We start from the raw sequence: 111150 nt of genomic DNA, 5'->3' as shown, positions 1-111150 counted from the left end.
GTCGACGGCCGGCAGCAGCAGCTCGCCGTGCCGGCGCGCGTCCACCTGGCTGGACGAGGCGATGACGGCCGTACCGTCGTGCAGGGCGACGGTGACGGCGGGGGTGGCGGTATCCAGAGCGAGCAAGAGCACGCGAACAGCCTACGGCTCCGGCGCCGCGAGCACGCCCGGCCGGGTCGGGCGGTCACTGACTGCTACGGTCTGTACGAAGTACGACATATACGGCGAGGCTCCCCGTGAGGCTCTACGGCAGGCAGAGGTGGCGCACGTGGCAGGGACCAGCTCGGGAGTCGTGGCAGGCCTCACCGCGGCGGCCCTCGGAGCGGTCGGTTTCCTCGCCTACCAGGCCTCGGCCACCGTCCCGCCCGGCCTCGGCGGCCGGTCGTCGGCGAGCCCCGCGCCCGGCGCGCCCGCCGCCAAGGCGCCCCGGGACCACCGTCATCCCACCGCCCTGCCGAACACGTCCGGGACGGGTGAACGGGTGGTGTACTCGGTGGACGACGACCGGGTCTGGCTCGTCAACGAGCGGGGCCGCGTCGAGCGCACCTTCAAGGTGAGCCCCGGCACCATCGACCCGCCGCTCGGCGCCTACTGGGTGACGTCCCGCTCGAAGGCCGTCACCGGCACCGACGGTCTCCCCATCGAGCACGTGGTCCGCTTCACCACCACGAAGGACGGCTCCGCCATCGGCTTCAGCGCGGTCACCGCCCAGCGCGCCGCCGCACCTCCCGACCCCACGGTCAAGACGGGCGGCATCCGCGAGACCCGCGCGGACGGCAACGCGATGTGGAACTTCGCGACGATCGGCGTGAAGGTGGTCGTGATCCGCTGACGCGCCCCGGCCGGCGGCGCACCGCCGATCCGCTGAAGCGCCCCGGCTCGGCGGCGCAGCCGCCGCTGGGGGGCGCGAGGCTGTATGTGATGTGCGGCTCCGCCGCGTGGGCGCGCCCAGCCCCCACCGGCCCGCACGGAGCCGCCGGCCGAACCCGACTACGCGCTCCGCGGGAGGTCCAGCGTTCCGCCGGCTGCCACGCCGTCGTGGCTGGTCGCGCAGTTCCCCGCGCCCCTTCGGGGCGCTGCCGGCGTTCTCGGCGGCCGGGACACCGCGGCAGCGCACGCGCAGGCCGCCAGCAGCTCACGCATGGAGACCCCGGGAACCACGGCGGCCACGGCAGGTCGCCGCTCCTCGGACTGGGACACGGACACGGGCGCCTCCTGAGGTGCGGGGGCGGGCATAGTTAGGTAGACCTAACTACAGGCTGGGTACCATGTGACCACGCCCGATACGCCCGGCGCAACACTTTGCCGACGCCTTGTCGGAACGTTCACACGGCGCTCAGGCCGACAGCACCCCGAGGTCCACCCCGTCCCACCGCTCCCCCAGCCCCGCCAGGGTCACGTGCCGAACCTCGTCGGTGGTCTCGCCGACCGCCCGGTGGATGCCGACCACGAGCCGGTCGTCGGTCAGCTCCTCGACCTTGCCCTCGCCCCACTCCACGACGACCACGGACTCGGGCAGCGAGACGTCGAGGTCGAGGTCCTCCATCTCGTCGAGCCCGCCGCCCAGGCGGTACGCGTCCACGTGGACGAGCGGCGGACCGTCCCCCAGGGACGGATGCACGCGGGCGATGACGAACGTCGGCGACGTGACGGCCCCGCGTACCCCGAGCCCCTCGCCCAGTCCCCGCGTCAGCGTCGTCTTGCCGGCGCCGAGCTCCCCGCTGAGCATCACGAGGTCACCGGCGCGCAGCAACTTCGCCAGTCGGCGGCCCAGCTCCCCCATCTGCTCGGGGGAGGTGACGATCAACTCGGTCTCAGCCTGGCTGTGCCGTGCTGCTGGTGCTTCCATAGCCACTTACGGTAGCCCCTGCCGGCACGGCACCCGCGCGGGTGAGCAGGTCGGCGAGGCGGTCGGTGACCACTTCCGGGTGTTCCAGCATGACCAGGTGCCCGGCGTCCGCGACGAGCACCAGTTCGGCGTCGGGCAACAGGTCGGCGATGACCTCGCTGTGCTCGCTGGGCGTGACGAGGTCCTGCACCCCGGCCAGCACCAGCACCGGCAGGTTCTGGAAGTAGGCGAGGGCCGCGGTCTTGTCGTGGTCGGTGAAGGCCGGGTAGAACTCGGCGACCACGTCGATCGGCGTCGACTCGATCATCCGCTCCGCGAACCGCTCCACCGCCGGGTCGACGTCCTTGGACGCGAACGAGTACCGCTTGATGATCCCGGCGAAGAGATCCGCGGTGACCCGCCGCCCCTTCTCCACCAGCGCGGCCTGCGTGCCCAGCGCCTTCAGCACCCCGGGCAGCACCCGGCGCACCACGTTGACGCCGGCGACCGGCAGCCCGAAGTTGACCTCGCCGAGCCGCCCGGACGAGGTACCGACGAAGGCGGTGGCGACCACCCGCTCCCGGATCAGGTCGGGGTACTGCGCGGCCAGCGCCATCACCGTCATGCCGCCCATGGAGTGCCCGACCAGCACGATCGGCCCCTCCGGCACGGCCGCGTCCAGGACGGCCTTCAGGTCCCGGCCCAGCTGGTCGATGGTGAGCTCCACCCCGTCCTCGTGCTGGGCGACGCCCCGCCCGGAGCGGCCGTGGCTGCGCTGGTCCCAGTGCACGGTGCGCACGACGCCGCGCAGGGCCGCCCGCTGGAAGTGCCAGGAGTCCTGGTTGAGGCAGTAGCCGTGGCTGAAGACGACGGTGACGGGCGCGGGCGCCTTGCGGCCGAAGAGGCGGCGGCGGCGCGGCGAGACGGCGGGGCCGGGGTCGGGGACCACCTCGTCGACCTCGTAGTACAGCTCGGTGCCGTCGTCGGCGTACGCCTTGCCGGGGATGCCGCGCAGGGTGCCGTACGGGCCCGCCGAGTCCAGAGCGAGGCGGGCCTTGCGGCGCATCCCGCGGCCGACGGTCATCCGTTCCACGGCGACACCGGCGGCCGCCCCGGCGGCGAGCACTCCTATGGCTGCGCCGGCGACGCCCGTCACCTTGCGCCAGCTGCCGGAGGCCGCCCCCGTGGCCGAGGCGACGACGGCCGCCGCGGCGGCTTCCGCTACGGCCTCCGCACTGCTCTCGCTCACGTACCGCTCCTCTTCGCCGTACTGCAGTTCGCTGCCTAGCTGACACGGGTGATGCTGACGCGACGCATGTTGCCGTTGTTGCTGTTGCTGTTGATACAGGTGTAACCGGGTCGTGCCGCCGCCGAACCCCTGGGGTCAGGCGCCGTCCCCTGGTTCTTGCCCATTCGGTTCCCCGTTCACATAGACGCGGGGTACCCGGGTTCCGATGCGCGTGACGATTTCGTATGCGATCGTGCCCGCGGCCTGGGCCCAGTCCTCGGCGGTGGGCTCGCCCCGGTCGCCCGGACCGAACAGCACCGCCTCCGCGCCGACTTCGGGCTCGTCGCCGCCGAGGTCCACGACGAACTGGTCCATGGCGATGCGCCCGGCGGCCGTCCGCCACTTGCCGCCGACCAGCACGGGCCCGGCGCCGGAGGCGTGCCGCGGGATACCGTCCGCGTAGCCGACGGGGACGAGTCCGAGAGTGGTCTCGCCGGGCGTGACGTAGTGGTGCCCGTAGCTGACCCCGTGCCCGCCCGGTACGTGCTTCACGAGGGCGAGCGAGGCGGACAGCGTCATCACGGGGCGCAGCCCGAAGTCGGCCGCGCTGCCCAGCTCGGGGCTGGGCGAGAGGCCGTAGAGCGCGATGCCCGTACGGATCAGGTCGAAGTGGGTCTCGGGGAGGGTGAGGGTGGCCGGCGAGTTGGCGATGTGCCGCACCTCGGGACGCACGCCCTGCCCCTCGGCGTACCCGAGGAGCTCGCGGAAGAGGGTGAGCTGGGCGGCGATGGAGGGGTGGCCGGGCTCGTCGGCGCAGGCGAAGTGCGACCACAGTCCGGTGATCCGGAGAAGTCCCGCGGCCTCGGCGCGCAGCGCCTCGCGGACCAGCTCGGGCCAGTCGGCGGGCTGGCAGCCGTTGCGCCCGAGCCCGGTGTCGGCCTTGAGCTGCACGCGGGCCGGGCGTCCTGCCGCCCGCGCCGCCTCGGTCACCTCGCGCAGGGCCCACATGCCGCTCACCGACACGTCGAGGTCGGCCTCGACCGCCTCCCGCCAGGGCCCGCCCGGCGTCCACAGCCAGCACATGATCCGCACGTCCGCGGGCAGCCCGGGGTCCGCGCGCAGCGCCAGGGCCTCCTCCGGGGTGGCCGTGCCCAGCCAGCTCGCGCCCGCCTCGACGGCCGCGCGGGCGCACCGCACGGCCCCGTGGCCGTACGCGTCGGACTTCACCACGGCCATCAGGGCCGCGCCCGGCGCGAGGGCACGCAGGGTCCGCGCATTGGCCCGCAGGGCGGCCAGGTCGATCTCGGCGCGGGCGCGCAGGGGCGCGGTCGGTGCGGTCTGCGCAGTCTGCGCCGTCGGTGTCTCACTCATCGCGCCCCCAGTGTCTCAGAGGCCTCCGACAGCCCTCAGGCACAGCCCCGGGTACCGGACTCAGGTACCCGTACGGTGGCCCCACACGTACACCTTGTCGCCCTTCTTCAGCACGCTCCACAGTTTCTTCGCGTCGCCGAGCTTGAGGTTCACGCAGCCCCAGGAGCCGACGGTGGTGTAGATGGAGCCGTACACGGCGTGGAAGGCCTGGCCGCCGTCGAAGAACTGGGCGTAGGGCATGGGCGAGTTGTACAGCGTCGACCAGTGGTTCTTGTGCCGCCAGTAGACGGTGTGCCACCCGGCCCGGGTCGCGTACCCCTTCCGCCCGCTGCGCATCTGCACCGGCCCGTAGACCACCTTGCTGCCCTTCTGCACCCAGGTGACCTGCCGGTTGAGGTCCACGCAGGCGACCCGGTACGACTTCACGGGGCAGTTCCCGGCGGCGTTCGGGCTCTTCTTCGCCGACAGCAGCATCATCTGGTACCAGGTCACGGGCCCGGCGAACCCGATCGCCGGCTTGATCTTGTACTTCTTCTGGAACTTCTGGATGGCCTTGCAGTCGGCGGCGGACTGCTTGCCGTCCGCCTTCAGCTTCAGCCACTGCTCGATCTGCTTCTGATACGGCCCGGTCAGCTTGGAGCAGCTCACCTTGGAGACGGCGTCGCTGAGCGGCACGTACTCGATGAGGTCGTACGTCCCGGGCGCCGCCGCCTTCGGCTCGACGGCGTCCTCCTTGGCGGTGGGCGTGTAGACCCTGGGCGCCAGCATCTGGTCGGGGGTGTCGATCTGCCAGGGCTGCGCGGGACCCGGCGCGACCCCCGGCACCAGCTCCGACTCGGGGACGGCGGCGCCCGGTTCGGGGGCGGCGCCGTCCGCGGCCCCGGTCCCGGCACCGAGGCAGAGCACAGCCACGGCGACCACGAGAACCCCTGCGACCTCCCGCACCAGGCCACACCGATAACGCGCGATTCGTCCATAAATCATGCGATCAGACAACCCCGCGCGGCCCGGAATTCCGGGAAGCCGCGCGGCGAGGTCACCCAGGGGGCGCAGGGAACTGCGCGCCGAGTCACCGGGGCGCAGAGCAGCGCCCCGTAAGGGGCGCGGGGAACTGCGCGCCGGGTCACCGGGGGGGCAGGGCAGCGCCCCGTAAGGGGCGCGGGGAACTGCGCGCCCAGCCACGACGGCGCCGCACCCGACCGTCCGGCGCCGGCCGGGGTCCGGGGCGGAGCCCCGCGACGGTGCCGCTCTGTCCTACCGAGTCGGGTGGGCGGGTGGGAAAACGCCCCGCCACGCCGCCGGCAACTCGTCCGCGACGGCGTGCGCCACCGTCGGCGCCCCCTCCGCCGCGAACCGCCCCGCGAGCCCGTGCAGATACGCCGCCACACTCCCGGCGTCCCTCCCCGAAAGCCCCGCCGCCAGCAACGACCCCGCCAGCCCCGACAGCACGTCCCCGCTCCCGGCGGTGGCGAGCCAGGGCGTCCCCGTCGCGTTCACCCGGACGGCGGACCCGCCCCCCGCCGCCACCAGCGTCGTCGACCCCTTCAGCAGCACCGTCGCCCGGTACGCCGCCGCCAGCTCCCGCACCGCCGCCAGCCGGCCGGCCTCGACCTCCTCGCGCCGTACCCCCAGCAGGGCCGCCGCCTCCCCGGCATGCGGCGTCATCAGGGTCGGCGCCGTTCGGCCGCGCACCGCCTCCCGGTCGGCGAGCCGCAGCCCGTCCGCGTCGACCAGCACCGGCACGTCCGCCGCCAACACCTCGGCGACGGCGTCGGCGTCGTCCCCGACCCCCGGCCCGGCCACCCACGCCTGCACCCGCCCGGCCTTCCGCGGTCCCCCGTCCGACACCAGCGTCTCGGGAAAGCGGGCCAGCACCTCGTCCTTGGCCGGCCCGACGTACCGTACGGCCCCGGCGCCGCCCCGCAGCGCCCCCGCGACCGCGAGCACCGCGGCCCCCGGATACCGCGCCGACCCGGCCACGATGCCCACCACCCCGCGCCGGTACTTGTCACTCTCCGCCGACGGCACCGGCAGCAGCCGCGCCACGTCCACGTCCTGCAACGCCTCCAGCTCGGCCTCCTCGGGCAGTTCGAGCCCGATGTCGACCAGCCGCACCGAACCGGCGTACTCCCGCGCCGGATCGATCAGCAGCCCCGGCTTGTGCGTCCCGAAGGTCACGGTCAGGTCCGCCCGTACGGCCGCCGCCCCGCGCACCTCGCCGGTGTCCGCCTCCACCCCGCTCGGCAGGTCCACGGCGACGACGGCGGCCCGGGACCGCTCCACGACCGCCACCAGTGCGGCCGCATCGGGCCGCAGCCCGCCCTTCCCGCCGATCCCCACGATCCCGTCGACGACGAGATCGGCCCGCAGGACCAACTCCTCGGCGCCGCCGTCCCGCACGACGGTCCCTCCGGCCCTGCGCAGTGCCGCAAGACCGCCCTCGTGCGTGCGCTCCGGCGCGAGCAGCACGGCCGCGACCCCCGCCCCCCGGCGGGCCAGCCGCGCTCCGGCGTACAGGGCGTCCCCGCCGTTGTCCCCGCTGCCGACCAGCAGGACCACCCGGCTGCCGTACACCCGTCCGAGCAAGTCGGCGCAGGCGGCGGCCAGCCCGGCGGCGGCCCGCTGCATCAGCGCCCCTTCCGGCAGCCGCGCCATCAGCTCCCGCTCGGCCGCCCGTACCGTCTCCACGCTGTAAGCAGTCCGCATGCCCCGAGTCTGCCCCGGAACCGGCGGGACGCGCATCCGCCCCGCCCCGCCCGGGTCACCCCTCGGCGATCACCACCGCCGACGCCACCCCGGCGTCGTGACTGAGCGACACATGCCACGACCGCACGCCCAGTTCCGCCGCGCAGGCGGCCACGCTGCCCTGCACCTGCAGCCGCGGCCGCCCGTTGTCCTCGACGACGACCTCCACGTCCGTCCAGAGCAGCCCCGGCGGTGCGCCGAGCGCCTTGGCCAGCGCCTCCTTGGCCGCGAAACGCGCCGCGAGCGAGGCGACACCGCGCCGCTCCCCGCTCGGCAGATACAGCTCCCGCTCGACGAACAGCCGCCCGGCCAGCCCGGGAGTCCGTTCCAGCGACTCCCGGAACCGGTCGATCTCGGCGACGTCGATGCCTACCCCGATGATGCTCACCAGAGCACCTTACGGCCCGTCAGGCGAGCGGAGGCCGGGCCGCGTCCCGCTAGCGGCCGATCTTGTCCAGCTCGGCGAGATCCTCGTCGGAGAGCGCGAGTCCCGCGCCGGCGACGTTCTCCCGCAGGTGCGCCGCCGACGAAGTGCCGGGAATGAGCAGGATGTTCGGCGACCGCCGCAGCAGCCAGGCAAGGGCGACCGACATCGGCGTCGCGTCCAGCCGGGCGGCCACGGCGGACAGTGCCGTGGACTGCAGCGGGGTGAAACCGCCGAGCGGGAAGAAGGGCACGTAGGCGATGCCCTCGGCGGCGAGGTCGTCGATCAGCTCGTCGTCCTGGCGGTGGGCGAGGTTGTACATGTTCTGCACGCACACGACCGGCGCGATCGTCCGCGCCTCGGCGACCTGTTCCGGCGTCGCGTTGCTCACTCCGAGGTGCCGGACCAGGCCTTGCCGGCGGAGTTCGGCGAGTGCTTCGAAGGGCTCGGCGAGCGAACCGGGCTGGAACCCCTGGGCGTCGCCGAGCCGGAGGTTGACCACGTCGAGGGAGTCGAGGCCGAGGTCGTCGAGGTTCTCCTGGACGGCGCGGCGCAGGTCCTCGGGCCGCCGCGCGGGAATCCAGCCGCCCTCCCGGTCGCGGACCGCGCCGACCTTGGTCACGATGTGCAGCGACGCGGGGTACGGGTGCAGGGCCGCACGGATCAGCCGGTTGGTGACGCGCGGTCCGTACGCCCCTGCGGTGTCGATGTGGGTGATCCCGAGGGCGACGGCCTCGCGCAGGACGGCGAGCGCGCCGTCAGGGTCGGCGGGCGGGCCCATGACCCCGGGGCCGGCGAGCTGCATGGCGCCGTAGCCGACACGGGTGACGGTCAGATCGCCCAGGGCCCAGGTGCCGCCGGGCAGCGATGCGGAGGGTGTGTTGTCCATGCCGTCGATGGTCACTCGCGGACCCGCCGCGCATCCAATACCGGCTCAGTGCCCTGTCATACCCGTCGGGTATCACCGACGTACGCTGTGACCATGGACACCACGGACGCCACGGACGCCACGGACGCCACGGACGCCACGGCCACGTTGGAGACCCGTGAGCTGAGGTACTTCCTGGCCGTCGCCGAGGAGCTGCACTTCGGCCGCGCCGCCGAGCGCCTCGGCATCGCGCAGCCGCCGCTGTCCCGGGCGATCCAGCAGCTGGAACGGCGTCTCGGCGTCCGCCTGCTGGACCGCGACCGCCGCGGCGTCTCCCTGACCGGCGCCGGAGAGGTGCTGCTGCACGAGGGCCGCGCGGCCCTCGACGCGACCACCGCGGCAGTCCGCCGCACCCGTCGTGCCGGTGGTGCCGGCGGTCCGGGCGGTCCCCGCGAGCGCCTGGTGCTGGCGGTGAAGGCCGGCTCGTCCCACGAGCTGCTGCACAAGCTCCTCGACGCCTACGCCGCCGAGCCCGGCGCCGCCGAGATCGAGGTACTGCCCACGGGCCTGTGCGAGCAGGAAGGGATGCTGCGCGACGGCCGCGCCGACGTGGCGCTCATGCACGCTCCGTTCAACTCCCTCGCCGGGTTCGACAGCGAGGAGCTGACGACCGAGGGGCAGATCGCCGTCCTGCCCGCCGGTCACCCCCTCGCCGCGCACCGGACGCTGTCCCTGGCCGACGTCGTCGACGTCCCCGGCCTGCCGCTCGCCCGCTGGCCCCGTCACGGCACGTACCCGCCCGGCCCGGGCCCCGAGATCCACGACCAGACCCAGCTGGCGCAGCTGATCGCCCTCGGGCGCACCGTGACCGTCCTGCCCGACTCGGCCCGCGCCTGGCTGTGGGCCGAGCACGCCGCCGTCCCGCTGACCGACGCGCCTCCCGTGGTCACCCACATCGCCTGGCCCGCACACAGCCGATCCCTCGCCATCGCCGCCCTGGTCCGCACGGCCACCCGGCTCTGACCCCTCACCGGGCCCGTCACTCCCGCCGGGACGGGCCCGTTCTCCTCACTCCACCGTCACCGACTTGGCGAGGTTGCGCGGCTGGTCCACCTCGTTGCCCCGGGCGGTGGCCAGCTCGCAGGCGAAGACCTGGAGCGGGACGGTGGCGACCAGCGGCTGGAGCAGGGTCGGGGTGGCGGGGATCCGGATCAGGTGGTCGGCGTACGGTACGACCGCCTCGTCGCCGTCCTCCGCGATCACGATGGTGCGGGCGCCGCGGGCCCGGATCTCCTGGATGTTGGACACGATCTTGTCGTGGAGGACCGAGCGGCCGCGCGGGGACGGGACCACGACCACCACCGGCAGGTCCTCCTCGATCAGCGCGATCGGCCCGTGCTTCAGCTCGCCCGCCGCGAAGCCCTCGGCGTGCATGTACGCCAGCTCCTTGAGCTTCAGGGCGCCTTCGAGGGCCACCGGGTAGCCGACGTGCCGGCCGAGGAACAGCACGGTCTTCTTGTCCGCCAGCGTCCGCGCCAGCGCCCGTACCGGCTCCATGGTCTCCAGGACCCGCTCGACCTCGCCGGAGATGTGCGAGAGGTCCCGGATCACGGCGCTGATCTCGTCGCCCCACTTGGTGCCCCGCACCTGGCCGAGATACAGCGCCACCAGGTAGCAGGCCACCAGCTGGGTGAGGAACGCCTTGGTCGAGGCGACCGCGACCTCGGGTCCGGCGTGGGTGTACAGCACCGCGTCCGACTCGCGCGGGATCGTCGAGCCGTTGGTGTTGCAGATCGCGAGGACCTTGGAGCCCTGCTCGCGGGCGTGCCTGAGCGCCATCAGGGTGTCCATGGTCTCCCCGGACTGGGAGATGGCGATGACCAGTGAGCGCGAGTCCAGGATCGGGTCCCGGTACCGGAACTCGCTCGCCAGCTCCACCTCGCACGGGATGCGCGTCCAGTGCTCGATGGCGTACTTGGCGATCAGGCCGGCGTGGAAGGCCGTACCGCAGGCGACGATGACGACCTTGTCGACCTCCCGGAGCTCGGCGGCGCCGATCCGGACCTCGTCCAGCGTCAGCGAGCCGTTCGCGTCGATGCGGCCCAGGAGCGTATCGGCGACCGCCTTGGGCTGCTCGGCGATCTCCTTGAGCATGAAGTAGTCATAACCCCCCTTTTCCGCCGCCGACGCGTCCCAGTCGACGTGGTACGAGCGGACGTCCGCCGGAGCGCCGTCGAAGCCCGTCACCGTCACGCCGTCCCGGCGCAGCTCCACCACCTGGTCCTGGCCCAGCTCGATCGCCGACCGCGTGTGGGCGATGAACGCGGCGACGTCCGAGGCGAGAAAGGCCTCGCCCTCTCCAACGCCCACCACGAGCGGGGAGTTCCGGCGTGCGCCGACGACCACGTCCGGATCGTCGGCGTGCACCGCGACCAGCGTGAACGCGCCCTCCAGCCGCCGGCACACCAGCCGCATCGCCTCGGCGAGGTCGGCGGTGCCGGAGAACTCCTCGGCGAGCAGGTGCGCGACCACCTCGGTGTCCGTCTCGGACGCGAGGTCGTGCCCGCGCTCGGCCAACTCCCCGCGCAGCGCGGCGAAGTTCTCGATGATCCCGTTGTGGACGACGGCGACCCGGCCCGCGTTGTCGAGGTGCGGGTGCGCGTTGGCGTCCGTCGGCCCGCCGTGCGTGGCCCAGCGGGTGTGCCCGATGCCGGTGGCACCGGTCGGCAGCGGCCGCTCCGTCAGCTCCTTCTCCAGGTTGACCAGCTTCCCGGCCTTCTTCGCCGAGGCCAGCCCGCCGTCCGCGAGCACGGCGACACCCGCCGAGTCGTACCCCCGGTACTCCAGCCGCTTGAGCCCGGCGACCACCACATCGAGCGCCGACTGCGCCCCCACGTATCCCACGATTCCGCACATGAGCGGCAGCCTAAGCGCCGCCCCCCACCCGAACACGGCTCAGCGTGCCCGAAATCGGAAATTATCCCGCCCCTACGCACCGCAATCCACGCCCGACCGACCCCACGGGCCAGCAGACCGACGGACCGGCAGACCGACGGACCGGTGGACCGAAGAGCGAGAGACGCATGGCCGCCGACCCCGATCCGACCGCGCTCAGTCCCACGTTCGTTCCGCCGGGAAGGTAGCTTCGGCCCTCGGCGCAACGCAGGAGCAGGAGGCCGTGTGAGTTACAGCCTGTACGTGTGCCGGTTCGTCGACGGAGAACCGGTGCCGATGGACGAAACGGTGATACGCGAGGTACTCGGACCTGTCACGGTCGGTGGCATGCCTGCCTCCGGACTCCCGGGGTCCTGGGACCTCGAAGCCGGGGACGGAGGCGGTTCGGAGGTCTACGGCGACTCGACGGGGCTCACCTTCAACCGCTTCTCCACCGGCGCCGTCCTGGACCGCATGGCCCAACTCGCCCGCCGCACGGGCGCGGTGGTGCTGCCTCTGGACGGACCGGCGATCGTCGGGGACGAGGCCGACCGCGGGCACCTGCCGGAGCCGCTGCGCGCGGACGCGATCGTGGTACCGCCCGCCGTCCTGACCGGCCGGGCGCTCGCGCAGATCATCGACCCGCAGCCGGAAGAACCCCTGCGGCCGATCCTCCCGGACTTCCCCTACCACCCGAGCCCGGTCGCCACCGGCTCCGTGACCGCCTCCGACGAGGCGTGCGGGTGCTGCGGGCAGCAGCGTGGGTGGATCTACACAGGACCCGTCTACGCGGCGGACGTGCCCGGCACCGGCATCTGCCCCTACTGCATCGCCTTTGGCACCGCCGCCGAACGCCACGGCGCCTCCTTCACCGACACGGTCGACGGGGACGTACCCCGGGAGGTCGTACTGGCCATCCTGGAACGCACTCCGGGGTTCGTCGCCTGGCAGTCCCCGTACTGGCTGACGCACTGCGGCGACGGCGCCGCCTTCCTCGGCCGCGCCGGGGCCCTGGAGCTCGCGGCGTTTCCGAGCGCGGTCGAGCACCTGCGCCGCCAGTGGCCGGCCGGTCGGGCCGACGGCCTGCTGGACTCGCTCGACAAGGACGGCTCGCCCACCGCCTACCTCTTCCGGTGCCGGGCCTGTGGCATCCACCTCGCGTATGCCGACTTCACCTGAGCAGAACCCCACGTGACCGACCCCACCCCCCACCCCGTTCAAACTCCGTTAACAATGGAATGTGATCTCTCCGGTCTCCCCGATGCCCCGGAGCGCCCACCGGCACAGGCCGGAGGCGACTCCCTACGTCGACCTCACCCGCTCCGAGTGGAGCGCGCTGCGCGACAAGACGCCGCTGCCGCTCACCGCCGAGGAGGTCGAGAAGCTGCGCGGCCTCGGCGACGTCATCGACCTCGACGAGGTGCGGGACATCTATCTCCCGCTGTCCCGGCTGCTCAATCTGTACGTCGGTGCCACGGACGGCCTCAGAGGCGCCCTGAACACCTTCCTCGGTGAGCAGGGCTCCCAGTCCGGCACCCCGTTCGTCATAGGTGTCGCCGGCTCGGTGGCCGTCGGGAAGTCCACCGTCGCCCGGCTCCTGCAGGCCCTGCTCTCCCGCTGGCCCGAGCACCCCCGCGTCGAGCTGGTGACCACGGACGGCTTCCTGCTCCCGACCAGGGAACTCGAAGCCCGCGGCCTGATGTCCCGCAAGGGCTTCCCCGAGTCGTACGACCGCCGGGCCCTGACCCGCTTCGTCGCCGACATCAAGGCCGGCAAGGACGAGGTCACCGCCCCCGTCTACTCCCACCTCATCTACGACATCGTCCCGGACCGGAAGCTCACCGTCCGCCGGCCGGACATCCTCATCGTCGAGGGCCTCAACGTCCTCCAGCCCGCCCTCCCCGGCCAGGACGGCCGCACCCGGGTCGGTCTCGCCGACTACTTCGACTTCAGCGTGTACGTCGACGCGAGCACCGAGGACATCGAACGCTGGTACCTCAACCGCTTCCGCAAGCTGCGTGCCACCGCCTTCCAGAACCCGGACTCGTACTTCCGGAAGTACACCCAGGTGTCGGAGGAGGAGGCCGTCGACTACGCCCGCGGTCTCTGGCGGACCATCAACAAGCCCAACCTGGTGGAGAACATCGCCCCGACCCGCGGCCGCGCCACCCTGGTCGTCCGCAAGGGCCCGGACCACAAGGTGCAGCGACTGCGGCTCCGCAAGCTCTAGAGCGCCTGTTACAAAAGGCGTCATGCTGCATCTGCGCCTGATCACCCCGGCCGGCCGGACGGACGACGTGGTCCGCCTGATCGAGACGACCGTTGGCACCACGCACCTGGTCGTGCTGCCGGGCGCCGCCCGCGACCCGGCCGGGGACGTCGTGATGTGCGACGTGGCCCGCGAGGCCGGGGACGAACTCATCCGCGGGCTACGGGTGTTGGACCTCGACCGGACCGGCTCGATCGCCGTCGAGGACATCGACCTGAGTCTCTCCCGCCGCGCCGACGAGGCCGAGGCGGAGGCCCCGGGCGAGGGCGCGGACGCGGTGCTGTGGGAGGGACTGACCGAGGCGACCCACGAGGAGTCGACACTGTCGGTCACCTACGTCGCCTTCATCCGACGCTGCTGGCCCAGAAGTGGTTCTGGGCCAGCCGGCGTGAGCGCACGGCGAGGGCCGGCGGTTCCTAGAACTGCCGCTCGCAGTTCGTGATGGTGTCGCCGGGGTCGGCGAACACGGTGTCCGTGCCGCCGCCGCAGTCGACCGTGTCACCGCCGGTGTTGTCCTCCACGCTGACCGTGTCGCTGCTGCCGTTGGTCGTCACGCGGTCGGTGCCCGTACCGGCATCGACGGTGGTGCTGACATTGGCGGCGGAACCGTCGAATTTGTCGTCCCCGTCGCCCAGCTGTACCGCGAGCCGGGTGACCGTGAGGGCGATGCCGCAGTCCGCGGTGTTGGCGTCCACCCGGGTGCAGCCCGGGCCGATCGCGATGCCCGTGGTGTCCTTGAGGATCAGCCGGCCGGAGGTGCTGGCCGTGACCACGTTGTTCACTCCGTTACGCGCCTGGAGTACGACCAGGCCGCCGAGGATACGGAACGCCGTGGAGCCCGGTGGCGGGGCGGCGGCGGCCGCGGTGGCCGCGGTGGCGGACGAGGTGACGACGAGACCCGCCACCAGAACCGGACCGGCCGCTCGCTTGAGGATGGTGCTCACGATCTTCATGCTGTGTTCTCTTCCGTCGAGAGGGCGCCGCACAGAGCGGCCTCGACGCAAGAGAAACAGTCAGTGATCGGGCGCGCACTTTTTGCTACGCCTTGAGGCTCAGCCCAGCGCCGACTTCACCGCGTCGGCCAGCCGGCCCGCCACCGACCGGGCCTGCTCGATGTCGGCCGCCTCGACCATCACCCGTACCAGCGGCTCCGTGCCCGAAGGGCGAAGCAGCACCCGCCCGGTCTCCCCGAGCTCCCGCTCCGCCTCCGCGACCGCCGCCGCCAGGTCCCCGGAGGTCCTCACCCGCGACTTGTCGACGTCCGGCACATTGATCAGCACCTGCGGCAGCCGCTCCATCACGCCCGCCAGCTCCCGCAGCGACCGCCCGGTCTCGGCGACCCGCGCCGCCAGCAGCAGCCCGGTCAGCGTGCCGTCGCCGGTCGTCGCGTGGTCGAGGATGATGACGTGGCCGGACTGCTCGCCGCCGAGGGCGTAGCCGTGCTCCTTCATCTCCTCCAGCACGTACCGGTCGCCGACCGCGGTCTGCACGAGGTGCAGCCCCTCCCGCTCCAGCGCCAGCTTGAAGCCGAGGTTGGACATGACGGTGGCGACGACGGTGTCGGCGCGCAGCTCACCGCGCTCGCGCATGGCGAGCGCGAGCACCGCGAGGATCTGGTCGCCGTCGATCTCCTCGCCGGTGTGGTCGACGGCGAGGCAGCGGTCCGCGTCCCCGTCGTGCGCGATGCCGAAGTCCGCGCCGTGCTCGACGACCGCGGCCTTGAGCTTGCCGAGGTGGGTCGAGCCGCAGCCGTCGTTGATGTTGAGCCCGTCCGGCTCCGCGCCGATGGTGACGATCTCTGCGCCGGCCCGGCGGAACGCCTCCGGCGAGACCCCCGCGGCCGCGCCGTGCGCCTCGTCCAGGACGACCTTCAGCCCGTCGAGCCGGTTGGGCAGGACCGACAGGAGGTGGCCGAGGTACTGCTCGAAGCCCTCGTCGTACGACCGCAGCCGGCCCACGCCCGCGCCGGTCGGCCGTTCCCACGGCTCGCCGTGCCGGTGGGACTCGTACACCGCCTCGATCCGGTCCTCCAGCTCGTCGGCGAGCTTGTGGCCGCCGCGGGCGAAGAACTTGATGCCGTTGTCGGGCATGGCGTTGTGGCTGGCGGAGAGCATGACGCCGAGATCGGCGCCGAGCGCGCCGGTCAGGAACGCGACCGCCGGTGTCGGGAGGACGCCCACGCTCAGGACGTCGACGCCGGCGCTGGCCAGGCCCGCGACCACGGCGGCCTCCAGGAACTCCCCGGACGCGCGCGGATCCCGTCCGACGACCGCCGTCGGCCGGTGGCCCTCGAACGTGCCCGCCTCGGCCAGCACGTGCGCCGCCGCGACGGACAGGCCGAGCGCCATCTCGGCGGTCAGGTCCGCGTTGGCGACACCGCGCACGCCGTCCGTGCCGAAGAGTCGTCCCACTTGTCCTCCTGAAGAAGCGTCCTTGCTGCCAGGAAATGATGGCAGGCGCTAAGTCATGCGATCACACCAGCCTTTGAGCGTCTTGTGTCGTTATACGCCCTTGACCGGGATAAACGAACGCCCCGACGGCACATGTGGCGTGCCGCCGGGGCGTTCGGAGTACGTGCAGGCAGCTGGTGATTAGCGCTTGCTGTACTGCGGGGCCTTGCGGGCCTTCTTCAGACCGGCCTTCTTGCGCTCGACCGCGCGGTCGTCGCGCTTGAGGAAGCCGGCCTTCTTGAGCGGGCCGCGGTTGTTGTCGACGTCGGCCTCGTTCAGCGCGCGGGCGACACCGAGACGGAGCGCACCGGCCTGACCGGAGACACCGCCACCGGCGATGCGGGCGACGACGTCGTAACGGCCCTCGAGCTCGAGCACCTTGAAGGGCTCGTTGACTTCCTGCTGGTGCACCTTGTTCGGGAAGTAGTCCTCGAGGGTGCGGCCGTTGATCTTCCACTTGCCGGTGCCCGGGACGATCCGGACGCGGGCGATGGCGTTCTTGCGACGGCCCAGGCCGGCGGCCGGCTGCGGGTCGCCGAAGCGGGACGCGAGGGACTCGGAGGTGTACTCGCCCTCGACGGGGACGTCCGACTCCGTGGTGTAGCTGTCGATGTCAAGCTCTTCGAGCGGCTGCTCGGCAGTGGTCTCGGCCACGATGCTCCTCAGATTCTCTTCAGTCTTAGGGGGTGGCCGGGATTACTGCGCGACCTGGGTGATCTCGAACGGAACCGGCTGCTGGGCAGCGTGCGGGTGGTTCTCGCCGCGGTACACCTTCAGCTTGGTGAGCATCTGACGGCCCAGGGTGTTCTTGGGGAGCATGCCCTTGACGGCCTTCTCGATGGCCTTCTCGGGGTTCTTGTCCAGCAGCTCGTCGTAGCGGACGGAGCGCAGACCGCCCGGGTAGCCGGAGTGGCGGTACGCCATCTTCTGGGTCCGCTTGTTGCCGGACAGGTGCACCTTGTCGGCGTTGATGATGATGACGAAGTCACCAGCGTCGACGTGCGGCGCGTAGATCGGCTTGTGCTTGCCGCGGAGAAGGGTCGCGGCAGTGGTGGCGAGACGGCCCAGGACGACGTCCTGAGCGTCAATGACGTGCCACTGGCGAGTCACATCGCCGGGCTTGGGGCTGTACGTACGCACTTCGCAGCCTTCTTCTTCAGTGGATGGGTGCTGACACATGGCATCACTGAAGCGATCGTGCAGCTGGGGACGACAATGCCGGGGACGCTGCCCGTATGCCGCCCACTGGTAACTGCTCCAGGGAACCTAGGTAGAGGCCACTCCCGTGAGAATGAGCGGGCCAATACACAACGAAGAGCAAGCGTACAAGGGTGGCCCCGGACGGGTCAAAACGAGCTCCCGCCGACATCCGGACGAGCCGTCGCCGACCGCGGCGGGAAATCCCGGGAGCACGGCCGTACCAGGATGCGCCGTCCTGCCCCCAAAGGTCCCCCAAAAGCCCCCCGAAGGTCCCCCGTCTCCGTTCGTACAGTCGCACCGGCACCCCCCGGCCCCCGTCTAAGATGCGCCCCATGAGTTATGGGCAGGGGGGACCTCAGTCCCAGTGGGATCCGTGGAAACCGCAGTCTCAGCAGCCCTGGAGCAGCGGCGCCGGCCCGACCCCGGACTGGGCGTCGCTCGCCGAGGCGTCGGAGACGCGGAACAAGCGGCGCAGAGTGCTGTTCATCGGCGGTGGCGTGGTCGCCACGCTGGCGATCGGCACCGCCGTCGCGATGGCCGTGGTGTCCGCGAACGGCGACAACAAGGCCTCCGGCACGCCCAGCAACCTGCCGGCCAGCGCCTCGCTGCCCAGCGACACGGCCGGCTCGGTGCCGTCCTTCGCTCCGACCAGCGCGCCGCCGCCGCTGGACCCGGAGGAGTTCATATCGAGCGTGCAGAAGGACACGGCCCCGCTGAGCGCCGCGACCCTCTTCCCGGGCACCCAGCTGACCATGGGCGAGACGGTCTACAAGAAGGGCGCCACGGCCGACACGAAGAAGTGCGCCACGGCCGCCAAGGGCTCCCTGCCTGCCGTCCTCGACAAGGACGGCTGCACCCGCCTGCTACGGGTCACCTACTTCAAGGACGGCGTCGCGGTGACGGTCGGGGTAGCCGTCTTCAACACCGAGGCGCAGGCGGGCAAGGCCAAGACCGACGCCGACAAGAAGGGCTTCGTGACCGCCCTGGCCGGCTCCGGCGTCAAGACCTTCTGCGATTCCGGCGTCTGCCGTACGACGACCAATTCGTACGGCCGCTACGCGTACTTCACCACCGCCGGCTTCCTGAACGGCAAGGACGTCACCACCAAGGACACCAAGGTCTTCCAGGCCGGCGACGACCTGGCGGAGTTCACCTTCCGCCAGATCCACCGCCGCGGCGAGTCCCAGGCGTCGGCGGCGGCCGACCGGTGACCTGCCCGCACGGCGCGTGAGAGTCTCCCCCGTACCCGGCGGGTGATCAAGGACATCTTCGGTCGCCGGGGCCCTCGGGACTCATGACGGACACGTCCAGACGCAGACCGCTCACCGGCGCGGCCCGCCTCGGCGGCGGCCGTCTCCGGCGCGGGCGTGAGCCGCATCCACCCCACTGCGCAGGCACCCGGCGGCACCCCGGCCGCCGTGGCCCACGTCGCAGGACGCACTGTCGGCACGTCCATCCGTCAAGTGGGTGGCCGGCGACACCTCGGCCGTCGCCTGGCTCATCGTGGGGCCCACCTGAGCGCTCCGCCGGAAGTACCGCGATGTGCCGTACCGTCTGCCGACTGCGGCGCCGTCGCGGCTGGAAGCCAGTTCCCCGCGCTCCCGCCGGGGCGCTGCCCGAGGCGGGGCAGAATGGTTTCGCCAGGGCCGGGTGCCGGTCGGGGAGAGAAACGGGGGCGGGCGGCGGTCATGCGCATGCGGAGACGGGTCGGGCTCATAGGGGCAGGCGCCGCAGCCGCGCTGCTGGGCCCGCCGGCCGTGTGGTGGGCCTGGCGGGACACCGAGGACACGACGCGCACCCCCCGGCCCGTCCCCACCGAACTACGCAACCGCGATCCCGAGGCGACGCCCGCCGCCCGCCGGGTCTACGCCCTGCTCGCCGGCCTGGAGAACCGGGCGCGGCGCGGCGAGCCGACGCGGACGGTCATCGGTCAGCACGTCGAGCTGCACAACGAGCGCTACAACGCGTCGTACGGCGACTACCGGGGCACCAAGCAGCCCGGCTACTACTACAAGAAGGCCCACGACATCACCGGCAGCTTCCCGGGATTCGTGGAGGTCGACCTTGGGCCGGGGTACGGGCAGCCGGGCTGGGCGGTGGGCGAGCCGCGCTCCTACTCCCGCTCCTCGTGGCCGAGCTGCCGCAGGTGCTGGGGGTACGTCGACGACGCGGTGGACCTGGCGCTCGGGGTGTGGGCGGGGCTGCCACGGCCGGCGGACGGGTCGTACCACCCCTCGGGCACGCACCTCGACTGCGCCTCCGGGACCCGGGTGAGCCTGCCGCAGAACGGGGGCGGCCCGGCGGGCATCGTCGGCTTCTCCTTCCACCAGCCCTACCCGGGCAGCACCCTCAAGGGCTTCGAGCAGACCCGGTACCAGAACTCGCCCGCGGCCCGGGACAGCGGCTGGTTCGGCCGGGTGGTCACCCCGGGCACCGCCGAGCACCAGGCCCTGCTGCTCGACCTCGGCTATCTGGCCGACCATCTGGGGTACCTGGCCGAGCACGGGGTGCCGGTGCTGCTGCGGCCGTACCACGAGATGAACGCGCGTCCGGGCCACGGGTTCTGGTGGGCGGGGCAGGACCCGGCGGCGTACCGGAAGCTGTGGTATGTCACATACGACTACCTCGTGAACAGCCGCGGCCTGCACAACCTGCTCTTCGTCTGGGCCCCCAGCGCCTGGGAGGGCACCTTCGCCCGGCAGCCCGGCGCCTACTACCCGGGCGGGCGGTACGTCGACGTCGTGGGCGTGGACGACTACAGCGACACCCCGCGGCGGCCGTTCCACGGCGGGCCCTGGACCCAGGTCTGGCACCGGGGCCTCGAGCGCTACGACCGTCCCCGCGCCCTGGCCGAGTCCTTCTACGTTCCGCTCGGCTCCGCACAGCACCGAACGCTTTCGGACACCCCGTGGGTGCTCTGGACGGTGTGGGGGCAGGCCCTGACCTTCGCAAACGTCTCCAGTCCGAGCGGAAAAAACACCCCAGAAGACGTGAAGGAGACTTATTCGTCTCATCAGGTCATAACGGGCGCCGGAGATAAGCATTCCGGTTTCGATTGGGCCTCGTTACACAAGACGTAGCTTTATTACTTTCCTACTACATCTTGCTCACATGTGTTTCATGGCCGATTCTTACGTGGCAGGATTTGTTTTCTTGCACGGCCGGTGGCGCAGGTCGCCCGGGGGGGGCATCTGAGCCGGCCGCAGAACGCCGAAGAAGGCGCTGGGGGGCAAACATCACGGCCCGGAACGGGACCGGCGAAACGAGGTTTCTCGTGTCACCGCACCCGTTACCGAGCCATGCCGTCCGGCACCCACCGATCTCACGGAAGAGCATGTAGCCGCATGGCATCGACAGTGGTCGACGGGGGAACCCCGTATTCGCGACACAGCGCGAAGCTGGCCAAACGCACCGCCTCGTGGAAACCCGGCATCCTGCCGTTCCTGCTGCCGTTCGTCCTGCTGGTCGTCTTCGGCCTGTGGTCCTACCGGCCCAGCTCCTCACTGATGAGCTGGATCCTGACGATCGTCTGGTCCCTGCCGGCGGCCGGTGTGCTGATCGGTCTCCAGGGCGCCCTGCTGATCCGCCGCCGGGTCCGCAAGAGCGACCTCATGACCCCGCCCGCCCCGGCCGAGCAGGACTTCCTGATCGCGCTGTGCCCGACCATCGGCCGCCACGACACCTACCCGGCCCTGGAACGCTCGATCCTCTCCTACGTGGAGCACCTGCCCGAGTACTTCCCCTACATGCGGGTCGACATCCTCACCGAGGAGGGCTGCGAGGCGGCGGCGGACATCGACCGGCTCGCCGACTCCCACCCGCTGATCCGGGTGATCACCGTGCCCAAGGACTACGTCCCGGCCAACGGCACCCGCTTCAAGGCCCGCGCCAACCACTACGCCCACGAGCTGCGCATCGCAGAGGGCGAGGCCCTGGAATACGTCTGGGTGCTGCACATGGACGACGACACCGGCGTCGGCCCGGACACCGCGGCCTCGCTCGCCCAGTTCATCAACCGGCAGCGCCGCGCCCACCCCGACGAGGCCAAGCACATGGCCCAGGGCATCCTGACCTACCCCCGCGAGAACGCGGTCAGCCTCTTCACCTGGCTCGCCGACGCGGTGCGCCCCGCCGACGACATCGCCCGCTTCCGGGCCCTGACCGGCCTTGGCACCCCCGCAGCCGGTGTACACGGCGAGCTGCTTGTGCTACGCGCGTCCATCGAGGCGGAGATCGGCTGGGACTTCGGTCCCAAGGAGATCGTCGAGGACGCCCGGCTCGCCCTGACCTTCTGCCGCAAGTACCCGGGCCGCAGCGACTGGTTCAACGGCCGCTGCTACGGCGCCTCGCCCGCCAACGCGGCCGACTTCATCAAACAGCGCGAACGCTGGGCCTGGGGCCTGGTGGCCCTCTGCTTCAACCGCAAGGTGCCGCTGCGCTACCGCTGGTTCCTGTCGATCTGCGTGGCCACCTGGATCCTCGGCCCGCTCCAGCACATCGGCGCCGTGCTCCTCGTGGGCTGGCTGTTCAACGACATGAACACCTCACCGGTGACCCAGTCGATCATCCTCCTCTGGGCCCTGAACTTCGCCTACGTGATCTGGACGTACTGGGAGGGCCTGCGGCTGAACGCCCTCGCCTCGCTCAGCGGCCGGCGCAAGTGGTGGGAGCCGATCGTCGTGGTCGCCTGCATCCCCGTCTTCTCCGTGCTGGAAGGGCTCGGCGGCTTCAAGGGCTTCCTGAAGTTCGTCCGGCGCGAGGAGAACAAGTTCGTCGTGATCGCCAAGCCCGCCTGACCTCCCGGAAGACAACCACTGACATGCGTTCGCGACTGCCCCTGCTCGCCATCTTCCCGGTGACCGTCCTCACCGTCGTGCTGGGCACCCCGTTCGTCCTCGGCGACCACCCGGTGCGCTGGGAAGCGGGCTCGACCCTGCCCCGCCTCGTCCTAGGCGACTCCGACGAGTCCACCACCTCCGGCGACGGCACCCGCCCCGGTACGACATCCGCCTCCCCCTCCGCGGCCGCCGACACCCTCCAGGTCGCCAAGCCCTGGAAGGCGGGCATGCCGCAGTGGGGCGTGCAGATCTACTGGGAGGACGACAGGAAGAGCCTGTCCGACGGCTTCATCGAGAAGCAGGCCCAGAAGCAGGCCCGGTACCTGATCGGGCTGGGTGCCAACTCGGTCTCCGTCTCCTTCCCCTTCTACACCAAGAACGGCACGTCCGACGAGGTGTGGGCCGGCGCCAAGACCCCGACGCCGCAGCGGCTGGAGCGGGTCCTGAAGGTGTTCAAGGACGCCGGTTTCCGCACCCGGCTGCGACCGATCATGGACGAGTCGTCCCTGAAGCCCGAGGACGGCTGGCGCGGTGACGTCGAGCCCGCCTCCCGCTCCGCCTGGTTCGCCTCGTACAAGAAGCTCGTCACGCCCTACCTCGAAGCCGCCGACGCGGCGAAGACGAACACCTTCGTGATCGGCACCGAGCTCAACTCCCTGGAGGGCGACCCGGGCTGGAACACCCTGGTCGACTCCGCCGAGAAGACTTTCTCCGGCGAGATCGCCTACGACGCCAACTGGGACAACTACGTCACCGGCCGCATCAACATGCCGGTCAACTACCTCGGCGTCGACGCCTACTTCCCCGTCAAGGTGCCGGACACCGCGCCCGTCAAGGACCTGGTCGACGGCTGGGACAAGTGGCTGGACAGGAAGGCGACGGGCTCGCTGCCGAACATCCTGGTCTCCGAGTCCGGCATCGGTGCCATGAACGGGGCCTACCACGCCCCGGGCGACTTCTACAGCCACCGCAAGGTCAACACGAAGGTGCAGGCCAACTGGTACACGGCCGTCTGCCAGGTCGTCCAGGAGCGGCACATGCAGGGCGTGTACTGGTGGTCGATCCACTTCGAGGACGACCCGAACACGCCGCCGGACGACAAGACCGCCTCCCGGCTCGACTTCGCGGGCCGCCCCCTCAGCGAGAAGGCCATCAAGACCTGTTTCGCCTCCGACTACGCGGGCCCCGGCACCGGCACCACGAGCTGACCGAGCGAGGAATCATGCAGGAAGCCATCATCCTCGTGGGCGGCAAGGGAACCCGCCTGCGACCGCTGACCAACCACACTCCCAAGCCGCTGCTCCGGGTCGCGGGTGCCTCCTTCATCCGGCACCAGATCGCCAAGCTGACGGCAGCCGGCGTCGAGCACGTGGTCTTCGCCACCTCATACCTCGCGAGCCTCTTCGAGGAGGAGTTCAAGGACTTCTCCCAGGACCTTGCGATCTCGTACGCCGTGGAGGAGATCCCCCTCGGCACGGGCGGGGCGATCCGCAACGCCGGACGGCTGCTGCGCGGCGACGCGCCGGACGCCCCGGTCCTCGTCCTCAACGGCGACATCCTGTCCGGCGTCGACCTGGGCGGCCTGCTGGCGCACCACGAGGCCCGGGACGCGGACGTGACACTGCACCTCACCCGCGTCGCCGACCCGCGCGCCTTCGGCCTGGTACCCACCGACGAGGCGGGCCGGGTGCTCTCCTTCCTGGAGAAGCCGAAGACGCCGGAGGAGTGCGTCACCGACCAGATCAACGCGGGCTGCTACGTCTTCCGCCGGTCCGTCCTGGACGCCATCCCCGGCGACCGGGAGGTCTCCGTCGAGCAGGAGACCTTCCCCCGGCTCGTCGCGGGCGGCGGGCGGGTCTTCGGCCACACCACCGCCGACTACTGGCGCGACCTCGGCACCCCGCTCGCCTTCGTGCACGGCTCCGCCGACCTGATCACCGGCAGGGCGGCCTCGCCCCTGCTGGGACCTGCGGCCGAGGCCCTGATCGACCCCACCGCCGTGGTGGCCCCGACCGCACGCGTGACCGGCGGCTCGACGGTCGGCCCTCATGCCGTCATCGGTCCGAACGTGGTCGTCGACCGCTCCATCATCGGCGCCAACGTCACCGTCGCCGAGGGCGCCCGGGTGCACGAGTCCGTGGTGGACCACGACTCCTCGATCGGCAGCGAATCGATCCTTCGTGAGGTTGTTGTGGGCTGCCACACCCACGTCGGCGCCCAGAACGAACTGCCCGCCCAGCTGCGGCTGTCGTGCGGCATCCGCATCCCCGCCCAGGGCGTGCGCGTCAGCGGTACGGCTGCCGCCTGCCCGACGGTCCACTGAAGCCGCCGGCCCGGACAGTTACTGGATTACTGGAGAGACGTGACCAGCCATCGTTCAACGGCCGCGGAGACAGAGCGCCTTCGCAAGTACCGGCCGGACATCCAGGGCCTGCGTGCCGTCGCCATCATCATGGTCGTCTGCATGCACACCGGGATCCTCGACATGCACGGCGGCGTGGACGTCAGCTTCGTGCTCAGCGGCTTCCTCATCGGCAGCCAGCTGCTCGCCGAGATCGACAAGACCGGCAAGGTGTCCCTCAGCAAGTTCTGGGCCCGCCGCTTCCGCCGCCTGGCACCGGGCGCCGCCCTCACCATCGTCGCCACCGGCATCCTGTCCTGGCTCTACGCCAGCCCGTTCAGCTTCCGCAGCTACATGGACGACGGCCTCGCCGCGTCACTGAGCGTCATCAACTGGCGGCTGGCCGAGAACGGCACCGACTACTTCGCCAACGACGGCGGCCAGTCGCCGTACCAGCACTTCTGGTCACTGGGCATCGAGGAGCAGTTCTACCTCGCCACCCCGATCGTGCTCGTCGTGGTGGCCTGGATCAGCCGGCTCGTGTTCCGCCGCAACCGCATCCTGGTCGGCGTGGTCCTGATGGCCGTCGTGGGCGGCTCGTTCTACCTGGGCTACACCGAGACCACCCCCAACCAGCCGCTGGCCTACTTCGGCACCCAGTCCCGCATCTGGGAACTCGCCTTCGGTGTCCTGCTCGCGCTCTGGGCCCCCGTGATCTCCCGCATGCCGCGGGGACTGGCCGCGGTCGTCTCCTGGCTGGGCCTGGCCACCACGCTGGTCACCGGCCTGCTCATCACGGAGAACACGCCACTGCCGGGGTACGCCGTCCTCGGTCCCGTGCTCGGCGCGTGGCTGATCATCGCCGGCGGCTGTGCCAACCCACGCCTCGGGGTGGAGCGGGTCCTCGACAACCCCGTCTTCGACTTCGTCGGCAAGGTCAGCTACGGCTGGTACCTGTGGCACTGGCCGCTGCTGATCCTCTGGCCGCACATGATCAGCTGGGAGTTCGGCTACTCCGACCGCTTCCGGGTGGCGGTCCTGTCCTTCCTCATCGCCATCGCGACGCACTACATCGTCGAGAAGCGGTTCCGGGAGAACGTGAAGCTGGTCGTCCGCCCCTGGCGGGGCATCCTCACCGGCGGCACCATCACGGCCACCTCCGCCGTCGCCATGGTGGTCGCGCTCCAGGTCCCGCTCAACCTGTCCTTCGGCACCGCGGGCACCGCCGCCGCCCTCACCGGGTTCGACGGCACCAAGTCCGTGGAGCAGGCGGTGAACGAGCGCAGCGCCCCCAAGGTCAGTGAGAGCACCCTGCTGAAGTCCCCGAACGACCGGGGCGACTACGGCTGCATCGACCAGCTGCTGGTCACCAGCTTCACCCCGCACGACGACTGCGTGATCGGCGACAGGACGTCGAAGCGGACCATGGTGCTGCTCGGCGACTCGCACGCCTACCAGTGGGGCAACGCCTTCAACACCCTCGGCCTCAAGCTGCACGTCAAGGTCGTCACCGTCATCAAGAGCGGCTGCTCCCCCGAGGTCTACAAGATCACGCGTGAGGACCTGGGGCGCGAGTACACGGAGTGCCCGGCGTGGCGCAAAACCGCCCTCGCCTACATCAAGAAGCTCAAGCCCGACGTCATCGTGGTGGCCAACCGCGTGCAGTACACCACCGTGCGCGCCGGCGCCGAGGACACGTTCAAGAAGCTCAAGGCCATGGGCTCGAATCTGGTCTACCTTGCTGACACCCCGAAGCCGACCTTCAACGTCCCGGACTGCCTGGCGGTGCACTCGGCCAACCCGGCCGAGTGCACCCTGAAGTCCGAGACCGCCGTCGACCTGCCCGACTTCCGCAACCTGGAACGCGAGGTCGCCGAAGAGTACGGGGCTACGGTAATCAACCCGCTCCCGGCCTTCTGCGCGAACGGCTACTGCCCGGCGGTGATCGGCGGGCACGTCGTCTACTGGGACAACAGCCACATGACCGGCGGTTACGCGAAGTCGCTCGAACCCTTCCTGGAGCCGACGTTCAGGAAGGCCCTCGCCGGCTGACCCCTCAGACCGTCCGCACCCGTATCCGGCGAGCCTGCCGCTGCCTCTCCAGCAGCTGGTCGGCCGCCGGGTACGCGACCTCCTCCAGGGTCAGCCCGTGCGGCCGTACGACATGCACGGCGCTGTCCCGCACCCCCGCGTCCAGCACCTTCCGCGGCCACTCCGCGCCCCGGTGCCCGTCCCCCACGAACAGCAGCGCGCCGACCATGGACCGCACCTGGTTGTGGCAGAAGGCATCGGCCCGGACCTCGATCTCGACGACCCCGTCGCCGCGCCGACTCACTCCGAAGCCGAGGATCTCCCGGATGGTCGTCGCCCCTTCGCGCTTCTTCGCGTAGGCGGCGAAGTCGTGCTCCCCCACCAGCGACTTCGCGGCGGAGTCCATGACATCGACGTCCAGCTCCCAGTCGTGCCACAGCACGTGGTTGCGCAGCAGCGGGTCCACGCCTCCCGGCCGGTCCCCGATCCGGTACACGTACCGCCGCCACAGCGCCGCGAACCGCGCGTTGAACCCGGCCGGCGCCTCGCCGACCGACCACACCCGCACGTCCTTCGGCAGCCGCCCCGCGAGCCGCTTCAGCAGTTTGTCCCGCTGTTCCTCCCACACCCCGGCCGGCAGATCGACATGCGCCACCTGCCCCCGCGCATGCACCCCGGCATCCGTCCGCCCGGCCACGGTCAGCTCGTACACCGTGTCCTGCGACCGCGTGACGACCCGCAGCGCGTCCTCGATCTCCCCCTGCACGGTCCGCTTCCCGCCTGCCTGCTTGGCCCAGCCGTGGAAGTGGGTGCCGTCGTAGGACAGGTCGAGACGGATGCGCACATGGCCGGGCTGAACTTCGTCACTCACAGGAGAATCCTCTCAGGGCAAGAAAGCGGGCCCGCCCCTCGAAAGGAACGGGCCCACTGACGCGCCCCGTAAGGGGCGCGGGGAACTGCGCGAGCAACCACGACGGCGTCGCAGCCAAAGGACGCTTACGCCTCCTTGGACTCCTCGGCAGCCTCGTCGGCCGGAGCCTCGTCGGCCTTGGTCTCCTCGACCTTGGCCTCCTCGGCCTCCTTGACCGCACGCTTCGTCGCGGCCTCGGCCTCACCGGTCGCCTGCTGGGCGACGGTCAGCGCCTCCACCAGCTCGATGACAGCCATGGGCGCGTTGTCGCCACGGCGGTTACCGATCTTGGTGATGCGGGTGTAGCCACCCGGGCGGTTCTCGTACCGCGGGCCGATCTCGGTGAAGAGCGTGTGCACGATGCTCTTGTCCGTGATGACCTGGAGCACCTGACGGCGGTTGTGAAGGTCGCCCCTCTTCGCCTTGGTGACCAGACGCTCGGCGTACGGGCGCAGGCGGCGGGCCTTCGCCTCGGTGGTGGTGATACGACCGTGCTCGAAGAGCGACTTCGCGAGGTTCGCGAGGAGCAGCTTCTCGTGCGCGGCGCTGCCGCCCAGACGGGCACCCTTGGTGGGCTTCGGCATGGTTCTTCTCCTGTGTGTCTGCCCCGGCCGTGTCAGGTACCGAGGTCAGTATCCGAGCGGGCGGTCGCCCGTCGGAGATCCGGGGTTCTTTTCAACCCCGGAGGGTCCGCGCCCCCGAAAGGGCGCGGAGAACTGCGCGACCAGCCACAGCGGGCCCGCAGCCGCAGAACCGGCCTCCTCGCGGAGCGCTCAGTACTGCTCGGTCTCCACGAAGCCCGCATCCGCGTCGTCGTCCGCGCCGAACGCGTCCGCCGCAGCGGTGGGGTCGAATCCGGGCGGGCTGTCCTTGAGGGCCAGGCCCATGCCGGCCAGCTTCGCCTTGACCTCGTCGATGGACTTCGCACCGAAGTTGCGGATGTCCAGGAGGTCCGCCTCGGAGCGCGCCACGAGCTCACCCACGGAGTGGATGCCCTCACGCTTGAGGCAGTTGTAGGAGCGGACCGTGAGCTCCAGCTCCTCGATCGGCAGCGCGAGGTCGGCGGCCAGGGCGGCGTCCGTGGGGGACGGGCCCATGTCGATGCCCTCGGCGTCGATGTTGAGCTCGCGCGCCAGACCGAACAGCTCGACCAGGGTCTTACCGGCCGACGCCATGGCGTCACGCGGCCGCATGGCCTGCTTGGTCTCGACGTCGACGATCAGCTTGTCGAAGTCGGTGCGCTGCTCGACACGGGTCGCCTCGACCTTGTACGTGACCTTGAGCACCGGCGAGTAGATGGAGTCGACCGGGATACGGCCGATCTCCTGGCCCACCTGCTTGTTCTGCACGGCGGAGACGTAACCGCGGCCGCGCTCGACCGTCAGCTCCATCTCCAGCTTGCCCTTGCCGTTGAGCGTGGCGAGGACGAGGTCGGGGTTGTGCACCTCGACACCGGCCGGGGGCGCGATGTCGGCGGCGGTGACCAGACCCGGGCCCTGCTTGCGCAGGTACATCACGACCGGCTCGTCGTGCTCCGAGGAGACGACCAGCTGCTTGATGTTGAGGATCAGGTCGGTGACGTCCTCCTTGACGCCCGGCACGGTGGTGAACTCGTGCAGCACGCCGTCGATCCGGATCGACGTGACAGCCGCGCCGGGGATCGAGGACAGGAGGGTACGGCGGAGGGAGTTGCCGAGGGTGTAGCCGAAGCCCGGCTCCAGCGGCTCGATCACGAACCGGGAGCGGAACTCGTCGACGACCTCTTCGGTCAACGAGGGACGCTGAGCGATCAGCATGTGTGGATCAGATCCTTCTTTCGTGGACGCCCGCTATTTGACGCCCGACGGAACCGCACCCATAAGAGTGCGGGTACTGCAAGAGTACGGGCGGCACGACCCTTACGGAGCCGTACCGCCCGAGCAGCCCTGCGAAGCGAGGTCAGACGCGACGGCGCTTCGGCGGACGGCAGCCGTTGTGCGGGGTCGGGGTGACGTCCTGGATGGAGCCGACCTCGAGGCCCGTGGCCTGCAGGGAGCGGATCGCGGTCTCACGACCGGAACCCGGGCCCTTCACGAACACGTCGACCTTGCGCATGCCGTGCTCCTGGGCGCGGCGGGCAGCCGACTCGGCGGCCATCTGCGCGGCGAACGGCGTGGACTTCCGGGAGCCCTTGAAGCCGACGTGGCCGGCGGAGGCCCAGGAGATCACGTTGCCGGACGGGTCCGTGATGGAGACGATCGTGTTGTTGAACGTGCTCTTGATGTGCGCGTGGCCGTGAGCGACGTTCTTCTTTTCCTTGCGGCGCACCTTCTTGGCAGCGCCCTGACGACCCTTGGGGGGCATCTAGTAACTCCTACGGGGAGGTGGTCGGTCCTACAGCGAAGACCGCTGATGAAGCGTTGTCCGCTGCGGACTACTTCTTGCCCGGCTTCTTCTTGCCGGCGATGGCGCGACGCGGGCCCTTGCGGGTGCGGGCGTTGGTGCTGGTGCGCTGACCGCGGACGGGCAGACCGCGACGGTGACGCAGACCCTGGTAGCAGCCGATCTCGACCTTGCGGCGGATGTCGGCCTGGATCTCGCGACGGAGGTCACCCTCGGTCTTGATGTTGTTGTCGACGTACTCGCGGATGGCGACCAGCTGCTCTTCGGTCAGGTCGCGAACGCGGGTGTTCGGGTCGATGCCGGTCTCGGCCAGCGTCTGCTGCGAGAGTGTCCGGCCGATGCCGAACACGTAGGTGAGCGCGACCTCCACGCGCTTTTCGCGCGGGATGTCAACACCGGAAACGCGTGCCATTCAATGGCTCCTGGTGATCTTCGGAGGTCTTCCGCAGAACCGGTTCCCAGCCGCCGTGTCAGGTACGAACTGGGTCCCCGGCCTCCGAACCGGGGGTGTCAGGCGCCGTGGCACCTGGGTTCTGCGTATGAACATGTTCAGCTTGCGTCGCGCGAATCTCTGCGATGGATGCAGAGGGATCGGTCGTGCGTCAGCCCTGGCGCTGCTTGTGGCGCGGGTTCTCGCAGATGACCATGACCCGACCGTGACGGCGGATCACCCTGCACTTGTCGCAGATCTTCTTGACGCTCGGCTTGACCTTCATGGGATTGAGGTTCTCCGGGTCAGTTGCCGGCGGCCCCGCTCGCGCGGGACGTGGGCAAGATCTACTTGTATCGGTAGACGATCCGGCCACGCGTCAGGTCGTACGGAGACAGCTCCACCACGACCCGGTCGTCAGGGAGGATGCGGATGTAGTGCATACGCATCTTGCCGCTGATGTGTGCCAGGACCTGGTGGCCGTTCTGGAGCTCGACCTTGAACATGGCGTTCGGAAGAGACTCGACGACAGTGCCCTCGATCTCGATGGCACCTTGCTTCTTGGCCACGCTTCGCCCTTCGAATCGACTACCTTGATCGACTCTCACGCTTCCCGCTTGGGATACCTCACGGGCGCATGCGGACATGCGGATGCACGAGAGCCGACGAGTCAGTCTACGTCAGCGCACCCGGAAAGACGAATCGGGAAAGCCTGCCCCAGAAGCCAGATCATTAAGCGCGCACCTTTGGAGCGCCCCGCATGGAGCGCCCCTTCAGGGGCGCTGGGGGTACCCCCGGCCGAAGGCTGGGGGAGGAACTGCGCGACCAGCCCCACCGGGCCGCGGAGTAACGAAATGCTCAGCCGAGCGGATCCGGCGCAGCCGTGATCCCCAGCTCGGCCAGCTTGGCCTTGCCACCGTCCGGAGCCGTCAGCACCAGCGGACCCTCTTCGGTCAGCGCAACGCTGTGCTCCCAGTGCGAGGACCAGGTGCCGTCCGTCGTGATGACCGTCCAGTCGTCCTGGAGGACCTCGGTGCGGGGCGTCCCCAGCGACACCATCGGCTCGATGGCCAGGCAGAACCCGGGCACCAGCTTCGGCCCCTTGCCCCGCCGCCGGTCGACGTAGTTCAGCAGGTGCGGGTCCATGTGCATCTCGGTGCCGATGCCGTGGCCGCCGTAGTCCTCGATGATGCCGTAGCGGCCGCCGCCCGGCTTCGGCTGGCGGCGGATGTAGGTCTCGATGGCCCGGGAGACGTCGACCAGGCGGCTGCCCTGCTTCATCGCCGCGATGCCGGCCCACATCGACTCCTCGGTCACCCGGGAGAGCTCGATCAGCTCCGGAGCGTGTCCGGAGCCCACGAAGGCGGTGTAGGCCGCGTCCCCGTGCCAGCCGTCGACGATCGCGCCGCAGTCGATGGAGATGATGTCGCCGTCCTTGAGGACGACGTCCTCCGACGGGATGCCGTGGACGACCACCTCGTTGACGGAGGTGCAGATCGTGGCGGGGAAACCGCCGTACCCGAGGAAGTTCGGCTTGGCGCCGTGCTCGGCGAGGACCTTGCGGGCCACCTCGTCCAGGTCCTTGGTGCTGGCGCCGGGGACCGCCGCCTCGCGGGTGGCCGCGTGGATCGCCGCCACGACCAGGCCCGCCGCCCGCATCGTGGCGATCTGCTCGGGGGTCTTGATCTGCACCATGGGTGGCCTGCGCTCTCCATCACTCGCGTCGACTGGGTTGTCTGTACAACAGTACGGCCGCGGCGCCCTGGAGTTCCCGGAGGTGGTCCGGGGAGGGCGCCGCGGCCGGAAGAACCGCGATCTAGTTGTTCTCGGCCTTCTCGCGCTTCAGCGCCTCCAGCGCCCGCTTGGTGATCTCGTCCACCGGGCCCAGGGCGGAGATCGTCACGACCAGCCCCTGCGCCTTGTAGTAGTCGATGATCGGCTCGGTCTGCGTGTGGTAGACCTCCAGCCGGGTGCGGACGGTGTCCTCGGAGTCGTCGTCACGCTGGTACAGCTCGCCGCCGCAGATGTCGCACACGCCTTCCTGCTTCGGCGGGCTGTACGTCACGTGGAAGACGTGCGACGAGTCGTTGCGGCAGACGCGCCGGCCGGCGATCCGCTTGACGACCTCCTCCTCCGGGACCTCCAGGTCCAGGACGGCGTCCAGCTCGATGCCCTCGTCGCTCAGCAGCCGGTCCAGCGCCTCGGCCTGCGAGACGTTGCGCGGGAACCCGTCCAGCAGGAAGCCGTTCGCCGCGTCCGGCTGCTCCATGCGGTCCTTGGCCATGGCGATGGTGACCTCGTCGGGTACGAGGTCACCGGCGTCCATGTAGGACTTGGCAAGCTTGCCGAGCTCGGTCTGCTTACTGATGTTGGCGCGGAACAGGTCGCCCGTGGAGATGTGCGGAATGCCCAGCATCTCGGCGAGGCGGACGGCCTGCGTTCCCTTACCGGCACCCGGCGGCCCGACGAGGACGATACGCATCAGCGGAGGAACCCTTCGTAATTGCGCTGCTGGAGCTGGCTCTCGATCTGCTTCACCGTCTCGAGACCGACACCCACGATGATGAGGATGCTGGTCCCGCCGAACGGGAAGTTCTGGCTCGCCCCGAAGCCGACCAACGCCACTGTCGGTACGAGAGCGATCAGCCCCAAATACAGCGAACCCGGCCAGGTGATCCGGTTGAGCACGTACGACAGGTACTCAGCGGTCGGTCGGCCAGCCCGGATGCCCGGGATGAAGCCACCATACTTCTTCATGTTGTCGGCGACTTCCTCGGGGTTGAAGGAGATCGCCACGTAGAAGAACGCGAAGAAAACGATGAGCAGGAAGTACAGGGTGATGTACGTGGGACTGTCGCCCTGCTTGGTCAGGTTCTGCTCGATCCAGCTCTTCCAGCCCGAGTTGCCGCCCGCGAACTGCGCCACGAGAGCCGGGATGTACAGCAGCGACGAGGCGAAGATGACGGGGATCACACCCGCTTGGTTCACCTTGAGCGGGATGTACGTGGACGTACCACCGTAGGAACGACGGCCGATCATGCGCTTCGCGTACTGCACCGGGATGCGGCGCTGGGCCTGCTCGACGAAGACCACGAGACCGACCATGACCAGGCCGATCGCGATGACCGAACCGAACTCGATCCAGCCGTCGGCCAGCGTGCCCTGCTTCTTGATGGCCCACAGCGCGGACGGGAAGGTCGCGGCGATCGAGATGAACATCAGGATCGACATGCCGTTGCCGATGCCGCGGTCGGTGATCAGCTCGCCGAGCCACATGACGACGGCCGTGCCGGCGGTCATGCAGACGACCATCGTGATCGTCGTGAAGATCGACTGGTCCGGGACGATGCTCGACGCGACCGAGCAGCCGTTGAAGAGCGCGCCGCTGCGGGCGGTGGCGACCAGGCCGGTGCCCTGGAGGATGGCGAGGGCCACGGTCAGGTACCGGGTGTACTGCGTGATCTTCGTCGTACCGGCCTGGCCCTCCTTCTTCAGGGCCTCCAGGCGCGGGATGACCACGGTCAGCAGCTGAAGGATGATGCTGGCCGTGATGTACGGCATGATGCCCAGCGCGAAGATCGTGATCTGCAGCAGCGCGCCGCCGCTGAACATGTTGATCATGCCGAAGAGACCCTGGTTGCCAGAGGCCTCCTTCACGCACTGCTGCACCGACGTGTAGTTCACACCCGGGATCGGGATGTGCGTACCGACCCGGTAGACCACGATGATGCCCAGCGTGAAGAGCAGCTTCTTGCGCAGGTCGGGCGTCCTGAACGCCCGGGCGAACGCGGTGAGCACGGTGCCTCCTGCGACCCCCGCGCAAGTGCGTCAAGGGTGACGGTCTTGAGGTTCGACGAATGGGAAAAAGAACAGTGCTGGCCACCTTACCGGCCGCACTGCCCCCCTAGGAACGACCAACCGGGGATACCCCATTGTGAGGTATCCCCGGTCGGGATTCGCTTACGTCATCGAGACGTCCGAAACGATCAGACGAGCTCGGTGACGGTGCCGCCGGCGGCGGTGATCTTCTCCTTGGCGGAGCCGGAGACGGCGTCGACCGTCACCTGCAGCGCCACGGAGACCTCACCCTGGCCGAGCACCTTGACGAGGCTGTTCTTGCGAACGGCACCCTTGGCGACGAGACCCTCGACGGTGACCTCGCCACCCTCCGGGTACAGCGCGGCCAGCTTCTCGAGGTTCACGACCTGGTACTCGGTCTTGAACGGGTTCTTGAAGCCCTTCAGCTTCGGAAGACGCATGTGGAGCGGCATCTGGCCACCCTCGAAGCGCTCCGGAACCTGGTAACGGGCCTTCGTACCCTTGGTACCACGACCGGCCGTCTTACCCTTCGACGCCTCACCACGACCGACACGGGTCTTGGCGGTCTTGGCGCCGGGGGCCGGACGGAGGTTGTGGATCTTGAGCGGGTTGTTCTCCGCCATGATCAGTCGACCTCCTCGACCGTCACGAGGTGGCGGACGGTGTGCACCATGCCGCGGAACTCGGGGCGGTCCTCCTTGACGACCTGCGTGTTGATGCCCTTGAGGCCAAGGGAACGCAGGGTGTCACGGTGGTTCTGCTTGCTGCCGATGTAGGACTTGACCTGCGTGATCTTGAGCTGCGCCATGATCACACACCCGCCCCGGCACGCGCACGGAGAAGAGCCGCGGGGGCGACGTCCTCGAGCGGCAGACCACGGCGGGCCGCGATCTCCTCGGGACGCTGCAGGCCCTTCAGGGCCTCCACGGTCGCGTGCACGATGTTGATCGCGTTGTCGGAGCCGAGCGACTTCGACAGCACGTCGTGGATACCGGCGCACTCGAGCACGGCACGCACCGGGCCACCGGCGATAACACCGGTACCGGGGGACGCGGGCTTGAGCAGCACGACGCCGGCAGCCTTCTCACCCTGGATCGGGTGCGGGATGGTGCCCTGGATACGGGGGACCTTGAAGAAGTGCTTCTTGGCCTCCTCAACGCCCTTGGCGATGGCGGCCGGCACCTCCTTGGCCTTGCCGTAACCGACACCCACGGTGCCGTCACCGTCGCCCACCACGACCAGCGCGGTGAAGCTGAAGCGACGACCACCCTTCACAACCTTGGCGACGCGGTTGATCGCGACAACGCGCTCAACGTACGCGGTCTTCTCGGCGGCAGCAGCGCCGCCGTCACGGCCCTTCCGGTCCCGCCGCTCGCCGCCACCGGCACCGCCACCGCGGCGCTGGGGTCCAGCCATTGGATTACCTCTCTCTTTCCGCTAGCTACAAGCGGCTCAGAACTTGAGCCCGGCTTCGCGGGCGGCGTCCGCCAGGGCGGCGATGCGCCCGGCGTACTGGTTGCCACCACGGTCGAACACCACGGCCTCGACACCGGCGGCCTTGGCACGCTCGGCGACCAGGGCGCCGACCTGCTTGGCCTGCGCGGACTTGTCGCCCTCGCCACCACGCACCGACGCGTCCAGGGTGGACGCGGAGGCCAGGGTGTGGCCCTTCAGGTCGTCGATCACCTGCGCCACGATGTGGCGGTTGGAGCGGGTCACGACCAGACGGGGACGCTCCGCCGTACCGGCGATCCGCTTGCGGATCCGGATGTGACGGCGCTTGATCGCGGCGCGCTTGTAGGCGTCGCCCTTGAGGATCTTCTGCCCGTATGCCATGGCTTACTTACCCGCCTTTCCGACCTTGCGGCGGATGACTTCGCCCTCGTACTTGACGCCCTTGGCCTTGTACGGGTCGGGCTTGCGCAGCTTGCGGATGTTGGCCGCGACCTCGCCGACCTTCTGCTTGTCGATGCCCTCGACCGAGAAACGGGTCGGAGCCTCGACCTTGAAGGTGATGCCCTCGGGGGCCTCGACCAGGATCGGGTGGCTGTAACCGAGCGCGAACTCGAGGTTCGAGCCCTTGGCGGTCACGCGGTAACCGACACCGCTGATTTCGAGCTTCTTCACGTAACCCTGGGTCACGCCGGTGATCATGTTCGCCACCAGCGTGCGGGACAGGCCGTGCAGGGCCTTGCTCTGACGCTCGTCGTTGGGGCGGGTCACCGCGAGAGTGCCGTCCTCGCCCTTGGCGATGTCGATCGGAGCCACGACGGTGTGGGTCAGCTCGCCCTTGGGGCCCTTGACCTTCACCGTGCGGCCGTCGATGGTGACGTCCACGCCGGCGGGAACCGCGATGGGGAGCTTGCCGATGCGCGACATAGCTGTTTCCTCCGTTCCCTTCTGCTACCAGACGTAGGCGAGGACTTCTCCGCCTACGCCCTTCTTGCCGGCCTGCTTGTCGGTGAGGAGCCCGTGCGACGTGGAGATGATCGCCACGCCCAGGCCGCCGAGCACCTTCGGCAGGTTGGTGGACTTCGCGTACACCCGGAGACCGGGCTTGGAGATCCGCTTGATGCCCGCGATGGAGCGCTCACGGTTGGGACCGAACTTCAGGTCCAGGACGAGGTTCTTGCCGACCTCGGCGTCCTCGACCTTCCAGCCCGTGATGAAGCCCTCCTGCTGGAGGATCTCCGCGATGTGAGACTTGATCTTGGACGCCGGCATCGTCACGGAGTCGTGGTACGCCGAGTTCGCGTTCCGCAGACGCGTCAGCATGTCTGCGATCGGATCAGTCATGGTCATGAATTGGCCTTCGGCCTCTCTCGCCGGGGTTTCCTGGTGCGCCATCCCTCTCCCCGATCCGAGACGGGACGGGTGCGGCGCGGTGGACCTACGGCGTAGTAAGTCGTACGGGCGACCGTCAGGCGCCCAACCCTCCAAGCCTAAGCCATGAAGGGGCGGGCGCCTGACACGCCCATTGCTTACCGAGAGCCTCTGGAATCCCTAAAAGCGGGGATTACCAGGAGCTCTTGGTCACGCCCGGCAGCTCGCCACGGTGAGCCATCTCACGAAGGCACACGCGGCACAGGCCGAACTTGCGGTACACGGAGTGCGGACGGCCGCAGCGCTGGCAGCGCGTGTAGCCACGCACACCGAACTTGGGCTTGCGGGCGGCCTTGGCAATCAGAGCCTTCTTCGCCATCTCGCTCACGCCTCCTTGAACGGGAAGCCGAGGTGACGAAGGAGCGCGCGGCCCTCAGCGTCGTTGGTCGCCGTGGTCACCACGGTGATGTCCATACCCCGGGTACGGTCGATCTTGTCCTGGTCGATCTCGTGGAACATGACCTGCTCCGTGAGACCGAAGGTGTAGTTGCCACGGCCGTCGAACTGCTTGGGGGACAGGCCGCGGAAGTCGCGGATGCGCGGGAGCGCGAGCGACAGGGTGCGGTCCAGGAACTCCCACATGCGGTCGCCACGGAGCGTGACGTGGGCACCGATCGGCTGACCCTCACGCAGCTTGAACTGCGCGATGGACTTGCGGGCCTTGGTGACGGCCGGCTTCTGACCGGTGATCGTGGTGAGGTCGCGGATCGCGCCCTCGATCAGCTTCGAGTCACGGGCGGCGTCGCCGACACCCATGTTGACCACGATCTTGACGAGACCGGGGATCTGCATGACGTTCTCGTACTTGAACTCGTCACGCAGCTTGCCCGCGATCTCCTCGCGGTACTTCAGCTTCAGACGCGGAGCAGTGGTGGTAGCCATCAGATGTCCTCACCCGTCCGCTTGGCAACGCGGATCTTGTTGCCTTCGTCGTCGAAGCGGTAACCGACACGCGTGACGACCTTGTTGCCGTCCTTCTCAACGACCAGCTGGACGTTGGAGACGTGGATCGGCGCCTCGGTCGTGACGATGCCGCCGGCCTGCGAACCGCGAGCGGTCGGACCGGCCTTGGTGTGCTTCTTGACCCGGTTGACACCCTCGACCAGGACACGCTCGTCGCGCGGGTAAGCGGCAATGACCTTGCCCTGCTTGCCCTTGTCCTTGCCGGTGATGACCTGGACCAGGTCGCCCTTCTTGATCTTCATGCTTACAGCACCTCCGGCGCGAGCGAGATGATCTTCATGAACTTCTTCTCGCGCAGCTCACGGCCGACCGGGCCGAAGATGCGGGTGCCGCGAGGGTCGCCGTCGTTCTTCAGAATGACGGCGGCGTTCTCGTCGAAGCGGATGTACGAGCCGTCCGGACGGCGGCGCTCCTTGACGGTGCGAACGATGACCGCCTTGACGACGTCACCCTTCTTCACGTTGCCACCGGGGATCGCGTCCTTGACGGTGGCGACGATGACGTCACCGATGCCCGCGTAGCGGCGACCGGAGCCACCGAGCACACGGATGCAAAGGATCTCCTTCGCACCAGTGTTGTCGGCGACGCGCAGTCGCGACTCCTGCTGGATCACGTCTATCTCCTGTTTGTCTGCCGGTTCCCCGGGCGGGTGCGCAACTTGCACACCCGCCCAGAGCCTGGCGGAACTGTCCTGCGGGGTTTGCCCCGCAGGAAATTACTTGGCCTTCTCGAGGATCTCGACGACGCGCCAGCGCTTCGTCGCGGACAGCGGCCGGGTCTCCATGAGGAGGACGCGGTCGCCGACGCCCGCGGCGTTCTGCTCGTCGTGCGCCTTGAGCTTGTTCGTACGGCGGATGACCTTGCCGTACAGCGCGTGCTTGACGCGGTCCTCGACGGCGACGACGACGGTCTTGTCCATCTTGTCGCTGACGACGAGACCCTCACGGGTCTTGCGGAAGCTGTCGCGCCCCTCGGTCTTCTCAGTCACATTGCTCTCGCTCATCAGGCGTTCTCCACCGTTTCGATGCCCAGCTCACGCTCGCGCATCAGGGTGTAGATCCGCGCGATGTCCTTGCGGACCGCCTTCAGACGGCCGTGGTTCTCGAGCTGGCCCGTCGCCGCCTGGAAGCGGAGGTTGAACAGCTCTTCCTTGGCCTCGCGGAGCTTGCCCAGAAGCTCCTCGTTGCCCAGCTCGCGCAGCTCGGACGCCTTGGTACCGGCCGACATCACGCTTCACCTGCCTCGCGCTTGACGATCCGGCACTTCATCGGCAGCTTGTGGGCCGCGCGAAGGAGCGCCTCACGGGCGATCTTCTCGTTGGGGTAGGACAGCTCGAACATGACCCGGCCCGGGTGCACGTTCGCGATCCACCACTCCGGAGAACCCTTACCGGAACCCATGCGGGTCTCGGCAGGCTTCTTCGTCAGCGGGCGGTCCGGGTAGATGTTGATCCAGACCTTGCCGCCACGCTTGATGTGGCGGGTCATCGCGATACGGGCCGCCTCGATCTGGCGGTTGGTCACGTACGCCGGCGTGAGGGCCTGGATGCCGTACTCGCCGAACGCGACCGTGGTACCGCCCTTGGCCTCACCGCGACGCTTCGGGTGGTGCTGCTTGCGGTGCTTGACCCTACGGGGGATCAGCATGTCGGTCAGGCCTCCGTTCCGGTGCTCTCAGCAGCCGGAGCGGCAGCGGCCTCGGCCTGGGGGGCCTCGGCAGCGGGAGCCTGCTGCGGCTTGCGACCGCGCCGCTCGCCACCACGGCCACCACGGGCCGGGCGGTCACCAGCGCCACCGCCACGGGCCGGGCGGTTGCCGGCGCGGGCAGCGGCGTTCTCGGCGCGGACCTCGGCGATGTTCTTGACGTCGCCCTTGTAGATCCAGACCTTCACACCGATGCGGCCGAAGGTCGTCTTGGCCTCGAAGAAGCCGTAGTCCACGTTCGCGCGGAGCGTGTGCAGGGGCACACGGCCCTCGCGGTAGAACTCCGAGCGGGACATCTCGGCGCCGCCGAGGCGGCCACCGCACTGGATCTTGATGCCCTTGGCGCCGGCCTTCATCGCCGACTGCATGCTCTTACGCATGGCACGGCGGAAGGAGACGCGGGAGGAGAGCTGCTCGGCGACGGCCTGGGCCACCAGCTGAGCGTCCGTCTCCGGGTTCTTGACCTCGAGGATGTTCAGCTGGACCTGCTTGCCGGTCAGCTTCTCCAGGTCACCGCGGATGCGGTCGGCCTCGGCGCCGCGGCGGCCGATGACGATGCCCGGACGCGCGGTGTGGATGTCCACACGCACACGGTCACGGGTGCGCTCGATCTCAACCTTCGAGATACCGGCGCGCTCCATGCCGGACGTCATCATCCGACGGATGGCGACGTCTTCCTTGACGTAGTCCTTGTACAGCTTGTCGGCGTACCACCGGGACTTGAAGTCCGTGGTGACACCGAGCCGGAACCCATGCGGGTTAACCTTCTGGCCCATTACCGGGTTCCTTCCTTGCTGCTGACGACCACGGTGATGTGGCTGGTCCGCTTGCGGATCCGGTAGGCACGGCCCTGGGCGCGCGGCCGGAACCGCTTCAGGGTCGGACCCTCGTCGACGTACGCCTCGGAGATGAAGAGGCTGTCGGCGTCGGTGTGGTCGTAGTTGTGCGCGGCGTTGGCGATGGCGCTGTCGAGCACCTTGCCGACCGGCACGGAGGCTGCCTGCGGAGCGAATCGCAGAACAGCCTGAGCCTCCGTGGCATCCATGCCACGGATAAGGTCCACCACGCGGCGGGCCTTCATGGGCGTAACGCGGATGTACCGCGCCTGGGCCCTGGCTTCCATGGTTGTCCCTCTCAGTTACTTACGTGTCTGAATGCGATCCGCTACTAGCGGCGCTTCGACTTCCGGTCTTCCTTGACGTGGCCCCGGAAGGTGCGCGTCGGCGAGAACTCGCCGAGCTTGTGACCGACCATCGACTCGGTGACGAACACCGGGATGTGGGTCTTGCCGTTGTGCACCGCAAGCGTGTGGCCGAGCATGGCCGGCACGATCATGGAGCGACGGGACCAGGTCTTGATGACGTTCTTGGTGCCGGCTTCGTTCTGGGCGTCCACCTTCTTGATCAGGTGGTCGTCGACGAAGGGCCCCTTCTTGAGACTGCGCGGCATCTAAACCCGCTCCTAGCGCTTCTTGTTCGTCTTGCGGCGGCGGACGATGTACTTGTTCGACGCCTTCTTGGGCGAACGAGTACGGCCTTCCTTCTTGCCCCACGGGGACACGGGGTGACGGCCACCGGAGGTCCGGCCCTCACCACCACCGTGCGGGTGGTCGACCGGGTTCATGACGACACCACGGACGGTCGGGCGGACGCCCAGCCACCGCTTGCGGCCGGCCTTGCCCCAGTTGATGTTCGACTGCTCGGCGTTGCCGACCTCACCGACGGTGGCGCGGCAGCGCGCGTCCACCATGCGGATCTCGCCGGACGGCATACGGAGGGTCGCCATGGCGCCCTCACGGGCGAGCAGCTGCACCGAGGCACCCGCGGAGCGGGCGAACTTGGCGCCACCGCCGGGACGGAGCTCGATCGCGTGGACCGTGGTACCGACCGGGATGTTGCGGAGGGCCAGGTTGTTGCCCGGCTTGATGTCGGCCCCGGGACCGTTCTCCACGGTGTCGCCCTGCTGCAGGTTGCGCGGGGCGAGGATGTAGCGCTTCTCGCCGTCCGCGTAGTGCAGCAGCGCGATGCGCGCGGTGCGGTTGGGGTCGTACTCGATGTGCGCGACCTTCGCCGGCACGCCGTCCTTGTCGTGACGACGGAAGTCGATCACTCGGTAGGCGCGCTTGTGTCCGCCACCCTGGTGGCGAACGGTCACACGACCGGCGTTGTTACGGCCGCCCTTGCTGTGCAGGGGGCGGACCAGCGACTTCTCCGGCGTGGACCGCGTGACCTCGACGAAGTCGGCGACGCTGGCGCCACGACGGCCCGGCGTAGTCGGCTTGTACTTGCGGATTCCCATTTCTCAGTCCTCGTCCGATATCGGACGATCCGACCCGCTTACGCGGTCGGACCGCCGAAGATGTCGATACGGTCGCCCTCGGCGAGGGTCACGATCGCGCGCTTGGAGCCCGCGCGCTGACCGAAACCGGTCTTGGTGCGCTTGCGCTTGCCCTGGCGGTTGAGGGTGTTGACCCCGGTGACCTTGACCGAGAAGACCGCCTGGACGGCCTGCTTGATCTGGGTCTTGTTGGCGCCCGGGGCGACGACGAACGTGTACTTGTTCTCGTCCAGGAGCGCGTAGCTCTTCTCCGAGACGACCGGCTTCAGCAGCACGTCACGGGGGTCCGTGAACGACTTGCTGAGCGGGGTCTCGACGGTGTTCTTGCCCTCGGCCTCGTGGCGGCGCGCCTTGGCGACGCGTGCGGCCTTGGCGGCCTTGGCCGCCTTCGAGGCGATGCTGGGGTGACGGATAGCCATCAGACCTCGGTCCCTTCGGTGTCGTTGGCCTTCGGGCCGGCGACGAAGGACTCGAGAGCGGCCTGGGTGAAGACCACGTCGTCCGAGACGATCACGTCGTACGTGTTCAGCTGGCCCGGCTCCAGGATGTGGACCTGGGGCAGGTTGCGGGCGGACAGCCACGCGGCCTCGTCGGCGCGGTCGACGACCAGGAGCAGGTTCTTGCGCTCCGAGATCTTGCCGAACAGCGTGCGAGCGGCCTTGGTGCTGGGGTTCTCGCCCTCGACCACGCCGGTGACGACGTGGATGCGGTTGTGACGCGCCCGGTCGGTGAGGGCGTGACGCAGAGCGGCAGCCTTCATCTTCTTCGGGGTGCGCTGCGAGTAGTCACGCGGCTGCGGGCCGTGGACGACGCCACCGCCGGCGAACTGCGGCGCGCGGGTCGAGCCCTGACGGGCGCGGCCGGTGCCCTTCTGGCGGTACGGCTTCTTGCCGCCACCACGGACCTCGCCACGGGTCTTCGTCTTGTGCGTGCCCTGGCGGGCAGCCGCGTTCTGCGCGACGACGACCTGGTGGATCAGCGGGATGCTGACCTTCTCCACGCCGAAGATCTCCGCGGGGAGCTCGACGGTTCCGGTCTTCTCGCCGGCAGGCGAAAGGATGTCAACAGTGCTCATCGGTACCTCAGGCCCCCTTGGCCGCGGTGCGGACCAGGACGAGGCCGCCGTTCGGACCGGGAACCGCGCCCTTGATGAGCAGCAGACCCTTCTCCGCGTCAACGGCGTGGACGGTCAGGTTCTGGGTGGTGACACGCTCGTTGCCCATGCGACCCGCCATGCGGAGGCCCTTGAACACGCGGCCCGGGGTGGCGCAGCCACCGATGGAACCGGGCGAGCGGTGCTTGCGCTGGGTGCCGTGACCGGCGCCGAGGCCCTTGAAGTTGTGACGCTTCATGACACCGGCGAAGCCCTTGCCCTTGCTCTTGCCGGTGACGTCGACCTTCACGCCGGCCTCGAAGACCTCGGCGGTGACTTCCTGACCGAGGGTGTACTCGGAGGCGTCGGCCGTACGGATCTCGACGAGGTGACGGCGGGGGGTGACGTCGGCCTTGGCGAAGTGGCCCTTGAGGGGCTTGTTCACCTTGCGCGGGTCGATCTCGCCGAAGGCGATCTGGACCGACTCGTAGCCGTCGACGTCGTTGGTACGGACCTGGGTGACGACGTTGGGGCCGGCCTTGACGACGGTGACCGGAACAACACGGTTGTTCTCGTCCCACACCTGCGTCATGCCGAGCTTCTCGCCCAGGATGCCCTTGATCTGCTTAGCCATTCTCAGATCACCGGCCTCAGAGCTTGATCTCGATGTCGACACCGGCCGGGAGGTCGAGTCGCATCAGAGAGTCAACGGTCTTGGGGGTCGGGTCGAGGATGTCGATCAGGCGCTTGTGGGTGCGCATCTCGAAGTGCTCGCGCGAGTCCTTGTACTTGTGCGGCGACTTGATGACGCAGTACACGTTCTTCTCAGTGGGCAGCGGCACCGGGCCCGCGACCGACGCACCAGTGCGGGTCACCGTCTCGACGATCTTCTTCGCCGAGGAGTCGATGACCTCGTGGTCGTAGGCCTTGAGCCGGATGCGGATCTTCTGTCCCGCCATGGCTACTCAGTAGTCCTTCTCTGCACGCTCTGGAACCCGGCGGTTCCGCCTACCTTCTCCGACCCACGCGGTCGGGCGTGTCGCGCTCCCGCTGACACAGATGCCCCTTGTTCGAACATCCCTGCGGGGAATGCACACGGCCCTTCCGGAACCGCAAGCCGGGGGCGGAAGGCCCACCGGGTGCCTGGCCGGTGCCGCACCGCACTTCCCGAAAGATTCCCGTACGTCCGCCCCAGTGCTGCCGTGGTGGCAGTTAGGACGACGAGTACTGTGGGACTCGCTTCCGGTCCTCCCGGCGGGAGGCGCGCAGCATCAACACTCGACCGAGCAACTCCGACAGTCTGCCACAGAGGGCGGGGGGCTGGCCAATCGGGCCGGGGAGCTTACCCCCGGAGTGACGCAGGTCAAACCCGGGCCCCTCCCCAGCGGCGTTCCCGAGGTGCCCGGCCGGCCTCGGCCGCACCGTAATCCGCTCGCCCGCCATAACCCGGCGCCCCTACGCTGAGCAGGCACAACGGCTGTCACGGGGGACGTTCACCATGCGTACGCACTATCCACGGACCCGGCATCTGCCCTGGTCGCCAGGAGCGACCGCCGACGACCTCCGGATCACCGACCTGTCCGGTCTGCGCGGCCGCGAGGTCGTCGTGACCGAGAAGCTCGACGGCGAGAACACCACACTTTACGCCGACGGCCTGCACGCGCGTTCGCTGGACTCGGCCCCTCACCCCTCCCGTACCTGGGTCAAGGCACTCCAGGCCCGGATCGGCCACGCCGTCCCGGAGGGGTGGCGGGTGTGCGGGGAGAACATGTTCGCCCGGCACTCGATCGCGTACGACGACCTGGAGAGCTACTTCTACGGCTTCTCGGTGTGGGACGGGGAGGGCCGCTGCCTGGACTGGGACCGGACGGTGGTCTTCCTGCGCGGGCTCGGCGTTCCCGTTCCCCGAGTGTTGTGGCGAGGCGTGTTCGACGAGCGGGCGCTGCGCGCGCTGCGGCTGGATCCCGAACGGCAGGAGGGGTACGTCGTCCGGGTCGCGGACGGGTTCGGCGCGCAGGAGTTCGGGGAACGGGTGGCCAAGTGGGTGCGGGCGGGACATGTGCGGACGGACACGCACTGGATGCACGCGGCCGTCGTCGAGAACGGGCTCGGGGCCGGGGCGCCCCTGTGGGCGGTGCGATCGGGAGCGCCCGTCGACGTGCGGGCGCTGGAGGAGGCCGTGGGGCTGCCCGGCGAGGGGGACGCAGGGGCCGTCGAGCGCTTCGATCCGGCGGGGCGGTCCGGGGACGACCTGCTGGCCGGCGTCCTGGCCGCGCTGCTGCACGGAGTGCGGCGGGGGCGGCTGGCGGCGCGGCTCGCCACGGTGGCGGGCATACCGCTCGCCCGCCGGGTCGCCGACCTCGTGGGGCTGCACCCGGCGCTGCACCGGCCGTATCCGGACGAGGACCGACGGGCCGGCCTGGTGCGAATGTCGTACGCCGCCGACCTGGGCCTGCTGCATGCGGTCGCCCGGGCCACCGCGCACACGGACGCGGCGCGCGAGCAGGTGGAGTGGTCGGCGCTGCACGCCGAGGACGTGCGGAGCCCAGGGCTGCGGGAGGCGTTCGCCGGGCTGCCGGCCGACACGGCCGCCCGGTGCCGGGCCGAGGCCCGGGAGGCGTACGCGCTGGGGCGGATCGGCAGCGCCGACGAGGCCGTCGCCGCGACCTGGCGGTGGCGGTCCGGCGCGTTCCCGAAGCTGATCCAGACGGTCGGCCCGGCCGGCAGCGGCAAGAGCACCTTCGCACGGGGACTCACGGGCGTGGACGCCTGCGTGTCCCTGGACGACCTGCGCGAGGCGCGTGGCTCGCGCGCCGACCAGCGGGCCAACGGCGAGGTCCTCCGTGAGGGGCTCGCCCGGCTGGACCGGGCCCTGGCCGGCGGCGGGACCGCGGTGTGGGACGCCACGTCCCTCACCAAGCAGCAGCGCTCGCTGGTGCACGGGATCGCCCACCGCCGTGACGCCCTGATCACGCACGCCGTGGTCCTGGTGGACGAGGACGAGCTGGTACGGCGCAACACCCGCCGCGAGCACCCGGTGCCGCCCGACGTGCTCACCGGCCAGCTGCGCCGCTTCGTTCCGCCGTATCCCGGCGACGCTCACCGCACCTGGTACATCGGGGCGGCCGGGACCGTCGAGGAAGAGGTGTGACGCGTGCGTACGAGCGAGGAGATCTATCACCGGGTGCGCTGGGACGCGCGTTTCGACCCGGCCCGCTTCGTGCTCGGCGTCCTTCAGCGCGACGCCGCGCCCAAGCGTGTCCCGCTGCCCGCGTTCGTGCCCGGGGGCGAGATCCCCTGGCACCGGGTGCTGTTCATCGAGGCCGACGGCGAGGTGGTGTGGGACCGGGCCACGGGGGCGGACCGGATCGACGCGACGGAGGCGGGGCGGGTTCGCGAGGCCCGGCTGCTCCGGGCGCCGTTCTTCACGGCGCGTACGCCGCACGCGTGGGACGGCGCGGACTGGGGGGCCGCGCCCGCGCGGCGCGGGGACGCGCCCGGCGGTGGGCGGGGATCCGGCGGTGTGCGGGCATCCGCGGGTATGCGGGCATCCGGGGGTGTGCGGGTGCTGACCTGGAACACGCTCTGGGACCGGTACGACGGCGACCGTATCGACAGTGCCCGGCGCAGGCCGCTGCTGTTGCGGTCCCTGCGCGACGCGGACGTGGACGTGATCGCGCTGCAGGAGGTCGAGACGGATCTCCTCGCCCTGCTGCTGGGCGAGGAATGGGTGCGGGCGGGCTGGACCCTGGGCACGGACCCGCGAGGGCGGGACGTCGACACGTGCGGTCTGCTGCTCCTGAGCCGGCTCCCGGTCATCGAGGCCGCGCACCACGAACTGGGCCCGCACAAGGCGGTGGCCGCCCTCGTCGTGGAGGCGGGCGGACGGCCCGTGGTCATCGCGGCGACCCATCTGAGCAGCGACCACTCGGAGAACGGCGCCGACCGGCGCGAGGCGGAACTCACCCGCATCGCCGAGGGCCTGGCGGGCGTGGACGCCGATCTGCTCCTGATGGGCGACTTCAACGACGGCGGCGGCACACCGCAGCTGGCGCTGGGCCTGCGGGACGCGTGGAGCGACGTGCACGGCGCCGACGACACGACCCCGACCTTCGACCCCCGCAGCAATCCGCTGGCCGCGATCTCGTCGCTGACGGGCCGGGCCTCGCGGCTGGACCGGGTACTGCTGCGCGGGGAGGGGCTGCGGGCACGGCGCGCCGAACTCCGCGGTGACGTGCCGTCGGCGGAGGGGACGTACATCTCCGACCACTACGGTGTCCTGGCCGAACTGGCGGTGGGCGCTCCGGAGGCGGACGCCCTGGATTCCCTTGCCGAAGAACCGACACCGCGGACGGCGCTGGCGTGGCTCCCGCCTGAGGAACTGTGGGCGCCGCTGCAGGAGATCCGCCGGGACCACGACCCGCAGATCCGCCGCTGGCCCCCGCATGTGAACCTGCTCTTCGGATTCGTACCGGAACACGCATTCGAGCGGGCTGCGGCGGTGCTCGCGACGGCCGCCACCGCGCCCTTCGACGCCCGGCTGGAGGGTGTGCAGTGGTTCGGCCACCGGGACGACGCGACCGTCTGGCTCGACCCCGCGGCCGCGGGTGAGGAGCCCTGGGCCGACCTGCACCGCACGCTCGTCCGCCACTTCCCCCGCTGCGGCGGCCGCCACACCGGCTTCACCCCTCACCTGAGCCTGGGCCGCACCACCGACCCGAACACCCTGGCCACCGCCTGCGCGGCCCGGCTCACCCCGATGCCGGTCAGAGTCGGCGAGCTGGCGCTGCTCTCGCGGCGCGGGGACGAGCCGATGCGGGTGCGGGCCACGGTGACGCTGGGGACGGGCGAGGTGCGGTGGGCGGAGGAGGCCGAGGCCGCGCGGGGCGGGGCACAGGACACGCTGACGCGGGTGGCCGAGGGGACCACCCACCGCATCGAGCAGGCGTTCTCCGACGGCGTCGTACACGTCGTCGGCTCCCGGCGGATGGGCTGCGCGCTGCCCGGCGCGGACCTGGACCTGGTCGTGGTGCTGCCCGGCACGGCCGGACTGCCCGCCGTACGGGCACGGGTGGCCGCGGCTCTCCCCGAGGCGACGGATGTGCGCGAGGTGGTCGGGGCCCGCGTACCCGGTCTGCGGTTGCGGATCGACGGGCTGGACGTGGACCTGGCCGTGGTCACCACGGGTGCGACGGACCCCGCGGAGGCGGTCTCCCGCCGGACCGAGCTGGGCGAGGAGGCCGCGATCGCGCTCAGCGCGGTGAGCGACGCCGACACGGTGCTGGCCTCGGTGGGCGGGCACGGGCCCGCCTTCGCCCAGCTGGCCACGCGGGTCAAGGCCTGGGCGAAGGCCCGGGGCCTGGACTCGGCGCCGTTCGGAGGCCTGCCGGGCCTTGCCTGGTCCGTCCTGGCCGCCCGCACCACGGCCGAGGCCGGCGACCTCGCGCCGGGCGATCTCCTACGGCACTTCTTCGCGACGTGGGCGGCCTGGGACTGGCGAGAACCGGTGGGCCGGACACCCGACCCGACCCAGCCCCTCCTCCCCCTCACCGTCACGACCCCCTCCGCCCCCGTACGCCCCTGCACCGACCAGGTGACGGCGGGCATGCGTGACCTGGTGGCCCAAGAGCTGTTCCGCGCCTGGGAGTTGCTGGAAGGAACCGCGGAGCCCTGTCCCCGGGCCGAACTCCTCGCCCCGCCCCCGCTGCACCGCCGCCACGCGGCCTGGGCGGTCCTGACGGTGGGCCCAGACGCGGACGAGGGCCGGGTGCGGGGCAGGATGCGAGCCCTCCTCACCGACCTCTCCACGACAGTCCCCGACTGCCACGCCTGGCCCCGCCCCTTCACCACGAACCCGGTCCGCTACGCCATCGGCCTGGGCTCCGCCCCACCGACCGCCGGCCATCTCGCGGCTCTCGCGGAACGCCGACTGCGCGGCCTGCCCGGAGTCACACTGACGCGGGCCGAGGGAGGCGGGGTACCGACCTTGCGCTGACGCTCGGCGCCGGACAGGGCGCGATCAGAATCCCCAGGGGTCGGGATGAGGCCTGACCGCGGGGTCCTCGGACCAGGTCGGACGGGCCTCGATCTGGTCCCCGGTGAGCCCGAGGAGCCGATCGACGGCCCAGCCGTTCCACTGGACGGCGCGGGGGAACTGCGGCAGCCGGAAGGCGGGCAGCCGAGCCGGCAATGCTTCGGGACGGTACACGGGCCTCTTGACCTCACCGTTCCGCTTCGGCTTCGACGACCTGTGCGAATCGAGGCAGTCGACCACCTGGTCGACGAGGTACAGGACGTAGTCGTCGCCCTTGCCGTTGCGGATCTCGACGGGTACCAGGCTCCCGGCCGACAGCAGTTCGTCCCCGAACCCCTCGGCCAGACGGCGGCTTAGCACGGGCGCTCCGGGACCGCCGCTGGGGAACTCGCTCCTGGGCGCGGAGTGGTCCATCCATTCGGCACGCAGCCCGGTCGGCCGGTCCGAATCGTCCCCGCTCCGCTGCCACCGCATGAGCCTGCTCTGGTCGGTACCGTCCAGACGCAGCGTCTCGTAGTCGCTCAGGCTCGGCAGGAGCCGGTAGACGGCCAGATTCCGCTGCGGCACGTCAGACATCGCGCCGGTACTCACCGCACGCCCGAGTTCATGAAACGACGGCGTCGACCCTCACCGGGAGTTCCGTGTCGTCCTGGACCGCACCAACGAGCAGCGACCGACGTCCCAGGCTCCAGGCCCGCTGTTCGATGTAGTCGATGCCCACCGTCTGGCCACCGTCCAGTCGGGCGAGGCGCCCGGCAAGGACACCGGTCTCCACCTCATGTGCGATCCGTCCGACCACCTGCGCGGACTCGTCGTACAGCGCTTCCAGCGCGTCGAAGCCGGCCTCCTCGTCGACCTCGCGCTCCCACAGGGTGACAGCGAGGCGCACCTGCGGGGCGTCCCCCTCGATACCCGCCAGGAGGTCGTTCTTGCGCCAGACACGGGGGAACGCGGCGCCCGGCACCTGGCGCGCCACGCCCCAGCCCAGCCGTTCCAGGACGGCACCGATCCCCTCTCCTGTCAGGCTCTCGTCGTCGGCCAGGAGCTCCAGAACTGCAACGACCTCGTCCACGCCCTAATCCATTCCGTTTCCCGGCACGTGGAAGACGTTCAGCCTTCCATCGGCGAATTCGTCTGGGAACTTGCTGCTGAAAAGATCCCGGAGGTGCTCGGCTCCCTCCGGGTAGGAGGTGGCATACCGCACCCCCTTGCCGCCCAGTCCTTCGTTCAGCGCCAGGAGCTTCTCGGCCTGACTGGTGATCCGGTCCTCGTCGTAGTGACGATGCGCAGGATTGTACTGAGACGCCGCCCACTCCCCCGGATGGTCACCACCGGTCCACTTCGCCTCGACGATGAAGCCGTCCGCGGTGGGACCACCGTCCACGTGCACCTCCCGGCCGTCTCCGAGGCGCCACACCTGCTCGTAGTCCGTGTGCGTGACGAACCGTTGGTAGCGGAACGAAACGCGTTGCAGCATTTTGTCGGTCATCCACTGGATGCCCACGAACGTCGGGCACCGCTGCAGGCCGAGCGGATCCACCCAGAGATGGGGATTGGAGACGTAGGCGTAGTGGTCGGGCCCTGCCTGGAGCCCGAGCGGGTCGGGGGTCAGAAAGCGGACACTGTGCGGGTCGTAGTAGCGGTGGAAGTTGTAGTGGAGGCCGCTTTCCTCGTCCGCGTACTGCCCGGGGAAGCGGAGCGGGCACGACAGCCCGCCCTCCACGGCCGTGTCGGGGGCGTCTTCGTCGCCCCAGAGACCGGACCTGCCCCGCCACCGCACCGCGCCGTCGAGACCGATCAGTTCGACAGGCGTGCCGACGACGTCCGTGACGATGGCGAAGAACCGCTCGTCGACTTCCTCCTGCGGCAGTTCGCGCGACCGCGTCCGCTCCGCCTGTGCCATCGGCCGGTGCGTACCCGGCTCGTACTCCCACGTGACCGTGTGCTCGCCCGCGTCGCTCCAGCGGGACTGCTCGGCCAGGCGCTGGCCGTCCCAGGTGAACGCGGTCCGCTCGATGACCTGCCCGTCCTCGGCATGGCACCGCTTCTCCGTGCGGCGTCCGAACGGGTCGTAGTCATAGCTCCAGCGACGACCGTCGGGGCCGGTCATGCCGGTGAGCCGGTCGTCCGCGTCCCAGCTGAACGACCACGCCCGGCGGCCCCCGGACAGTGTCCGCTGCACCAGTCGGGTGACCCGGCCCTGGCCGTCGTACGTGTACGACCTCCTGCCCGCTCGACGGACCTGGTTCCCGGCATACGTGTGCCGGGACTGCTCTCCGTCCGCTCGGCCCGTGAGCGACGAGGACGAGGACGTCGGGTTGCCCGCGGCGTCGTACGCGTAGCGTTCTTGCCAGGAATCACCGTCGACCGCCACGACGCGACCGCGCTCGTCGTGCCGGAACTGCTGCCGACCACCGTGGAGGTCGCGTGTTTCGGTCAGTCGGTCACCGATTCCGTACACGTAGTCGCGACGGCTGACGACCCGGCTCTCGTCGCCGAGGCCGTGGCCGTCAGGTGCCCGCAGCACATGGGACGTCATGCGGCGGCATTCGTCCCAGTGACGCTCCATGCGGAGGGAATCGCCGAAGTCCCGGACCACCTCTTTGCCGTCTTCGTCGTGCCGGAAGACGATCTCGTGGCCGGCGCTCGAAAGCCTCGACGGCAGACTTCGCTCCGAGTACTCCCACCGGCTCTCCGCTCCGGACGGCGTCCTGCGCACCGTGCGCCGGCCCAGTCGGTCGTAGGCGTGACTGATGGTTCGGCCGTTGGTCGTCTCGCTCAGTACCCGTCCGAGCCGATCGCGCTCCGCCTCCACGACGACATCGCCGCATCGGGCCCGGTACACCTGTCCGCTCGACGTGTAGGAGAACGTCGTCGAGGACTCCGCGGTGCGCTTTCCGACGACCCTGCCCACCGCGTCACGCTCGTAGGACGTGACCTGCCCGGCGCCATTGGTACGTCGGGCGAGTCGGCCGGCGGCATCGTACGAATAGATCAGCGTGCGGCCGTTGAAGTCGGTCTCCGACTCCAGGAGCCCCGTGGTGCCGAATCGGTACTCCCACGCGAGGCCCTGCTCGTTCGTGACGCCTACCAGTCTGAGTTCCGTGTCGTAGCGGAAATGCCGCTGCCGGCCGTCGGCATCGGACCGCCAGGCAGGAAGATCGAAATGGGTGTACCCGAACCGAGTGACGGAGCCGGCGGAATCCGTGTGGCGCACGAGACGCCCCTCGGCGTCCCACTCCCAGACCTCCCTGCCGCCGTCGGGCGTGGTCCGCGACAGGGGCTTGCCCTCGACGTTCCAGGTAAGGCGGGTCACGTTGCCCAGAGCGTCGCGGATCTCGGAGACCCGGCCGAAAGCGTCCCGGGTGTGCTGCACGGTGCCGCCGAGGGGATCGACCGACTTCACGGGAAGCCCACGTTCATCGGTCTCGACCCTTGTGACCGCTCCGGCCGGATCGGTGATCTCGGTCAGCGCTCCCTTGCCGTCATAGGCGAACCGGGTCGTCTCCGCGAGTGGAGTGGTGACCGACGTGCGGTTGCCACGGTCGTCGTAGGCGTAGGACCAGCAGGAGCCGTCGGCCGCCTCGGTCCTCACCGGAAGGCGCTGCTCGTTGAACTCGGCGCGAGCGGTGGTGCCGTCGGCGCTCGTGATGCTGACCAGGTTTCCGGCCGCGTCGTAGGCGTAACGGGTGCTGTTGCCCAGCGCGTCGGTATGCCCCACCAGCCGGTCCTGGCGATCCCATTCGTATCGCGTGATGTTGCCGAGCGCGTCGATGACCGCCGTACGCTGCAGCCGCTCGTTGTACTCGTGCACGGTGGCCTGTCCGAACGAGTCGGAGTACACGGTCCGGCGCGCGTCACGGTCGTACGTGAGCCGGCAGTCGAGGAACCCGTCCGCACCCGCGCCGCGTACGCAGCGGTCCTCTTCGTCGTACTCGAACTCGTACCAGGAACCGCACCGGTCCTCCCACCTGGTGATCCTCCCCCGGTCGTCATAGGCATACCGGAAGGGAAGGCCGGAGGAGTTGTACACATGGACCAGGTCACCGTCACGGTAGGCATAGCGCACCAGAGTCGCGTCGTCCGTGCCGGTCGCTTCCGCCAGTCGCATCGATGCGATGCGCCCGGCCTCCGTTTCGATCGCGACGCGGTACCCCCCGCTGTGGTGCAGAGCCACCGGCTCCCCGGCAGCCGAGTACTCGATGTGGAGGCGATGTCCGTTGCGGTCGCTCCGGCTGTGCAGGGAGAACACCGTACTGCCGTCGGCACCCGGCGCACCGTCCGGCTGGAACACGCGGGTGACCCCGGTCTCCGGATCCATGATGGTCATCGGCCCGCCGGGTTTTCCGTCCCACTCCAACGGCCAGCGGGGCCCTTCCAGCGGATACACGGGATCCCCGGGCGTTGGACGGGGGTAGGCGAGCAGCATTCCGTCGTCCGAGGCGAAGGCGATGCCCTGGTCGTCCATCTCCAGTCGTTCGTCGAGCGTTGATGCCCAGGACGGACCGAACCACCTGCCGTAGCGGTAGGTGGACAGATGAGTCCGTTTGACTTCGAGTGGCAGGATGCCCGGCAACGTCACATCTGTAGCGACCATGAGCATCTCGCCCGACACCAGGTCGATCGGATCGCCGCCCGGGCAGCGCCCTGCGAGTGCCTTGCCTCTGGCGACCAGATCCGTCATCCCGGAGCGCAGACTGGTCAGGCCACGAGTTCCGAGCCCACGCACGGCCTCGGCCATGCCCTTGAGCCCCAGTTTGCCAAGTCCCCGCATGCCCTTGGCGAGCTTGCCGAGGCTGGTGATGCCCTTGCCGCCGGGTATGCAGTCCAGCGCTGCGAACGCCACGTCCCACAGGGACGCCTGGCCTTTTGAGTATTTGTAGAGGGTGTCGGCGAGCACGACGAGGGCGGCGACGAGCACGATCGCGCCGAGGATCGGCCCACCGATGATCATGGCGATGATCCCGACGACCGCGACGACGACCTTGCAGACGGTGACGATGGTGTCCCAGTTGTCCTCGAACCAGTGCCCGACGTCCTGCCACCAGTGCCGATTCGGGATACCGGCGTCGGAGGCCTCGTCGATCTTCCGCTTCGCCTCACCGGCCGCGTCGTCGCGCATCTTGCGGGCGTCCTCGGCCATCTTCTTCGCGGCGTCGAGGGCACTCTGCGCGCTGGTGACGTCCGACTGGGCCTGGGTGTGCGCGGACTTGGCGCTCTGCACGTCCCGGGTGGCGGCCCGCACCTTGCCCTCGTCCGGCTTGTCCGCGGTGGACTTGCTGCCGGTGGGATCGTCCTTGTACTTGTCGGCTTCCTTCGTGGCCCGGGTGACCCAGGAATCGGCCGACGACAGACGCGACTTGGCGGAGGACAGGTCCGACTGCGCCTCCTTCGCCTTGGCCAGGGCCCTGTCGGCGAGCGCCTGCGCCCGCTCCAGCTTCGGCCAGTAGTCCGCGAGGGCGTCCCCGCACAGCTCGTAGGACTTCTTCAGCTTCTTCAGGTTCTTCGGAACGTCCTTGAACTGCTCCTTGAACACCTCGGCGGACTTCCCGGCCCACTGCAGGAGGGTGTCCTCACCGGCCATGCCCTTGACCAGACGCAGCGCGTCGGAGACGTCGTCGGCGAAGGAGTGCAGCTGCGCGGCGAGCGTGCGGACGCGCTGCGCATCGCCGGGGGTCGGGTCCCGGTCGAGATCGAGTGGATGCCAGTCCGCCGGTCGGTACCCCGCCATGCCCCCGCAACCCCCGTCGCGTACGCCCCGTCAACAAGCCTGTGCACACGCGAACTTACAAGGAACGGCCGTTCGAGGTGAAGCCCAGCGGGTCAGGCTCACAACGCGATCGGGCGGTAAGCCAGCGCCTGGTCCACCACTTCCTCGGCCGTGAGTTCCGGATCCGAGTAGTAGATCAAGTCGCTTACCCGGGGATGCAAGACACTCTGCTTCAGCCTCTCCAGCAGCGCATCGTGTTCCCGCTCGGGGAGGCCTGCGTCCATGATCTGCTGCACCAGCCGGATGAGTTCGTCACGGCTTTTCGAAGGCATGCAGGCATCCTCTCGGCTCAGCGAAGTGTTCGGCGAAGGCGGCGTCCGCGCCGGAACCGGCCGTTGTCCTCGACCGCAGCCGTGCACCGCAGCCACCAGTACTCCAGCTCGTCCCGCACCGTCACGTACACCCACCGGCGCTTGAGCCACGGTGGCAGGTCCCGGAACGGCACGAAGGTGAGCGTGTCGTCGATCGGCACCGGTCTCTCACCGCAAAGGATCAGTCCGCGAAGCGGAACGTCGACGTGATCGCGTCGAAGATGTCGAAGAAGGAGTCGGCGAGGTCGAGGACCTGACTGCTGCCGGCGACCAGGGCGACCTTGCCCTCCTGACCGGGGACCGGGATGAAGGTCTGCATGAGGACTGCGCGGATCGTGCGGCCCAGGCTGTCCTCCGGGACCGGGATGTCCTCGATGCCGTAGGTGCGCGCGGCGGGGCCGACGCCGGGGATGTCGACGGTCGTCACCTTGCGCCAGGAGTCGCCCTCCCGGTGGGCTTCCTTGGGGGCGAGCTGGGCGGCGATGGCGGCCGGGTCGTTGGAGAGCGGCGCGCCCTCGCGGGTACGGCCGCCGACCAGCGAGACCGTGACCGACCCGGTGACCGGGGTGTCCCCGCCGAAGCTCTCCGCCATGCAGCCGCAGTACATCGCGCCCGACTTCCAGGCATCTGCCGCGGACCTGCGCAGGAAGCCGACGTACGTGTCCCGGTACTGGGCCAGCTCCGGGTGCTGGGCGATGCGCTCGTTCACCATCCGCCGGATCGAGTCGTCCCGCGACTCCGGCCGCACGTCGAACTCCCACCACGACTCGGGCACCTTGATCCGGAAACCGCCGCGCTCGATGGTCAGCGTCTCCATGTAGCGGGCCATGCTGTACGCCACCCCTCCCCCGATGATCTGATATACGGTGCGGCCCAGACTACGAGACGCGCGAACGGGGGACGGTCACGTGGGCAACGGCAAGAGCGATCTCGCCATACCGCTGAGCGAGCTTGAGGACTACGGCCGCAAGCTGCGCTCCATCAAGGAACGCCTCAACCACACCAAGAAGATGTTCGAGTCCTACCAGGACGACGTCGGCAGCAGCACCGTCTACAACGCCCTCGACGACTTCGAGTCCAACTGGCACGACGGCCGCGAGGACATCACCAAGCAGATCGACTCCCTCGCCGACATGTCCGACACCGTGGTCCGCGAGTTCAAGAAGCTGGACGACGACCTCGCGAAGAAGGCGAAGGACGCGGTGCGGCCGGAGGGTCAGCAGCAACAGGGTGGCGGCGGGAACAAGGCGGAGTAGCCACCCTGAAGGGCCTGCAGGCCGACGACGAAGGCACCGCGAGCATCTACGTCGAGCTCACCGAACAAGGCCTGGGCAAGACGCCGGCCGCGGACCTCTGGAGGCACCTCATGGCCGTCGACCTCTCCATCTTCCAGTCCCAGACGGCCCAGGCCCTGCGCGCCGGAAGCCTCGCCGAAGCCCTCCTCGTCGTCCTCAGTGGCCATGGTATCGACGTCAGTGACGAAGCCCGCGAGCCCATCACCACCTGCGACGACCACGACACCCTCACCACCTGGCTCACCCGCGCCGCCACCGCGACCACCACGGCCGAACTCTTCGTGCAGCCCGAGTAGAACGCCCCCGCACTGAGGCTGTCCCCACCCCCGGCCCACCCGTCTGCCGGATGGCCGGGGCTCCTCGGCGTCCGGCACCGTGAAGGACGGAAACGTCAGTCGCGTGCAGGGGGAAGGACGCCATCGTGCGAACCGCCGTCGGGACCGCAGCATCTCTCCTGGTTCTCGCCCTGGCCGTACCGGCCGCCGGGGCGGCACCGGGCACCACCGCCCGTGCCATCCCCGCCACCGCCACCGGAGTGTGGCGCATGGACGGGTACGGGACCGTCCTCGCCATCGACGGGCAAGGGGTGCAGGAGTACCAGACGACCGCTGTCAGCTGCCTGAAGGGGTACTTCGCCACGGCGGGCCCGGAACCGGGGACGTACGACGTCGAAGGCGCCGTCATCACCGTGCGGCCCGCCCCGGACGGGGAGCACGCCCGGTTCGGCGCCGACGTCGCCGTGGGGCATCGGCAGCTGCGCCGGATCGGCGCCCTGCCCGTCGCCTGCACCCGCCCGCCCGCGACCGATCCCCGCACCGCCTTCGACGTCTTCTGGCAGTCGTTCGAGGAGAACTACCCCTTCTTCGCCGCCAAGGGCGTCGACTGGCAAGCCGTCCGAGACCGTTACCGGCCCCTCGTCCACAAGGACACCAGCCGGGCCCAGCTCTTCGACATCCTCAGCCGCATGATCACCCCGCTGCACGACGCCCACATCCTCGTCCAGGACGGGGACCGTCACTACGGCACGGCCCGGCCCGGCACTGTCGTCCCCACCGAGGAACTCAACGACACGGTGAAGAAGTTCGTCGTCGAACGCGACCTCGCGCAGGCCACCGGCCGGCAGGACTTCGCCGGTGGCCTCATCACGTACGCCGACCTGAAGCAGCGGGGTCCGGGCTACCTCCGGATCGCCCGCTTCGACGGATACGACGGCGAGGACCCGTCGTACACCGCCCAGCTCGCCGAACTCGACCGGGCGCTCGACGCCGTCCTCACCCCCGCCCGCACCCGCGCCCTCCGCGGCCTGGTCATCGACCTCCGCGTCAACGGCGGCGGCTCCGACGCCCTCGGCATCCGCATCGCCGAACGCCTCACGGACACGCCGTACGTCGCGTACGCCAAGCGCGCCCGCAACGACCCGGCCGACCCGGCCAGGCACACCCGCCCCGAGCCGGTCCCGGTCACGCCGTATCACGGCGCCCGTTACACCGGCCCGGTCGCCCTCCTCACCGGCGGCTCCACCGTCAGCGCCGGCGAGACCTTCACCCAGGCCCTGATCGACCGGCCGGGGCGCACGGTCCGGATCGGGCAGCCGACCCAGGGCGTCTTCTCCGACGTCATGGTCCGCAACCTCCCCGACGGCATGGTGGTCTGGCTGCCCAACGAGGAGTACCTGACCCGGACCGGCCGGACCTTCGACGGGACCGGGATCGCGCCGCAGATCAGCGAACCCGTCTTCACCGACGAGGAGTTCGCGAAGAATCGGGACTCGGCGTTCGACCGGGCCGTGGAGCTGCTGCGGTCCGCCCGCTGATCCCCGCTGCACCCCAGGGCGTGGTGCGCGTAGTGCAGGGACGATCCGCCGTTGCGGCGCGATGAAGACGGCAAAGAGGCCCGTACGACCGGAGTCGTACGGGCCTCTTCAGACCTGCCTGGTCAGCCCTTGCGGGCCGAGATCACTTGTTGATCTTGGTGACCTGGCCGGCGCCGACCGTGCGGCCACCCTCACGGATGGCGAACTTCAGGCCCTCTTCCATGGCGACGGGCTGGATGAGCTCCACCTTCATCTCGGTGTTGTCACCCGGCATGACCATCTCGGTGCCCTCGGGGAGGGTCACGACGCCGGTCACGTCCGTCGTACGGAAGTAGAACTGCGGACGGTAGTTGTTGAAGAACGGCGTGTGGCGGCCACCCTCGTCCTTGGAGAGGATGTAGGCCTGCGCCTCGAACTCGGTGTGCGGGGTGACCGAGCCCGGCTTGATGATGACCTGGCCGCGCTCGACGTCCTCGCGCTTGATGCCACGGAGGAGCAGACCGACGTTCTCACCGGCCTGGCCCTCGTCGAGCAGCTTGCGGAACATCTCGATGCCGGTGACCGTGGTGGTGGTCTTCTCGGTCTTGATGCCGATGATGTCGACGGTCTCGTTGACCTTGAGGACACCACGCTCGATACGACCGGTGACGACGGTGCCACGACCGGTGATCGTGAAGACGTCCTCGATCGGCATCAGGAACGGCTTGTCGACGTCACGCTCGGGCTGCGGGATGTTCTCGTCGACGGCGGTCATGAGGTCGAGCACGGACTGCGTCCACTCGGCGTCGCCCTCCAGCGCCTTCAGCGCGGAGACGCGGACGACCGGCAGGTCGTCGCCCGGGAACTCGTACTCGGACAGGAGCTCACGGACCTCGAGCTCGACGAGCTCCATGATCTCCTCGTCGTCCACCATGTCGGCCTTGTTCAGGGCGACCACGATGTACGGAACGCCGACCTGGCGGGCCAGGAGCACGTGCTCCTTGGTCTGCGGCATCGGGCCGTCGGTGGCGGCCACGACCAGGATCGCGCCGTCCATCTGCGCGGCACCCGTGATCATGTTCTTGATGTAGTCCGCGTGACCGGGGCAGTCGACGTGCGCGTAGTGACGGGTCTCCGTCTGGTACTCGACGTGCGCGATGGAGATCGTGATACCGCGCTGACGCTCCTCGGGCGCCTTGTCGATGTTGTCGAACGCGGTCGCCTCGTTCAGGTCCGGGTACGCGTCGTGCAGCACCTTGGTAATGGCGGCCGTGAGGGTCGTCTTACCGTGGTCGATGTGACCGATGGTGCCGATGTTGACGTGCGGCTTAGTCCGCTCGAACTTCGCCTTCGCCACTGGGGTCCTCCTGTGGAGTGGTTCTGTACGCCTGGGTTCAGTCGGCGCCAGGTGATCTTTGCTGTTGGGTCCCGGGCCCCGGGCCGTACCGCCGCGAATGCGGAGGAACGACCCGTGAGGCTCCGGGGTCAAGCCTAAGGCGTGTATGTGCGCCGCGTTGAACGCGGTACTTACTCGCCCTTGGCCTTCGCGATGATCTCCTCGGCGACGTTCCGCGGAACCTCGGCGTAGGAGTCGAACTGCATGGAGTAGCTGGCCCGGCCGGACGTCTTGCTGCGCAGGTCGCCGACGTAACCGAACATCTCCGAGAGGGGCACGAGGCCCTTCACGACGCGGGCACCGGCCCGCTCCTCCATGGCCTGGATCTGACCACGGCGGGAGTTGATGTCGCCGATGACCTCACCCATGTAGTCCTCGGGCGTGGTGACCTCGACGGCCATCATCGGCTCAAGGAGCACGGGGGACGCCTTGCGCGCGGCCTCCTTGAAGGCCTGCGAGCCGGCGATCTTGAAGGCGAGCTCGGAGGAGTCGACCTCGTGGTAGGCACCGTCGTGCAGGATCACGCGGACACCGGTCATCTCGTAACCGGCGAGGATGCCGAACTGCATGGCCTCCTGCGCACCGGCGTCCACCGAAGGGATGTACTCCTTCGGGATGCGGCCACCGGTCACCTTGTTCACGAACTCGTACGACGTGTCGCCACCCTCGAGCGGCTCGATGCCGATCTGCACCTTCGCGAACTGACCGGTACCACCGGTCTGCTTCTTGTGGGTGTAGTCGACGCGCTCGACGGCCTTGCGGATCGTCTCGCGGTACGCCACCTGCGGCTTGCCGACGTTGGCCTCGACCTTGAACTCACGGCGCATACGGTCGACCAGCACCTCGAGGTGCAGCTCGCCCATGCCACCGATGATGGTCTGGCCGGTCTCCTCGTCCGAGTGGACCTGGAAGGACGGGTCCTCCTCGGCCAGGCGCTGGATCGCGACGCCCAGCTTCTCCTGGTCGCCCTTCGACTTGGGCTCGATGGCGACCTGGATGACCGGCGCCGGGAAGTCCATGGACTCCAGGATCACCGGCTGCTTGTCGTCGCACAGCGTCTCACCGGTCGTGGTCTGCTTCAGACCCATGACGGCGATGATGTCGCCGGCGCCCACCGACTCGATCTCCTCACGCTTGTTCGCGTGCATGCGGTAGATCTTGCCGATGCGCTCCTTCTTGCCCTTGACGGAGTTCAGCACGGCGGTGCCGGACTCCAGGCGGCCCGAGTAGACCCGGACGAAGGTGAGCTTGCCGAGGTGCGGGTCGCTCATGATCTTGAACGCCAGCGCGGACAGCGGCTCGTCGTCGGACGGCTTGCGCTTGACGACCTCCTCCGGGTCGTTCACGGCGTGGCCCTCGATGGCCTCGACGTCGAGCGGGGAGGGGAGGTAGCGCACGACCGCGTCGAGCAGGGGCTGAACGCCCTTGTTCTTGAACGCGGTACCGCAGAACACCGGGGTGACGGTGGTGCCGTCGGACTTGCCGGACGCGATGGTGATACGACGGATCGCGGCGTACAGCTGCTCCTCGGAGGGCTCCTCGCCCTCCAGGTACAGCTCCATGATCTCTTCGTCGTTCTCGGCCACGGCCTCCAGCAGCTTGCCGCGGTACTCCTCGGCAGCCTCGGTGTGGGTGGCCGGGATGTCGACGACGTCGTACATCTCGCCCTTGGTGGCCTCGGCGGACCACACGAGCGCCTTCATGCGGACGAGGTCCACGACGCCCTGGAAGTCGGCCTCGGCACCGATCGGGAGCTGCATGACGATCGGCTGAGCGCCCAGGCGGTCAGAGATCATGTCGACGCAGCGGTGGAACTCGGCACCGGTCCGGTCGAGCTTGTTGACGAAGCAGATGCGCGGAACGCCGTAGCGGTCCGCCTGACGCCACACCGTCTCGGACTGCGGCTCGACACCGGCGACGCCGTCGAACACCGTCACGGCACCGTCGAGCACGCGCAGCGAACGCTCCACCTCGACGGTGAAGTCGACGTGGCCCGGCGTGTCGATGATGTTGATGGTGTGGTCGACGTCTTCCAGCGGCCAGTGACAGGTGGTGGCAGCAGAAGTGATCGTGATGCCACGCTCCTGCTCCTGCTCCATCCAGTCCATGGTGGCAGCGCCGTCGTGGACCTCACCGATCTTGTACGACACACCGGTGTAGAACAGGATCCGCTCGGTGGTGGTCGTCTTGCCCGCGTCGATGTGGGCCATGATCCCGATGTTGCGGACCTTGGCCAGGTCAAGTGAAGTGGTAGCCATAAGGCTTCGGTCTTCTCTCGGTCTCGATGGGGGTAGCGACTACCAGCGGTAGTGCGCGAAGGCCTTGTTGGACTCGGCCATCTTGTGCGTGTCCTCGCGCTTCTTGACGGCCGCACCGAGGCCGTTCGAAGCGTCGAGAAGCTCGTTGAGCAGACGCTCGGTCATGGTCTTCTCGCGACGGGCGCGGGAGTAGCCGACCAGCCAGCGCAGCGCCAGGGTGTTGGCACGGCCGGGCTTGACCTCGACCGGGACCTGGTAGGTGGCGCCACCGACACGGCGGGACTTGACCTCAAGGGTCGGCTTGATGTTCTCCAGCGCGCGCTTCAGCGTGATGACCGGGTCGTTGCTGGTCTTCTCGCGCAGGCCCTCCATGGCGCCGTACACGATGCGCTCGGCGGTGGAGCGCTTGCCGTTCAGCAGCACCTTGTTGATGAGCGACGTGACAAGAGGAGAACCGTAGACCGGGTCGATGATGACCGGGCGCTTCGGGGCAGGGCCCTTACGAGGCATTCTTACTTCTCCTTCTTGGCGCCGTAGCGGCTGCGGGCCTGCTTGCGGTTCTTGACACCCTGGGTGTCGAGCGAGCCGCGGATGATCTTGTAGCGAACACCGGGCAGGTCCTTCACACGGCCGCCGCGCACGAGCACGATGGAGTGCTCCTGCAGGTTGTGTCCCTCACCCGGGATGTAAGCGGTGACCTCGATCCCGCTGGTCAGACGCACACGCGCGACCTTACGCAGGGCCGAGTTCGGCTTCTTCGGGGTGGTCGTGAACACACGCGTGCAGACGCCGCGACGCTGAGGGGACCCCTCGAGTGCGGGCGTCTTGTTCTTCTCGACCTTGTCCTGCCGGCCCTTGCGGACCAGCTGCTGGATCGTAGGCACTACTTCTCCGGTTTCTGTGTGCCGATGGTGAAGCTAACCTGGAACGTCGCCGACCCACGCGGTCGGGTGTGTCGGATTCCGTGGACTCCTGCCGCCAGGCAGAAGGGGGCGCGGATCGCGGTGGCCGCTTCGTCACTCCGGTGCGGTTTGAAGGCACGCACGAGGATCAGGGCACACCCCAGGCACAAGGTCTGAGCGTACCCAGCGCAATGACTCCGGTCAAAACAAAAGAAGGGGGACCGGTTGCGGGGGACCTGAACTGGGGTTTTGGGCCGCCTTCGGATATACCACGGAGACGAACGACACGCTAACGGAGAGCGCCGAAGGCTGACGCCGATCAGATTCACGGCTGTGCGACGCTGATCGGATCTTCCGATCGCCGGTCGCCTTCAGCGCCCCCTCGGGGGCGCGAGGAACTGCGCGATCAGCCACGACGGACCCGCAGCCGCCCGAAGACCACTCGCGGCACTGCGCACGGCGCGCTTTTGCTTGGGGGGCAGCACACGCATGAGCACAGCTCAGAGCAACACCGCGCCGGCCGTCGCGACACCGCGTCGCCCCCTTCGCCTCCCCCCGGCCACCCGCCCCTACCTCCCACCCCTCGCCCTCTACGGCGCCGCCAAGCTCACCGGCCTCCTCGTCTTCGCCTGGCTTCTGACGTCCGCAGGCGACTACCTGCACAAGGACCCCCGCTTCGGCGGCGGCGCCCACTGGTGGGACGTCCTGTCCACCTGGGACGGCTGGTGGTACCTCCAGGTCGCACAGAAGGGCTACCACCCCGAGCCCCTCCGGCCCCTCGCCCCCGGCGGCCAGTTCAGCGCGGAGCAGAACTCGGTCGCGTTCTTCCCCCTCTACCCCGGCCTGGTCCGAGCGGTCTCGGAGATCACCGGCATGGGCCTGTACGGCTCGGCGATCCTCGTCTCGGTCGTCTGTTCCTTCGTCGCGGCGGCCGGCCTCTACGCGGTGGTCTCGCTGCTCGCCGGCGCCCGCGCCGGCACCATCGCGGCCGGCCTGTGGGCGGTGGCCCCCGCCGCCGGCGTCGAGTGGGCGGTCTACACGGAGTCCCTGTTCGTGGCGATCGCCGCCTGGGCCTGCCACGCCGTGATGAGACGCCGCTGGGTGCCGGCGGGCCTGCTCGCCTTCCTGTCCGGCCTGAGCCGGCCCACGGCGGCCGTGCTGATCGGTGCGGTCGGCCTGGCCGCCCTGGTGACGCTGGTGCGCCGGGACAGCCGGCGCGAGCAGGGCGTCGCGGCCCCGCTGTACGCGGCGGTCGCCGCCCCCCTCGGCCTGCTCACGTACATCGGCTGGGTCGGCTGGTCCATGGGCAGCCCGGGCGCGTACTTCTCGCTCCAGCACCAGGCCTGGGCGCACTACTTCGACTTCGGCGCGTACACCCTGGACGTGCTGCGGAACGTGGCGGTGGGGCACGGCGACTACCTCTTCGCCTACCCGGTCCCGGACCTGATCGCCGTGCAGGTGGTGGTGGCGCTGCCGTTCCTCGTCGCGCTCCTGCTCCGGAAACGGCCACCGCTGGTGCTGACGGCGTACACCCTCGCCTCGATCGTGACGATCCTCGGCACCCAGCAGATGTTCGGCAACACCCCGCGCTACCTGCTCCCCGTCTTCCCGCTGCTGCTGGCACCGGCGGCGGCGCTGGCACGGCTGCGGTGGCCGGCCCTGGTGGTGTTCTTCTCCACTGCGGCCGTGGCCTCGGGCTGGTACGCGCATTACGTGATCTTCGAGTTGGGCATTCCGTAGCGACGGGGACGACCTCTTCACGGCGTTCACCGGCGGCTCCGCCCGGACCCGGAATACCGGGCCAGCCGTCGAACCATGTGCCGGGTCCGCATTCGGCGCGGCTTCCGTTCGGGAATTCAAGGCGGATCCGTGATCATCCCGACCGAACCGGGCTTCGACGACACCGGATTCCTTTTCATCAATACGCCCGGATTCCACCCCCCGGCCGCAGCACAGGCCGCCGGACCGACAGTGCCGCTCCACCAACTGCCCGAGGACGTACGAGGTCACAGGCACCAACGACTACCACGGCCGACCGACTCTGTACCCGCCTCGCACACCGCCACATTCAAGTGCGCACATTCGCCACACCTCCGGAAACAGCTCATGATAAGCAGGACACATAAACCCGCTCCGACTGCAGAGGAAATGCAACAAATGCGCGAAAGAATCACTGGGTCGCTTTGATTCCTCCTTCGCCGGTAAGGACTTGCCAGTCAGTTTCCGGTAAGTTTGCGCGAGCAATCAAGACGTCAACTGGAGCCCGCCACCGATGGCGCTGTCCTCCCTGAGGTCGAACGCCGGGTCGGTTTCCCGCCAGCCTCCGGCGCCGGCGCCGGTGATGCTCGACGTCATGAAACGACTTGACGGAAACGTGGCGTTGGTCACGGGCGGCAGCCGGGGCATCGGTGCTGCCGTGGCGCTACGGCTGGCCGAAGAAGGCGCCGACGTCGTCCTGACCTACGAGAACAGCACGGAACGTGCCACCCGGGTGGTGGAGCAGGTCAAGGCGAGGGGGTGCCGGGCACTGGCCGTCCAGGCCGACAGCGCCGTCTCTGAGGCGCTCACCGCCGCGGTGGACGAGGCCGCCTCGGTGTTCGGCGGACTCGACATCCTGGTCAACAACGCCGGCGTCTTCCTCGTCGGCCCACTCGATGACCTGGGGGCGGCGGAGATCGACCGCACCCTCGCGGTGAACGTCCGGGCGCCGTTCACGGCCTCCCAGGCGGCAGTTCGGCACATGGGCCGGGGCGGCCGCATCATCAGCATCGGAAGCAACGTCGCCGAGCGCGCGGTCTTCCCCGGACTGGCGCTGTACTCCATGAGCAAGACGGCTCTGGTCGGGATGACGAAGGGCCTGGCCCGAGAACTCGGTCCGCGTGGCATCACCGTCAACCTGGTGCATCCCGGCCCCACCGACACGGAGACCAACCCGGCCGACGGGCCGAACGCCGAGGTGATCGCCGGATTCACGGCGGTGGGCCGCTACGCGGAAGCGGCCGAGATCGCGGCCACCGTCGCCCACCTGGCAAGTGCGGACGGCGCGTACATCACCGGAGCCTCGATCCACGTAGACGGCGGCTTCACGGCCTGACACCGACACGCGACGCCGAAGGGCGGTCACCCCGTACGAAACGGGGTGACCGCCCTTCAGAACCAACTCCTACTGGTTGTACGGACCGTAGTCGTAGTCCTCCAGCGGGACGGCCTGGCCGGAGCCGGTGCCGAACGGCGAGTAGTCGATGTCGTCGTAGCCGACGGCCGAGTACATCGCGGCCTTCGCCTCCTCGGTCGGCTCGACCCGGATGTTGCGGTAGCGGGACAGACCCGTACCGGCCGGGATGAGCTTACCGATGATGACGTTCTCCTTGAGGCCGATGAGGCTGTCGGACTTGGCGTTGATCGCCGCGTCCGTCAGGACTCGGGTCGTCTCCTGGAAGGAGGCGGCCGACAGCCAGGACTCCGTCGCCAGCGAGGCCTTGGTGATACCCATGAGCTGCGGACGACCCGAAGCCGGGTGACCGCCCTCCTGGACCACACGACGGTTCTCGTGCTCGAACTTCGAGCGCTCGACCAGCTCGCCGGGCAGCAGCTCGGCGTCGCCGGACTCGATGATCGTCACGCGGCGCAGCATCTGCCGGATGATGATCTCGATGTGCTTGTCGTGGATCGACACACCCTGCGAGTTGTACACCTTCTGGACCTCGCCGACCAGGTGGACCTGGACGGCACGCTGACCCAGGATGCGCAGCACGTCGTGCGGGTTGGTGGCACCCACGGTGAGCTTCTGGCCCACCTCGACGTGCTCGCCCTCGCTGACCAGGAGACGGGCACGCTTCGAGATGGGGTAGGCCATCTCGTCGCTGCCGTCGTCCGGGGTGACGACGATCTTCTTGGTCTTCTCGGTCTCCTCGATCCGCACGCGGCCCTGGGCCTCGGAGATCGGGGCGACACCCTTCGGGGTACGGGCCTCGAAGAGCTCGACGACACGCGGCAGACCCTGGGTGATGTCGTCACCGGCCACACCACCGGTGTGGAAGGTACGCATCGTCAGCTGGGTACCGGGCTCACCGATGGACTGGGCGGCGATGATGCCGACCGCCTCACCGATGTCGACCAGCTTGCCGGTGGCCAGGGAGCGGCCGTAGCACATGGCGCAGGTGCCGACGGCGGACTCGCAGGTCAGGACCGAACGGGTCTTGACCTCGGAGACGCCGCGGGCGACCAGTTCGTCGATGAGCACGTCACCGAGGTCGGTGTTGGCCGGGGCCAGCACCACGCCGTCCACGACGATGTCCTCGGCCAGGGCACGTGCGTACACGCTGGTCTCGACGTTGTCCGCCTTGCGCAGCACGCCGTCCGCGCCGACCTCCGCGATGTGCAGCTTGAGGCCGCGCTCGGTGCCGCAGTCCTCCTCGCGGATGATGACGTCCTGGGAGACGTCGACCAGACGACGGGTGAGGTAACCCGAGTCGGCGGTACGCAGGGCGGTGTCCGCCAGACCCTTACGGGCACCGTGCGTGGAGATGAAGTACTCCAGCACGGACAGGCCCTCACGGAACGACGCCTTGATCGGACGCGGGATCGTCTCGTTCTTCGCGTTCGACACCAGACCACGCATACCGGCGATCTGACGCATCTGCATCATGTTGCCTCGTGCACCCGAGTTCACCATCATGAAGATCGGGTTGGTCTTCGGGAAGTTGTCGTTCATCGCCTCGGCGACCTCGTTGGTCGCCTGGGTCCAGATCTGGATGAGCTCCTGCGTGCGCTCGTCCTTGGTGATCAGACCGCGCTCGTACTGCTTCTGGACCTTCTCGTCCTTGGCCTCGTACCCGGCGACGATCGCCTTCTTCGCCTCGGGCACGACGACGTCGGAGATGGCGACGGTGACGCCGGAACGGGTCGCCCAGTAGAAGCCGGACGCCTTCAGGTTGTCGAGCGTCGCCGCCACGATGACCTTCGGGTAGCGCTCGGCGAGGTCGTTGACGATCTCGGAGAGCTGCTTCTTGCCGACCTCGTAGTCGACGAACGGGTAGTCCTCGGGCAGCAGCTCGTTGAAGAGCGCACGGCCGAGCGTGGTCTTCAGACGGAAGCTGTCACCGGTCTGGTACTCCGGCTCGCCCTCTTCCGCGGCCGGCGGGGTCCAGCCGCGCGGCGGGATGGTGCCCACCGGGAAGCGGATGTCGATCTTCGACTGGAGCGAGAGCTCGCCGGCGTCGAAGGCCATGATCGCCTCGGCCGCCGAGCCGAAGGCGCGGCCCTCGCCCTTGACGTTGCGCATCTCGCTGTCGGTCGTCAGGAAGAACAGACCGAGGACCATGTCCTGGGTCGGCATCGTCACCGGACGGCCGTCGGCGGGCTTGAGGATGTTGTTCGAGGACAGCATCAGGATGCGGGCCTCGGCCTGCGCCTCCGCGGACAGCGGCAGGTGCACGGCCATCTGGTCACCGTCGAAGTCCGCGTTGAACGCGGTGCAGACGAGCGGGTGGATCTGGATGGCCTTGCCCTCGACCAGCTGCGGCTCGAAGGCCTGGATGCCGAGGCGGTGCAGGGTGGGCGCACGGTTCAGCAGCACCGGGTGCTCGGCGATGACCTCTTCGAGGACGTCGTACACGACGGTGCGGCCGCGCTCCACCATGCGCTTGGCCGACTTGATGTTCTGCGCGTGGTTCAGGTCGACCAGGCGCTTCATCACGAACGGCTTGAAGAGCTCCAGCGCCATGGCCTTGGGCAGACCGCACTGGTGCAGCTTCAGCTGCGGGCCGACGACGATGACGGAACGCGCCGAGTAGTCGACTCGCTTGCCGAGCAGGTTCTGACGGAAACGACCCTGCTTGCCCTTGAGCATGTCGCTCAGGGACTTCAGCGGGCGGTTGCCGGGACCGGTGACCGGGCGACCACGACGACCGTTGTCGAAGAGGGCGTCCACGGCCTCCTGGAGCATGCGCTTCTCGTTGTTCACGATGATCTCGGGCGCACCGAGGTCGAGAAGCCGCTTCAGGCGGTTGTTGCGGTTGATCACACGGCGGTACAGGTCGTTCAGGTCGGAGGTCGCGAAGCGGCCACCGTCCAGCTGCACCATCGGGCGGAGGTCCGGCGGGATGACCGGCACGCAGTCCAGCACCATGCCCTTGGGGCTGTTGCTGGTCTGCAGGAACGCGGAGACGACCTTCAGGCGCTTGAGAGCGCGGGTCTTCTTCTGGCCCTTGCCGGTGCGGATGATCTCGCGGAGCTTCTCGGCCTCCTCGTCGAGGTCGAAGGACTCCAGGCGCTTCTGCAGCGCCGCGGCACCCATCGAGCCGTCGAAGTACGTGCCGAAGCGGTCCCGCAGCTCGCGGTAGAGCAGCTCGTCCCCCTCCAGGTCCTGGACCTTGAGGTTCTTGAAGCGGGTCCACACCTCGTCGAGGCGGTCGATCTCGCGCTGCGAACGGTCGCGCAGCTGCTTCATCTCACGCTCGGCACCCTCGCGCACCTTGCGGCGCACGTCGGCCTTGGCACCCTCGGCCTCCAGCTCGGCCAGGTCGCTCTCGAGCTTCTTGGCGCGGGCCTCCAGGTCGGAGTCGCGGCGGTTCTCGATCTGCTGGCGCTCCACGGAGACGTGCGCCTCCAGGGAGGGCAGGTCGCGGGTACGGCGCTCCTCGTCGACGAACGTGATCATGTACGCCGCGAAGTAGATGACCTTCTCGAGGTCCTTGGGCGCCAGGTCCAGCAGGTAGCCGAGGCGCGACGGGACACCCTTGAAGTACCAGATGTGCGTGACGGGCGCGGCCAGCTCGATGTGGCCCATCCGCTCACGGCGCACCTTGGCGCGGGTCACCTCGACGCCGCAGCGCTCACAGATGATGCCCTTGAAGCGGACACGCTTGTACTTGCCGCAGTAGCACTCCCAGTCCCGGGTGGGGCCGAAGATCTTCTCGCAGAAGAGCCCGTCCTTTTCCGGCTTGAGAGTGCGGTAGTTGATCGTCTCGGGCTTCTTGACCTCGCCGTGGCTCCACTGACGGATGTCGTCAGCCGTGGCCAGGCCGATCCGGAGCTCATCGAAGAAGTTGACGTCGAGCACTATGCGTCAATCCCTCTCAGGGTTGTAAGTCTGTGGTCTGAAACGGGGGCCTGGGGGTCGGCGGGGCCCTGATACCTCAGGGCCCGCCGGACTCCCGTCAGACCTCTTCGACGCTGCTCGGCTCACGCCGGGACAGGTCGATGCCGAGCTCCTCCGCAGCGCGGAAGACGTCCTCGTCGGTGTCACGCATCTCGATGGACATACCGTCGCTGGACAGCACCTCCACGTTCAGGCAGAGCGACTGCATCTCCTTGATGAGCACCTTGAAGGACTCGGGGATGCCGGGCTCGGGGATGTTCTCGCCCTTGACGATGGCCTCGTAGACCTTCACGCGGCCGGTGACGTCGTCGGACTTGATGGTCAGCAGCTCCTGGAGGGCGTACGCGGCGCCGTAAGCCTCCAGCGCCCACACCTCCATCTCGCCGAACCGCTGGCCACCGAACTGGGCCTTACCACCCAGCGGCTGCTGGGTGATCATCGAGTACGGGCCGGTCGAACGGGCGTGCAGCTTGTCGTCGACCAGGTGGTGGAGCTTGAGGATGTACATGTAGCCGATGGAGATCGGGTCCGGGAACGGCTCACCCGAGCGGCCGTCGAACAGCCGCGCCTTGCCGGTCGGCTGCACCAGGCGGTCGCCGTCGCGGTTCGGGATGGTGTGCTGCAGCAGACCCGCCAGCTCGTCCTCGCGGGCACCGTCGAAGACCGGGGTCGCGACGTTGGTGCGCGGGGCGACCTGGTCGGCGCCGATGGCCTGGAGCCGCTGGGCCCAGTCGTCGGCGAGACCGGAGACGTCCCAGCCGCGGCTGGCGAGCCAGCCGAGGTGGATCTCCAGGACCTGTCCCGGGTTCATTCGGGACGGCACACCCAGCGGGTTGAGGATGATGTCGACCGGGGTGCCGTCCTCCAGGAACGGCATGTCCTCGATCGGCAGGATCTTGGAGATGACACCCTTGTTGCCGTGCCTGCCGGCGAGCTTGTCACCGTCGGTGATCTTGCGCTTCTGCGCGACGTAGACGCGGACCAGCTGGTTCACGCCCGGCGGCAGCTCGTCGCCCTCCTCGCGGTCGAAGACGCGGACGCCGATGACCTTGCCGGTCTCGCCGTGCGGCACCTTCAGCGAGGTGTCACGGACCTCACGGGCCTTCTCACCGAAGATCGCGCGCAGCAGGCGCTCCTCCGGCGTCAGCTCGGTCTCGCCCTTCGGGGTGACCTTGCCGACCAGGATGTCGCCGGCGATGACCTCGGCGCCGATGCGGATGATGCCGCGCTCGTCGAGGTCGGCGAGGACCTCCTCGGAGACGTTCGGGATGTCCCGGGTGATCTCCTCGGGGCCGAGCTTGGTGTCACGGGCGTCGACCTCGTGCTCCTCGATGTGGATCGAGGAGAGGACGTCGTCCTGCACGAGGCGCTGCGACAGGATGATCGCGTCCTCGTAGTTGTGACCCTCCCACGGCATGAACGCCACGAGCAGGTTCTTGCCGAGCGCCATCTCGCCGTTCTGGGTGGCGGGACCGTCGGCGAGGACCTGGCCCTCGACGACCCGGTCGCCCTCCAGCACGATGACCTTCTGGTTGACCGAGGTGCCCTGGTTGGACCGGGCGAACTTGGCCAGGCGGTACGTGATGTACGTGCCGTCGTCGTTGGCGGTGGTGATGTAGTCCGCGGAGACCTCCTGGACCACACCGGCCTTCTCGGCCTTGACCACGTCGCCGGCGTCGACCGCGGAGCGGTACTCCATGCCGGTGCCGACGAGCGGCGACTCGCTCTTGATCAGCGGCACGGCCTGCCGCATCATGTTCGCGCCCATGAGGGCACGGTTGGCGTCGTCGTGCTCGAGGAACGGGATCATGGCGGTCGCGACCGACACCATCTGGCGCGGCGAGACGTCCATGTAGTCCACGTCGTCACCGGCGACGTAGTCGACCTCGCCGCCACGGCGGCGGACCAGCACGCGGGCCTCGGAGAAGCGCATGTCGTCGTTGAGGCCGGCGTTGGCCTGCGCGATGACGAAGCGGTCCTCCTCGTCGGCGGTCAGGTAGTCCACCTCGTCGGTGACCTGGCCGTCGACGACCTTGCGGTACGGGGTCTCGACGAAACCGAACGCGTTGACCCGGCCGTAGGAGGCGAGCGAGCCGATCAGGCCGATGTTCGGGCCTTCGGGGGTCTCGATCGGGCACATGCGGCCGTAGTGCGAGGGGTGCACGTCACGGACCTCGAAGCCGGCCCGCTCACGGGAGAGACCACCCGGGCCAAGGGCCGACAGGCGGCGCTTGTGGGTGAGACCCGACAGCGGGTTGTTCTGGTCCATGAACTGCGACAGCTGGCTGGTGCCGAAGAACTCCTTGATGGAGGCGACGACCGGCCGGATGTTGATCAGGGTCTGCGGCGTGATCGCCTCGACGTCCTGGGTGGTCATGCGCTCGCGGACGACGCGCTCCATACGGGCCAGACCGGTACGGACCTGGTTCTGGATGAGCTCGCCGACGCTGCGCAGACGGCGGTTGCCGAAGTGGTCGATGTCGTCGGTCTCGACGACGATCGTGCCGCCGCTGTCGCCGACCGTCTCGGTCTCGCCCGCGTGCAGCTTGACCAGGTACTTGATCGTCGAGATGACGTCCTCGACGGTCAGGACACCGGCGTCCAGCGGGGCGTCCGCGCCCAGCTTCTTGTTGACCTTGTAGCGGCCGACCTTCGCGAGGTCGTAGCGCTTCGGGTTGAAGTACAGGTTCTCGAGCAGCGTCTGCGCGGCCTCGCGCGTGGGGGGCTCGCCCGGACGCAGCTTGCGGTAGATGTCGAGCAGCGCGTCGTCCTGGCCCTGGGTGTGGTCCTTCTCCAGGGTGGCGCGCATCGACTCGTACTCGCCGAACTCCTCGAGGATCTGCTCGGTGGTCCAGCCGAGCGCCTTCAGGAGGACGGTCACGGACTGCTTGCGCTTGCGGTCGATGCGGACACCGACCATGTCGCGCTTGTCGATCTCCATCTCGAGCCAGGCACCCCGGGAGGGGATGATCTTGGCGGAGAAGATGTCCTTGTCGGACGTCTTGTCGATCGACGAGTCGAAGTAGACACCGGGCGAACGGACCAGCTGCGACACCACGACACGCTCGGTGCCGTTGATGACGAAGGTGCCCTTGTTCGTCATGAGCGGGAAGTCGCCCATGAAGACCGTCTGGGACTTGATCTCACCGGTCTCGTTGTTGGTGAACTCGGCCGTGACGAAGAGCGGGGCGGCGTACGTGAAGTCGCGCTCCTTGCACTCGTCGATGCTGTTCTTCGGCGGCTCGAAGCGGTGGTCGCGGAACGTCAGCGACATCGACCCGGAGAAGTCCTCGATCGGGGAGATCTCCTCGAAGATCTCCTCCAGACCGGACTTGGTGGGGACGTCCTGACCGGACTCCAGAGCCTCCTCGACCCGACTCTGCCAGGCGGTGTTGCCGAGCAGCCAGTCAAAGCTCTCGGTCTGCAGCGCGAGCAGGTTGGGAACCTCGAGAGGCTCCTTGATCTTTGCAAAGGAGATGCGCAGCGGGGCGGTGCTGGCGCCGTTGTTCATATTCGCGTTCGAGGCAGTGCGCGAGGCGGCCAAGAGGGGGTCCTTCCGAGGGCTCGGACTCACTACGCGCTCCCCGGTCCCGTCCCGGACGCAGAGACAGAAACCCCAGTTCAAAGGAGGTTCGGTCGTCGGCATTCGGGTGAGGGCAGACCCCTGGTGACGGGCAGGGGAAGGCTAACAGGCAGCGCAAAGGGTCAGTGTAGCCACTTGGCACACTGATGTCCAGTCTCCATTTTCTGAGACCCTCTTCATCGTCAACGCCTGCGTCATGCCTGCCCTCAACGCACGTTGATACTGCCCTCTTCGTCGCCGATCCATGCCTCGGATTCGGACCGTTCTGGCGACGCGTCCTGAGAATTGCGCGCTGCGTGCGGTTCGTCAAGGCCCCCCTGCGCAAACCCGGTGCGCCCGGTGACACGACGAAGATCACCATACCTCCCGCCGGGGCGGGTGCAAGGCAACCGTGGTCGGCCTTCCAGGAACGCCGAAGAGCGACCACCCGGATGGATGATCGCTCTTCGCGGTCTGCGCGTTACAGCCCCCGAGGGGGGTGTTTCAGCACACAGAGGTCTCGGTCGACCTCGGAGGTGTTACTTGACCTCGACGGAGGCGCCGGCGCCCTTGAGGGACTCGGCGGCCTTCTCGGCGGCGTCCTTGGCGACCTTCTCGAGGACGGGCTTCGGGGCGCCGTCCACCAGGTCCTTGGCCTCCTTCAGGCCGAGCGAGGTCAGCTCACGCACGACCTTGATGACCTGGATCTTCTTGTCGCCGGCGCCGGTGAGGATGACGTCGAACTCGTCCTTCTCCTCCTCGACCGGGGCGGCGGCGGCCGGACCGGCCGGGCCCGCGACGGCAACCGCGGCGGCGGCGGTGACGTCGAACTTCTCCTCGAACGCCTTCACGAACTCGGAGAGCTGGATGAGGGTCATGCCCTCGAACTCGGCGAGCAGTTCGTCCTGGGTGAGAGCCACGATGGCTTTCCTTCCACTAATTCGGCTGGTGCCGTATGTACATGTCTGGCGGGCGTACGTTCGGCCCGCTACGACCGTTGCCTTCGGCGGGCTGCCTCAGGCGGCGGTCATTTCGCGAGCCGAGTTACTCGGCACCGCCCTGCTCGTCCTGCTTGGCGCGAAGCGCGTCCACGGTGCGGACGAGCTTCGACGGGAGCGCCTGGAAGACCTGAGCAGCCTGCGTCTGCTTGCCCTTCAGGGCGCCCGCCAGCTTGGCGAGCAGAACCTCGCGGGACTCGAGGTCCGCAAGCTTCTTGATCTCGTCGGCGGACAGCGCCTTGCCGTCAAGGACACCGCCCTTGATGACGAGGTTCGGGTTGTCCTTGGCGAAGTCACGAAGACCCTTCGCCGACTCCACCGGGTCACCGGTGACGAAGGCGACCGCCGTCGGACCGTTGAACAGGTCGTCGAGCGTCGTGATCCCGGCCTCGTTGGCCGCAATCTTGGTCAGCGTGTTCTTCACCACGGCGTACTGGGCGTTCTCACCGAGCGACCGGCGCAGCGTCTTGAGCTGCGCCACGGTGAGACCCCGGTACTCGGTCAGCACGGCGGCGTTCGAGCTGCGGAACTGCTCCGTCAGCTCGGCTACCGCGGCAGCCTTGTCGGGCCTTGCCATAGAGCGTCGGCCTCCTTCCGGGTGATGAGGACCGCTCAGAAGGGGCTGGGGAAAACGAAACGCCCCGGCGCAGGCGCACGGGGCGTAGCTCGACCGAAATCACATACGCGACGCATGCGGCTCCGGGAGCACTTCCACAGTCACCTGCGCGGGTCGTCCGCGGTTCAGCGGATCCTTCGGCCACCGCACGCTCTTGGGAGCACACGGCAACGACCAGCGGTCTTTGGCTTCTGTAGGAGAGTACGGGACCCGGGCACTGTCGAGCAAATCGGCCACCGCAGCGCACCCTGAAGGGGCGCCGGGGGCACCCCCGGCTGACGGCTGGGGGAGGAACTACTCGCCGGAGGACCCACTCGCCCCCCGACCGTCAGCCGGACAGCCGCAGCTGCGCCCTCTCCAGGGACACCCGATGGCTCAGGAGGTCAGCCCGGTCGCACCCTGCGCCTTGAGCAGGGCCTTGAAGTCCTCGGTGTCGCCGGCCGGGGGCACCTGGGCGCTGACCTTGACGCCGTAGTCGCTGTAGTGCGCGGTCTGGGTCATCGTGCCGTTCGCCGTGGCGGCCTTCTCGGTCTTCTTGACCAGCAGGTCCTGGTCGTTGACCCAGATGTCGACGGTCTCGGTGCTGACGCCGGCCTGGGTGAGCTGCTTCTTCAGGGCGGCCAGCTGGCCCGCCGTGAGGCTGCTGCTCCGCCCGGCCAGGTCGGCCACGTCCACGGTGCCCGCGTAGTGGGTGGTGGCCTGGCCGTCGACCTTCTCCTCGCCGACCTTCCGCACGTCGCCGGAGGCCAGCAGCATCTGCACCGACTTGTTGGGCGTGGTGTTCTGCATCTGGTCCTTGAGCAGGGCCCCGGAGCCGCCGGCGACGGAGGCCAGGTCGCCGTACCCGTACCGGATCCAGTGCTTGCCGCCGGTCTGCGCGGCGAAGGTGTCGCTCATCCTCGCGTAGTAGGCGTCGGGCAGGTAGCGGGCCTCCATCGACGTCGTACCGAGCTTGCGCATCAGCTCGGCCGTGCTGCCGCCGGTGTAGGTGATGGTGACGGTGCCGGATATGCCGTGGTCCCAGGCGAGGCTGCCGTCCGTCGTCATGGACAGCAGGGAGCCCATGGTCGTGGTGGAGCGGACCCGGGCCGAGTCGGCGGCGTCGGTGGACTTCTCCGCGGCGCGCAGCTCGGCGACGGGGCTGACCCTGGTCGCGGGGCGGGCGCCGGCCCTGTCCTCCGTGCCGGAGCCTCCTGAGCCCCCCGCGGAGCTGCAGGCCGCCACTGCGGTCAGCGCGGCCGCCACCGCGATCGAGACGGCCGTACGACGCGCTCGCCTGGTCTTCATCCCGCCCACCCCCGTGAAGGTCCCGTACCCCGACGCTAACCCAGGGCACTGACAGCGCGCCGGGAGTCACTCAAACAGCAGGACGGGCCCCGCAACCGCGAGGTTGCGGGGCCCGTCCTGATGGTGTCGCGTCCCTGACGCGGCTACCGGACCGAGCGCGGGGCTCAGACGGCGGCCGGGTCCTCCTCGGTGAGGAGGTTGCGGGTGCGGTTCGGGTCGACCGGGATGCCGGGGCCCATGGTGGTGCTGACCGCGGCCTTCTTGATGTAGCGGCCCTTGGCGGCGGACGGCTTCAGACGGAGGATCTCCTCCAGCGCCGCGCCGTAGTTCTCCACCAGCTTGTCGTCGTCGAAGGACGTCTTGCCGATGATGAAGTGCAGGTTCGAGTGCTTGTCGACGCGGAACTCGATCTTGCCGCCCTTGATGTCGTTGACAGCCTTGGCGGTGTCCGGCGTGACGGTGCCGGTCTTCGGGTTCGGCATCAGACCACGGGGGCCGAGGACGCGGCCGAGGCGGCCGACCTTGCCCATGAGGTCCGGGGTGGCGACGACGGCGTCGAAGTCCAGACGGCCCTTCGCCACCTCGTCGATCAGTTCGTCGGCGCCGACGATGTCGGCGCCCGCGGCACGCGCGGCCTCGGCACGGTCACCGGTCGCGAAGACCAGGACCCGGGCGGTCTTGCCGGTGCCGTGCGGGAGGTTCACGGTGCCACGGACCATCTGGTCGGCCTTGCGCGGGTCGACACCCAGGCGGAAGGCGACCTCGACGGTGCCGTCGAACTTGGTCGTGGAGGTCTCCTTGGCGAGACGGACGGCCTCGAGCGGGGCGTACAGCTTCTCCCGGTCGATCTTCTCGTCCGCAGCGCGGAGAGCCTTGCTGCGCTTGCTCACAACTTGCTCCTGTGTGTTCTGAAGGAGTCGTGGTGTACGGGCCGAGCAGGCCCTACCACGGTGGTTCTACGAAGGTGGGGTTCAGCCCTCGACCGTGATGCCCATGGAACGGGCGGTGCCGGCGATGATCTTCGACGCGGCGTCCAGGTCGTTGGCGTTGAGGTCGGGCAGCTTGGTCTGGGCGATCTCGCGGACCTGCGCCTCGGTGATCTTGGCGACCTTGGTCTTGTGCGGCTCGCCGGAGCCCTTCTCGACACCAGCGGCCTTGAGGATCATCTTCGCGGCCGGCGGGGTCTTGGTGACGAAGGTGAAGGAGCGGTCCTCGTAGACCGTGATCTCCACCGGGATGACCCAACCGCGCTGCGACTCGGTCGCGGCGTTGTAGGCCTTGCAGAACTCCATGATGTTGACGCCGTGCTGGCCGAGCGCGGGACCGACCGGCGGGGCCGGGTTCGCCGCACCGGCGTTGATCTGGAGCTTGATGAGCCCCGTGACCTTCTTCTTCTTGGGAGGCATAGCTCTCCGGGTCCTTTCATTTCGGGTCCTGCCTGCGCGAGGGGACCAACCCGAACGCAGGCATACCGCACAACGATAACGGGTATAGATGCGCGGCCAAAAACGAAGCAGGTCAGGTGGCCCGCTTGAGGCCTACCTGACCTGGCTTGCCAAGGGGCGTGGGGCTGTAGCAATGTGCGGCTACCGCCGCGTGGGCGCGACCAGCCCCCACGCACCTTCGGCCTGAGAAACTACCGACTAGTTCTTCTGGATCTGATCGAACGAAAGCTCCACCGGCGTCTCTCGCCCGAAGATCTCCACCAGACCCTTGACCTTCTTGGAGTCCGGGTTGATCTCGTTGATCGTCGCCTGCAGCGTGGCGAACGGACCGTCGGTCACCGTCACCGAGTCGCCCACCTCGAAGTCCAGCACCTGGACCTCGACCTTGCGCTGCGGCACCGGCTTGCCCTCGGCCTCCGCCGCCTCGCGCGCCGCCTTCTCCTCGGCCTCCGGCGCGAGCATCTTGACGATCTCGTCCAGGGTCAGCGGGTACGGGTCGTACGCGTTGCCGACGAAGCCGGTGACACCCGGGGTGTTGCGGACGACACCCCACGACTCGTTGGTCAGGTCCATGCGGACGAGCACGTAACCGGGCAGCTTGTTCTGCTTGATGGTCTTGCGGTCGCCGTTCTTGATCTGGACGACCTCTTCCTGCGGCACCTCGGCCTGGAAGATGTAGTCCTCGACGTTCAGCGAGACGGCGCGCTGCTCCAGGTTGGTCTTCACACGGTTCTCGTAGCCGGCGTACGTGTGGATGACGTACCACTCGCCGGGGAGCACGCGCAGCTCCTCGCGCAGCGCCTGGACGGGGTCGACCGGCTCGGCCGGCGCCTCCTCGAGAACCTCTTCGGCCTCTTCGGCGTCCTCGGTGCCGTCGGCGTCCTCGTCCTCCGCCGTGTCCTCGTCCTCGACGTGGATGGCGGCCTCCTCGGCCGGCTCCCCCAGTTCGGCCTCGGCAGCCTCGAACTCGTCCTGCTCGTCCGCGCCCTCGACGATGTCCAGCTCGTCATCGACGGCCTCATCGGGCGTGACGGCGTCGTTCAGGTTCGGGTCAGACACGATGGCTGCTTCTTCCTGGATACATAGGGGTGGAACATGCGAAAACGGGCGCCGGTACCACGGCGCCCTTCGCTCTGTGCTCAGCCGAAGACGTACTTGGCCGCGTGGTTGAGCCCATAGTCAATCACGGTCACCAGAGCGATCATGATGGCGACGAAGAAGATCACCACGGTGGTGTACGACGTCAGCTGGTTACGAGTCGGCCAGACGACCTTGCGGAGCTCCGCGATGATCTGGCGGTAGAAAGTGGCAAGGCGCTTCAGCGGGCCCTTCTTGGCACGCTTGCCGCCCTTGCGGCCCTTCTTCTTGGACTCCTGCACCTCATCGGCATCAGGCGTGTCGATGGAGCCCACGGCGTCCGTCATTCGTCCTCACCTGGTCCCGGGTCATGGCCGTGCCGCGCCCGGTTTCTGGAGCCGCACGGCGGTGCAATGCTTGTACGTACATGCGCACACATCCTGGCGGTGTGTGTAGCAGGGCCGGAGGGACTTGAACCCCCAACCGCCGGTTTTGGAGACCGGTGCTCTACCAATTGAGCTACGACCCTTTGCTGTGTCCCCAACGTACCGCATCCGACCGGGTGCTCGGTGTGCACCTGCTCACGCGCGGCCGCTGAAGGCCAACGAGTGGAGAGTGTACGTGGTCCGCGGGCCCGCGTCGAACAGAAAGCGGCAGTCCGGGCCGACCGTACGGAAGATCGTCCTGGCCCGGGGGCGGATCCGCACGCTTGTGCATGGTTCGGTCCGTAGTTGTTCAGTCCGTGAAACCGGCGTGCCGGGCAGGTTTCCAGTCTGAAACGATGGGCCCCATGAGCGCTGCAACCCCTCCCACCGAGCGCCGGGTCTCCGCCCGAGTCGGCGCGATCTCCGAGTCCGCCACCCTCGCCGTGGACGCCAAGGCCAAGGCCCTCAAGGCCGCCGGGCGCCCGGTGATCGGCTTCGGCGCCGGTGAGCCCGACTTCCCGACGCCGGACTACATCGTCGAAGCCGCCGTCGAGGCCTGCAAGAACCCGAAGTACCACCGCTACACCCCGGCCGGCGGTCTGCCCGAGCTGAAGGCCGCGATCGCCGCGAAGACGCTGCGCGACTCCGGCTACGAGGTCGACGCCTCCCAGGTCCTCGTCACCAACGGCGGCAAGCAGGCCATCTACGAGGCCTTCGCCGCGATCCTCGACCCGGGCGACGAGGTCGTCGTCCCCGCCCCGTACTGGACGACGTACCCGGAGTCCATCCGCCTGGCCGGCGGTGTCCCGGTCGAGGTCGTCGCGGACGAGACCACCGGCTACCGCGTCTCCGTGGAGCAGCTGGAGGCGGCCCGCACCGAGAAGACGAAGGTCGTGCTCTTCGTCTCCCCGTCCAACCCGACCGGCGCGGTCTACAGCGAGGCCGAGACCGAGGCGATCGGCCGCTGGGCCGTGGAGCACGGCCTGTGGGTCCTCACCGACGAGATCTACGAGCACCTGGTCTACGGCGACGCCAAGTTCACCTCGCTGCCGGCGATCCTGCCCGAGCTGCGCGACAAGTGCATCGTCGTCAACGGCGTGGCGAAGACGTACGCCATGACCGGCTGGCGGGTGGGCTGGCTCATCGGCCCCAAGGACGTCGTCAAGGCGGCCACGAACCTCCAGTCGCACGCCACGTCGAACGTCTCCAACGTGGCGCAGGTCGCCGCCCTGGCCGCCGTCACCGGTGACCTGGAGGCCGTGGCGACGATGCGCGAGGCCTTCGACCGGCGCCGCCGGACTGTCGTGCGGCTGCTCAACGAGATCGACGGCGTGGTCTGCCCCGAGCCCGAGGGCGCCTTCTACGCCTACCCGTCGGTCAAGGCGCTGCTCGGCAAGGAGATCCGCGGGAGGCGCCCGCAGGACTCGGTCGAGCTGGCCGCGCTGATCCTGGAGGAGGCCGAGGTCGCGGTCGTCCCCGGTGAGGCCTTCGGCACGCCCGGCTACCTGCGGCTGTCGTACGCGCTGGGTGACGAGGACCTCGTCGAGGGCGTGAGCCGGATGCAGAAGCTGCTGGCCGAGGCGAAGGACTGACTCCTTCTCGCGCTGCACACGCGCGTGCGGGCCGTCTCCCTGCGGGGAGGCGGCCCGTTCTCGCGTGCGTCCTCGGGTGCGTTCTCGTGTGCGAGCAAGGCCACTAATGGGGAATCGGCTACCGGTACGGCAGGTACGTACGGCAGGATCCTGGAATGGAGCACGTACGTGATGTCTCTGAGCTGCCGAAAGCTCATCTGCATCTGCACTTCACCGGTTCGATGCGGCCGGGAACCGTCCTGGAACTGGCCGACAAATACGGCGTACGCCTCCCCGAGGCGCTTACCGACGCCCTGACCAGCGGCGAACCGCCGAGACTGCGGGCCACCGACGAGCGGGGCTGGTTCCGCTTCCAGCGGCTGTACGACGCTGCGCGCTCCTGCCTGAGAGAGCCCGAGGACATCCGGCGCCTGGTCCGGGAGGCCGCGGAGGAGGACCTGAAGGACGGTTCGCGCTGGCTGGAGATCCAGGTGGACCCGACCTCGTACGCGCCGCGCCTCGGCGGTCTGATCCCGGCCCTGGAGATCATCCTGGACGCGGTGGAGACGACCTCCCGGGAGACCGGCCTCGGCATGCGCGTCCTGGTGGCCGCGAACCGTATGAAACACCCTCTGGACGCGCGCACACTGGCCCGGCTCGCCATCCGGTACGCGGACCGGGGTGTGGTCGGCTTCGGACTGTCGAACGACGAGCGGCGGGGCATGGCGCGGGACTTCGACCGGGCCTTCCACATCGCGCGCGAGGGCGGCCTGCTGGCGGCCCCGCACGGCGGCGAGCTGACCGGGCCGACGTCGGTGCGGGACTGCCTCGACGACCTGCACGCCTCCCGGATCGGGCACGGCGTCCGTGCGGCCGAGGACCCGAGGCTGCTCAAGCGCCTGGCGGACCGGGAGATCACCTGCGAAGTGTGCCCGGCCTCCAACGTGGCCCTGGGCGTCTACGAGAAGCCCGAGGACGTCCCGCTGCGCACCCTCTTCGAGGCCGGCGTCCCGATGGCCCTGGGTGCCGACGACCCGCTCCTGTTCGGCTCCCGGCTGGCCGCGCAGTACGACATCGCGCGCGTGCACCACGCCTTCACCGACGCCGAACTGGCCGAACTGGCCCGCCAGTCGGTACGCGGCTCGGCCGCACCGGAGGACGTGAAGGCCGGGCTCCTGGCGGACATCGACGCCTGGCTGACCGCCCCGGTGGCCTGATCCCCGGTCACGGGCGGGCGGGCTCCTCGGCGACGGAGAGCCCGCCGAGCAGGGTGCGGGCGATGCGGGCGGCGAACGCGTCCACCGGCGGGCGCTCCCCGGTCTCCGTCGCCTCGTAGGAGAAGACGCGCTGGACACAGGCGCCGAGGAGCAGGGCGGCGGCCGCGGACGTGTCGGCGTCGGGCCGGATCCGGCCGAGGGCCGCCTCGGCGCGCAGGTAGCCGTCCAGGGCCCTCATCGGCACGTGCGGTCCCGCGCCGATGGTGCGCAGTGTGTCGTCGAGCTTCCGCTTGAGCTGCTGCTCGGCGTAGAGGGACGCGGTGATCGGGAAGCTCTCCTCGTAGAAGAGCGCGGCCTGCCGGGCGATCTGCGTGAGGTTGTCCTCCAGGCTGCCCCGGCCGGGTTCGACGGTGAGCTCGCCCAGGAGCGGGAGGAGCCGCGGCAGCCGCTCGGTGAGCACGTGCACGAACAGCTCTTCCTTGCTGGGGAAGTACTTGTAGAGGGCCGCCTCGGAGCAGTCGGCCGCCCTGGCGATCTCCTTGGTGGTGACGCGGGCGAGCCCGACGGTGCGCATCAGCTCGTGAGCGGCGTCGAGGATGCGGACGCGGGCCGGTTTCTGCTCCATGGCATCCAAGGATCACATGCCCCTTCAGGCGATTCCGACGGACTTCCCGAGAAGCCTTGACGGGTGAGTGAGTGCTTACCCACCCTAGAGGTGGCAATGGGTGAGTGAACACTCACCCACCTCCACCCACAACCACTGTGCTGGAACGGGAGCAGTCATGAATCTCACTGTGTTCGGCGCGACCGGCGGGATCGGCCGGGAGATCGTCCGTCAGGCGCTGGCGTCCGGCCACCGGGTCACGGCGGTCGTCCGCGACCCCGCCCGGCTGACCGTGACCGGCACGGGCCTGGAGGTGGTCCGCGCGGACCTCACCGACCCCGAGGTGATCCGTCCGGCAGTGACCGGCCGGAACGCGGTCCTGTCCGGTCTGGGCCCGCGCGGCCGGGGCGACGCCGGCGTCGCCGCCCGGCTGACCCGCACGGTCCTGGCCGCCATGGGGGCGGAGTCCGTACGGCGGCTGGTGGTGGTCAGCGCCGCACCGGTGGGCCCGGAACCGGACGACGGCCTACTGGACCGCACCATGCGCGGTCTGGTCGCCACCGTCCTCAAGCCGGTCTACGACGACCTGCGCGCGATGGAGGCCGAACTGTCCCGCAGCGGCACCGACTGGACCTCCGTACGCCCACCGCGCCTGCAGGACAAGCCGCTGACCGGTACCTACCGCACAGTGGTGGGCGGCTTCCCGCGCAAGGGACGCTTCATCGCAAGGGCGGACGTGGCCCACGCGATGCTCGCGATGATCGAGGACGCGGGGACGGTGAAGCAGGGGGTGGGCGTGGCGTACTGAGTCCGGCGGAGCGCTCAGAGGCTGACGCCGACGGTCACCGGTTCGTTGACCAGGGTCACGCCGAAGGCCTTCCGGACCCCGGCGACGACCTCCCGCGCCAGCTCCAGCAGGTCCTCGGTCGTGGCCCCGCCCCGGTTGGTCAGCGCCAGCGTGTGCTTCGTGGAGATCCGGGCCGCACCGCTGCCGTACCCCTTGGTGAACCCGGCCTTGTCGATCAGCCAGGCCGCCGAGGTCTTGGTACGCCCTTCCCCGGCGGGGTAGGCGGGCGGCTCGGCCGCGTCGCCCAGCCGCTCGCGTACGCGTGCGCGGAAGGCGGCGAACTGCTCGTCCGTGAGGATCGGGTTGGTGAAGAAGGATCCCGCCGACCAGGTGTCGTGGTCCTCGGGATCCAGCACCATGCCCTTTCCGGCACGCAGCTTGAGCACGGTCTCGCGGGCGTCGGCGAGCGGCACCCGGTCCCCCGGCTCCACCCCGAGCGCCCGCGCGGCCTCCGCGTACCGCACCGGCGCCGACAGCCCGCCCGCGTCCTCCAGCCCGAACCGGACGCGCAGGACGACGTACCGCTCGGGGTCGCCCTTGAACCGGCTGTGCCGGTACGAGAACGCGCACTCCTCGTTGGCCAGCGTCACGGTCCTGCCGGTCCGCCGGTCGTACGCGACGACCTCGGTGACGGTCGAGGAGACCTCCTGCCCGTACGCCCCCACGTTCTGGATGGGCGTGGCCCCCGCGGATCCCGGGATGCCGGCGAGGCACTCGATGCCCGCGAGACCCGCTTCGACAGTGCGGGCGACCGCGTCGGTCCACACCTCACCGGCCGCCAGCTCCAGCGTCGTACCGCGCAGTTCGAATCCGGTGGTGGCGATGCGCAGGGCGGTGCCGTCGAAGCCCTTGTCGCCGATGACCAGGTTCGATCCGCCGCCGATGACCAGCAGCGGGGTCCCGCTGTCGTCGGCCGCGCGGACGGCGGCGATCACCTCGGCGTCGGTGGTCGCGGTGACCAGCCGGGTGGCGGGGCCGCCGAGCCGGAAGGTGGTGAGGGGGGCGAGGGGGGCGTCGTGGAGTTCCTGCACGCGCCCAAGACTACGAGACGCCGCCGGCGGTCCGGCCACCACGAGCGGCACGCGCGCGTGAGGCCCCGTCCGCACCTGAAACGGGCCCCACGCGCGCGTGCCGTCAGCCGTCGTCAGCCGCCGACGGTCTCCAGTGCCGGGGCCGGCTCCCCCTCCGCCAGGAGCCGCGCGGCGCGCCGCCGGCCGGGGATGGCCAGGGCGGCGATCCCGGCGAGGGCCACCACGGCCGCGCCGGTGACCAGGGCGGGCTGCAGTCCGTCCACGAAGCTCTGGGCGCTCTCGTAGCCGCCCTGGGCGGAGAAGATGGACGACATGACCGCGACGCCGAGTGCGCCGCCGACCTCGCGCAGCGCGTTGTTGGCGCCGGAGGCGATGCCCTGTTCCTGCGGGCGTACGGCGGACATCACCAGGTTGGCGGCCGGGGCGAAGTACAGGGCCATGCCGATGCCGCTGACGATCAGGCCGGGCAGCTGGGCGCCGTAGGAGGCGTCGGCGGTGACGACCGAGGCCAGGTAACCGAGCCCGGCGGCCTGGAGGAAGAGCCCGGCCGCGACGACCGGGCGGCCGCCTATGCGGTCGGACAGGATGCCGGCGATCGGCGCGACGATCATCGGCATGCCGGTCCAGGGCAGCATCCGCAGGCCGGCCTCGGTGGGCGAGTAGCCGAGCACGCCCTGCATGTACTGGCTGAGCAGGAAGATCGACCCGAACATCCCGAGGAACATCAGCAGGCTGGCCGCGTTGATCCCGGAGAAGGCGCGGGAGCGGAAGAGCCGCATGGGCAGCATGGGGTTCTTGGCGCGGCTGCCGTGGAGGACGAAGCCGGCGAGCAGGGCGCCGCCCGTGAACAGGCCGGTGAGCACGAGAGGGCTGGTCCAGCCGTCGGCGGGGCCACGCACCAGGCCGTAGACGATCCCGAAGAGGCCGCCGCTGGCGAGCAGGGTGCCAGGGACGTCGAGCGGGGCGCCGGTTCCGTGCGACTCGGCGAGGCGGAGGCGGGCGAGCGGCAGGAGGGCGAGGCCGAGCGGTACGTTCAGCCAGAAGATCCAATGCCAGGACACGTGTTCGGTGAGGCTGCCGCCGATGAGCGGCCCGGAGGCGACCGCGAGCCCGTTGACGGCCCCCCAGATGCCGTATGCCATCCCGCGCCTGGCCTCGGGCACGGCTGCCGTCAGCAGGGTGAGCGTGAGCGGCATCATGATCGCCGCGCCGACGCCCTGCACCGCGCGGGCGGCGATCAGGGAGTCGATGCCGGGTGCCATGGCCGCCGCGGCGGAGGCGCCGGTGAAGACGGTGAGTCCGGCGAGGAAGAGCCGGCGCCGGCCGAAGCGGTCGCCCAGGGCGGCGCCGAACATCAGCAGGACGGCGAAGGTGAGCGTGTAGGCACTCACGGTCCATTCGAGGTCGTCCAGGGCTCCGCCGAGGTCCTTGCGGATCGAGGGCAGGGCGGTGGTGACGACGAGGTTGTCGAGGGCCGCCATGAACCCGGCGACGCTGGTGATGACGAGGGCCCATCCGGCGCCCCCACGACGTGCGGTTTCTTCTGACATCGCTCCCCCAGAGCGTGCTCTGCGTTGCATTGATTAGTTATCGATCACTAATTTCCTGCGCCATGAAAAGACCCGGTCCGGGAACGGCGAACCGCCCCTGACTCGTCGCCGCACTACTCCAGCCGCTCCGTGACTCCGGCGTCCGGGTGCATCCCCTGCCAGACCCGGTGCTCGGGCGGAAACCCCATGGCGGCATAGGTGTTGATGAGCATCCCTTTGGCCAGGAAGGCCGTGGTGCGGTCGGCGTCCGCCCCCGAGAGCAGGTGGACGGTGTCCCACAGGCGCCCCCAGCCGGCCCGCACGAGCTCGCCGAACTCGTGCTCGCCCTCCGCCTCGGCGGCCGCGACGGCGATGTACGTCTGCATCTGCATCTGGAGCCGCTCCGGCCGCTCCTGGATGATCTGCACGTAGGCGTCACCCATGGCATGCAGGGCCTCTTCGCCCCGCAACCCCTCGGCCACCTTCTCGAAGAGTTCGCGCATCTCGTCGATGCAGCGCTGCGAGGCGACGGCGAAGATCGCCTTCTTGCCCGGAAAGAGCCGGAAGAGGTACGGCTGCGAGACCCCGACCCGCTTGGCGATCGCCTCGGTGGAGGTGCCGTAATAGCCCCTCTGTGCGAACTCGGCAATCGCCGCACGGATGACGCTCTCGCGCCGCTCCTCTGCGCTCATCCTGACCATGCGAGAAAGTTAGTACCCAATCACTAACTACGTCAAGGAGTCCGGACCGCCGCCCTCCAGGGCCACGCGGTAAGGGGCGTCGCTCACGGGAGGGCGCCCCTTACCGAGACGGCTGACTCAGCCCAGCCGCACGACCGCCCGCGACATGCCCAGCACCTTCTGCCCCGCGCTCGTCGCCGTCAGGTCGACGCGCACGGTGTTGTCGTCGAGCTTGGCCGCGACCTTGGCGCTGACCTCGATCAGGGCCCCCTGGTCGTCGTTCGGGACGACGACGGGCTTGGTGAAGCGGACGCCGTAGTCGACGACCGCGCCCGGATCGCCGGTCCAGTCGGTGACGACCCGGATCGCCTCGGCCATGGTGAACATGCCGTGGGCGATGACGTCCGGGAGGCCCACCTCCTTGGCGAACTTCTCGTTCCAGTGGATCGGGTTGAAGTCCCCGGAGGCGCCCGCGTACCGCACCAGTGTGGCGCGGGTCACGGGGAAGGTCTGGGCCGGCAGTTCGGTGCCGACCTCGACGTCCTCGTACGCGATCTTCGACGTCATCGGATGCTCACGCCCCGCCTTCTTCTTCGTCCGCAGCGCGGGCCACCAGCTTGGTCAGGGCGCTCACCACGAGCTCGCCGGTCTCGTCGTGGACGTCACCGCGGATGTCGATGATGTCGTTGCCCGCGAGGGACTTGACGGCCTCGATGGTCGAGGTCACGGTCAGCCGGTCGCCGGCGCGCACCGGACGCCGGTAGGCGAACTTCTGGTCACCGTGCACCACCCGGGTGTAGTCCAGGCCGAGCTGCGGGTCCTCGACGACCTGGCCCGCCGCGCGGAACGTGATCGAGAAAACAAAAGTCGGCGGGGCGATCACATCGGAATGGCCGAGCGCCTTGGCGGCCTCCGGGTCCGTGTACACGGGGTTGGTGTCACCCACCGCCTCGGCGAACTCACGGATCTTCTCCCGGCCCACCTCGTAGGGCTCGGTGGGTGGGTAGGTCCGTCCCACGAAGGACTGGTCGAGCGCCATTGGCCCGGCACCTCCTGATGTCTGCTGTGCTGCCCCACAAACTAGCGGGAAGGCATCGGCCGAAACGCCGTGAGGCCGCCCCCGAGTCGGGGACGGCCTCACGGACGAGCCTGTTTGTTATCGCGTTTCGCGGTGCGCGGTATGCGCATTGCAACGCGGGCAGTGCTTCTTCATCTCAAGACGGTCCGGGTTGTTACGCCGGTTCTTCTTGGTGATGTAGTTCCGCTCCTTGCACTCCACGCAGGCCAGCGTGATCTTCGGGCGGACGTCGGTGGCAGCCACGTGAGTGCTCCTAAGACGAACGGATGGACTGATTCAACGCAAGAAAGAGTAGCCGATCGAAGGACCGACCCCGCAATCGGCTACTGTCAGTAGCGGTGACCGGACTTGAACCGGTGACACAGCGATTATGAGCCGCTTGCTCTACCGACTGAGCTACACCGCTTTGATGAGATCGGCCCCCGCCTCGCGACGGGAACCTCTCACACCAGAGCCCCAATACGGAATCGAACCGTAGACCTTCTCCTTACCATGGAGACGCTCTGCCGACTGAGCTATTGGGGCGAGCGATGAAGACATTACACGCTCGGCCGCCGTTCGCCCAAATCCGTTTCCCGCCGCCCTTCCCGGCCCCCTCCGGTCCCCTTCCGACCGCCTCCCGCACGGCTCACAACGGCCTCCCGGGCCCCTTCCGTCACCCCCCACGCGCGCGTGGGGGGCCGTTCCCCGCAGGTCCGACGGCTCCGGTACGACTATTGAGCTCCTCCCCGCCGCACGCGGCTCGCCGCCCTAGGCTCGACTCACTCTGCGTGATCTTGAGTCCCATGCCTGGCCCGACCCTGATGGAGCGCGATGCCCGACAGCCAGCCGCAGCCGCCCTCGTCGTCGTCCAACCCCCAGGGTTCCTCGGGCCAGCCCGACCCGGCCGCGCTCCTGCTGTGCGGGGCGCGGCTCACCGACGGCAGGACCGTGGACGTGCGGCTGGGCTGCGGTCGCATCGAGGCGGTGGGCACGGCCGGCAGTCTGGCCGCGGGCCCGGCCCGCACGGGCGGCACGCGCGTGGACCTGTCCGGCTACCTCCTCCTCCCCGCCCCGGCCGAACCGCACGCCCACGGCGACACCGCGCTTTCCGCCGAACACGACGGCCCGGTCTCCTACGAAACCGAGGACGTCCAGCGCCGCGCCACCGAGGCGGCCCTGCTGCAGCTGGGACACGGTGCGACGGCGGTACGCGCGCACGTGCGCGTGGGCGACGTCCAGGGGCTGGGTGCCCTTGCCGCCGTCCTCCAGGCGCGCCGCTCGCTGCGGGGGCTCGCGGAACTCACGGCGGTCGCGATGCCGCGCGTGCTGACCGGGCTCGCCGGCGCCGACGGGCTCGCCATGCTGCGGGACGCCGCGAAGATGGGCGCGTCGGTCATGGGCGGCTGCCCCGACCTGGACCCCGATCCCACCGGCTACGCGGAGGCGGTCCTGGAGGTCGCCTCCGAACACGGCTGCCCGGTCGACCTGCACACCGACGCCACCGACCCTGCCCGGCTGGCCAGGCTCGCGGCGATGGCGGGCGGCATGCGTCCCGGCGTGGTCCTCGGACCGTGCGCCGGGCTCGCGCGCCTGCCCGCCGAGGTCGCCGCGCGGGTCGCGGACCAACTCGCCGCGGCCGGCATCACGGTGGTGTGCCTGCCTCAGGGCGGCTGCGGTGCCGTGGACCGCCGCGGCACGCCTCCGGTACGGCTGCTGCGCGCGGCCGGGGTGCGGATCGCCGCCGGCAGCGGCGCCCTGCGCGACCTGTCGAACCCCGTCGGCCGCGGCGACCCCCTGGAGGCGGCCTACCTCCTGGCCTCCCGGCACGGCCTGCGCCCCGAGGACGCCTACGACGCCGTGAGCACCGCATCCCGCGCCGCCCTCGGCCTGCCCGAGGTCCGCGTCGAGGCCGGCTTCCCCGCCGAACTCCTCGCGGTACGCGGCGACCACCTGGCCGGCGCGCTCTCGCTCGCCTACAGCCGGATCGTGGTGCACCGGGGGCGCGTGGTGGCACGCACGAGCGCGGTCCGCGAGTACTGCAACTCGGTGGTGGCAGCGGAACTGGGGCTGCCGCGGCAGGGGCGGGGGAAGTTGTCCTGAGGGGCACGCGAACGCGAACGCCCGGGCGCGGGCCGGGGCGCGGGAGCGCGCGGCACGGAGCGCGGGATCCCCGCAGCGCGCCCGTACCTGACCGGCGCGCGCCAGGAGGAACCACCCGGGCGTGTGGGGCGCATGAAGTCGTGCGGCGGATGCGGGGCTTCGGGCGTACGGTCTGAAACATGCGCATTGTCATCGCTGGTGGTCATGGTCAGATCGCGTTGCGGCTGGAGCGGCTGCTCTCCGCGCGCGGGGACGAGGTCGCGGGAATCATCCGGAGAGCCGAGCAGGGCGACGACCTGCGGGCGGCCGGCGCCGAACCGTTGCTGCTGGACCTGGAGTCGGCGTCGGTCGAGGAGGTCGCGGCGCTCCTGCAGGGGGCGGACGCGGCGGTGTTCGCGGCGGGCGCGGGCCCGGGCAGCGGGACGGCCCGCAAGGAGACGGTGGACAAGGGCGCGGCGGTGCTGTTCGCGGACGCGGCCGTGCGCGCGGGCGTACGCCGTTTCGTGGTCGTCTCCTCGATGGGCGCGGACCCGGCACACCGAGGCGACGACGTCTTCGACGTGTACCTGCGGGCCAAGGGCGAGGCCGACGCGTACGTGACCGGGCAGAGCACTCTCGACTGGACGATCCTGCGCCCCGGTTCGCTGACGGACGCGCCGGGCACCGGTCTGGTGCGGCTGGAGGCGCACACGGGCCGGGGTGCGGTCTCCCGTGACGACGTGGCCGCCGTACTGGCGGAGTTGGTGGACACCTCGGCGACGGCGGGCCTGACCCTGGAGCTGATCGGCGGGTCGACGCCGGTCACGGTGGCCGTGAAGTCGGTGGCCGGGAACTGAGTTCTCAGAACAGCGGCAGCTGCCCGGGGAACTCCCGCACGACGTAACCGTCCAACGAGGGTTCCACGGCCCCGGTCCGGGCCTGCTGCCGCGAGCCGGAGCAGGAGAGGAGCTCTCCGGCCTCGCGGGCCCCGGGCGGGTCGTGCCGCGCGAAACGGCCCGCCACGACGGCGATTTCACGGCGGCACACCGGGCAGGTTCTGCGTCGGGAGGACATGTGTTCAGTGTGCCCCGAGGCAGAGGATCCGCGGCGGACCGCAGCCCGGCCGCCTCACCGGCGAACCACCGTCATGATCTTCGTCACGCCCGGCGTCCACGCCCCGCGTCCACACGGTCCGGCCCGCGCGAGGACATGCGACCGAGCACATGACGAAGGGCCCGTGACCTGCATGATCGCAGGTCACGGGTCCTTCGTTCCCGTGTGGCGGCGCCAGGATTCGAACCTGGGAAGGCTGAGCCGGCAGATTTACAGTCTGCTCCCTTTGGCCGCTCGGGCACACCGCCGGGTTTTGCCACCAGGCCGTACCGCTTCTCGGCGGTGCTCCCTGGCAACGACGTAAACAATACCCGATCCGCAGGGGTGCTCCGCCACCCGATTGATCGCCGCCCGCGGGACGCGGGGTGGCTAGGCTGGTGCGGATGCGGCCCGGTCCCCACCCCGGGCTCGGCGGCTGCCGTCGCGCGCCGCGACGCATCCCGTCACACCCCCGATACAAGGAGCCACAGGACATGGCCGACTCCAGTTTCGACATCGTCTCGAAGGTCGAGCGGCAGGAGGTCGACAACGCCCTCAACCAGGCCGCCAAGGAGGTCTCGCAGCGTTACGACTTCAAGGGCGTGGACGCCTCGATCGCCTGGTCCGGCGAGAAGATCCTGATGCAGGCGAACTCCGAGGAACGGGTCAAGGCTATCCTCGACGTCTTCCAGTCGAAGCTGATCAAGCGTGGCATCTCGCTGAAGGCGCTGGACGCGGGTGAGCCGCAGCTCTCCGGCAAGGAGTACAAGATCTTCGCGTCGATCGAGGAGGGCATCTCCCAGGAGAACGCGAAGAAGGTCGCGAAGATCATCCGTGATGAGGGCCCCAAGGGCGTCAAGGCCCAGGTGCAGGGCGACGAACTGCGGGTCAGCTCCAAGAGCCGCGACGACCTCCAGGCCGTGATCGCGCTCCTGAAGGGCCAGGACTTCGACTTCGCGCTCCAGTTCGTGAACTACCGGTAGGCAGCGTCTTCGAAGTACGAGGAGGGCGGGCACCGCGCGGTGCCCGCCCTCCTCGTACTTACTCGCTTACTCGTGCGTCGGCACCGGCCGGACGTGGTCAGTCGCGCGAGTTGCCGAACAGGATGCGGTAGACGATCAGCAGGACCAGCGAGCCGCCGATCGCCGCCACCCAGGTCGCGCCGTCGTAGAAGTTCTTGGTGACCGGGTGGTCCAGCCAGCGGGCCGATATCCAGCCGCCGAGGAACGCACCCACGATGCCGATGAGGGTCGTGCCGATGAAGCCCCCCGGGTCGCGCCCCGGCAGCAGGAGTTTGGCGATGGCGCCGGCCAACAGTCCCAGGATGATCCAGCTGATGATGCCCATGACCTGAACCTGCCCTTCCACGCTGTGTTCGCACTGTTCCGGCCCTGTGATTTCGGTCGGGGCCGGCTGTGCCGGACAGGTGGTGCCGGACAGGCCGTCCGAGCCGTCCGCATGTGTCCGTCGCGCGTGTGTTCGTGCCTTGTCGATGACGAGGACGCCTGGGCGATACCGCACGGTTGCAGCGATCAGTAGGGTGCGCCGGGTGGCCTCCTCAACTCCTTCCGGTCTGCGGCGGACGCTGGGCGTGCACGACGCAGTGATCGTCGGCCTCGGCTCGATGGTCGGGGCCGGCGTGTTCTCCGCCCTCGGCCCCGCCGCCCGCGCCGCAGGGTCGGGGCTGCTGCCGGCTCTGGCCGTCGCAGCCCTGGTCGCCTACTGCAACGCCATGTCCTCGGCACGCCTGGCCGCCCGGTACCCGCAGTCGGGCGGTACCTACGTGTACGGGCGGGAGCGGCTCGGCACCTTCTGGGGGTACCTCGCGGGCTGGGCGTTCGTCGTCGGCAAGACGGCGTCCTGCGCGGCGATGGCACTCACCGTGGGCGCCTACGTCTGGCCGGGGCAGGCGCACGCGGTGGCGGTGGCCGCCGTGGTGGCGCTGACCGCCGTGAACTACGGCGGCATCCAGAAGTCGGCCTGGCTGACCCGGGTGATCGTCGCAGTGGTCCTGGCGGTCCTCACAACCGTGGTGGTGGTGTGCCTGACGTCCGGGGCGGCGGACGCGGAGCGGCTGGACGTCGGACTGCCGACGGGCGTGGGCGGGGTACTCGAGGCGGCCGGTCTGCTGTTCTTCGCGTTCGCCGGGTACGCGCGGATCGCGACCCTCGGTGAGGAGGTCCGGGACCCGGCGCGCACCATTCCGCGTGCGATCCCGCTGGCTCTGGGGATCACTCTGGTGGTGTACGCGTGCGTGGCGGTGGCCGCGGTCTCGGTGCTGGGCACGGACGGGCTGGGGCGGGCGGCCGCGCCGCTGGCCGACGCGGTGCGGGCGGCCGGGGTACCGGGGCTGGTGCCCGTGGTGCGGGTGGGGGCCGCGGTGGCCGCGCTCGGCTCGCTGCTGGCACTGATCCTGGGGGTGTCGCGGACGACGCTGGCCATGGCCCGCGACGGTCATCTGCCGCCGGCGCTGGCCGCCGTACACCCCCGTTTCCAGGTCCCGCACCGCGCGGAGCTGGCCGTCGGCGCGGTGGTCGCCGCGGTGGCGGCGACCGCGGACGTACGGGGTGCCATCGGTTTCTCCTCCTTCGGGGTGCTGGCGTACTACGCGCTGGCCAACGCCTCGGCGTGGACCCTGGATCCGGCGCCGCGGGCGCGGATGGTTCCGGCGGTGGGACTGCTGGGGTGTGTGATCCTCGCTTTCGCGCTGCCGGTGATCTCGGTGGTCGTGGGGGCGGCCGTACTGGCGCTGGGTGCGGCGGCGTACGCCGTACGGCGGTGGGTGGCGGCCCGGTAGACACGGTGGCCGCCACGACGTCGACCACCGCGACCGCGGGCTGCCGCGTGGGACCGCGGCGGCCGCCTTCGGCAGACTCCGTCCGTCAGAGGGCCCGCTCCGGGGCCGTGCGGGTCCGGAAGCCGCCCCAGGGGGTGAGATCCGTGCCCTCGTCGGTCTCCTCGTACCAGCCCGTGCCCTCCAGCCAGATGCGCAGCCAGTCGGTGAGGCTGGGCGCGTCCACGAACCAGGCACCGTCGGCGCCGTCGGCGTTGGGCTCGTAGAGCAGGACCGTGGCCTGCGGGTCCCTGCAGTCCACGCAGGCGTACATGCCGCACCCCCAGTGCGATATCGGCAGGACGCCCTCGGGCCAGGGCCAGTCCGGGTTCTTGCGGCCGTACTCGCGGTTGGTGAGGTACTGGGGGACGGCGGCCGGTTCTCCCGAGGGCGCGGAGTCGAGCAGGGGCAGCAGGCCGTACGACGGGCCGAAACCGCCGTCGCCCACCCGCTCGTAGAGCGCCGCGAGGAGAGGTGGCAACGGGAAACCGAGGGATTGACCGGCGCGGTCGAGCGTGATGGCGTCGACGGGCGCGGGGAGCGAAGGCCAGCCCCACGGGCGGGAGTTGCGGGCCTGTGCGGTCACCTGTGTCAGCAACTGCTCGATCTCGGTCATGGCTTCATGATGCAGGCCGCCACTGACATCCGCGCCGGCCTGTGGACAACCTCCGGCCGACGCTCCGGACCCGCCCCGGCCTGTGGACAACTCGTGGGCCGAAGAGCCCGGGTCGGGTCGGACGGAGTGCGGTCAGCGGGTCGCGAACGGCTGGTCCGTGGGGACGATCTCGCGTCCGAGCGGAAACAGGGAGACCGGGATCAGCTTGAAGTTGGCGATGCCGAACGGGATGCCGATGATCGTCAGGCACATCGCGATGCCGGTGACGATGTGGGCGAGGGCCAGCCACCAGCCCGCGAGGATCAGCCACAGCACGTTGCCGACACAGGAGGGGGCACCCGCATCGCGTCGCTCCACGGTCGTGTACCCGAAGGGCCACAGGGCGTACACGCCGATACGGAAAGCGGCTATGCCAAAGGGAATGCCGATGATCGTGACGCACAGGATCACGCCGGCCAGCAGGTAACCGAGGAACAGCCAGAAGCCGCTCAGGACGAGCCAAATGATGTTCAGGATGGTCTTCACCGAGGGCGACCTGCCATCTTCTCTAGCCGGGCGATCCGTTCCGCCATGGGCGGGTGCGTCGAGAACATCTTGGACAGTCCCTGACCCGGGCGGAAGGGGTTCGCGATCATCATGTGGCTCGCGGTCTCGATCCGGGGCTCGGGAGGCAGCGGGAGCTGTTTGGTGCCGGCGTCCAGCTTGCGCAGGGCGCCGGCGAGGGCGAGCGGGTCGCCGGTGAGCTGGGCGCCGGAGGCGTCCGCCTCGTACTCCCGGGAGCGGCTGATGGCGAGCTGGATGAGGCTGGCGGCCAGCGGGCCCAGGATCATGATCAGCAGCAGGCCGAGGAAGCCGGGTCCGTCGTCGTCGTCCGAACGGCCGACCGGGATCAGCCAGGCGAAGTTGACCAGGAACATGATCACCGAGGCCAGGGCGCCGGCGACCGACGAGATGAGGATGTCGCGGTTGTAGACGTGGCTGAGTTCGTGGCCGATGACGCCGCGCAGTTCCCGCTCGTCCAGGATGCGCAGGATGCCTTCCGTGCAGCACACGGCGGCGTTGCGCGGATTACGGCCCGTGGCGAAGGCGTTCGGTGCCTCGGTCGGGGAGATGTACAGGCGGGGCATGGGCTGGCGGGCCTGGGTGGAGAGTTCGCGGACCATCCGGTACAGGGCCGGCGCCTCGAACTCGCTCACCGGGCGGGCGCGCATCGCGCGTAGCGCCAGTTTGTCGCTGTTCCAGTACGCGTACGCGTTCGTGCCGAGGGCGACGAGGACCGCGACGATCAGACCCGTTCGGCCGAAGAAGCTGCCGATGACGATGATGAGTGCCGACAGCCCCCCGAGGAGAACTGCGGTCCTGAGCCCGTTGTGCCGGCGGTGCACGGTACGCCCTCCAAGTCGTGCGGCAGGGGAACCCTTTGCCTGCGGTGCTGCCTTCCGATCTGCGATGCCACCGGTGTCGTGGTGTCACGTCCAGTGGACCCTCCCGCACTGGTCAACGCCAGGCGACGGCCACTAGTTCCCTTGTGCCCGCTGTGCGCGGGGTGAGCCGTCCGGGTGAGGGGCCGCGCCCGGCGGGCGGGACGGTCGGCACGCGCGCGTGAAGGCGCGTGACGGTCGTCAGAACAGGCCGGAGGTGGCGAAGCGGAGTACCAGCTGGGGAGCGCCGGAGAGGACGACGCCGAGAGTGCCGGTGAGGGCGAGCGCGGCCGTGAGAGGGGCGGGGAGGCGGTGCCTGGCGGGCTCGCCCTCAGGAGCCCGGAACAGGAGGGCCGTCCACTGGAGGTAGTAGTAGAGGGCGATCACCACGTTGACGGCCATGACGACGGCGAGCCAGCCGAGACCGGCGTCGACGGCGGCCGAGAAGACGGTGACCTTCGCGAACAGGCCGATGATGCCGGGCGGGAGTCCTGCGAGGCAGAGCAGGAAGAACGCGAGGAGCAGGGCGGTGAGCGGGTTCCTGGCGTACAGGCCGCGGTAGTCGGAGATGCGGTTGAGTCGCTCGGTACGGGCGACGGCCGCGGCCACGGCGAAGGCGCCGAGGTTCACGGCGGCGTACATGAGCGCGTAGGCGACGGTGGAGCCGACGGCCTTCCGGGCATCCTCGCTGTATCCGGCGGCTGCGATCGGCACCAGCAGATAGCCGGCCTGGCCCACCGACGACCAGGCCAGCAGCCGTACCGCGCTGTACGCGCGCGTGGCCCGCTGCCGCAGGGCGGCCGCGTTGCCGACGGTCATGGTGAGCGCGGCCAGGGCGGCGAGCGCGGGACCCCATACGTCGGCGTACGACGGGAAGGCGACGACGGTGACCAGGATCAGCCCGGAGAAGCCGACGGCCTTGCCGACGACCGACAGGTAGGCGGCGACCGGGAGCGGCGCGCCGACATAGGTGTCGGGCACCCAGAAATGGAAGGGGACGGCGGCCGTCTTGAACGCGAAACCCACAAGGGTGAGGACGACGCCCGTCTGGGCGAGCGTGTGCAGTTGTCCGTCGACGTGCTGGATCCGGTCCGCGACCTGGGTGAGGTAGAGGCTGCCCGTGGTGGCGTACACGAAGCTGATGCCCATGAGGCTGACGGCGGTCGCGGTCACCGAGGACAGGAAGAACTTCAGGGCCGCTTCGGAGGACCTCTTGTCACCGTGCCTGATGCCGACGAGGGCGAAGGCGGGCAGCGAGGCCACCTCCAGGGCGACGACCAGAGTGGCGAGGTCACGTGAGGCGGGCAGCAGGGCGGCGCCGGCGGCCGAGGAGAGCAGCAGGAACCAGAACTCGCCCTGGGGGTAGCGGCGGTTGCCGTCCTTCAGGGCGGTGACGGACAGCAGGGCCGTGAGCAGGGCGCCGCCGAGGACGAGGAACTGCACGACCAGGGTGAACCGGTCGGCTGTGTAGCTGCACGCGCGCGTGGCACCGGTGAGGCAGAAGGTGCTGCGGTCGTGGCCGAGGAGCGGGAGCAGCAGGAGGGCGGCCGCGGCGAGTCCGGCGACCGAGATCCAGCCGAGAAGCGGCTTCCTCGCCTCGGGTACGAACAGGTCGGCGACCAGGACGGCCAGGCCGACGGCCGCGGTGAGGGTGGGCGGGGCGATGGCGAGCCAGTCGACGGACTGGACGAGGTTCACGGCCAGTGGCTGGGCCAGGGCGCTCATCGGGTGCCTCCTGCGAGGAGCTGCTGCACGGCCGGGTCGGTCAGACCGAGCAGGGCCTTCGGCCACAGTCCGGCGACGACGGTGAGGGCGACGAGCGGGGTCCAGGCCGCGAACTCGTAGCTGCGGACGTCGGCGAGCTCGGGCACTTCCTGCGCTGCGGCGCCCATGCAGACGCGGCGGACCACGGCCAGCATGTAGGCGGCCGTCAGCAGGGTGCCGAAGGCGGCGATCGCCATGAAGGTCAGGAAGGCCGGGCGGCCGAGGCCGGCAGCGGGCTCGAACGCACCGAACAGGGCCAGCATCTCGCCCCAGAACCCGGCGAGCCCGGGCAGCCCGAGCGAGGCGACGGCGGCGAACGCGAGCAGGCCGCCGAGGCGCGGTGCCCGGCCGTACAGCGCGGCCCCCGTCTCCTCGGCGAGGGTGTCCAGGTCGGTCGTGCCGGTGCGGTCCTTCAGGCCGCCGACCAGGAAGAAGAGCAGGCCGGTGATGAGGCCGTGGGCGATGTTGGCGAACAGTGCGCCGTTGACGCCGGTCGGGGTCATGGTGGCGATGCCGAGCAGGACGAAGCCCATGTGTCCGACGGAGGAGTAGGCGATCAGACGCTTGAGATCGCCCTGCGCACCTCGCTTGGCGAGGTTCAGGCAGGCCAGGGATCCGTAGATGATCCCGACGACCGCGAAGGCTGCGAGGTACGGCGCGAAGGTGCGGAAGCCGTCCGGCGCGACCGGCAGCAGGATCCGGACGAACCCGTACGTGCCCATCTTCAGCAGGACACCGGCCAGCAGTACCGAGCCGACGGTGGGCGCGGCGGTGTGGGCGTCCGGCAGCCAGCTGTGCAGGGGCCACATCGGGGTCTTGACCGCGAGCCCGATCCCGATCGCCAGAACGGCGATGACCTGCACGGATGTGGTCAGCGACCGGCCGTTGTCAGTGGCGAGTGCCACCATGTCGAACGTGCCCGCCTTGATTCCGATCAGGAGCAGGCCGAGCAGCATGACGACGGATCCGAGCAGTGTGAAGAGGATGAACTTCCAGGCGGCCCGGGTCCGTCCCTCGCCGCCCCAGCGGGCGATGAGGAAGTACATCGGGACGAGCACCGTCTCGAAGGCGAGGAAGAACAGCAGCAGGTCGAGGACGGCGAAGCTCGCGAGGACGCCGCACTCCAGGACGAGCAGCAGGGCGACGAAGGCCTTCGGGGACGGTCCCGCGGGCGGGTTGAAGTACGCGTAGAGCGCGCAGAGGAAGGTCAGCAGCGCGGTCAGGACCACGAGGGGGAGGGAGATGCCGTCGACGCCGAGGTGGATGCGCACGTCGAGTGCGGGGATCCAGCTGATGTCGGTCGTGGCCTGCATCCTCGACGGATGGCCGTGGTCGAAGCCGAGTGCGAGGACGATCGCGGCGACGAGGATCGCGCCGGTCACGGTCACGCCGTGCCGGAGTACGGCCTGCTGGGGCGACTTTCCCTTCAGCCCGGGCGGGGCGGGCAGCAGGGCGGCGACGGCGCCGAGAAGCGGTCCTACCACGATCAGTGCCAGAAGAACTTGCATCACGGACTCGCTGATATCGATCACGCCTGCTCACGCTCCCGTGGCGACGAGGAGGACGGCGACCGCCAGGACGACGGTGCCGGCGAGCAGCGCGCTCACATAGGTCTGGACGTTGCCGGTCTGGGCACGCCGTACGGCGGCGCCGAGCAGGCGGGGCAGTGCGCCTGCCCCACGGACGTAGGTGTCGACGACCTCGCGGTCGAGGAACTGGACGAGGCTCGCGGCGGCCAGCACCGGGCGGACGAACAGCGCGCCGTAGACGGCATCGAGGTGGAAGCCTTCGGCCGCGTGCCGGTGCAGCGGGCCGAGCAGCAGCCGGCCGGGGTCCGCCGGGTCGGGTGCGTAGGCCACGTCGCCGAAGGCGGGCTTGTGGGTGGCGATGGCCTCGGCCTCGACCAGTCCGGCGTCGCCCTCCGGGTGGGCGGCGACGGCGCCCAGCGGGGTGCGAGCGGCCCGTGTTCCGGTGCGCTGCCAGGCGCCGTAGGTGACGAGTCCGCCGACGAGCGCGAGGCCGGTGCCGAGGACCGAGGTGGTCAGGGTCGGAGTGAGGGCGCGGCCGTCGAACCAGCCGGGCAGCGACCGGTAGGCGAACCCGCCGAAGGCGAGGGACGGCACGGCCAGGACCCACAGCACCACGGTCATGGACAGCGGCTGCCGCCCGTGGTCCGCGGCCTCGGCTCCGCGGCCCCGGAAGGTGAGCAGCCACAGCCGGGTGGCGTAGGCGGCGGTGAGCAGGGCGGTGGCAAGGCCCGCGACCAGGACGATCCAGCCGGCGCTGCCGGGGGCGTTCTCGGTGTGGCCGGTGGCGACGTGCTCGGCGGCACCGAGCACGGACTCCTTCGAGAAGAACCCGCTGAACGGCGGGACCGCGGCGAGCGCGAGCAGGGCCACGGTCATCGTCCAGTAGGCGTCCGGGACGCGGTCGCGCAGGCCGGAGGTGCGGGACATGACGGCCAGCGAGTTGGTGCCGGCGGCGTGGATGATCACCCCGGCCGCGAGGAACAGCAGCGCCTTGAAGGCGCCGTGGGACAGGAGGTGGAAGACGGCTGCACCCCGGTCGCCGACGGCGAGGGCGCCCGTCATGTAGCCGAGCTGGCCGATCGTCGAGTAGGCGAGGACGCGCTTGATGTCGTCCTGGGCGAGCGCGGCGAGGGCCGAACCGACCATCGTGACGGCGCCCATGACGGCGAGGACGACCATCACGGCCGCGCTGGCCTCGAAGACCGGAAGGAGACGGGCGACGAAGTAGACACCGGCGGCGACCATCGTCGCGGCGTGGATCAGCGCGGAGACGGGGGTGGGGCCGGCCATCGCGTCGGGGAGCCAGGTGTGCAGCGGGAACTGCGCGGACTTGCCGGCCACGCCACACAGGAGCAGTAGCCCGACCAGGGTTGGGTGGTGCAGGCCGCCGTTCGCGACGGTGCCGAGGACCGTCGTGATGCGGAACGACCCGGCGTCTGTGGCCAGCGCGAACAGGCCGATCAGGAACGGCACGTCGCCGAGCTTGGTGACCAGGAATGCCTTCATGGAGGCGGCGCGCGCCTCGGGGGTCTCCCAGTAATGACCCACCAGGAAGTAGGAGCAGATGCCCATGACTTCCCAGCCGACCAGCAGCACGATCAGGTCGCCGGAGTAGACGACCACCAGCATCGCGGAGGTGAACAAGGAGACGAGGGCGGCGTACGACCGGTAGCGCGGGTCGTCCCGGAGGTACCCGGTCGAGTAGATCTGCACGCAGGCGGCGACGAAGGCGACCAGGACGGCGACGAGGGCGGCGAAGCCGTCGATGTGCAGGGCGAGTTCGATCGGGACCGAGCCGGTCGGAGTGAGCTCTGTGTGGGCGTCGACGGACCGGCCGCCGCCCTGGCCGGCGGCGACCGTGCAGGCGAGGGCCAGCGTGGCGAGCGTCGGCAGGACCGCGAGCGGGCGGACGAAACCGGGGGCGGTGCGCCCCAGGAGCAGACCGGCGGCGGCGCCGAGGAACGGCAGGAGGGGGACGAGGACGGCGAGGGTGGTCGTGGTCACGCGGTGGCCTCAGCCTTCTCGTCGGCCGCCCCGTTCGTGGGCGTGCCGTCGTCGCGGCCCTCGGCGGTGTCGCGGAGCCGGTCGATGTCGGAGGTGCCGCGGTTGCGGTAGACGGCGAGGACGATCGCCAGGCCGATGCCGATCTCGGCGGCCGCGATGGCGATGGTGAACAGGGTCAGGGCCTGGCCGGAGTGCAGGGTGTCCCGGGCGGCCTTGCTCAGCCAGACGTCGAAGGCGACGAGGTTCAGGTTGACGGCGTTGAGCATCAGCTCGACCGACATCAGGACCAGGATCGCGTTGCGGCGGGCGAGGACGCCGTACAGGCCGGTGCAGAAGAGGAGGGCGGAGAGAACGGCGGGATAGGCGAGATGCATCAGCGGGCGCCTTCCTGCTCGTTGTCCCGTTCGCTTTCCTGCTCGTTGTCCCGTTCGCTCTCCTGCTCGGTGTCCCGTTCGCTCTCCTGCTCGATCGAGTGAATCCCGGAATCCGTGACCGAGGGGGAACTCTGCGTGACGGGCCGGCCGTTCACAGGGGGCGGGGCCGACTCCGCCTTCGCCTTCCGGGACAGGACGATCGCGCCGACCAGGGCCGCCAGGAGGAGGACGGAGAGGGCCTCGAAGGGCAGGACCCAGTTCTGGAAAAGGCTCGCCCCGGTGACCTTCGTCGAGCCGGCGGCGGCGCCGTCCAGGTCGATCCAGGTGGTGCGGAAGGCGTCCACGACCACCCAGCCCAGAGCGGCCGCGGCGGCGACGGCGACGACCAGCGCGATCCAGCGGTTTCCGGAGTCGGCGTCCGGGGAGCGGCCGATCGGGGCCTTGGTGAGCATCAGACCGAACAGAAGGAGGACGACGACGGAACCCACATAGATGAGGACCTGCACCCAGGCGATGAACTCGGCGGTGAGCAGGAGGTATTCGACGGCGAGCCCGCCGAGGGCGACCACCAGCCACAGGGCGGCGTGCACCAGCTGGCGGGTGGTCACCGTGACGAGGGCGGCGCCGAAGGTGACCAGGCCGACGAGCACGAAGGCGACCTCCACGCCGGTCGGGGACAGGAAGCCGTGCGGCGCCTGGGCGAGCGGGCTCACGCCTCCCCCTCCCCCGGCTCGACCCGGTCGGTGGCCGGCCCGGCCTCGGCGGCCTCGGCGGCCCGGGCCGCCGCGAGCTTCTCGGCGGACTTGCGGGCGGCAGCGAGTTCCTTCGGCTCCTCCGCGCGGGGGTCGAGGGCGGGCGGGGCCGGGACCGTCCACATCCACTCGCGGAGCTTGTCGCGCTCGTGGGTGAGCTCGCGGATGTCGGTCTCGGCGTACTCGAACTCCGGGGACCAGAACAGGGCGTCGAAAGGACAGACCTCGATGCAGATACCGCAGTACATGCACAGGGAGAAGTCGATGGCGAAGCGGTCCAGGACGTTGCGGCTGCGTTCGCGACCACCCGGGGCCGCCGCCGGGACGGTCTCCTTGTGGGAGTCGATGTAGATGCACCAGTCGGGGCACTCACGGGCGCAGAGCATGCAGACCGTGCAGTTCTCCTCGAACAGCCCGATCACACCCCGGGTGCGGGGCGGAAGGTCGGGAAGGGCGTCCGGGTACTGCTCGGTGACCGACTTCCGGGTCATCGTGCGCAGGGTGACGGCCAGGCCCTTGGCCAGGCCCGAGCCGGGGATGGGGGCCACTAGGAGATCACCACCTTGACGATGCCGGTGAGGGCGATCTGGGCGAGAGAAAGGGGGACGAGGAGGGTCCAGGAGAACTTCTGCAACTGGTCCTCGCGGAGCCGGGGGTAGGTCACGCGGAGCCAGATCACGACGAAGGCGAGGAGCGCCGTCTTCAGGAGGGTCCACAGCCAGCCGAGGCCGTCCGCACCCCACGGGCCGTGCCAGCCGCCCAGGAAGAGGACGGTGGTCAGGCCGCACAGGACGACGATCCCGGCGTACTCGGCGAGCAGGAACAGGGCGAAGCGCAGCCCGGTGTACTCGGTGTACGCGCCGAAGATGATCTCCGAGTCGGCGACGGGCATGTCGAACGGGGGCCGCTGGAGTTCCGCGAGGCCGGCGACGAAGAAGACCAGACCGCCGGTGATCTGCCAGGGCAGCCACCACCAGTGGAAGGAGCCGACGATGCCCGGCAGGGAGACGGTACCGGCCGCCATCGCCACGGAGGCGGCGGCGAGCAGCATCGGGAGTTCGTAGGCGAGGAGCTGGGCGGCGGTACGCAGGCCGCCGAGGAGGGAGAACTTGTTGGCACTGGCCCAGCCGGCCATGAGCGAGCCGAGGACGCCGACGCCCATCACGGCCAGCACGAAGAACACACCCGCGTCCAGGACCTGGCCGACCGCGCCCTCGCCGGGGCCGATGGGGATGGCGAGCAGCACGAGCAGATACGGGAGGAGGGCCACCGCGGGGGCCAGCTGGAAGACACGGCGGTCCGCGCCCGCCGGGACCACGTCCTCCTTCTGCGCGAACTTCACGCCGTCGGCGATCAGCTGGGCCCAGCCGTGGAAACCTCCGGCGTACATCGGGCCGAGGCGGCCCTGCATATGGGCCATCACCTTGTGCTCGGTCTGACCGACGATCAGGGGGAAGGTGAGGAAGACGACGAACACGACGAGGAGTCGCAGGGCGACGTCCAGAGCGTCGTTCACTGCGGGCCTCCTGGGGGATCGTCGGGGTGGGCGGGGTGTTCGGGGGCGGGGTCGTCGGGGGTCGGGGCTTCGGGGGTGCGCTCAGCGGCGGGGGGCTCTGCAGGGGTCGGCTCGGGCTCCTCGGGTGCAGCGGGGCTCGGCTCTGCCGATCCCGATCCCGATCCCGATCCCGGTCCCGACTCCGACGCCGTCTCCTCCGGTCCGGTCGGTTCCGGTGCCGTCGGCTCCGCAGTGGGCGGTGTGGGCGCCTTGGGCTCCGCACCCGCCTCCTCGGCCTTGGTTCCGGCTGCGCCGGCTGCCTCCGCGGGGTCGGCCGATGTCCCGCCAGGCGGCCCCCCGGCCGCCGGTTCGTCGAAGGCCGGACGGGCGTGGTGCCAGGGCGCGTCCGAGCTGCGGGGGGTTGCGGCGGGGCGGCCCGCGGTGGCCGGTGCCGTCGGCGTGCCCGTCTCAGCCTCCGTCTCCTGCACACGCTGGGAAGCGGAGCCACCCGAGGCGGTACGCGTCCGGCGAGCCCCCCGGGGAGCAGCCGACGGCCCCGTCGCCGCAGCGGCCACTCCCGTACCGGTGTCTTCCGAACCGGCGCCTCCCGCACCGGCGCCTTCCGCAACGGCGTTCTCAGTGGGCGACGCGCCCTCCGCACCCGACGCTGTCCGCTGTGAAGCGGACCCCCCGCTCGCACTCCGTGCCCGGCGCGGAGTGGCCGTCGGCCCTGCCGCACCCGACGCCTCGGTCGACTCCACCGGCCCGGTCGACTCCACCGGCCCGGTCGCCCCGGCGGCCTGGCTCGCCGAGCCCTCCGCGGCCGTACGTGAGCGGCGCACCGGGCGGTCGTCGGTTCCGCGGGCCGGGCGGGGCGGGCGGTCGCCGGCCGTGCGGCCTGCTGCGGTGCGGGCCGGGCGGGCGGGGGCGGCCGGGAGTTGGCCCTTGAGGGGACCCCACTCGTTCGGGTCGGGGACGCCCGGGGGAAGCATCTGGCGGCGCTTGGGTCCGCCGTGGTCGGACTCGCCCGGTTCCTTGGCGCCGGGCCAGGCCTTGGCGACGCGGGCGGCGAGGACGAAGTCCTTGCGGAGGGGGTGGCCTTCGAAGGTTTCCGGGAGGAGGAGGTGGTCCAGGCCGGGGTGGCCGGTGAAGCGGACGCCGAACATCTCGTGGGTCTCGCGTTCGTGCCAGCGGGCGCCCGCATAGACGCCGACGGCGGACGGGAGTTCGGGGGCGGTGTGCGGGACGGTCGTGCGCAGGAGCAGGCGGCGGACCGGGGCGAGGGCGACGACGTGGGCCGAGACGCGGAAGCCGGTGCCGGGTTCGTCGACGGCGCTCAGCCAGTCGAAGTAGGTGCAGGAGAGAGTCGTACGGGCGATCTCCAGGGCGGCGAGCCAGTAGGAGGGAGGGACGTCGACCGTGAGGACGTCGTAGGACTCGTCGGCCGTCGCGTCCGTGCCGAAGAGTTCCTCGACAGGGGCCGGGAGCCAGCCGGACGGGGCCGTCATCGCCCGTCCCCTTCGCGCTCGGCCTCCGTGCGGGACGGGGGCCGGACCAGGTCGCTCTGGAGGGCTGCAGCGGACGGGCGGGGGGTGCCGTAGCGCTCGCCCAGGGATTCCGTCGCGATCTTCTCCTGGAGTTTGAGGATGCCCTGGAGGAGCGCCTCGGGGCGCGGCGGGCAGCCGGGGACGTAGACGTCGACGGGGATGATCTGGTCGACGCCCTTGGTGACGGAGTAGGAGTCCCAGTAGGGGCCGCCGCAGTTCGAGCAGGCGCCGAAGGAGATGACGTACTTCGGTTCGGGCATCTGCTCGTACAGGCGCTTGACCGCCGGGGCCATCTTGTCCGTGACCGTGCCCGAGACCACCATGAGGTCGGCCTGGCGGGGTCCCGGCGCGAAGGGGATCACGCCGAGGCGGATGAAGTCGTGGCGGGCCATCGACGCGGCGATGAACTCGATCGCACAGCAGGCGAGGCCGAAGTTGAAGACCCAGAGCGAGTAGCGGCGGCCCCAGTTGAGGACGACCTTCATCGGTTCGGGGGCGAGGCGGGCGAGCGTGCCCAGCCTCTTCGGCTCCGGCAGCGGCACGGGCTCCGGCGTCGGCGTGGGCTCCGGCATCACGTCCATGTCAGGACGCCCTTCTTGTATGCGTACAGCAGGCCGACGGCGAGGAAGCCGAGGAAGACGAACATCTCCACGAGCGTGGTCGCGCCGTAGCCGGGGGCGGCGAAGACCGTCGCCCAGGGGAACAGGAAGATCGAGTCGACGGCGAAGATGACGTAGAGGAAGGCGTAGACGTAGTAGCGGACCTGGGTGTGGGCCCAGCCCTCGCCGACGGGGTCGACGCCGCACTCGTAGGTGAGGAGTTTCTCGGGCGTGGGGACCACCGGGCGCAGCAGCCGGCCGGCGCCGAAGGCGACGGCGACGAAGACCACGCCGACCAGCGTCAGCAGTCCCACGACCGAGTAGGACGCGAAGTAGTCCGCGGCGAGGACCGAGGTCGGTCCACCACCCACCGTCTCCCGCATCGCCCGTCCCTCGCTCCCTCGACAGACCACCGGCCCGACCCGGCCCGGTGCCGTGACCTCAGTCAACTCTTGATTCGACGATCTGTACGCACGGGAGTCTAGGCCCTGATAAAGACACGGTAAGCAGGCCGTCACGCGGTGGGACAGGGGGGACACGGGACCGGGGCCGCCTGGTGGGGTTTTCCCCAGGGTGACCCGGGCGGGGAACTCCATGGCGTCGCGCCCCGGCACACGGCACGCTGGCGCATATGACCGCACCAGCACCCCGATCCCCCGGCTATGCCGACGCCGGCGAGGACCGCGAGCGACTGCCGCCCGTGCGCTTCGCCTTCGAAGGCCACACCTGGAAGGAGATCGCGCACCTCCTGCTGAACCTCCCGATGTCGCTGTTCGGCTTCGTCTACGTCGTCACGACGGGGTTGGTGAGCGGTGTACTGACGCTGACGGTGATCGGCATCCCCCTGCTCGCCGCAACCCTGCTGGGCGCTCGGCAGCTGGGGAAGCTGGAGCGGGCACGCGCGCGTGCGCTGCTCGGGGTGCGGGTGGAGGAGCCGACCCCGTTGCCGTGGACCAGGCGCGGGGCGGGCTCCGGGCGGCTGTGGATGACGTTGAAGGACCCGGTGGGCTGGCGGACGCTGCTGTACGACTTCATCCGGCTGCCCTGGGGCGTTCTCACCTTCTGCGTCACGCTGGTCTCGCTGTTCGTGCTGTGGCCGGTGCTGCCGTTCGTCGCGCGCGGGCTGTCGAACGTGGACCGGGCGATGGTGCGCGGCCTGCTGTCACCCTCCGACGAGCTGGAGCGCCGTATCGCCGAACTGGAGTCGGACCGGGGCGTGGTCGTCGACACGGCCGCCGCCGACCTGCGGCGCATCGAGCGGGATCTGCACGACGGGGCGCAGGCGCGGCTCGTCAATCTGGCGATGGGGCTCGGCCTGGCGAAGGAGAAGCTGCTGGAGGACCCCGACGCCGCCGCCACGATGGTCGAGGAGGCGCACGGCGAGGTCAAACTGGCGCTGCAGGAGCTCAGGGACCTCGCCCGCGGCATCCATCCGGCGGTGCTGACCGACCGGGGATTGGACGCGGCGCTGTCGTCGGTCGCCTCGCGCTGCACGGTGCCGGTCCAGGTGACCGCCGACCTGCCGTCCAGACCGGCGCCCGCGATCGAGGGCATCGCGTACTTCACCGTCTCCGAACTGCTGCAGAACATCAGCAAGCACAGCGGGGCGCGTACCGCCTCGGTGGACGTGTGGCGGGCCGACGACCGGCTGCTGATCCAGGTGCGGGACGACGGGCGCGGCGGCGCGAGCCTGGACGGCGGTTCCGGGATGCGCGGGCTCGCGGACCGGCTGGGCGCGGTCGACGGCCTGTTCGTCGTCGACTCACCGGCGGGCGGCCCCACCACGGTCACCGCCGAGCTGCCCTGGCGCGACCGGCCGTAGGACGGCTCGTGGGGAGGTTCGCAGGGCGGCTTGGGGGTGGGGAAAACCCCCCTTCCAAGAGGCCGACGGACTCCATGGTTCCCCGACCTGCGGCAGAGCAGGGTGGAGATACGGCAGGACAGGGCCGACGAGGCTGGGAGAGGACGGGACGGCGCCGATGGCCACGGAGTACGGACACGAGTACGGACACGAGTACGGGCAGGACCCCGGACACGGATACGGACACGGCTACGGATACGGAGACGAGCCGTACGGCGGGCGCCGGCATCGGGTGCCGGCGGTGTTGCGGGCGCCGTTCGAGGCGCGCAGCTGGCGTGAGTTCGGCTATGTCCTGCTGGGCCTGCCGGTCGGCGTCACGCTGTTCGTGTGGACCGTGACGATGCTCTCCCTCGGTGTCGGTCTGCTGGTGACCTTCATCGGGATCCCGCTGCTGGCGGTCGCCCTCGCCGGGTGCCGTGGCTTCGGGTCAGTGGAACGGGCACGCGCGCGTGGGCTGCTGAAGCTGGAGGTGGCCGACCCGGAGCCGCTGCGTATGCGCAAGCCGGGGTTCCTCGCCTGGATCGGCGCGGTGCTGAAGAGCGGCACGTCCTGGCGTCATCTGCTGTACGCGGTCCTGCAGTTCCCCTGGTCGATGTTCTCCTTCGTCGTCGCCCTCAACTTCTGGGCGTACGGCTGGGCCCTGCTGACGTATCCGCTGTGGTTCTGGGTGTTCCCGATGTGGGCCGGGCAGGGCGGGATCCAGCTGTACGGCGACGCGCATCACAGTGTCTACCTCGACAACCCGTTCGAGATCACCGTGACCGCGTTGGTGGGACTCCTGTTCACGCTGGCCACGCCGTGGATCGTCCGGGCACTGACGCTGGTGGACCGGGTGATGGTGAACGGGCTGCTGGGGCCGTCGAAGCTGGCGTCGCGGGTGGTGGAGCTGGAGTCGGACCGCGGGGTCGTCGTGGACACGGCCGCCGCCGACCTGCGGCGCATCGAGCGGGACCTGCACGACGGGGCGCAGGCGCGGCTGGTGGCGCTGGCCATGGATCTGGGGCTGGCGAAGGAGAAGCTGCGGGAGGATCCGCAGGTCGCGGCACGGATGGTGGACGAGGCACACGGTGAGGTGAAGACCGCGCTGCAGGAGTTGCGGGACCTGGCCCGCGGGATCCATCCGGCCGTGCTGACCGACCGCGGGCTGGACGCGGCGCTGTCCTCGGTGGCGTCGCGGTGCACGGTGCCGGTACGGGTGGAGGTCGACCTGGCGGAGCGGCCGGCTGCGGCGATCGAGGGGATCGCGTACTTCACGGTGTCCGAACTGCTGCAGAACATCAGCAAGCACGCGCGGGCGAGTGAGGCGGCGGTCGACGTGTGGCGGAGCGCCGACCGGCTGTTGCTGCAGGTCGTGGACGACGGGGTGGGGGGTGCGGACACGGCGCGGGGGTCGGGTCTGGCGGGGCTGGCCGAGCGGCTGGACGCGGTCGACGGGATCCTGGTGGTGGACTCGCCGGTGGGTGGGCCCACGCGGGTGACGGCGGAGCTGCCCTGGCGGGGCTGACGGCGGGTTCTTCGCCCCCGCCGCCCCTACCCGTCCCGTCCTTCCAGGGGGTGGGCCCCCTGCGACCGCCCGTTTCGGGGGCTGCCGCCCCCGGACCCCCGACCACCCGTTTCGGGGGCTGCCGCCCCCGGACCCCCGCTTCGGCCTGAGGGCCTCGTCCTCAAACGCCGGACAGGCTGCGATGTGGTGCCAGCCGGTCGTCGTCCGCAGACGCCGGAGGGACTGGGGCCGGGCGGCCTGATTTGGTTCGCCTCCTCTCGTTACCCGCACGCACTCCGATCCGAATGCTGGAATGCTGGACTTTCGGACAGGGCAGGCATGTACGCCGGACGGGGTGTGGGGGGCCGGGAGATCGTGGAGGACAGGGTGCGGGTGGTCATCGCCGAGGATTCCGTGCTGCTCAGAGAGGGGCTGACCCGGCTGCTGACCGACCGGGGGCATGACGTCGTCGCGGGCGTCGGGGACGCGGAGGCACTGGTCAAGACCATCGCCGACCTGGATGCCCAGGACGCGCTGCCGGACGTCGTCGTCGCGGACGTGCGGATGCCGCCGACACACACCGACGAGGGCGTGCGGGCCGCCGTACGGCTGCGGAAGGCGCATCCGGGGCTCGGGGTGCTGGTGCTGTCGCAGTACGTGGAGGAGCGCTACGCCACCGAACTGCTGGCCGGTTCCAGCCGGGGCGTGGGGTATCTGCTGAAGGACCGGGTCGCCGAGGTGCGGGAGTTCGTGGACGCGGTGGTGCGGGTCGCCGAAGGGGGTACGGCACTCGACCCGGAGGTCGTCGCCCAGTTGCTCGGGCGGAGCCGGAAGCAGGACGTCCTTGCGGGCCTCACCCCGCGGGAGCGGGAGGTGCTGGGGCTGATGGCCGAGGGACGGACGAACTCGGCGATCGCCCGGCAGCTGGTCGTGAGCGACGGCGCCGTCGAGAAGCACGTCAGCAACATCTTCCTCAAGCTGGGGCTCTCTCAGAGCGACGGTGACCACCGGCGTGTTCTGGCCGTTCTGACGTATCTGAACTCCTGACGGGCCGACGGCACCGTGTCGGCGCCGGAAGGCGGCCAGGGGGAGGGAAAATCATGACAAGTCAGGGCGACAGGTCGTCTCAGAACTCCGTCCAGCATGCGAGCAGGCACGGGAAGGCGACCCTAACCGACGTAGGGTTGATTGCGGGATGGACCGTGGGACGGCCACCCCCGGACAGCCGCCTCGAAGGAGGTCCAGTTCAGTGACCAGCCAGGTCAGCAGGACAACGGAACAGGCCGACGGAACCGTCGTGGGAGAGCAGCGCAAGCCGGGCGGTGTGAAGGCCGTCCGGCGCCTCGATCGGGTGATCATCCGGTTCGCGGGGGACTCGGGTGACGGTATGCAGCTCACCGGTGACCGGTTCACGTCGGAGACCGCGTCCTTCGGCAACGATCTGTCGACCCTGCCGAACTTCCCCGCCGAGATCCGGGCCCCCGCAGGCACTCTGCCGGGGGTTTCCTCGTTCCAGCTGCACTTCGCCGACCACGACATCCTCACCCCGGGTGACGCTCCGAACGTACTGGTCGCGATGAACCCGGCCGCCTTGAAGGCGAACATCGGGGACCTGCCGCGCGGCGCGGAGATCATCGTCAACACGGACGAGTTCACCAAACGGGCGATGCAGAAGGTCGGCTACGACACCTCGCCCCTGGAGGACGGTTCGCTCGACGGCTACAGCCTCCATCCGGTGCCGCTGACCACGCTGACCGTGGAGGCACTGAAGGAATTCGACCTCAGCCGCAAGGAGGCCGAGCGCAGCAAGAACATGTTCGCGCTCGGCCTCCTGTCATGGATGTA

General features: G+C 69.7%; 113 protein-coding genes, 4 tRNA genes and 1 pseudogene (2 of these 118 running past the window's edge). 29 read left to right on the top strand and 89 right to left on the bottom strand.

The annotated features are described in order from the left end of the window. Positions 1 to 132: the 5' portion of a tRNA (adenosine(37)-N6)-threonylcarbamoyltransferase complex dimerization subunit type 1 TsaB gene (tsaB, locus tag ACFY0K_RS29075; RefSeq protein ID WP_390642294.1), read on the bottom strand. 525 nt of this gene lie to the left of the window's left edge; 132 of the gene's 657 nt are visible here — the first part of the coding sequence; its start codon is at positions 130 to 132; its stop codon lies off the left edge, out of view. 136 nt (positions 133 to 268) lie between these two features. Here tsaB and ACFY0K_RS29070 point away from each other — a divergent pair, with 136 nt between their 5' ends. Beyond that, entirely contained in the window at positions 269 to 832 is a 564-nt protein-coding gene (locus ACFY0K_RS29070; RefSeq protein WP_390642293.1) for a hypothetical protein, read from the top strand. A 504-nt stretch (positions 833 to 1336) separates the two neighbouring features. Here the strand turns inward: ACFY0K_RS29070 and tsaE are convergent. The 7 genes from tsaE to ACFY0K_RS29035 all read right to left on the bottom strand — a co-directional run bounded on the left by tsaE (position 1337) and on the right by ACFY0K_RS29035 (position 8485). Next, positions 1337 to 1849 carry a tRNA (adenosine(37)-N6)-threonylcarbamoyltransferase complex ATPase subunit type 1 TsaE gene (gene tsaE, locus ACFY0K_RS29065; protein ID WP_390642292.1) on the bottom strand — a complete coding sequence of 171 codons (513 nt, stop codon included), beginning with the start codon at positions 1847 to 1849 and terminating at the stop codon, positions 1337 to 1339. Then, on the bottom strand, positions 1815 to 3077 hold the full coding sequence (locus ACFY0K_RS29060; protein ID WP_390642291.1) for an alpha/beta fold hydrolase: 1263 nt from the start codon (positions 3075 to 3077) through the stop codon (positions 1815 to 1817). Before ACFY0K_RS29060 ends, tsaE begins: the two co-directional genes overlap by 35 nt. 135 nt (positions 3078 to 3212) lie before the next feature. After that, positions 3213 to 4427: an alanine racemase gene (gene alr, locus ACFY0K_RS29055; protein ID WP_390642290.1), complete on the bottom strand. Its 1215-nt coding sequence runs from the start codon at positions 4425 to 4427 to the stop codon at positions 3213 to 3215. A gap of 60 nt (positions 4428 to 4487) precedes the next feature. Continuing rightward, positions 4488 to 5411 carry a L,D-transpeptidase family protein gene (locus tag ACFY0K_RS29050; protein ID WP_390642289.1) on the bottom strand — a complete coding sequence of 308 codons (924 nt, stop codon included), beginning with the start codon at positions 5409 to 5411 and terminating at the stop codon, positions 4488 to 4490. Between the two features lie 270 nt (positions 5412 to 5681). Then, positions 5682 to 7133 (bottom strand): NAD(P)H-hydrate dehydratase, encoded by a 1452-nt coding sequence (locus tag ACFY0K_RS29045; protein WP_390642288.1) that lies wholly within the window; start codon positions 7131 to 7133, stop codon positions 5682 to 5684. 55 nt (positions 7134 to 7188) lie between these two features. Further along, the gene (locus ACFY0K_RS29040; RefSeq protein ID WP_351957606.1) at positions 7189 to 7560 is read right to left on the bottom strand and encodes a holo-ACP synthase; all 372 of its coding nucleotides are present in this window, start codon (positions 7558 to 7560) and stop codon (positions 7189 to 7191) included. Positions 7561 to 7609: 49 nt separating this feature from the next. Then, positions 7610 to 8485: an aldo/keto reductase family oxidoreductase gene (locus tag ACFY0K_RS29035; RefSeq protein WP_390642287.1), complete on the bottom strand. Its 876-nt coding sequence runs from the start codon at positions 8483 to 8485 to the stop codon at positions 7610 to 7612. 93 nt (positions 8486 to 8578) lie between these two features. Between ACFY0K_RS29035 and ACFY0K_RS29030 the strand changes: the two genes are divergently transcribed. Then, entirely contained in the window at positions 8579 to 9487 is a 909-nt protein-coding gene (locus ACFY0K_RS29030) for a LysR family transcriptional regulator (RefSeq protein ID WP_390642286.1), read from the top strand. Positions 9488 to 9532: 45 nt separating this feature from the next. On the opposite strand, the gene glmS is transcribed toward ACFY0K_RS29030, so the two are convergent. Continuing rightward, on the bottom strand, positions 9533 to 11380 hold the full coding sequence (glmS, locus tag ACFY0K_RS29025) for a glutamine--fructose-6-phosphate transaminase (isomerizing) (RefSeq protein WP_352359605.1): 1848 nt from the start codon (positions 11378 to 11380) through the stop codon (positions 9533 to 9535). A 366-nt stretch (positions 11381 to 11746) separates the two neighbouring features. On the opposite strand from glmS, the gene ACFY0K_RS29020 reads away from it, so the two are divergent. The 3 genes and pseudogenes from ACFY0K_RS29020 to ACFY0K_RS29010 all read left to right on the top strand — a co-directional run. Next, on the top strand, positions 11747 to 12577 hold the full coding sequence (locus ACFY0K_RS29020; RefSeq protein ID WP_390642285.1) for a CbrC family protein: 831 nt from the start codon (positions 11747 to 11749) through the stop codon (positions 12575 to 12577). An 82-nt stretch (positions 12578 to 12659) separates the two neighbouring features. Further along, the gene (coaA, locus tag ACFY0K_RS29015; RefSeq protein WP_352359609.1) at positions 12660 to 13628 is read left to right on the top strand and encodes a type I pantothenate kinase; all 969 of its coding nucleotides are present in this window, start codon (positions 12660 to 12662) and stop codon (positions 13626 to 13628) included. Between the two features lie 22 nt (positions 13629 to 13650). Then, a pseudogene (locus ACFY0K_RS29010) lies at positions 13651 to 14016 on the top strand (hypothetical protein); the annotation flags it as partial. A 67-nt stretch (positions 14017 to 14083) separates the two neighbouring features. Here ACFY0K_RS29010 and ACFY0K_RS29005 read toward each other — a convergent pair. The 4 genes from ACFY0K_RS29005 to rplM form a co-directional block, all read right to left on the bottom strand. Then, the gene (locus ACFY0K_RS29005; protein WP_390642284.1) at positions 14084 to 14620 is read right to left on the bottom strand and encodes a hypothetical protein; all 537 of its coding nucleotides are present in this window, start codon (positions 14618 to 14620) and stop codon (positions 14084 to 14086) included. Between the two features lie 99 nt (positions 14621 to 14719). After that, entirely contained in the window at positions 14720 to 16078 is a 1359-nt protein-coding gene (glmM, locus tag ACFY0K_RS29000; protein ID WP_351957599.1) for a phosphoglucosamine mutase, read from the bottom strand. A gap of 180 nt (positions 16079 to 16258) precedes the next feature. Continuing rightward, complete coding sequence (gene rpsI / locus ACFY0K_RS28995; RefSeq protein WP_093499626.1) at positions 16259 to 16771, bottom strand: 30S ribosomal protein S9; 513 nt, start codon at positions 16769 to 16771, stop codon at positions 16259 to 16261. Between the two features lie 42 nt (positions 16772 to 16813). Continuing rightward, positions 16814 to 17257, bottom strand: a complete 444-nt coding sequence (rplM, locus tag ACFY0K_RS28990; protein ID WP_351502660.1) for a 50S ribosomal protein L13 — start codon at positions 17255 to 17257, stop codon at positions 16814 to 16816. A gap of 392 nt (positions 17258 to 17649) precedes the next feature. Here rplM and ACFY0K_RS28985 point away from each other — a divergent pair, with 392 nt between their 5' ends. From ACFY0K_RS28985 to ACFY0K_RS28960, 6 genes are all read left to right on the top strand, one after another. After that, on the top strand, positions 17650 to 18528 hold the full coding sequence (locus ACFY0K_RS28985) for a hypothetical protein (RefSeq protein ID WP_390642283.1): 879 nt from the start codon (positions 17650 to 17652) through the stop codon (positions 18526 to 18528). A gap of 477 nt (positions 18529 to 19005) precedes the next feature. Continuing rightward, the gene (locus ACFY0K_RS28980; RefSeq protein WP_390642282.1) at positions 19006 to 20397 is read left to right on the top strand and encodes a glycoside hydrolase family 26 protein; all 1392 of its coding nucleotides are present in this window, start codon (positions 19006 to 19008) and stop codon (positions 20395 to 20397) included. Between the two features lie 264 nt (positions 20398 to 20661). Then, the gene (locus tag ACFY0K_RS28975) at positions 20662 to 22113 is read left to right on the top strand and encodes a glycosyltransferase family 2 protein (RefSeq protein ID WP_390642281.1); all 1452 of its coding nucleotides are present in this window, start codon (positions 20662 to 20664) and stop codon (positions 22111 to 22113) included. A 23-nt stretch (positions 22114 to 22136) separates the two neighbouring features. Further along, a complete protein-coding gene (locus ACFY0K_RS28970) occupies positions 22137 to 23363 on the top strand; it encodes a glycoside hydrolase family 113 (RefSeq protein WP_390642280.1) in 1227 nt (408 codons plus the stop codon). A 14-nt stretch (positions 23364 to 23377) separates the two neighbouring features. Beyond that, a complete protein-coding gene (locus ACFY0K_RS28965) occupies positions 23378 to 24478 on the top strand; it encodes a sugar phosphate nucleotidyltransferase (protein WP_390642279.1) in 1101 nt (366 codons plus the stop codon). Positions 24479 to 24517: 39 nt separating this feature from the next. Further along, positions 24518 to 26548, top strand: coding sequence for an acyltransferase family protein (locus ACFY0K_RS28960; protein ID WP_390642278.1), 2031 nt, complete (start codon positions 24518 to 24520; stop codon positions 26546 to 26548). A gap of 4 nt (positions 26549 to 26552) precedes the next feature. On the opposite strand, the gene truA is transcribed toward ACFY0K_RS28960, so the two are convergent. From truA to rpsJ, 31 genes are all read right to left on the bottom strand, one after another. Further along, positions 26553 to 27398 (bottom strand): tRNA pseudouridine(38-40) synthase TruA, encoded by an 846-nt coding sequence (truA, locus tag ACFY0K_RS28955; RefSeq protein ID WP_390642277.1) that lies wholly within the window; start codon positions 27396 to 27398, stop codon positions 26553 to 26555. Positions 27399 to 27523: 125 nt separating this feature from the next. After that, positions 27524 to 28021: a 50S ribosomal protein L17 gene (rplQ, locus tag ACFY0K_RS28950; protein ID WP_390642276.1), complete on the bottom strand. Its 498-nt coding sequence runs from the start codon at positions 28019 to 28021 to the stop codon at positions 27524 to 27526. A gap of 189 nt (positions 28022 to 28210) precedes the next feature. Beyond that, positions 28211 to 29233, bottom strand: coding sequence for a DNA-directed RNA polymerase subunit alpha (locus tag ACFY0K_RS28945; protein WP_003966937.1), 1023 nt, complete (start codon positions 29231 to 29233; stop codon positions 28211 to 28213). Between the two features lie 142 nt (positions 29234 to 29375). After that, entirely contained in the window at positions 29376 to 29780 is a 405-nt protein-coding gene (rpsK, locus tag ACFY0K_RS28940) for a 30S ribosomal protein S11 (protein WP_003956432.1), read from the bottom strand. Positions 29781 to 29850: 70 nt separating this feature from the next. Next, a complete protein-coding gene (gene rpsM / locus ACFY0K_RS28935) occupies positions 29851 to 30231 on the bottom strand; it encodes a 30S ribosomal protein S13 (protein ID WP_031167100.1) in 381 nt (126 codons plus the stop codon). A gap of 190 nt (positions 30232 to 30421) precedes the next feature. Further along, a complete protein-coding gene (rpmJ, locus tag ACFY0K_RS28930; RefSeq protein WP_003998809.1) occupies positions 30422 to 30535 on the bottom strand; it encodes a 50S ribosomal protein L36 in 114 nt (37 codons plus the stop codon). A 61-nt stretch (positions 30536 to 30596) separates the two neighbouring features. Then, entirely contained in the window at positions 30597 to 30818 is a 222-nt protein-coding gene (infA, locus tag ACFY0K_RS28925) for a translation initiation factor IF-1 (protein ID WP_003948620.1), read from the bottom strand. A gap of 289 nt (positions 30819 to 31107) precedes the next feature. Next, a complete protein-coding gene (map, locus tag ACFY0K_RS28920) occupies positions 31108 to 31944 on the bottom strand; it encodes a type I methionyl aminopeptidase (RefSeq protein ID WP_351957588.1) in 837 nt (278 codons plus the stop codon). Positions 31945 to 32065: 121 nt separating this feature from the next. Next, on the bottom strand, positions 32066 to 32731 hold the full coding sequence (locus tag ACFY0K_RS28915) for an adenylate kinase (RefSeq protein ID WP_351957587.1): 666 nt from the start codon (positions 32729 to 32731) through the stop codon (positions 32066 to 32068). Further along, entirely contained in the window at positions 32731 to 34047 is a 1317-nt protein-coding gene (gene secY, locus ACFY0K_RS28910; RefSeq protein ID WP_351957586.1) for a preprotein translocase subunit SecY, read from the bottom strand. The genes ACFY0K_RS28915 and secY overlap by 1 nt, the downstream gene beginning before the upstream one ends. 188 nt (positions 34048 to 34235) lie before the next feature. Further along, on the bottom strand, positions 34236 to 34691 hold the full coding sequence (gene rplO, locus ACFY0K_RS28905) for a 50S ribosomal protein L15 (RefSeq protein WP_352359641.1): 456 nt from the start codon (positions 34689 to 34691) through the stop codon (positions 34236 to 34238). A gap of 2 nt (positions 34692 to 34693) precedes the next feature. Beyond that, positions 34694 to 34876 (bottom strand): 50S ribosomal protein L30, encoded by a 183-nt coding sequence (gene rpmD / locus ACFY0K_RS28900; RefSeq protein ID WP_003974250.1) that lies wholly within the window; start codon positions 34874 to 34876, stop codon positions 34694 to 34696. A 2-nt stretch (positions 34877 to 34878) separates the two neighbouring features. After that, positions 34879 to 35484 (bottom strand): 30S ribosomal protein S5, encoded by a 606-nt coding sequence (gene rpsE, locus ACFY0K_RS28895; protein ID WP_004984517.1) that lies wholly within the window; start codon positions 35482 to 35484, stop codon positions 34879 to 34881. Between the two features lie 36 nt (positions 35485 to 35520). Beyond that, entirely contained in the window at positions 35521 to 35904 is a 384-nt protein-coding gene (gene rplR, locus ACFY0K_RS28890; RefSeq protein ID WP_030860987.1) for a 50S ribosomal protein L18, read from the bottom strand. A 3-nt stretch (positions 35905 to 35907) separates the two neighbouring features. Beyond that, the gene (gene rplF / locus ACFY0K_RS28885) at positions 35908 to 36447 is read right to left on the bottom strand and encodes a 50S ribosomal protein L6 (RefSeq protein WP_046732374.1); all 540 of its coding nucleotides are present in this window, start codon (positions 36445 to 36447) and stop codon (positions 35908 to 35910) included. A gap of 24 nt (positions 36448 to 36471) precedes the next feature. Continuing rightward, positions 36472 to 36870 carry a 30S ribosomal protein S8 gene (gene rpsH / locus ACFY0K_RS28880; protein WP_030420829.1) on the bottom strand — a complete coding sequence of 133 codons (399 nt, stop codon included), beginning with the start codon at positions 36868 to 36870 and terminating at the stop codon, positions 36472 to 36474. Positions 36871 to 37084: 214 nt separating this feature from the next. Further along, complete coding sequence (locus ACFY0K_RS28875; protein ID WP_003948630.1) at positions 37085 to 37270, bottom strand: type Z 30S ribosomal protein S14; 186 nt, start codon at positions 37268 to 37270, stop codon at positions 37085 to 37087. Positions 37271 to 37275: 5 nt separating this feature from the next. Then, a complete protein-coding gene (rplE, locus tag ACFY0K_RS28870) occupies positions 37276 to 37833 on the bottom strand; it encodes a 50S ribosomal protein L5 (protein WP_093499638.1) in 558 nt (185 codons plus the stop codon). Further along, positions 37833 to 38156 carry a 50S ribosomal protein L24 gene (rplX, locus tag ACFY0K_RS28865; protein ID WP_053674523.1) on the bottom strand — a complete coding sequence of 108 codons (324 nt, stop codon included), beginning with the start codon at positions 38154 to 38156 and terminating at the stop codon, positions 37833 to 37835. Before rplX ends, rplE begins: the two co-directional genes overlap by 1 nt. Positions 38157 to 38158: 2 nt before the next feature. After that, positions 38159 to 38527 carry a 50S ribosomal protein L14 gene (rplN, locus tag ACFY0K_RS28860; protein ID WP_003998823.1) on the bottom strand — a complete coding sequence of 123 codons (369 nt, stop codon included), beginning with the start codon at positions 38525 to 38527 and terminating at the stop codon, positions 38159 to 38161. A gap of 102 nt (positions 38528 to 38629) precedes the next feature. Continuing rightward, on the bottom strand, positions 38630 to 38917 hold the full coding sequence (gene rpsQ, locus ACFY0K_RS28855; RefSeq protein WP_351957585.1) for a 30S ribosomal protein S17: 288 nt from the start codon (positions 38915 to 38917) through the stop codon (positions 38630 to 38632). Further along, entirely contained in the window at positions 38917 to 39141 is a 225-nt protein-coding gene (gene rpmC, locus ACFY0K_RS28850) for a 50S ribosomal protein L29 (protein WP_018564811.1), read from the bottom strand. The genes rpsQ and rpmC overlap by 1 nt, the downstream gene beginning before the upstream one ends. After that, the gene (gene rplP, locus ACFY0K_RS28845; protein ID WP_093499640.1) at positions 39141 to 39560 is read right to left on the bottom strand and encodes a 50S ribosomal protein L16; all 420 of its coding nucleotides are present in this window, start codon (positions 39558 to 39560) and stop codon (positions 39141 to 39143) included. Before rplP ends, rpmC begins: the two co-directional genes overlap by 1 nt. A gap of 5 nt (positions 39561 to 39565) precedes the next feature. Next, entirely contained in the window at positions 39566 to 40393 is an 828-nt protein-coding gene (gene rpsC, locus ACFY0K_RS28840; protein ID WP_093499641.1) for a 30S ribosomal protein S3, read from the bottom strand. Continuing rightward, complete coding sequence (rplV, locus tag ACFY0K_RS28835; RefSeq protein WP_003974262.1) at positions 40393 to 40740, bottom strand: 50S ribosomal protein L22; 348 nt, start codon at positions 40738 to 40740, stop codon at positions 40393 to 40395. The genes rpsC and rplV overlap by 1 nt, the downstream gene beginning before the upstream one ends. 44 nt (positions 40741 to 40784) lie before the next feature. Next, entirely contained in the window at positions 40785 to 41066 is a 282-nt protein-coding gene (gene rpsS, locus ACFY0K_RS28830) for a 30S ribosomal protein S19 (RefSeq protein WP_023547380.1), read from the bottom strand. Between the two features lie 12 nt (positions 41067 to 41078). Further along, positions 41079 to 41915 (bottom strand): 50S ribosomal protein L2, encoded by an 837-nt coding sequence (rplB, locus tag ACFY0K_RS28825; protein WP_093499642.1) that lies wholly within the window; start codon positions 41913 to 41915, stop codon positions 41079 to 41081. Between the two features lie 38 nt (positions 41916 to 41953). Continuing rightward, entirely contained in the window at positions 41954 to 42373 is a 420-nt protein-coding gene (gene rplW, locus ACFY0K_RS28820; RefSeq protein ID WP_351957584.1) for a 50S ribosomal protein L23, read from the bottom strand. Then, positions 42373 to 43029 (bottom strand): 50S ribosomal protein L4, encoded by a 657-nt coding sequence (rplD, locus tag ACFY0K_RS28815; RefSeq protein WP_390642275.1) that lies wholly within the window; start codon positions 43027 to 43029, stop codon positions 42373 to 42375. The genes rplW and rplD overlap by 1 nt, the downstream gene beginning before the upstream one ends. Positions 43030 to 43036: 7 nt before the next feature. Beyond that, positions 43037 to 43681 carry a 50S ribosomal protein L3 gene (rplC, locus tag ACFY0K_RS28810; protein ID WP_062706771.1) on the bottom strand — a complete coding sequence of 215 codons (645 nt, stop codon included), beginning with the start codon at positions 43679 to 43681 and terminating at the stop codon, positions 43037 to 43039. A 16-nt stretch (positions 43682 to 43697) separates the two neighbouring features. Continuing rightward, complete coding sequence (gene rpsJ / locus ACFY0K_RS28805; protein WP_003948644.1) at positions 43698 to 44006, bottom strand: 30S ribosomal protein S10; 309 nt, start codon at positions 44004 to 44006, stop codon at positions 43698 to 43700. Positions 44007 to 44545: 539 nt separating this feature from the next. On the opposite strand from rpsJ, the gene ACFY0K_RS28800 reads away from it, so the two are divergent. Both ACFY0K_RS28800 and ACFY0K_RS28795 read left to right on the top strand, forming a co-directional pair. Then, a complete protein-coding gene (locus tag ACFY0K_RS28800) occupies positions 44546 to 46198 on the top strand; it encodes an RNA ligase family protein (protein ID WP_390642274.1) in 1653 nt (550 codons plus the stop codon). Positions 46199 to 46201: 3 nt separating this feature from the next. Then, entirely contained in the window at positions 46202 to 49042 is a 2841-nt protein-coding gene (locus ACFY0K_RS28795) for a poly(A) polymerase (RefSeq protein ID WP_390642273.1), read from the top strand. Between the two features lie 24 nt (positions 49043 to 49066). Here the strand turns inward: ACFY0K_RS28795 and ACFY0K_RS28790 are convergent, their stop codons facing one another. From ACFY0K_RS28790 to ACFY0K_RS28765, 6 genes are all read right to left on the bottom strand, one after another. After that, the gene (locus ACFY0K_RS28790) at positions 49067 to 49657 is read right to left on the bottom strand and encodes a hypothetical protein (RefSeq protein WP_390642272.1); all 591 of its coding nucleotides are present in this window, start codon (positions 49655 to 49657) and stop codon (positions 49067 to 49069) included. Between the two features lie 28 nt (positions 49658 to 49685). Further along, complete coding sequence (locus ACFY0K_RS28785; protein WP_390642271.1) at positions 49686 to 50153, bottom strand: hypothetical protein; 468 nt, start codon at positions 50151 to 50153, stop codon at positions 49686 to 49688. A gap of 3 nt (positions 50154 to 50156) precedes the next feature. Next, complete coding sequence (locus ACFY0K_RS28780; protein ID WP_390642270.1) at positions 50157 to 54812, bottom strand: RHS repeat-associated core domain-containing protein; 4656 nt, start codon at positions 54810 to 54812, stop codon at positions 50157 to 50159. A gap of 98 nt (positions 54813 to 54910) precedes the next feature. Further along, positions 54911 to 55123 (bottom strand): bacteriocin immunity protein, encoded by a 213-nt coding sequence (locus tag ACFY0K_RS28775; RefSeq protein WP_390642269.1) that lies wholly within the window; start codon positions 55121 to 55123, stop codon positions 54911 to 54913. A gap of 17 nt (positions 55124 to 55140) precedes the next feature. Beyond that, entirely contained in the window at positions 55141 to 55323 is a 183-nt protein-coding gene (locus tag ACFY0K_RS28770) for a hypothetical protein (protein WP_390642268.1), read from the bottom strand. Between the two features lie 20 nt (positions 55324 to 55343). Further along, positions 55344 to 55991: a hypothetical protein gene (locus ACFY0K_RS28765; RefSeq protein WP_390642414.1), complete on the bottom strand. Its 648-nt coding sequence runs from the start codon at positions 55989 to 55991 to the stop codon at positions 55344 to 55346. Positions 55992 to 56070: 79 nt separating this feature from the next. Between ACFY0K_RS28765 and ACFY0K_RS28760 the strand changes: the two genes are divergently transcribed. The 3 genes from ACFY0K_RS28760 to ACFY0K_RS28750 all read left to right on the top strand — a co-directional run bounded on the left by ACFY0K_RS28760 (position 56071) and on the right by ACFY0K_RS28750 (position 58270). After that, positions 56071 to 56418: a hypothetical protein gene (locus ACFY0K_RS28760; protein ID WP_390642267.1), complete on the top strand. Its 348-nt coding sequence runs from the start codon at positions 56071 to 56073 to the stop codon at positions 56416 to 56418. Between the two features lie 110 nt (positions 56419 to 56528). Continuing rightward, the gene (locus ACFY0K_RS28755) at positions 56529 to 56753 is read left to right on the top strand and encodes a hypothetical protein (RefSeq protein ID WP_390642266.1); all 225 of its coding nucleotides are present in this window, start codon (positions 56529 to 56531) and stop codon (positions 56751 to 56753) included. Positions 56754 to 56878: 125 nt separating this feature from the next. After that, positions 56879 to 58270 carry a S41 family peptidase gene (locus tag ACFY0K_RS28750; protein WP_390642265.1) on the top strand — a complete coding sequence of 464 codons (1392 nt, stop codon included), beginning with the start codon at positions 56879 to 56881 and terminating at the stop codon, positions 58268 to 58270. Between the two features lie 142 nt (positions 58271 to 58412). Here ACFY0K_RS28750 and tuf read toward each other — a convergent pair whose 3' ends face one another. The 4 genes from tuf to rpsL all read right to left on the bottom strand — a co-directional run bounded on the left by tuf (position 58413) and on the right by rpsL (position 62787). After that, on the bottom strand, positions 58413 to 59606 hold the full coding sequence (tuf, locus tag ACFY0K_RS28745) for an elongation factor Tu (protein WP_093499665.1): 1194 nt from the start codon (positions 59604 to 59606) through the stop codon (positions 58413 to 58415). Between the two features lie 170 nt (positions 59607 to 59776). Beyond that, entirely contained in the window at positions 59777 to 61903 is a 2127-nt protein-coding gene (gene fusA, locus ACFY0K_RS28740) for an elongation factor G (RefSeq protein WP_351957571.1), read from the bottom strand. Between the two features lie 39 nt (positions 61904 to 61942). Then, the gene (gene rpsG, locus ACFY0K_RS28735) at positions 61943 to 62413 is read right to left on the bottom strand and encodes a 30S ribosomal protein S7 (protein ID WP_007384059.1); all 471 of its coding nucleotides are present in this window, start codon (positions 62411 to 62413) and stop codon (positions 61943 to 61945) included. Between the two features lie 2 nt (positions 62414 to 62415). Beyond that, positions 62416 to 62787 (bottom strand): 30S ribosomal protein S12, encoded by a 372-nt coding sequence (gene rpsL, locus ACFY0K_RS28730; RefSeq protein WP_003948652.1) that lies wholly within the window; start codon positions 62785 to 62787, stop codon positions 62416 to 62418. Positions 62788 to 63294: 507 nt separating this feature from the next. Here rpsL and ACFY0K_RS28725 point away from each other — a divergent pair. Together ACFY0K_RS28725 and ACFY0K_RS28720 are read left to right on the top strand one after the other, a co-directional pair. Further along, positions 63295 to 64545, top strand: a complete 1251-nt coding sequence (locus ACFY0K_RS28725; protein ID WP_390642264.1) for a glycosyltransferase family 39 protein — start codon at positions 63295 to 63297, stop codon at positions 64543 to 64545. Positions 64546 to 65158: 613 nt separating this feature from the next. Further along, a complete protein-coding gene (locus tag ACFY0K_RS28720) occupies positions 65159 to 65899 on the top strand; it encodes an SDR family NAD(P)-dependent oxidoreductase (protein ID WP_390642263.1) in 741 nt (246 codons plus the stop codon). Positions 65900 to 65968: 69 nt separating this feature from the next. Here ACFY0K_RS28720 and ACFY0K_RS28715 read toward each other — a convergent pair whose 3' ends face one another. From ACFY0K_RS28715 to ACFY0K_RS28670, 10 genes are all read right to left on the bottom strand, one after another. Further along, positions 65969 to 69868: a DNA-directed RNA polymerase subunit beta' gene (locus tag ACFY0K_RS28715; RefSeq protein ID WP_351957569.1), complete on the bottom strand. Its 3900-nt coding sequence runs from the start codon at positions 69866 to 69868 to the stop codon at positions 65969 to 65971. A gap of 97 nt (positions 69869 to 69965) precedes the next feature. After that, entirely contained in the window at positions 69966 to 73451 is a 3486-nt protein-coding gene (gene rpoB, locus ACFY0K_RS28710) for a DNA-directed RNA polymerase subunit beta (protein WP_351957568.1), read from the bottom strand. 557 nt (positions 73452 to 74008) lie between these two features. Then, on the bottom strand, positions 74009 to 74392 hold the full coding sequence (rplL, locus tag ACFY0K_RS28705; protein WP_093499670.1) for a 50S ribosomal protein L7/L12: 384 nt from the start codon (positions 74390 to 74392) through the stop codon (positions 74009 to 74011). A gap of 121 nt (positions 74393 to 74513) precedes the next feature. After that, positions 74514 to 75044, bottom strand: a complete 531-nt coding sequence (gene rplJ, locus ACFY0K_RS28700) for a 50S ribosomal protein L10 (protein ID WP_009330729.1) — start codon at positions 75042 to 75044, stop codon at positions 74514 to 74516. Positions 75045 to 75458: 414 nt separating this feature from the next. Beyond that, entirely contained in the window at positions 75459 to 76370 is a 912-nt protein-coding gene (locus ACFY0K_RS28695; protein WP_390642262.1) for a hypothetical protein, read from the bottom strand. Between the two features lie 164 nt (positions 76371 to 76534). Then, the gene (gene rplA / locus ACFY0K_RS28690) at positions 76535 to 77260 is read right to left on the bottom strand and encodes a 50S ribosomal protein L1 (protein WP_093499673.1); all 726 of its coding nucleotides are present in this window, start codon (positions 77258 to 77260) and stop codon (positions 76535 to 76537) included. Between the two features lie 81 nt (positions 77261 to 77341). After that, positions 77342 to 77776: a 50S ribosomal protein L11 gene (gene rplK / locus ACFY0K_RS28685; protein ID WP_037858373.1), complete on the bottom strand. Its 435-nt coding sequence runs from the start codon at positions 77774 to 77776 to the stop codon at positions 77342 to 77344. Positions 77777 to 78013: 237 nt separating this feature from the next. Next, complete coding sequence (gene nusG / locus ACFY0K_RS28680; RefSeq protein ID WP_390642261.1) at positions 78014 to 78874, bottom strand: transcription termination/antitermination protein NusG; 861 nt, start codon at positions 78872 to 78874, stop codon at positions 78014 to 78016. 80 nt (positions 78875 to 78954) lie between these two features. Continuing rightward, the gene (gene secE, locus ACFY0K_RS28675) at positions 78955 to 79239 is read right to left on the bottom strand and encodes a preprotein translocase subunit SecE (protein WP_093499675.1); all 285 of its coding nucleotides are present in this window, start codon (positions 79237 to 79239) and stop codon (positions 78955 to 78957) included. A 109-nt stretch (positions 79240 to 79348) separates the two neighbouring features. Further along, positions 79349 to 79421: transfer RNA gene (locus ACFY0K_RS28670), tRNA-Trp, on the bottom strand. Positions 79422 to 79682: 261 nt separating this feature from the next. Between ACFY0K_RS28670 and ACFY0K_RS28665 the strand changes: the two genes are divergently transcribed. Then, on the top strand, positions 79683 to 80909 hold the full coding sequence (locus tag ACFY0K_RS28665) for a pyridoxal phosphate-dependent aminotransferase (protein ID WP_390642260.1): 1227 nt from the start codon (positions 79683 to 79685) through the stop codon (positions 80907 to 80909). 155 nt (positions 80910 to 81064) lie between these two features. Beyond that, positions 81065 to 82105, top strand: coding sequence for an adenosine deaminase (locus ACFY0K_RS28660; RefSeq protein WP_390642259.1), 1041 nt, complete (start codon positions 81065 to 81067; stop codon positions 82103 to 82105). A 7-nt stretch (positions 82106 to 82112) separates the two neighbouring features. Here the strand turns inward: ACFY0K_RS28660 and ACFY0K_RS28655 are convergent, their stop codons facing one another. Continuing rightward, a complete protein-coding gene (locus ACFY0K_RS28655; protein ID WP_390642258.1) occupies positions 82113 to 82730 on the bottom strand; it encodes a helix-turn-helix domain-containing protein in 618 nt (205 codons plus the stop codon). Positions 82731 to 82887: 157 nt separating this feature from the next. On the opposite strand from ACFY0K_RS28655, the gene ACFY0K_RS28650 reads away from it, so the two are divergent. Then, positions 82888 to 83517, top strand: a complete 630-nt coding sequence (locus ACFY0K_RS28650) for an NAD(P)-dependent oxidoreductase (RefSeq protein ID WP_390642257.1) — start codon at positions 82888 to 82890, stop codon at positions 83515 to 83517. 14 nt (positions 83518 to 83531) lie between these two features. On the opposite strand, the gene ACFY0K_RS28645 is transcribed toward ACFY0K_RS28650, so the two are convergent. The 8 genes from ACFY0K_RS28645 to ACFY0K_RS28610 form a co-directional block, all read right to left on the bottom strand. Further along, the gene (locus ACFY0K_RS28645) at positions 83532 to 84587 is read right to left on the bottom strand and encodes a UDP-N-acetylmuramate dehydrogenase (RefSeq protein WP_390642256.1); all 1056 of its coding nucleotides are present in this window, start codon (positions 84585 to 84587) and stop codon (positions 83532 to 83534) included. Positions 84588 to 84700: 113 nt separating this feature from the next. Then, complete coding sequence (locus ACFY0K_RS28640) at positions 84701 to 86137, bottom strand: DHA2 family efflux MFS transporter permease subunit (RefSeq protein ID WP_390642255.1); 1437 nt, start codon at positions 86135 to 86137, stop codon at positions 84701 to 84703. Positions 86138 to 86250: 113 nt separating this feature from the next. Further along, positions 86251 to 86817, bottom strand: coding sequence for a TetR/AcrR family transcriptional regulator (locus ACFY0K_RS28635; RefSeq protein WP_390642254.1), 567 nt, complete (start codon positions 86815 to 86817; stop codon positions 86251 to 86253). Between the two features lie 117 nt (positions 86818 to 86934). After that, positions 86935 to 87363 (bottom strand): MaoC family dehydratase, encoded by a 429-nt coding sequence (locus ACFY0K_RS28630; protein ID WP_390642253.1) that lies wholly within the window; start codon positions 87361 to 87363, stop codon positions 86935 to 86937. Positions 87364 to 87370: 7 nt separating this feature from the next. After that, entirely contained in the window at positions 87371 to 87835 is a 465-nt protein-coding gene (locus ACFY0K_RS28625; RefSeq protein WP_390642252.1) for a MaoC family dehydratase N-terminal domain-containing protein, read from the bottom strand. A 117-nt stretch (positions 87836 to 87952) separates the two neighbouring features. Next, positions 87953 to 88117 carry a 50S ribosomal protein L33 gene (gene rpmG, locus ACFY0K_RS28620; protein WP_003948671.1) on the bottom strand — a complete coding sequence of 55 codons (165 nt, stop codon included), beginning with the start codon at positions 88115 to 88117 and terminating at the stop codon, positions 87953 to 87955. A 90-nt stretch (positions 88118 to 88207) separates the two neighbouring features. Continuing rightward, positions 88208 to 88280: transfer RNA gene (locus ACFY0K_RS28615), tRNA-Met, on the bottom strand. A 46-nt stretch (positions 88281 to 88326) separates the two neighbouring features. Then, positions 88327 to 88399, bottom strand: a tRNA-Thr gene (locus ACFY0K_RS28610). Between the two features lie 288 nt (positions 88400 to 88687). On the opposite strand from ACFY0K_RS28610, the gene ACFY0K_RS28605 reads away from it, so the two are divergent. After that, entirely contained in the window at positions 88688 to 89956 is a 1269-nt protein-coding gene (locus ACFY0K_RS28605) for a hydrolase (RefSeq protein ID WP_390642251.1), read from the top strand. A gap of 179 nt (positions 89957 to 90135) precedes the next feature. Then, positions 90136 to 90792 carry an SDR family oxidoreductase gene (locus tag ACFY0K_RS28600; protein WP_390642250.1) on the top strand — a complete coding sequence of 219 codons (657 nt, stop codon included), beginning with the start codon at positions 90136 to 90138 and terminating at the stop codon, positions 90790 to 90792. Positions 90793 to 90796: 4 nt separating this feature from the next. Here the strand turns inward: ACFY0K_RS28600 and ACFY0K_RS28595 are convergent, their stop codons facing one another. Together ACFY0K_RS28595 and ACFY0K_RS28590 are read right to left on the bottom strand one after the other, a co-directional pair. Continuing rightward, a complete protein-coding gene (locus tag ACFY0K_RS28595) occupies positions 90797 to 91009 on the bottom strand; it encodes a hypothetical protein (RefSeq protein WP_390642249.1) in 213 nt (70 codons plus the stop codon). Positions 91010 to 91214: 205 nt separating this feature from the next. Then, positions 91215 to 91296 (bottom strand) — tRNA-Tyr (locus ACFY0K_RS28590). Between the two features lie 225 nt (positions 91297 to 91521). Between ACFY0K_RS28590 and ACFY0K_RS28585 the strand changes: the two genes are divergently transcribed. Beyond that, positions 91522 to 92010 (top strand): YajQ family cyclic di-GMP-binding protein, encoded by a 489-nt coding sequence (locus ACFY0K_RS28585; protein WP_093499708.1) that lies wholly within the window; start codon positions 91522 to 91524, stop codon positions 92008 to 92010. A gap of 97 nt (positions 92011 to 92107) precedes the next feature. On the opposite strand, the gene ACFY0K_RS28580 is transcribed toward ACFY0K_RS28585, so the two are convergent. After that, the gene (locus ACFY0K_RS28580; protein ID WP_390642248.1) at positions 92108 to 92374 is read right to left on the bottom strand and encodes a GlsB/YeaQ/YmgE family stress response membrane protein; all 267 of its coding nucleotides are present in this window, start codon (positions 92372 to 92374) and stop codon (positions 92108 to 92110) included. Between the two features lie 244 nt (positions 92375 to 92618). Between ACFY0K_RS28580 and ACFY0K_RS28575 the strand changes: the two genes are divergently transcribed. After that, complete coding sequence (locus tag ACFY0K_RS28575) at positions 92619 to 93824, top strand: APC family permease (RefSeq protein ID WP_390642247.1); 1206 nt, start codon at positions 92619 to 92621, stop codon at positions 93822 to 93824. An 85-nt stretch (positions 93825 to 93909) separates the two neighbouring features. On the opposite strand, the gene ACFY0K_RS28570 is transcribed toward ACFY0K_RS28575, so the two are convergent. The 13 genes from ACFY0K_RS28570 to ACFY0K_RS28510 form a co-directional block, all read right to left on the bottom strand. Then, a complete protein-coding gene (locus ACFY0K_RS28570) occupies positions 93910 to 94476 on the bottom strand; it encodes an SMI1/KNR4 family protein (RefSeq protein WP_390642246.1) in 567 nt (188 codons plus the stop codon). Positions 94477 to 94608: 132 nt separating this feature from the next. Beyond that, positions 94609 to 95001, bottom strand: coding sequence for a YccF domain-containing protein (locus ACFY0K_RS28565; RefSeq protein ID WP_390642245.1), 393 nt, complete (start codon positions 94999 to 95001; stop codon positions 94609 to 94611). Further along, positions 94998 to 95861, bottom strand: coding sequence for a zinc metalloprotease HtpX (htpX, locus tag ACFY0K_RS28560; RefSeq protein WP_351957553.1), 864 nt, complete (start codon positions 95859 to 95861; stop codon positions 94998 to 95000). Before htpX ends, ACFY0K_RS28565 begins: the two co-directional genes overlap by 4 nt. A gap of 237 nt (positions 95862 to 96098) precedes the next feature. Next, positions 96099 to 97622, bottom strand: coding sequence for an NADH-quinone oxidoreductase subunit N (locus tag ACFY0K_RS28555; protein WP_390642244.1), 1524 nt, complete (start codon positions 97620 to 97622; stop codon positions 96099 to 96101). Continuing rightward, on the bottom strand, positions 97619 to 99193 hold the full coding sequence (locus ACFY0K_RS28550; protein ID WP_390642243.1) for an NADH-quinone oxidoreductase subunit M: 1575 nt from the start codon (positions 99191 to 99193) through the stop codon (positions 97619 to 97621). Before ACFY0K_RS28550 ends, ACFY0K_RS28555 begins: the two co-directional genes overlap by 4 nt. 6 nt (positions 99194 to 99199) lie before the next feature. Continuing rightward, positions 99200 to 101194 (bottom strand): NADH-quinone oxidoreductase subunit L, encoded by a 1995-nt coding sequence (locus tag ACFY0K_RS28545; protein WP_390642242.1) that lies wholly within the window; start codon positions 101192 to 101194, stop codon positions 99200 to 99202. Next, positions 101191 to 101568, bottom strand: a complete 378-nt coding sequence (nuoK, locus tag ACFY0K_RS28540) for an NADH-quinone oxidoreductase subunit NuoK (RefSeq protein WP_390642241.1) — start codon at positions 101566 to 101568, stop codon at positions 101191 to 101193. The genes ACFY0K_RS28545 and nuoK overlap by 4 nt, the downstream gene beginning before the upstream one ends. Then, complete coding sequence (locus ACFY0K_RS28535; RefSeq protein ID WP_390642240.1) at positions 101568 to 102281, bottom strand: NADH-quinone oxidoreductase subunit J; 714 nt, start codon at positions 102279 to 102281, stop codon at positions 101568 to 101570. Before ACFY0K_RS28535 ends, nuoK begins: the two co-directional genes overlap by 1 nt. Then, a complete protein-coding gene (locus ACFY0K_RS28530) occupies positions 102278 to 102868 on the bottom strand; it encodes a NuoI/complex I 23 kDa subunit family protein (protein WP_390642239.1) in 591 nt (196 codons plus the stop codon). Before ACFY0K_RS28530 ends, ACFY0K_RS28535 begins: the two co-directional genes overlap by 4 nt. Next, on the bottom strand, positions 102868 to 103836 hold the full coding sequence (locus ACFY0K_RS28525; protein WP_217549043.1) for a complex I subunit 1 family protein: 969 nt from the start codon (positions 103834 to 103836) through the stop codon (positions 102868 to 102870). The genes ACFY0K_RS28530 and ACFY0K_RS28525 overlap by 1 nt, the downstream gene beginning before the upstream one ends. Further along, entirely contained in the window at positions 103833 to 105323 is a 1491-nt protein-coding gene (locus ACFY0K_RS28520; RefSeq protein ID WP_390642238.1) for an NADH-quinone oxidoreductase subunit C, read from the bottom strand. Before ACFY0K_RS28520 ends, ACFY0K_RS28525 begins: the two co-directional genes overlap by 4 nt. Then, a complete protein-coding gene (locus ACFY0K_RS28515) occupies positions 105320 to 105943 on the bottom strand; it encodes an NADH-quinone oxidoreductase subunit B (protein ID WP_382725930.1) in 624 nt (207 codons plus the stop codon). The genes ACFY0K_RS28520 and ACFY0K_RS28515 overlap by 4 nt, the downstream gene beginning before the upstream one ends. Next, complete coding sequence (locus tag ACFY0K_RS28510; protein ID WP_390642237.1) at positions 105934 to 106344, bottom strand: NADH-quinone oxidoreductase subunit A; 411 nt, start codon at positions 106342 to 106344, stop codon at positions 105934 to 105936. Before ACFY0K_RS28510 ends, ACFY0K_RS28515 begins: the two co-directional genes overlap by 10 nt. A 248-nt stretch (positions 106345 to 106592) precedes the next feature. Between ACFY0K_RS28510 and ACFY0K_RS28505 the strand changes: the two genes are divergently transcribed. The 4 genes from ACFY0K_RS28505 to ACFY0K_RS28490 form a co-directional block, all read left to right on the top strand. Continuing rightward, a complete protein-coding gene (locus ACFY0K_RS28505; protein WP_390642236.1) occupies positions 106593 to 107783 on the top strand; it encodes a sensor histidine kinase in 1191 nt (396 codons plus the stop codon). A gap of 157 nt (positions 107784 to 107940) precedes the next feature. Then, on the top strand, positions 107941 to 109326 hold the full coding sequence (locus tag ACFY0K_RS28500) for a sensor histidine kinase (RefSeq protein ID WP_390642235.1): 1386 nt from the start codon (positions 107941 to 107943) through the stop codon (positions 109324 to 109326). 318 nt (positions 109327 to 109644) lie between these two features. After that, on the top strand, positions 109645 to 110352 hold the full coding sequence (locus tag ACFY0K_RS28495; protein WP_305729047.1) for a response regulator transcription factor: 708 nt from the start codon (positions 109645 to 109647) through the stop codon (positions 110350 to 110352). A 202-nt stretch (positions 110353 to 110554) separates the two neighbouring features. Next, positions 110555 to 111150: the 5' end (the start) of a 2-oxoacid:acceptor oxidoreductase subunit alpha gene (locus tag ACFY0K_RS28490; protein WP_390642234.1), read on the top strand. Its footprint extends 1333 nt past the window's final position; the window shows 596 of its 1929 coding nt (coding positions 1–596); the start codon lies at positions 110555 to 110557; its stop codon lies off the right edge, out of view.

The organism is Streptomyces sp. NPDC001507 (assembly GCF_042894765.1).
Taxonomy (GTDB): Bacteria; Actinomycetota; Actinomycetes; order Streptomycetales; family Streptomycetaceae; genus Streptomyces.
Note: the sequence above shows the minus strand (reverse complement) of the source record. Positions and strands in the feature narration are given on the sequence as shown.

Excerpts from the sequence above, each read along its gene's own strand:
- tsaE (WP_390642292.1), bottom strand. The coding sequence starts at position 1,849 with ATGGAAGCACCAGCAGCACGGCACAGCCAGGCTGAGACCGAGTTGATC.
- alr (WP_390642290.1), bottom strand. The coding sequence starts at position 4,427 with ATGAGTGAGACACCGACGGCGCAGACTGCGCAGACCGCACCGACCGCG.
- ACFY0K_RS29050 (WP_390642289.1), bottom strand. The coding sequence starts at position 5,411 with ATGATTTATGGACGAATCGCGCGTTATCGGTGTGGCCTGGTGCGGGAG.
- ACFY0K_RS29045 (WP_390642288.1), bottom strand. The coding sequence starts at position 7,133 with ATGCGGACTGCTTACAGCGTGGAGACGGTACGGGCGGCCGAGCGGGAG.
- ACFY0K_RS29035 (WP_390642287.1), bottom strand. The coding sequence starts at position 8,485 with ATGGACAACACACCCTCCGCATCGCTGCCCGGCGGCACCTGGGCCCTG.
- ACFY0K_RS29030 (WP_390642286.1), top strand. The coding sequence starts at position 8,579 with ATGGACACCACGGACGCCACGGACGCCACGGACGCCACGGACGCCACG.
- glmS (WP_352359605.1), bottom strand. The coding sequence starts at position 11,380 with ATGTGCGGAATCGTGGGATACGTGGGGGCGCAGTCGGCGCTCGATGTG.
- ACFY0K_RS29020 (WP_390642285.1), top strand. The coding sequence starts at position 11,747 with ATGCCTGCCTCCGGACTCCCGGGGTCCTGGGACCTCGAAGCCGGGGAC.
- coaA (WP_352359609.1), top strand. The coding sequence starts at position 12,660 with ATGCCCCGGAGCGCCCACCGGCACAGGCCGGAGGCGACTCCCTACGTC.
- ACFY0K_RS29005 (WP_390642284.1), bottom strand. The coding sequence starts at position 14,620 with ATGAAGATCGTGAGCACCATCCTCAAGCGAGCGGCCGGTCCGGTTCTG.
- ACFY0K_RS28985 (WP_390642283.1), top strand. The coding sequence starts at position 17,650 with ATGAGTTATGGGCAGGGGGGACCTCAGTCCCAGTGGGATCCGTGGAAA.
- ACFY0K_RS28980 (WP_390642282.1), top strand. The coding sequence starts at position 19,006 with ATGCGCATGCGGAGACGGGTCGGGCTCATAGGGGCAGGCGCCGCAGCC.
- ACFY0K_RS28975 (WP_390642281.1), top strand. The coding sequence starts at position 20,662 with ATGGCATCGACAGTGGTCGACGGGGGAACCCCGTATTCGCGACACAGC.
- ACFY0K_RS28970 (WP_390642280.1), top strand. The coding sequence starts at position 22,137 with ATGCGTTCGCGACTGCCCCTGCTCGCCATCTTCCCGGTGACCGTCCTC.
- ACFY0K_RS28965 (WP_390642279.1), top strand. The coding sequence starts at position 23,378 with ATGCAGGAAGCCATCATCCTCGTGGGCGGCAAGGGAACCCGCCTGCGA.
- rplQ (WP_390642276.1), bottom strand. The coding sequence starts at position 28,021 with ATGCCGAAGCCCACCAAGGGTGCCCGTCTGGGCGGCAGCGCCGCGCAC.
- ACFY0K_RS28945 (WP_003966937.1), bottom strand. The coding sequence starts at position 29,233 with ATGCTGATCGCTCAGCGTCCCTCGTTGACCGAAGAGGTCGTCGACGAG.
- rpsK (WP_003956432.1), bottom strand. The coding sequence starts at position 29,780 with ATGCCCCCCAAGGGTCGTCAGGGCGCTGCCAAGAAGGTGCGCCGCAAG.
- rpsM (WP_031167100.1), bottom strand. The coding sequence starts at position 30,231 with ATGGCACGCGTTTCCGGTGTTGACATCCCGCGCGAAAAGCGCGTGGAG.
- rpmJ (WP_003998809.1), bottom strand. The coding sequence starts at position 30,535 with ATGAAGGTCAAGCCGAGCGTCAAGAAGATCTGCGACAAGTGCAGGGTG.
- map (WP_351957588.1), bottom strand. The coding sequence starts at position 31,944 with ATGGTGCAGATCAAGACCCCCGAGCAGATCGCCACGATGCGGGCGGCG.
- ACFY0K_RS28915 (WP_351957587.1), bottom strand. The coding sequence starts at position 32,731 with ATGCGTATCGTCCTCGTCGGGCCGCCGGGTGCCGGTAAGGGAACGCAG.
- rplO (WP_352359641.1), bottom strand. The coding sequence starts at position 34,691 with ATGGCGGAGAACAACCCGCTCAAGATCCACAACCTCCGTCCGGCCCCC.
- rpmD (WP_003974250.1), bottom strand. The coding sequence starts at position 34,876 with ATGGCGCAGCTCAAGATCACGCAGGTCAAGTCCTACATCGGCAGCAAG.
- rpsE (WP_004984517.1), bottom strand. The coding sequence starts at position 35,484 with ATGGCTGGACCCCAGCGCCGCGGTGGCGGTGCCGGTGGCGGCGAGCGG.
- rplR (WP_030860987.1), bottom strand. The coding sequence starts at position 35,904 with ATGGCATACGGGCAGAAGATCCTCAAGGGCGACGCCTACAAGCGCGCC.
- rplF (WP_046732374.1), bottom strand. The coding sequence starts at position 36,447 with ATGTCGCGCATCGGCAAGCTCCCCATCGCGGTTCCCGCCGGCGTGGAC.
- rpsH (WP_030420829.1), bottom strand. The coding sequence starts at position 36,870 with ATGACCATGACTGATCCGATCGCAGACATGCTGACGCGTCTGCGGAAC.
- ACFY0K_RS28875 (WP_003948630.1), bottom strand. The coding sequence starts at position 37,270 with ATGGCGAAGAAGGCTCTGATTGCCAAGGCCGCCCGCAAGCCCAAGTTC.
- rplE (WP_093499638.1), bottom strand. The coding sequence starts at position 37,833 with ATGGCTACCACCACTGCTCCGCGTCTGAAGCTGAAGTACCGCGAGGAG.
- rplX (WP_053674523.1), bottom strand. The coding sequence starts at position 38,156 with ATGAAGATCAAGAAGGGCGACCTGGTCCAGGTCATCACCGGCAAGGAC.
- rpsQ (WP_351957585.1), bottom strand. The coding sequence starts at position 38,917 with ATGAGCGAGAGCAATGTGACTGAGAAGACCGAGGGGCGCGACAGCTTC.
- rpmC (WP_018564811.1), bottom strand. The coding sequence starts at position 39,141 with ATGTCGGCCGGTACCAAGGCGTCCGAGCTGCGCGAGCTGGGCAACGAG.
- rplP (WP_093499640.1), bottom strand. The coding sequence starts at position 39,560 with ATGCTGATCCCCCGTAGGGTCAAGCACCGCAAGCAGCACCACCCGAAG.
- rpsC (WP_093499641.1), bottom strand. The coding sequence starts at position 40,393 with ATGGGCCAGAAGGTTAACCCGCATGGGTTCCGGCTCGGTGTCACCACG.
- rplV (WP_003974262.1), bottom strand. The coding sequence starts at position 40,740 with ATGGAAGCCAGGGCCCAGGCGCGGTACATCCGCGTTACGCCCATGAAG.
- rpsS (WP_023547380.1), bottom strand. The coding sequence starts at position 41,066 with ATGCCGCGCAGTCTCAAGAAGGGGCCCTTCGTCGACGACCACCTGATC.
- rplB (WP_093499642.1), bottom strand. The coding sequence starts at position 41,915 with ATGGGAATCCGCAAGTACAAGCCGACTACGCCGGGCCGTCGTGGCGCC.
- rplW (WP_351957584.1), bottom strand. The coding sequence starts at position 42,373 with ATGGCTATCCGTCACCCCAGCATCGCCTCGAAGGCGGCCAAGGCCGCC.
- rplD (WP_390642275.1), bottom strand. The coding sequence starts at position 43,029 with ATGAGCACTGTTGACATCCTTTCGCCTGCCGGCGAGAAGACCGGAACC.
- rplC (WP_062706771.1), bottom strand. The coding sequence starts at position 43,681 with ATGGCTAAGCAGATCAAGGGCATCCTGGGCGAGAAGCTCGGCATGACG.
- rpsJ (WP_003948644.1), bottom strand. The coding sequence starts at position 44,006 with ATGGCGGGACAGAAGATCCGCATCCGGCTCAAGGCCTACGACCACGAG.
- ACFY0K_RS28800 (WP_390642274.1), top strand. The coding sequence starts at position 44,546 with ATGCGTACGCACTATCCACGGACCCGGCATCTGCCCTGGTCGCCAGGA.
- ACFY0K_RS28790 (WP_390642272.1), bottom strand. The coding sequence starts at position 49,657 with ATGTCTGACGTGCCGCAGCGGAATCTGGCCGTCTACCGGCTCCTGCCG.
- ACFY0K_RS28780 (WP_390642270.1), bottom strand. The coding sequence starts at position 54,812 with ATGGCGGGGTACCGACCGGCGGACTGGCATCCACTCGATCTCGACCGG.
- ACFY0K_RS28775 (WP_390642269.1), bottom strand. The coding sequence starts at position 55,123 with ATGCCTTCGAAAAGCCGTGACGAACTCATCCGGCTGGTGCAGCAGATC.
- ACFY0K_RS28765 (WP_390642414.1), bottom strand. The coding sequence starts at position 55,991 with ATGGCCCGCTACATGGAGACGCTGACCATCGAGCGCGGCGGTTTCCGG.
- ACFY0K_RS28755 (WP_390642266.1), top strand. The coding sequence starts at position 56,529 with ATGGCCGTCGACCTCTCCATCTTCCAGTCCCAGACGGCCCAGGCCCTG.
- fusA (WP_351957571.1), bottom strand. The coding sequence starts at position 61,903 with ATGGCTACCACTTCACTTGACCTGGCCAAGGTCCGCAACATCGGGATC.
- rpsG (WP_007384059.1), bottom strand. The coding sequence starts at position 62,413 with ATGCCTCGTAAGGGCCCTGCCCCGAAGCGCCCGGTCATCATCGACCCG.
- ACFY0K_RS28725 (WP_390642264.1), top strand. The coding sequence starts at position 63,295 with ATGAGCACAGCTCAGAGCAACACCGCGCCGGCCGTCGCGACACCGCGT.
- ACFY0K_RS28720 (WP_390642263.1), top strand. The coding sequence starts at position 65,159 with ATGAAACGACTTGACGGAAACGTGGCGTTGGTCACGGGCGGCAGCCGG.
- rplJ (WP_009330729.1), bottom strand. The coding sequence starts at position 75,044 with ATGGCAAGGCCCGACAAGGCTGCCGCGGTAGCCGAGCTGACGGAGCAG.
- ACFY0K_RS28695 (WP_390642262.1), bottom strand. The coding sequence starts at position 76,370 with ATGAAGACCAGGCGAGCGCGTCGTACGGCCGTCTCGATCGCGGTGGCG.
- rplK (WP_037858373.1), bottom strand. The coding sequence starts at position 77,776 with ATGCCTCCCAAGAAGAAGAAGGTCACGGGGCTCATCAAGCTCCAGATC.
- secE (WP_093499675.1), bottom strand. The coding sequence starts at position 79,239 with ATGACGGACGCCGTGGGCTCCATCGACACGCCTGATGCCGATGAGGTG.
- ACFY0K_RS28665 (WP_390642260.1), top strand. The coding sequence starts at position 79,683 with ATGAGCGCTGCAACCCCTCCCACCGAGCGCCGGGTCTCCGCCCGAGTC.
- ACFY0K_RS28660 (WP_390642259.1), top strand. The coding sequence starts at position 81,065 with ATGGAGCACGTACGTGATGTCTCTGAGCTGCCGAAAGCTCATCTGCAT.
- ACFY0K_RS28655 (WP_390642258.1), bottom strand. The coding sequence starts at position 82,730 with ATGGAGCAGAAACCGGCCCGCGTCCGCATCCTCGACGCCGCTCACGAG.
- ACFY0K_RS28650 (WP_390642257.1), top strand. The coding sequence starts at position 82,888 with ATGAATCTCACTGTGTTCGGCGCGACCGGCGGGATCGGCCGGGAGATC.
- ACFY0K_RS28640 (WP_390642255.1), bottom strand. The coding sequence starts at position 86,137 with ATGTCAGAAGAAACCGCACGTCGTGGGGGCGCCGGATGGGCCCTCGTC.
- ACFY0K_RS28635 (WP_390642254.1), bottom strand. The coding sequence starts at position 86,817 with ATGGTCAGGATGAGCGCAGAGGAGCGGCGCGAGAGCGTCATCCGTGCG.
- ACFY0K_RS28630 (WP_390642253.1), bottom strand. The coding sequence starts at position 87,363 with ATGACGTCGAAGATCGCGTACGAGGACGTCGAGGTCGGCACCGAACTG.
- ACFY0K_RS28625 (WP_390642252.1), bottom strand. The coding sequence starts at position 87,835 with ATGGCGCTCGACCAGTCCTTCGTGGGACGGACCTACCCACCCACCGAG.
- ACFY0K_RS28605 (WP_390642251.1), top strand. The coding sequence starts at position 88,688 with ATGCCCGACAGCCAGCCGCAGCCGCCCTCGTCGTCGTCCAACCCCCAG.
- ACFY0K_RS28600 (WP_390642250.1), top strand. The coding sequence starts at position 90,136 with ATGCGCATTGTCATCGCTGGTGGTCATGGTCAGATCGCGTTGCGGCTG.
- ACFY0K_RS28595 (WP_390642249.1), bottom strand. The coding sequence starts at position 91,009 with ATGTCCTCCCGACGCAGAACCTGCCCGGTGTGCCGCCGTGAAATCGCC.
- ACFY0K_RS28585 (WP_093499708.1), top strand. The coding sequence starts at position 91,522 with ATGGCCGACTCCAGTTTCGACATCGTCTCGAAGGTCGAGCGGCAGGAG.
- ACFY0K_RS28580 (WP_390642248.1), bottom strand. The coding sequence starts at position 92,374 with ATGGGCATCATCAGCTGGATCATCCTGGGACTGTTGGCCGGCGCCATC.
- ACFY0K_RS28570 (WP_390642246.1), bottom strand. The coding sequence starts at position 94,476 with ATGACCGAGATCGAGCAGTTGCTGACACAGGTGACCGCACAGGCCCGC.
- ACFY0K_RS28555 (WP_390642244.1), bottom strand. The coding sequence starts at position 97,622 with ATGAGCGCCCTGGCCCAGCCACTGGCCGTGAACCTCGTCCAGTCCGTC.
- nuoK (WP_390642241.1), bottom strand. The coding sequence starts at position 101,568 with ATGCATCTCGCCTATCCCGCCGTTCTCTCCGCCCTCCTCTTCTGCACC.
- ACFY0K_RS28520 (WP_390642238.1), bottom strand. The coding sequence starts at position 105,323 with ATGACGGCCCCGTCCGGCTGGCTCCCGGCCCCTGTCGAGGAACTCTTC.
- ACFY0K_RS28515 (WP_382725930.1), bottom strand. The coding sequence starts at position 105,943 with ATGGACGTGATGCCGGAGCCCACGCCGACGCCGGAGCCCGTGCCGCTG.
- ACFY0K_RS28510 (WP_390642237.1), bottom strand. The coding sequence starts at position 106,344 with ATGCGGGAGACGGTGGGTGGTGGACCGACCTCGGTCCTCGCCGCGGAC.
- ACFY0K_RS28505 (WP_390642236.1), top strand. The coding sequence starts at position 106,593 with ATGACCGCACCAGCACCCCGATCCCCCGGCTATGCCGACGCCGGCGAG.
- ACFY0K_RS28500 (WP_390642235.1), top strand. The coding sequence starts at position 107,941 with ATGGCCACGGAGTACGGACACGAGTACGGACACGAGTACGGGCAGGAC.
- ACFY0K_RS28495 (WP_305729047.1), top strand. The coding sequence starts at position 109,645 with ATGTACGCCGGACGGGGTGTGGGGGGCCGGGAGATCGTGGAGGACAGG.